General features: G+C 33.8%; 93 protein-coding genes and 4 pseudogenes (1 of these 97 only partly in view). 45 read left to right on the forward strand and 52 right to left on the reverse strand.

The genetic code is table 11. The features are described from left to right. Together ACRASX_RS15780 and ACRASX_RS15785 are read right to left on the reverse strand one after the other, a co-directional pair. Nucleotides 1–467, reverse strand: the 5' portion of a protein-coding gene (locus ACRASX_RS15780; protein ID WP_432221931.1) for a DUF72 domain-containing protein. It extends 259 nt beyond the left edge of the window; 467 of the gene's 726 nt are visible here — the first part of the coding sequence; it begins with the start codon at nucleotides 465–467; the stop codon falls past the left edge of the window. Nucleotides 468–487: 20 nt separating this feature from the next. Continuing rightward, nucleotides 488–727 (reverse strand): annotated as a pseudogene (locus ACRASX_RS15785) (IS30 family transposase); the annotation flags it as partial. A gap of 200 nt (nucleotides 728–927) precedes the next feature. On the opposite strand from ACRASX_RS15785, the gene ACRASX_RS15790 reads away from it, so the two are divergent. Further along, nucleotides 928–1,701: a Ku protein gene (locus ACRASX_RS15790; RefSeq protein WP_432221932.1), complete on the forward strand. Its 774-nt coding sequence runs from the start codon at nucleotides 928–930 to the stop codon at nucleotides 1,699–1,701. On the opposite strand, the gene ligD is transcribed toward ACRASX_RS15790, so the two are convergent. Continuing rightward, on the reverse strand, nucleotides 1,698–4,214 hold the full coding sequence (gene ligD / locus ACRASX_RS15795) for a DNA ligase D (RefSeq protein WP_432221933.1): 2,517 nt from the start codon (nucleotides 4,212–4,214) through the stop codon (nucleotides 1,698–1,700). The two genes, ACRASX_RS15790 and ligD, sit on opposite strands and share 4 nt — an antisense overlap. Before the next feature lie 341 nt (nucleotides 4,215–4,555). Here ligD and dinB point away from each other — a divergent pair, with 341 nt between their 5' ends. From dinB to ACRASX_RS15840, 9 genes are all read left to right on the forward strand, one after another. Beyond that, nucleotides 4,556–5,737, forward strand: coding sequence for a DNA polymerase IV (gene dinB, locus ACRASX_RS15800; protein WP_432221934.1), 1,182 nt, complete (start codon nucleotides 4,556–4,558; stop codon nucleotides 5,735–5,737). Nucleotides 5,738–5,740: 3 nt separating this feature from the next. Then, complete coding sequence (locus ACRASX_RS15805) at nucleotides 5,741–8,791, forward strand: DNA polymerase III subunit alpha (RefSeq protein WP_432221935.1); 3,051 nt, start codon at nucleotides 5,741–5,743, stop codon at nucleotides 8,789–8,791. Between the two features lie 962 nt (nucleotides 8,792–9,753). Next, nucleotides 9,754–11,895: a catalase gene (locus tag ACRASX_RS15810; protein ID WP_432221936.1), complete on the forward strand. Its 2,142-nt coding sequence runs from the start codon at nucleotides 9,754–9,756 to the stop codon at nucleotides 11,893–11,895. 14 nt (nucleotides 11,896–11,909) lie between these two features. Further along, nucleotides 11,910–12,482 carry a ferritin-like domain-containing protein gene (locus ACRASX_RS15815; RefSeq protein ID WP_432221937.1) on the forward strand — a complete coding sequence of 191 codons (573 nt, stop codon included), beginning with the start codon at nucleotides 11,910–11,912 and terminating at the stop codon, nucleotides 12,480–12,482. 435 nt (nucleotides 12,483–12,917) lie between these two features. Next, complete coding sequence (locus ACRASX_RS15820) at nucleotides 12,918–14,057, forward strand: glycosyltransferase (RefSeq protein WP_432221938.1); 1,140 nt, start codon at nucleotides 12,918–12,920, stop codon at nucleotides 14,055–14,057. After that, nucleotides 14,054–15,187, forward strand: coding sequence for a UDP-galactopyranose mutase (glf, locus tag ACRASX_RS15825; RefSeq protein WP_432221939.1), 1,134 nt, complete (start codon nucleotides 14,054–14,056; stop codon nucleotides 15,185–15,187). Before ACRASX_RS15820 ends, glf begins: the two co-directional genes overlap by 4 nt. Then, a complete protein-coding gene (locus ACRASX_RS15830; RefSeq protein ID WP_432221940.1) occupies nucleotides 15,188–16,333 on the forward strand; it encodes a hypothetical protein in 1,146 nt (381 codons plus the stop codon). Nucleotides 16,334–16,467: 134 nt separating this feature from the next. Continuing rightward, nucleotides 16,468–16,806: an SDR family NAD(P)-dependent oxidoreductase gene (locus tag ACRASX_RS15835; RefSeq protein WP_432221941.1), complete on the forward strand. Its 339-nt coding sequence runs from the start codon at nucleotides 16,468–16,470 to the stop codon at nucleotides 16,804–16,806. A gap of 160 nt (nucleotides 16,807–16,966) precedes the next feature. Further along, nucleotides 16,967–17,089, forward strand: a complete 123-nt coding sequence (locus tag ACRASX_RS15840; RefSeq protein ID WP_432221942.1) for a hypothetical protein — start codon at nucleotides 16,967–16,969, stop codon at nucleotides 17,087–17,089. Between the two features lie 704 nt (nucleotides 17,090–17,793). On the opposite strand, the pseudogene ACRASX_RS15845 reads toward ACRASX_RS15840, so the two are convergent. Continuing rightward, a pseudogene (locus ACRASX_RS15845) lies at nucleotides 17,794–18,968 on the reverse strand (IS3 family transposase). 44 nt (nucleotides 18,969–19,012) lie between these two features. Beyond that, on the reverse strand, nucleotides 19,013–19,606 hold the full coding sequence (locus tag ACRASX_RS15850) for an SOS response-associated peptidase (protein ID WP_432221943.1): 594 nt from the start codon (nucleotides 19,604–19,606) through the stop codon (nucleotides 19,013–19,015). Nucleotides 19,607–19,769: 163 nt separating this feature from the next. Between ACRASX_RS15850 and ACRASX_RS15855 the strand changes: the two genes are divergently transcribed. Further along, the gene (locus ACRASX_RS15855; protein WP_066307108.1) at nucleotides 19,770–20,315 is read left to right on the forward strand and encodes a hypothetical protein; all 546 of its coding nucleotides are present in this window, start codon (nucleotides 19,770–19,772) and stop codon (nucleotides 20,313–20,315) included. A 79-nt stretch (nucleotides 20,316–20,394) separates the two neighbouring features. Here the strand turns inward: ACRASX_RS15855 and ACRASX_RS15860 are convergent, their stop codons facing one another. After that, the gene (locus ACRASX_RS15860; protein WP_432221925.1) at nucleotides 20,395–23,976 is read right to left on the reverse strand and encodes a PAS domain-containing sensor histidine kinase; all 3,582 of its coding nucleotides are present in this window, start codon (nucleotides 23,974–23,976) and stop codon (nucleotides 20,395–20,397) included. 21 nt (nucleotides 23,977–23,997) lie between these two features. Continuing rightward, nucleotides 23,998–24,432, reverse strand: coding sequence for a response regulator (locus ACRASX_RS15865; RefSeq protein WP_432221926.1), 435 nt, complete (start codon nucleotides 24,430–24,432; stop codon nucleotides 23,998–24,000). A 363-nt stretch (nucleotides 24,433–24,795) separates the two neighbouring features. Here ACRASX_RS15865 and ACRASX_RS15870 point away from each other — a divergent pair, with 363 nt between their 5' ends. Continuing rightward, the gene (locus tag ACRASX_RS15870) at nucleotides 24,796–25,341 is read left to right on the forward strand and encodes a peptidoglycan-binding protein LysM (RefSeq protein WP_432221927.1); all 546 of its coding nucleotides are present in this window, start codon (nucleotides 24,796–24,798) and stop codon (nucleotides 25,339–25,341) included. Between the two features lie 80 nt (nucleotides 25,342–25,421). On the opposite strand, the gene ACRASX_RS15875 is transcribed toward ACRASX_RS15870, so the two are convergent. Further along, nucleotides 25,422–26,039 carry a ferritin-like domain-containing protein gene (locus ACRASX_RS15875; RefSeq protein ID WP_432221944.1) on the reverse strand — a complete coding sequence of 206 codons (618 nt, stop codon included), beginning with the start codon at nucleotides 26,037–26,039 and terminating at the stop codon, nucleotides 25,422–25,424. A 486-nt stretch (nucleotides 26,040–26,525) separates the two neighbouring features. On the opposite strand from ACRASX_RS15875, the pseudogene ACRASX_RS15880 reads away from it, so the two are divergent. Next, nucleotides 26,526–26,639: pseudogene (locus ACRASX_RS15880) on the forward strand (Ku protein); the annotation flags it as partial. Here ACRASX_RS15880 and ACRASX_RS15885 read toward each other — a convergent pair. After that, nucleotides 26,639–27,217 (reverse strand): tetratricopeptide repeat protein, encoded by a 579-nt coding sequence (locus ACRASX_RS15885; RefSeq protein ID WP_432221945.1) that lies wholly within the window; start codon nucleotides 27,215–27,217, stop codon nucleotides 26,639–26,641. The pseudogene ACRASX_RS15880 and the gene ACRASX_RS15885 sit on opposite strands and share 1 nt — an antisense overlap. A gap of 276 nt (nucleotides 27,218–27,493) precedes the next feature. Next, entirely contained in the window at nucleotides 27,494–27,631 is a 138-nt protein-coding gene (locus tag ACRASX_RS15890) for a hypothetical protein (protein WP_432221946.1), read from the reverse strand. A gap of 1,615 nt (nucleotides 27,632–29,246) precedes the next feature. Between ACRASX_RS15890 and ACRASX_RS15895 the strand changes: the two genes are divergently transcribed. From ACRASX_RS15895 to ACRASX_RS15915, 5 genes are all read left to right on the forward strand, one after another. Continuing rightward, nucleotides 29,247–32,441 carry a SusC/RagA family TonB-linked outer membrane protein gene (locus ACRASX_RS15895; RefSeq protein WP_432221947.1) on the forward strand — a complete coding sequence of 1,065 codons (3,195 nt, stop codon included), beginning with the start codon at nucleotides 29,247–29,249 and terminating at the stop codon, nucleotides 32,439–32,441. An 8-nt stretch (nucleotides 32,442–32,449) separates the two neighbouring features. After that, entirely contained in the window at nucleotides 32,450–34,276 is a 1,827-nt protein-coding gene (locus ACRASX_RS15900; RefSeq protein WP_432221948.1) for a RagB/SusD family nutrient uptake outer membrane protein, read from the forward strand. 20 nt (nucleotides 34,277–34,296) lie between these two features. Then, on the forward strand, nucleotides 34,297–35,310 hold the full coding sequence (locus ACRASX_RS15905; RefSeq protein ID WP_432221949.1) for a discoidin domain-containing protein: 1,014 nt from the start codon (nucleotides 34,297–34,299) through the stop codon (nucleotides 35,308–35,310). A gap of 355 nt (nucleotides 35,311–35,665) precedes the next feature. Continuing rightward, nucleotides 35,666–36,253, forward strand: coding sequence for a hypothetical protein (locus tag ACRASX_RS15910; protein WP_432221950.1), 588 nt, complete (start codon nucleotides 35,666–35,668; stop codon nucleotides 36,251–36,253). A gap of 1 nt (nucleotide 36,254) precedes the next feature. After that, complete coding sequence (locus tag ACRASX_RS15915) at nucleotides 36,255–36,767, forward strand: PRC-barrel domain-containing protein (RefSeq protein WP_066307126.1); 513 nt, start codon at nucleotides 36,255–36,257, stop codon at nucleotides 36,765–36,767. 148 nt (nucleotides 36,768–36,915) lie between these two features. Here ACRASX_RS15915 and ACRASX_RS15920 read toward each other — a convergent pair. Then, nucleotides 36,916–37,152, reverse strand: a pseudogene (locus tag ACRASX_RS15920) (DUF305 domain-containing protein); the annotation flags it as partial. Nucleotides 37,153–37,397: 245 nt separating this feature from the next. After that, entirely contained in the window at nucleotides 37,398–37,832 is a 435-nt protein-coding gene (locus ACRASX_RS15925) for a hypothetical protein (RefSeq protein WP_066307131.1), read from the reverse strand. Between the two features lie 510 nt (nucleotides 37,833–38,342). On the opposite strand from ACRASX_RS15925, the gene ACRASX_RS15930 reads away from it, so the two are divergent. Beyond that, on the forward strand, nucleotides 38,343–38,705 hold the full coding sequence (locus tag ACRASX_RS15930; protein WP_432221951.1) for an STAS/SEC14 domain-containing protein: 363 nt from the start codon (nucleotides 38,343–38,345) through the stop codon (nucleotides 38,703–38,705). Nucleotides 38,706–38,756: 51 nt separating this feature from the next. On the opposite strand, the gene ACRASX_RS15935 is transcribed toward ACRASX_RS15930, so the two are convergent. Next, entirely contained in the window at nucleotides 38,757–39,521 is a 765-nt protein-coding gene (locus ACRASX_RS15935; RefSeq protein WP_432223100.1) for a TIGR02757 family protein, read from the reverse strand. A gap of 97 nt (nucleotides 39,522–39,618) precedes the next feature. On the opposite strand from ACRASX_RS15935, the gene ACRASX_RS15940 reads away from it, so the two are divergent. From ACRASX_RS15940 to ACRASX_RS15950, 3 genes are all read left to right on the forward strand, one after another. Continuing rightward, nucleotides 39,619–41,931 (forward strand): DUF4838 domain-containing protein, encoded by a 2,313-nt coding sequence (locus ACRASX_RS15940; RefSeq protein ID WP_432221952.1) that lies wholly within the window; start codon nucleotides 39,619–39,621, stop codon nucleotides 41,929–41,931. Nucleotides 41,932–42,224: 293 nt separating this feature from the next. Beyond that, nucleotides 42,225–43,577, forward strand: a complete 1,353-nt coding sequence (locus ACRASX_RS15945) for a DEAD/DEAH box helicase (protein ID WP_432221953.1) — start codon at nucleotides 42,225–42,227, stop codon at nucleotides 43,575–43,577. 173 nt (nucleotides 43,578–43,750) lie between these two features. Then, complete coding sequence (locus ACRASX_RS15950; RefSeq protein WP_432221954.1) at nucleotides 43,751–44,251, forward strand: pyridoxamine 5'-phosphate oxidase family protein; 501 nt, start codon at nucleotides 43,751–43,753, stop codon at nucleotides 44,249–44,251. A 58-nt stretch (nucleotides 44,252–44,309) separates the two neighbouring features. Here ACRASX_RS15950 and ACRASX_RS15955 read toward each other — a convergent pair whose 3' ends face one another. The 4 genes from ACRASX_RS15955 to ACRASX_RS15970 form a co-directional block, all read right to left on the reverse strand. Then, complete coding sequence (locus ACRASX_RS15955) at nucleotides 44,310–45,017, reverse strand: DUF72 domain-containing protein (protein ID WP_432221955.1); 708 nt, start codon at nucleotides 45,015–45,017, stop codon at nucleotides 44,310–44,312. After that, nucleotides 45,014–45,745 carry a DNA-formamidopyrimidine glycosylase family protein gene (locus ACRASX_RS15960; protein ID WP_432221956.1) on the reverse strand — a complete coding sequence of 244 codons (732 nt, stop codon included), beginning with the start codon at nucleotides 45,743–45,745 and terminating at the stop codon, nucleotides 45,014–45,016. The genes ACRASX_RS15955 and ACRASX_RS15960 overlap by 4 nt, the downstream gene beginning before the upstream one ends. 72 nt (nucleotides 45,746–45,817) lie before the next feature. Further along, nucleotides 45,818–46,405 carry a ferritin-like domain-containing protein gene (locus ACRASX_RS15965; RefSeq protein WP_066307139.1) on the reverse strand — a complete coding sequence of 196 codons (588 nt, stop codon included), beginning with the start codon at nucleotides 46,403–46,405 and terminating at the stop codon, nucleotides 45,818–45,820. Between the two features lie 187 nt (nucleotides 46,406–46,592). Beyond that, nucleotides 46,593–47,699: a lactonase family protein gene (locus ACRASX_RS15970; RefSeq protein WP_432221957.1), complete on the reverse strand. Its 1,107-nt coding sequence runs from the start codon at nucleotides 47,697–47,699 to the stop codon at nucleotides 46,593–46,595. A 170-nt stretch (nucleotides 47,700–47,869) separates the two neighbouring features. Here ACRASX_RS15970 and ACRASX_RS15975 point away from each other — a divergent pair, with 170 nt between their 5' ends. From ACRASX_RS15975 to ACRASX_RS15990, 4 genes are all read left to right on the forward strand, one after another. Continuing rightward, a complete protein-coding gene (locus ACRASX_RS15975) occupies nucleotides 47,870–49,798 on the forward strand; it encodes a BatA domain-containing protein (RefSeq protein ID WP_432221958.1) in 1,929 nt (642 codons plus the stop codon). Between the two features lie 29 nt (nucleotides 49,799–49,827). After that, the gene (locus ACRASX_RS15980; protein WP_432221959.1) at nucleotides 49,828–51,081 is read left to right on the forward strand and encodes a dihydroorotase; all 1,254 of its coding nucleotides are present in this window, start codon (nucleotides 49,828–49,830) and stop codon (nucleotides 51,079–51,081) included. Nucleotides 51,082–51,087: 6 nt separating this feature from the next. After that, nucleotides 51,088–51,414, forward strand: coding sequence for a hypothetical protein (locus ACRASX_RS15985; protein WP_066307145.1), 327 nt, complete (start codon nucleotides 51,088–51,090; stop codon nucleotides 51,412–51,414). Nucleotides 51,415–51,517: 103 nt separating this feature from the next. Next, the gene (locus tag ACRASX_RS15990) at nucleotides 51,518–52,162 is read left to right on the forward strand and encodes an alpha/beta hydrolase (protein WP_066307147.1); all 645 of its coding nucleotides are present in this window, start codon (nucleotides 51,518–51,520) and stop codon (nucleotides 52,160–52,162) included. Between the two features lie 94 nt (nucleotides 52,163–52,256). On the opposite strand, the gene ACRASX_RS15995 is transcribed toward ACRASX_RS15990, so the two are convergent. Continuing rightward, nucleotides 52,257–52,757, reverse strand: a complete 501-nt coding sequence (locus ACRASX_RS15995) for a hypothetical protein (RefSeq protein ID WP_066307149.1) — start codon at nucleotides 52,755–52,757, stop codon at nucleotides 52,257–52,259. Between the two features lie 11 nt (nucleotides 52,758–52,768). Continuing rightward, the gene (locus ACRASX_RS16000) at nucleotides 52,769–53,533 is read right to left on the reverse strand and encodes an MBL fold metallo-hydrolase (protein ID WP_432221960.1); all 765 of its coding nucleotides are present in this window, start codon (nucleotides 53,531–53,533) and stop codon (nucleotides 52,769–52,771) included. Between the two features lie 92 nt (nucleotides 53,534–53,625). On the opposite strand from ACRASX_RS16000, the gene ACRASX_RS16005 reads away from it, so the two are divergent. Continuing rightward, a complete protein-coding gene (locus tag ACRASX_RS16005; RefSeq protein ID WP_066307153.1) occupies nucleotides 53,626–55,077 on the forward strand; it encodes a TonB-dependent receptor in 1,452 nt (483 codons plus the stop codon). A 72-nt stretch (nucleotides 55,078–55,149) separates the two neighbouring features. Here the strand turns inward: ACRASX_RS16005 and bcp are convergent, their stop codons facing one another. Next, nucleotides 55,150–55,602 (reverse strand): thioredoxin-dependent thiol peroxidase, encoded by a 453-nt coding sequence (bcp, locus tag ACRASX_RS16010; RefSeq protein WP_066307333.1) that lies wholly within the window; start codon nucleotides 55,600–55,602, stop codon nucleotides 55,150–55,152. A 104-nt stretch (nucleotides 55,603–55,706) separates the two neighbouring features. Between bcp and ACRASX_RS16015 the strand changes: the two genes are divergently transcribed. Further along, nucleotides 55,707–56,366, forward strand: coding sequence for an endonuclease III domain-containing protein (locus ACRASX_RS16015; RefSeq protein WP_066307155.1), 660 nt, complete (start codon nucleotides 55,707–55,709; stop codon nucleotides 56,364–56,366). A gap of 13 nt (nucleotides 56,367–56,379) precedes the next feature. On the opposite strand, the gene ACRASX_RS16020 is transcribed toward ACRASX_RS16015, so the two are convergent. The 3 genes from ACRASX_RS16020 to ACRASX_RS16030 form a co-directional block, all read right to left on the reverse strand. Then, on the reverse strand, nucleotides 56,380–57,444 hold the full coding sequence (locus tag ACRASX_RS16020) for a tetratricopeptide repeat protein (protein ID WP_432221961.1): 1,065 nt from the start codon (nucleotides 57,442–57,444) through the stop codon (nucleotides 56,380–56,382). A gap of 469 nt (nucleotides 57,445–57,913) precedes the next feature. Further along, nucleotides 57,914–58,057: a hypothetical protein gene (locus ACRASX_RS16025; protein WP_197413378.1), complete on the reverse strand. Its 144-nt coding sequence runs from the start codon at nucleotides 58,055–58,057 to the stop codon at nucleotides 57,914–57,916. Nucleotides 58,058–58,108: 51 nt separating this feature from the next. Continuing rightward, nucleotides 58,109–58,693, reverse strand: a complete 585-nt coding sequence (locus tag ACRASX_RS16030) for an RNA polymerase sigma factor (protein ID WP_066307161.1) — start codon at nucleotides 58,691–58,693, stop codon at nucleotides 58,109–58,111. Nucleotides 58,694–59,261: 568 nt separating this feature from the next. Here ACRASX_RS16030 and uvrA point away from each other — a divergent pair. Further along, nucleotides 59,262–62,054: an excinuclease ABC subunit UvrA gene (gene uvrA, locus ACRASX_RS16035; protein WP_432221962.1), complete on the forward strand. Its 2,793-nt coding sequence runs from the start codon at nucleotides 59,262–59,264 to the stop codon at nucleotides 62,052–62,054. A gap of 20 nt (nucleotides 62,055–62,074) precedes the next feature. On the opposite strand, the gene ACRASX_RS16040 is transcribed toward uvrA, so the two are convergent. From ACRASX_RS16040 to ACRASX_RS16065, 6 genes are all read right to left on the reverse strand, one after another. Continuing rightward, nucleotides 62,075–62,374 carry a hypothetical protein gene (locus ACRASX_RS16040; protein ID WP_066307168.1) on the reverse strand — a complete coding sequence of 100 codons (300 nt, stop codon included), beginning with the start codon at nucleotides 62,372–62,374 and terminating at the stop codon, nucleotides 62,075–62,077. A gap of 227 nt (nucleotides 62,375–62,601) precedes the next feature. Continuing rightward, nucleotides 62,602–64,251 carry a mechanosensitive ion channel family protein gene (locus ACRASX_RS16045; protein WP_432221963.1) on the reverse strand — a complete coding sequence of 550 codons (1,650 nt, stop codon included), beginning with the start codon at nucleotides 64,249–64,251 and terminating at the stop codon, nucleotides 62,602–62,604. A 200-nt stretch (nucleotides 64,252–64,451) separates the two neighbouring features. Then, nucleotides 64,452–65,924, reverse strand: coding sequence for a polysaccharide biosynthesis C-terminal domain-containing protein (locus ACRASX_RS16050; protein ID WP_066307171.1), 1,473 nt, complete (start codon nucleotides 65,922–65,924; stop codon nucleotides 64,452–64,454). Between the two features lie 35 nt (nucleotides 65,925–65,959). Further along, a complete protein-coding gene (locus tag ACRASX_RS16055; RefSeq protein ID WP_432221964.1) occupies nucleotides 65,960–67,243 on the reverse strand; it encodes a glycosyltransferase family 4 protein in 1,284 nt (427 codons plus the stop codon). A 2-nt stretch (nucleotides 67,244–67,245) separates the two neighbouring features. Next, nucleotides 67,246–69,681, reverse strand: coding sequence for a YfhO family protein (locus tag ACRASX_RS16060; RefSeq protein WP_432221965.1), 2,436 nt, complete (start codon nucleotides 69,679–69,681; stop codon nucleotides 67,246–67,248). Nucleotides 69,682–69,730: 49 nt separating this feature from the next. Continuing rightward, entirely contained in the window at nucleotides 69,731–70,030 is a 300-nt protein-coding gene (locus ACRASX_RS16065) for a DUF4834 family protein (RefSeq protein WP_066307175.1), read from the reverse strand. 121 nt (nucleotides 70,031–70,151) lie between these two features. Between ACRASX_RS16065 and ACRASX_RS16070 the strand changes: the two genes are divergently transcribed. Both ACRASX_RS16070 and ACRASX_RS16075 read left to right on the forward strand, forming a co-directional pair. Next, on the forward strand, nucleotides 70,152–71,117 hold the full coding sequence (locus ACRASX_RS16070; protein WP_432221966.1) for a transporter: 966 nt from the start codon (nucleotides 70,152–70,154) through the stop codon (nucleotides 71,115–71,117). 76 nt (nucleotides 71,118–71,193) lie between these two features. Continuing rightward, on the forward strand, nucleotides 71,194–72,312 hold the full coding sequence (locus tag ACRASX_RS16075) for a GTP cyclohydrolase (protein ID WP_432221967.1): 1,119 nt from the start codon (nucleotides 71,194–71,196) through the stop codon (nucleotides 72,310–72,312). Nucleotides 72,313–72,366: 54 nt separating this feature from the next. Here the strand turns inward: ACRASX_RS16075 and ACRASX_RS16080 are convergent, their stop codons facing one another. The 7 genes from ACRASX_RS16080 to nadA form a co-directional block, all read right to left on the reverse strand. Continuing rightward, entirely contained in the window at nucleotides 72,367–72,843 is a 477-nt protein-coding gene (locus ACRASX_RS16080; RefSeq protein ID WP_066307181.1) for a hypothetical protein, read from the reverse strand. 119 nt (nucleotides 72,844–72,962) lie between these two features. After that, nucleotides 72,963–74,225 carry an aminotransferase class I/II-fold pyridoxal phosphate-dependent enzyme gene (locus ACRASX_RS16085; protein WP_066307182.1) on the reverse strand — a complete coding sequence of 421 codons (1,263 nt, stop codon included), beginning with the start codon at nucleotides 74,223–74,225 and terminating at the stop codon, nucleotides 72,963–72,965. Nucleotides 74,226–74,487: 262 nt separating this feature from the next. Continuing rightward, a complete protein-coding gene (locus ACRASX_RS16090) occupies nucleotides 74,488–75,207 on the reverse strand; it encodes an anaerobic ribonucleoside-triphosphate reductase activating protein (protein ID WP_432221968.1) in 720 nt (239 codons plus the stop codon). Further along, nucleotides 75,161–75,334, reverse strand: coding sequence for an anaerobic ribonucleoside-triphosphate reductase (gene nrdD, locus ACRASX_RS16095; protein WP_157492604.1), 174 nt, complete (start codon nucleotides 75,332–75,334; stop codon nucleotides 75,161–75,163). Before nrdD ends, ACRASX_RS16090 begins: the two co-directional genes overlap by 47 nt. Then, on the reverse strand, nucleotides 75,309–77,423 hold the full coding sequence (locus tag ACRASX_RS16100) for a ribonucleoside triphosphate reductase (protein WP_432221969.1): 2,115 nt from the start codon (nucleotides 77,421–77,423) through the stop codon (nucleotides 75,309–75,311). Before ACRASX_RS16100 ends, nrdD begins: the two co-directional genes overlap by 26 nt. 143 nt (nucleotides 77,424–77,566) lie before the next feature. Continuing rightward, entirely contained in the window at nucleotides 77,567–79,051 is a 1,485-nt protein-coding gene (gene nadB / locus ACRASX_RS16105) for an L-aspartate oxidase (protein ID WP_432221970.1), read from the reverse strand. 6 nt (nucleotides 79,052–79,057) lie between these two features. After that, a complete protein-coding gene (gene nadA, locus ACRASX_RS16110) occupies nucleotides 79,058–79,975 on the reverse strand; it encodes a quinolinate synthase NadA (RefSeq protein WP_432221971.1) in 918 nt (305 codons plus the stop codon). Between the two features lie 345 nt (nucleotides 79,976–80,320). Here nadA and ACRASX_RS16115 point away from each other — a divergent pair, with 345 nt between their 5' ends. Together ACRASX_RS16115 and ACRASX_RS16120 are read left to right on the forward strand one after the other, a co-directional pair. Further along, on the forward strand, nucleotides 80,321–81,106 hold the full coding sequence (locus ACRASX_RS16115; RefSeq protein WP_066307191.1) for an NYN domain-containing protein: 786 nt from the start codon (nucleotides 80,321–80,323) through the stop codon (nucleotides 81,104–81,106). 38 nt (nucleotides 81,107–81,144) lie between these two features. Continuing rightward, nucleotides 81,145–82,653 (forward strand): FMN-binding glutamate synthase family protein, encoded by a 1,509-nt coding sequence (locus ACRASX_RS16120; protein WP_432221972.1) that lies wholly within the window; start codon nucleotides 81,145–81,147, stop codon nucleotides 82,651–82,653. 72 nt (nucleotides 82,654–82,725) lie between these two features. Here the strand turns inward: ACRASX_RS16120 and ACRASX_RS16125 are convergent, their stop codons facing one another. Continuing rightward, complete coding sequence (locus tag ACRASX_RS16125) at nucleotides 82,726–83,604, reverse strand: PPK2 family polyphosphate kinase (RefSeq protein WP_432221973.1); 879 nt, start codon at nucleotides 83,602–83,604, stop codon at nucleotides 82,726–82,728. 293 nt (nucleotides 83,605–83,897) lie between these two features. Here ACRASX_RS16125 and ACRASX_RS16130 point away from each other — a divergent pair, with 293 nt between their 5' ends. The 4 genes from ACRASX_RS16130 (at nucleotide 83,898) to ACRASX_RS16145 (ending at nucleotide 88,778) form a co-directional block, all read left to right on the forward strand. Next, a complete protein-coding gene (locus ACRASX_RS16130; protein WP_432221974.1) occupies nucleotides 83,898–84,737 on the forward strand; it encodes a DUF6929 family protein in 840 nt (279 codons plus the stop codon). A gap of 370 nt (nucleotides 84,738–85,107) precedes the next feature. Continuing rightward, on the forward strand, nucleotides 85,108–85,608 hold the full coding sequence (locus ACRASX_RS16135) for an RNA polymerase sigma factor (RefSeq protein WP_432221975.1): 501 nt from the start codon (nucleotides 85,108–85,110) through the stop codon (nucleotides 85,606–85,608). A gap of 2 nt (nucleotides 85,609–85,610) precedes the next feature. Next, nucleotides 85,611–86,582, forward strand: a complete 972-nt coding sequence (locus tag ACRASX_RS16140) for a hypothetical protein (protein ID WP_432221976.1) — start codon at nucleotides 85,611–85,613, stop codon at nucleotides 86,580–86,582. Between the two features lie 36 nt (nucleotides 86,583–86,618). After that, nucleotides 86,619–88,778: a YfbK domain-containing protein gene (locus tag ACRASX_RS16145; RefSeq protein WP_432221977.1), complete on the forward strand. Its 2,160-nt coding sequence runs from the start codon at nucleotides 86,619–86,621 to the stop codon at nucleotides 88,776–88,778. A 125-nt stretch (nucleotides 88,779–88,903) separates the two neighbouring features. Here ACRASX_RS16145 and ACRASX_RS16150 read toward each other — a convergent pair whose 3' ends face one another. After that, entirely contained in the window at nucleotides 88,904–89,788 is an 885-nt protein-coding gene (locus ACRASX_RS16150) for a L,D-transpeptidase (RefSeq protein WP_066307197.1), read from the reverse strand. Between the two features lie 179 nt (nucleotides 89,789–89,967). On the opposite strand from ACRASX_RS16150, the gene ACRASX_RS16155 reads away from it, so the two are divergent. After that, a complete protein-coding gene (locus ACRASX_RS16155) occupies nucleotides 89,968–90,684 on the forward strand; it encodes a 3-ketoacyl-ACP reductase (RefSeq protein WP_432221978.1) in 717 nt (238 codons plus the stop codon). 93 nt (nucleotides 90,685–90,777) lie between these two features. Here the strand turns inward: ACRASX_RS16155 and mtaB are convergent, their stop codons facing one another. Beyond that, complete coding sequence (gene mtaB / locus ACRASX_RS16160; RefSeq protein WP_432221979.1) at nucleotides 90,778–92,106, reverse strand: tRNA (N(6)-L-threonylcarbamoyladenosine(37)-C(2))-methylthiotransferase MtaB; 1,329 nt, start codon at nucleotides 92,104–92,106, stop codon at nucleotides 90,778–90,780. 629 nt (nucleotides 92,107–92,735) lie between these two features. On the opposite strand from mtaB, the gene ACRASX_RS16165 reads away from it, so the two are divergent. Further along, a complete protein-coding gene (locus ACRASX_RS16165) occupies nucleotides 92,736–93,260 on the forward strand; it encodes a hypothetical protein (protein WP_066307339.1) in 525 nt (174 codons plus the stop codon). A gap of 185 nt (nucleotides 93,261–93,445) precedes the next feature. Further along, entirely contained in the window at nucleotides 93,446–94,054 is a 609-nt protein-coding gene (locus ACRASX_RS16170) for an alpha-ketoglutarate-dependent dioxygenase AlkB family protein (protein WP_432221980.1), read from the forward strand. A gap of 12 nt (nucleotides 94,055–94,066) precedes the next feature. On the opposite strand, the gene ACRASX_RS16175 is transcribed toward ACRASX_RS16170, so the two are convergent. The 10 genes from ACRASX_RS16175 to hisS all read right to left on the reverse strand — a co-directional run bounded on the left by ACRASX_RS16175 (nucleotide 94,067) and on the right by hisS (nucleotide 104,006). Further along, the gene (locus ACRASX_RS16175) at nucleotides 94,067–94,870 is read right to left on the reverse strand and encodes a Cof-type HAD-IIB family hydrolase (protein ID WP_432221981.1); all 804 of its coding nucleotides are present in this window, start codon (nucleotides 94,868–94,870) and stop codon (nucleotides 94,067–94,069) included. A 17-nt stretch (nucleotides 94,871–94,887) separates the two neighbouring features. Then, nucleotides 94,888–95,106 carry a putative signal transducing protein gene (locus ACRASX_RS16180; protein ID WP_066307204.1) on the reverse strand — a complete coding sequence of 73 codons (219 nt, stop codon included), beginning with the start codon at nucleotides 95,104–95,106 and terminating at the stop codon, nucleotides 94,888–94,890. Between the two features lie 30 nt (nucleotides 95,107–95,136). Next, nucleotides 95,137–95,859: a DEAD/DEAH box helicase gene (locus tag ACRASX_RS16185; protein ID WP_432221982.1), complete on the reverse strand. Its 723-nt coding sequence runs from the start codon at nucleotides 95,857–95,859 to the stop codon at nucleotides 95,137–95,139. A 94-nt stretch (nucleotides 95,860–95,953) separates the two neighbouring features. Continuing rightward, nucleotides 95,954–97,117, reverse strand: a complete 1,164-nt coding sequence (locus ACRASX_RS16190) for a sigma-54-dependent transcriptional regulator (protein WP_066307207.1) — start codon at nucleotides 97,115–97,117, stop codon at nucleotides 95,954–95,956. A gap of 28 nt (nucleotides 97,118–97,145) precedes the next feature. Further along, nucleotides 97,146–98,006, reverse strand: coding sequence for a mechanosensitive ion channel family protein (locus ACRASX_RS16195; RefSeq protein WP_432221983.1), 861 nt, complete (start codon nucleotides 98,004–98,006; stop codon nucleotides 97,146–97,148). Nucleotides 98,007–98,009: 3 nt separating this feature from the next. Continuing rightward, nucleotides 98,010–99,326: an ABC transporter permease gene (locus tag ACRASX_RS16200; RefSeq protein WP_066307209.1), complete on the reverse strand. Its 1,317-nt coding sequence runs from the start codon at nucleotides 99,324–99,326 to the stop codon at nucleotides 98,010–98,012. A gap of 72 nt (nucleotides 99,327–99,398) precedes the next feature. Then, nucleotides 99,399–100,328: an ABC transporter ATP-binding protein gene (locus ACRASX_RS16205; RefSeq protein WP_066307211.1), complete on the reverse strand. Its 930-nt coding sequence runs from the start codon at nucleotides 100,326–100,328 to the stop codon at nucleotides 99,399–99,401. Nucleotides 100,329–100,517: 189 nt separating this feature from the next. Next, a complete protein-coding gene (gene dnaJ / locus ACRASX_RS16210; protein WP_066307212.1) occupies nucleotides 100,518–101,636 on the reverse strand; it encodes a molecular chaperone DnaJ in 1,119 nt (372 codons plus the stop codon). A gap of 93 nt (nucleotides 101,637–101,729) precedes the next feature. After that, nucleotides 101,730–102,308 (reverse strand): nucleotide exchange factor GrpE, encoded by a 579-nt coding sequence (locus ACRASX_RS16215; RefSeq protein ID WP_066307214.1) that lies wholly within the window; start codon nucleotides 102,306–102,308, stop codon nucleotides 101,730–101,732. A gap of 324 nt (nucleotides 102,309–102,632) precedes the next feature. Then, nucleotides 102,633–104,006: a histidine--tRNA ligase gene (gene hisS / locus ACRASX_RS16220; RefSeq protein WP_432221984.1), complete on the reverse strand. Its 1,374-nt coding sequence runs from the start codon at nucleotides 104,004–104,006 to the stop codon at nucleotides 102,633–102,635. A 334-nt stretch (nucleotides 104,007–104,340) separates the two neighbouring features. Between hisS and ACRASX_RS16225 the strand changes: the two genes are divergently transcribed. Both ACRASX_RS16225 and ACRASX_RS16230 read left to right on the forward strand, forming a co-directional pair. After that, entirely contained in the window at nucleotides 104,341–105,582 is a 1,242-nt protein-coding gene (locus tag ACRASX_RS16225) for an ABC transporter permease (protein WP_066307216.1), read from the forward strand. Nucleotides 105,583–105,618: 36 nt separating this feature from the next. Next, a complete protein-coding gene (locus tag ACRASX_RS16230; protein WP_197413380.1) occupies nucleotides 105,619–105,819 on the forward strand; it encodes a YqaE/Pmp3 family membrane protein in 201 nt (66 codons plus the stop codon). 95 nt (nucleotides 105,820–105,914) lie between these two features. Here the strand turns inward: ACRASX_RS16230 and prmC are convergent, their stop codons facing one another. Continuing rightward, nucleotides 105,915–106,781, reverse strand: a complete 867-nt coding sequence (gene prmC / locus ACRASX_RS16235; RefSeq protein ID WP_432221985.1) for a peptide chain release factor N(5)-glutamine methyltransferase — start codon at nucleotides 106,779–106,781, stop codon at nucleotides 105,915–105,917. 240 nt (nucleotides 106,782–107,021) lie between these two features. After that, nucleotides 107,022–107,507, reverse strand: a complete 486-nt coding sequence (locus ACRASX_RS16240; protein WP_066307221.1) for a GNAT family N-acetyltransferase — start codon at nucleotides 107,505–107,507, stop codon at nucleotides 107,022–107,024. Between the two features lie 103 nt (nucleotides 107,508–107,610). Between ACRASX_RS16240 and ribD the strand changes: the two genes are divergently transcribed. From ribD to ACRASX_RS16255, 3 genes are read left to right on the forward strand one after another with little or no spacing between them, the layout of a single operon-like run. Continuing rightward, entirely contained in the window at nucleotides 107,611–108,657 is a 1,047-nt protein-coding gene (gene ribD / locus ACRASX_RS16245) for a bifunctional diaminohydroxyphosphoribosylaminopyrimidine deaminase/5-amino-6-(5-phosphoribosylamino)uracil reductase RibD (protein WP_432221986.1), read from the forward strand. Then, nucleotides 108,650–109,252, forward strand: coding sequence for an HAD family hydrolase (locus ACRASX_RS16250; protein WP_432221987.1), 603 nt, complete (start codon nucleotides 108,650–108,652; stop codon nucleotides 109,250–109,252). The genes ribD and ACRASX_RS16250 overlap by 8 nt, the downstream gene beginning before the upstream one ends. 10 nt (nucleotides 109,253–109,262) lie before the next feature. Further along, the gene (locus tag ACRASX_RS16255; protein ID WP_432221988.1) at nucleotides 109,263–109,895 is read left to right on the forward strand and encodes an IMPACT family protein; all 633 of its coding nucleotides are present in this window, start codon (nucleotides 109,263–109,265) and stop codon (nucleotides 109,893–109,895) included. A gap of 31 nt (nucleotides 109,896–109,926) precedes the next feature. Here the strand turns inward: ACRASX_RS16255 and ACRASX_RS16260 are convergent, their stop codons facing one another. Next, nucleotides 109,927–110,331: an acyl-CoA thioesterase gene (locus tag ACRASX_RS16260; protein WP_432221989.1), complete on the reverse strand. Its 405-nt coding sequence runs from the start codon at nucleotides 110,329–110,331 to the stop codon at nucleotides 109,927–109,929. Between the last annotated feature and the right edge of the window lie 25 nt (nucleotides 110,332–110,356).

Raw genomic sequence — 110,356 nt, forward strand, 5'->3', positions numbered from 1 at the left:
GTCAATGCTTCACTGACTTCTGGAATCCACCAACTTATATGTCGAAATTCAACAACATTAGAATAGTTAGTATCAAATTGTGCGATAATTAAATTTAAATTTTCAGCACTGTAATGATAACTTGGAGGGAATTGAAACAATATTGGACCTAACTTTTCTTTCAGACCTACATCGCAAACCTTATAAAAGTCTTTTAGCAACTCTTCACAGTTAATTAGTTTTTTTTGATGGGTAATTTCTTTTGGAACTTTTACCGAATAAATAAAATCAACTGGAGCTTTTACATACCAATTATTCATTACTCTTACAGTTGGAAATTTATAAAAAGTGGAATTAATTTCGAATGTTTTAATATAGTTACAATAATATTCGAACCATTTTGCACTAGGGATATCTTCTGGATAAAATACTTTTTTCCAAGTCCAATTGTAAAAACTAGAACATCCAATGTGAATATTATATTCCATACAAAAAATTTATCTTTTATTTAAAAGTGGTGAATTCCATTAATAAATGCGAACTCCTGATTATTATTTAATTTTTGTAAATATACTTGATTTGGTGAATTAAATGGATGTCTTGTTCGAGGTCTATTGTGTAACCTATTCATTACTTTTTTAACTTGTTCATCTGTTATCAAACTGAAGTGTGAGCCTTTTGGAAAATACTGTCTAATGAGCCCATTAAAATTATCATTTGCATCTCTCTCCCTGCTACAGTAGGGGTGAAATTACATTTTTTAACCACTTTTTTTTTAATTGAATCATCAATTAAAGAAATCAGCTGTCCGAAAAAAGATATACAAGAAAAATAATTACTTTTACGAATCGTATTATGTATGTCTAAATACAGATTTACCATTCATTTAAAGAAGCTAACTTTTTAGTTTCTTTTTTTTCGGACAACAATGATTTTAAATATAATACTATGAGAGCAATTTGGACAGGAGCAATCAGTTTTGGACTTATAAACATTCCAATCAAAATATATTCAGCTATCGAGACCAGTACTTTGGATTTAGACATGCTGGATAAAAAAGACCATGCAAATATTAAATTTAAACGAGTTAACGAGATTACAGGTAAAGAAGTAGATTATGCCAATATTGTAAAAGGGTATAAAATTGAGGATAAATACATCATACTTGAAGATGAAGATTTTGAAGCAGCTGATGCCATCAAAAGCAAAACGATTGATATTTTAAGTTTTGCTGATGAAAAAGATATTGATAGTCTTTACTATGAACAACCTTACTATTTAGAACCAGATAAAAGTGCTTCAAAAGCCTATGCGCTTTTGAGAGATGCGATGGAAAAATCTGGAAAAGTGGGTGTCACGAGTTTCGTTATGCGAAGCAAAGAAGCACTCGCCATTTTAAAACCGTATAAGAATGTAATTGTACTTAACAAAATCAGATTTCAACAAGAAATTAGAGATACGAAAGATTTGAAATTGCCTGCAGTTACCAAAAAAACAACTGCTAAAGAGTTGGATATGGCAAACAAGTTAGTAGAACAATTAACTGAAAAATTTGATATTTCAGCCTACAAAGATGAGTACTCGGAAAAATTATTGGAAATCATAAAAGCTAAAGGCAAAGGAACAAAAGCTAAAACTCCTGAGTTAAAAGTAGTCCATAAGCAAAGTGATGATTTAATGGCCATGTTGAAAGCTAGTTTGGAAAATAAAAAATCTTCCTAAGAGCTATATTTTTCTATAATTTTAATCATATCTATTCCTGCTCCTAAAACTGGCTTCCATAAATCTCCCTTTTTTTCAAACCGACTCAAAACATTTTTGATGGTAAAGTCAGCAGGTCTTAATTTGGAATGTACTTCACTCCAATCCAATGGAGTTGAAACAGTAGCGCCAATATGGGGACGAACGGAATAGGGAGCTGCTATTGTTTGCCCTCTTCTGTTCTGCAAATAATCGATATAAATTTTATGGTTTCGCTTTTTTATACTGCGTTCCAAAGTGGTTGTATCAGGTAATTTTGTCTGTACTTCTCTAGCTATTATTTGAGCAAATAACTTAACAGATTCATAGTGGTACTTTCCTCCTAAAGGAACATATACATGCATTCCCGAAGCTCCCGAAGTCTTGCAATAACTTTCTACTTCCAAATTATCTAAAACTTTTCGGACTGTTAATGCTGTTTCTATAACTTCCTCAAAATTATCACTATCAGGATCGATATCAATTACCATCCAATCTGGATTATCTAAATTTTGTACAGTAGAATTCCAAGGGTTAAAATCAATACAGCCTAGATTAACCATATAAATTAAAGTTTCTTTATCATTACAAATTAAATAATCAATACCCTTTTCATTAGATTCGGATGTTAAATTTTTTGTTTTTAACCAACTTGGAACTTTATCAGTATCAAAATCTTTTTGATAAAAACTAGAACTTTTTATTCCGTTGGGATAACGGTTTAATGATTCTGGTCGGTCTTTTAAGTAGGGCAAAATAAAGTCAGCAACTTCACTATAATAATGTATAATTTCCCCTTTAGTAATCCCACTTTCAGGAAAGTATATTTTATTTAAGTTGGTTAACAGCAGTGTGCCTTTACCTATCTCCACCGTTAAATGGGCATCACTTTTTTTATTGATTTTATTAGTAGCTTCTTCTTTCGGTGAATCGTCTGTATTTGTATTCTCACTATTTTCTCTAACAATATTCTTTAATTTTTTGTCTAAGCGAATACCCTCAAAAACAGGATGACGAAGGCGCATGTCTGTAGTCCATTGAGAAAATTTTACACTGCAAATAAAATGAGGTTTTACCCATTGAATTTCATCTTTTATTTTAATTTTATCTTCTAATGGCGATTCAGAAATAAAATATTTTTCAAATTTATGATATAGATCTTTTAGACTTTCTTCCGTAAATCCACTTCCACATTTTCCAATATATTCTAATTTACCATTTTTATATTGTGCTAACAGTACAGCTCCAAAATAGCTTCGTGCATTTTTAGATTTGGTGATGCCAATAATAATAGCTTCTTCTTGCAAGTGGTTTTTTATTTTAAGCCAATCTGCAGAACGCTTTCCTATTTGGTAAATACTATCAGATTTCTTTGCCATAATACCTTCTTCCTCTAATTTTTTACTCTTTTCAAAAAGTGCTATTCCTTTTTCACTAATATGCTCAGAATAAAAGGTTCGAGATAATTTCGATTGTTTAAGCAACATTTGAAGCAATTCTTTTCGCTCTAATAATTTTAAATTGGTCACTTGATTTTGATCCAAGTTTATGATGTCAAAAACATAGAATTTAAGTTCTCCCTTTCCTGTCTTAATGTAATTTTGAAGCATTTGAAAATTAGATTTGCCTTTTTCATCTTCAACAACTACTTCACCATCTAAGATTACATCATGTCCAATTCCTTTTAAATCATCTGTAATGGTTTGAAAATCCTTTGTAAATAGCTGCTGGTTTCGGCTGTAAAGTGCTACTTCCTTATTTTTAATGACCGCTACTGTCCTGTAGCCGTCATATTTTGTTTCATAAATCCAATCTGCATTGTCAAACGGTTTCGCTGCTAAAGTGGCTAACATGGGACTCTGAAATGCGATTTCTTTTAGCTCTTCACTATTTGAAGATTCAATTACTTCTTTGGTAATGGTTTTATTTTTTAGATTTTCTAATGTTAAGCCTGATACTACAGAACTATCCTTTTCCAAAATATCATCGGTAGAAGCAAAAGAATCTTCTTTTTTGATAAATAGCCAGGCATTCTCTTGTTTGCCCTTTAGTTGAACCAAAGAGAAATTTCCTTTTAACTTTTCTCCATGTAAAGTGAAACTAAGATGTCCTTTTTTAAAACCATTAAAAAGTACTTTTTCATCTTCCTCAAATTTTTTATTTTCGGTGGATGTATAGGTGCCAATGTCCCATACAATCACATTGCCAGCTCCGTAGTTTCCTTTCGGTATTGATCCTTCAAAATCTTTATAATTATAGGGATGATCTTCTACTAAAACTGCTAAACGTTTTACATCTGGATCTAAAGTAGGACCTTTTGGAATAGCCCAACTTTTTAAAACACCTTCCATTTCTAAACGAAAGTCATAATGCAAATGCGATGCCGCATGTTTTTGTACGACAAAAATCAAATTCTTTTTAGAACTTTTTACTTTCCCCTTGGGTTCATCAGTTTGATCGAAATCTCGCTTTTCATTATATTTTTCTAAAGCCATAAACGAAGTAAAATTAATGATTGGTTAAAGTAATTGAAATGTTCGCATTTTGTAGTATTTCAAATTTACAACCTAAAACTAAAATTAACCTTATACAATTTCAATTTATTATTATGGCATTATTTATAGGCACTGAAATATTAGTAGCTACTATTACAGAAAGATATTCTGTACCAAATAAGATGTACGAATGTTATTCCACTTTTAAATTTTAACCAAAATAAAATTATTTTTTTAGTTCGTCAACCCTTGTTTTATTTGAATTGTTATAAAATGTAACAAAAATAATATTGTAAAATGTTTTAATCTGTATTAATTTTGTCTACCCAAGATTAATTCAGATGAAGCGTTCAATTGTACATATGGATCTAGATACCTTCTTTGTGTCTTGTGAACGATTGAATAACTCTCAACTCGAAGGGATTCCTTTAATCATTGGCGGTGGAGATCGTGGCGTGGTATCTTCTTGTTCTTATGAAGCTAGACGTTTTGGAGTTCGTTCCGCTATGCCAACGGCTATGGCTTTGAAATTATGTCCCCAAGCAAAAGTGATTAAGGGCGATATGGAACGCTATTCGCAATTATCCCATTTGGTAACCGAAGTGATTCAAGAAAAAGCACCCATTGTGGAGAAAGCAAGTATTGATGAATTTTACTTGGATATTACAGGAATGGATCGGTTCTATGGCTGTTACCAATGGACGAATGAACTCGCGCAACGTGTGGTAAAAGAAACTGGATTACCCATCAGTTTTGCTTTATCCATTAATAAAACAGTTTCTAAAATTGGTACGGGAGAAGGAAAACCCAAAGGACATTTGGACATTCCTGAAGACCAAGTACGTACTTTTTTAAACCCATTATCGATACAAAAAATACCCATGGTGGGCGATGTTACTTTTCAATTACTATCTCGTATTGGAATTAGAACCATTCAAACCTTATCGGAAATGCCTGCGGAAGTCTTGCAACGAATGATAGGAAAAAACGGAGTTGAAATTTGGAAAAAAGCGAATGGAATCGACAATAATCCTGTAGAACCGTACACGGAACGCAAAGCAATTTCAAGCGAACACACTTTTGTTCAAGACACCATTGATATTGTACAACTCAAATCGATTCTCTCTGGAATGGTTGAAAAATTAGCCTTCCAATTGCGCTCTGAAGAATGGTTAACGTCTACGGTTGTAGTTAAAATACGCTATGCTAATTTTGATACGGAAACCAAACAATGTAAAATTGCCTACACATCAGCGGATCATTTACTTACGAAAAAAGTGTTAGGCTTATTTGATTCACTTTACCAAAGAAGAATGCGTTTGCGATTGGTGGGAATTCGATTTAGCGGCTTGGTTCGGGGTACGTATCAAATTGATCTTTTTGAAGATACCCAAGAAATGCTTTCGCTTTATGCAGCTATGGATAAAATGAAAAGTCGTTACGGCTTTGATGCTGTTATGCGTTGTGCTGGTGCTTCAATGAAACCCAATACAAAGGATTCTATTTTAAAACGTAAATCCTAAACTATGTATCTCAACTGCCATTCTTTCCATTCGTTACGTTACGGAACTATTCCGTTGGATGACTTAATTGATAAAGCGGTGCGATGTAATTTGAGTGTTATGGCTCTAACTGACATTAATACTGTAACTGGAATTTATGATTTTATTACCGCTTGTAAAAATGTCAATATTAAACCAATAGTAGGAATTGAGTTTCGTAATCTAAATGAATTTAGATACATTGGTTTGGCAAAAAATGCGAGTGGATTAGCTGAAATGAACCGATTTTTAACGCATCATAATTTTAAGGAAATTGCTTTACCAGATGTAGCTCCTGAATTTGAAGCCGTTATAATTATTTATGATTTTACAAATGCACCAGCCGAATTAAAAGCAAATGAATATATCGGAATTCGTCCTGAAGAAATAGGCAAACTTTTTGGGTATAAAGGTGATTTTGAAAAATTAATGATTCTGCAACCCGTTACTTTTCGAACCAAAAAAGAATACCAACTGCATAAAATTTTAAGAGCCATTGATAACAATATTTTGTTATCAAAATTAGAAGCTTCGGATATTGCAACTGCTACGGAAGTCATGGTTTCAGAGGAACGTTTGTTGGCTGCTTACAAAGAATATCCTCAATTGATAGCAACTACCCAATTGATTATTGAATCTTGTGATTTTCAATTTGATTTTGATACTCCTAAAAATAAAAAATTCTACACCACTTCCCAAGAAAGCGATATTGCCTTGTTGACTACTTTAGCCCATCAGGGGATGCAATGGCGTTATGGCAAAAATCATGTAGCGGCTTTGGCTCGGGTACAAAAAGAGTTAAAGGTTATCGATGAACTGCGTTTTAGCGGTTACTTTTTAATTACTTGGGATATTATTCGGTACAGCAATAGCCGTGGTTTTTTGCATATTGGGAGAGGAAGCGGAGCGAATTCTATTATTGCCTATTGTTTAGGCATTACCGATATATGTCCCATAGAATTAGACTTGTATTTTGAACGTTTTCTGAATGAAAACCGGAAAAGTCCGCCTGATTTTGATATAGATTGGAGTTGGCAGGAACGTGATGTAATATTAGAATATATTTTTAATAGATATGGTTATGAAAATGTAGCTTTTTGCGGAACTAACGTAGAGTTTAAATACCGTTCCATTTTTAGAGAAGTGGGTAAAGTTTTTGGTTTACCAAAAGAAGAATTGGATCATTTAGCTAAAAACCCAATGCGCATGCAACAAAGCAATAGCGTGGTAAAAGAGGTGCAGGAATATGGTATGTTATTAGAAAAATATCCCAATCAAAGAAGTATGCATTCCTGTGGTATTTTGATTTCGGAAGAACCTATAACCAATTTTACGCCATTAGAAATGCCCCCAAAAGGTTTTCCGATTGTGCTTTTTGATATGCACGTGGCAGAATCAATTGGTTTTGAAAAATTTGATATTTTAAGCCAAAGAGGTATTGGTCATATAGACGATACCGTGAAATTGGTTGCCAAAAATAGAGGGATTCAGATTAACATTCGTGATACTAAAATTTCTAAAAATGAAGTGAAAGCTAATTCCTTTTTATCGCAAGGTAAAACGATAGGCTGCTTCTATATTGAAAGTCCAGCCATGCGTGGATTATTGCGACGATTAAAATGTGATAATTATAAAATACTGGTTGCCGCTTCTTCTATTATTCGCCCTGGAGTAGCCAAGTCGGGAATGATGAAAGAATACATTTTCAGACATAATAATCCCACTCAATTTGAATATTTTCATAAAGTCTTTGAAGATCAATTGGGGGAAACTTATGGTATTATGGTTTATCAGGAAGACGTAATAAAAATTGCTTTGCATTACGGTGGACTTCCTGCTGCTGATGGCGATATTTTAAGAAGAGCCATGAGTGGCAAAGGGCGTTCATTGGCTGCACTTCAAAAAGTGAAAGATCATTTTTTTGATAGCTGTGCCAAACAAGGACATCCCGAAGCATTAAGCCAAGAAATTTACAGGCAAATTGAATCGTTTGCTGGCTACTCTTTTTGCAAAGCGCATTCAGCTTCGTATGCGGTGGAAAGTTATCAAAGTTTGTATTTAAAAGTCTATTATCCAATTGAATTTATGGTGGCGGTCATCAATAATCAGGGTGGTTTTTACAGAACCGAAGTCTATGTACATGAGGCACGAATGGCAGGTGCAATCATTCATAATCCATGTGTAAATAAAAGTGAATTTACCACTACTTTGTACGGTGATGCAGTCTATTTAGGTTTTATGCATTTGCAAGGTTTAGCTGAAAAATTAGCCCAATCCATTATTAAAGAACGAGAATCAAAAGGTGATTATCTTTCATTGGAAGATTTTTGTAACCGAGTAAAAATTGGTTTAGAAAGTTTGAAGCTTCTAATTTTTATTGGTGCTTTTCGAGAAACTGGTAAAACTAAAAATCAGTTATTGATTTTAGCGAGTTTGTTATTCAATTCCTCCGCAACCGAAAATCAAATGTTGCTGTTGCAGGAATCGGTTAAGGAATATCAATTACCCACTTTGGAACGTTCTCGTTTTGAAGATGCTTTTGATGAAATTGATTTATTAGATTTTCCTACTTCCTATACTGTTTTTGATTTGTTGCAAACCCCTTTTCGTGGAGATGTAATGGCTAAAGATTTAAACCAACATTATAAAAAGCAAGTCCGAATGTTGGCTTATTTGATTTCCAGAAAGCAAGTACCCACTGTAAGAGGAACTATGTATTTTGGGACTTGGATTGATTATGAAGGCAATTATTTTGATACAACTCATTTTCCTGACAATTTACTGCAATTCCCCTTTCAAGGTGGTGGCTGTTATTTACTTTTAGGAACTGTAGAAGTGGATTATCATTTCCCTACTGTTACTATTTTAAAAATGGCAAAAATGCCTTTTGTTCCTGATCCGAGATATTCCGATGCGAAAGATCATCAGTTTATCACGCAACAAAATATTAAGGAAGATGTGAGCAAAACTAGTAGAGAACCTTATCCGAGAGCGCATGAGATAAATTTGCCGAGGAATAGGATGGTGCAGAGATAAACTTTACATGAAAAACAGAAATTACATACGCCCAGAATGTAATGAACCCTACCAAACAAATTTATTTGCATAATATTGTTTTTAACAATACGCATAAAAAAGCCCTACACTATCGTTTAGAGCTTTTTTATGTAAGAATTAATCATGTATTTGAAATAAAAAAACAATATAAACCTATGATGCGACCCTTTGTTAAGACAACTTTTCCAAAAACTTAAGATAGTTTTTTTAGTTTTATTTTCCATTTTCCTGGCTAAAATCGGAGATAACGTTTGGCTCCTTAAAAGACCAAAAAAGTTATTCTGATTTTATGCCACTTGTTTTTTTATAAATAATAACCCGTTGGGTGCAATTATTTTTAAAACATAGACGCATAGTTTAAAAAACCAATAAAGACGTTTCCCTTAAAATAACTCACAACAGACTATATGAGAAGATTATACTTTTCTTAAAACACCTTAAATTATTAATCATGGTTGTCCGATAAAACTTTTTCAAAAGCAGCAAAACTACTGTTTATACTGAGTTTTTTGGTTTTATTTAGCAATTAGCTTGTTTTAAATAACATCTATTAGAAGCCGGTATTTGAAAAACAAAAAAAAATATTTTTGATTATGGAATTCTCAATGAACTAAATCGTTTGTAAATGAATGATTTACATATTGGAGGAATTTTTAAATTTCAAAAAGTTTTATCGGACAACCATGATTATTAATATAAAAATCTATGTTTCTATGTGTTTGATAGCTTTTTTTTGAATTACAGCCATGGGGTTAAATAATACTATTTTCTTAGCAGAGCAATCATGTTAATACTGAAAATTCTATAAATAATTTTCGAAATTTTATAAACAATTTTAGCACCATCTTTCTAAATTTGATAGGCTTTTTAACCCTGCAGTATCAGTACTATTACGAGAACTGCGCAGTTAAAGATTTTTGTAACCAATTAAACTAAGATAAATGGAAAATTTGCAGGATGATAAACATCGCGATCTGTCAAAGAATAAATCTGACGGAACTAATAAATTTTTAACAACAGACCAAGGAGTTAAAATAAATGACGATAATAACTCTCTAAAAGCGGGAGAAAGAGGTCCTTCGTTATTAGAGGATTTTATTTTAAGAGAAAAAATAACACATTTTGATCATGAAAGAATTCCTGAAAGAATTGTGCATGCAAGAGGATCGGGAGCACATGGTTTTTTTGAAGTTACAAATCCTATTCCAGAATTAACCAAAGCGGGTTTTCTTCAAGAAAAAGGCCAAAAAACACCTGTTTTTACTCGTTTTTCAACAGTTGCTGGAGGACAAGGCTCAACCGATTTAGCTAGAGATGCGAGAGGTTTTGCAGTGAAGTTTTATACGCAAGAAGGAATATATGATTTAGTTGGAATCAACATTCCAGTATTTTTTATTCAAGATGCATCTAAATTTCCAGATCTTGTTCACGCACTCAAACCAGAACCCAATACAGAAATTCCACAAGCCTCTTCGGCTCACGATACATTTTGGGATTTTATTTCCTTAATGCCCGAATCCATGCACATGATCATGTGGATTATGTCTGATCGTGCAATTCCGAGAAGCTACCGAATGATGGAAGGTTTTGGTGTTCACACCTTCAGATTAATCAATGAGGCAAACGAATCGTCGTTTGTGAAATTTCATTGGAAACCAAAATTAGGAACACATGCGGTGGTTTGGGACGAAGCACAAAAAATCTCTGGAAAAAATTCAGATTTTCACCGCCAAGATTTGTGGGACGCAATAGACATGGGAAATTTTCCAGAATGGGAATTAGGCGTGCAAGTTATTCCTGCAGCAGACGAAAATAAATACGAATTTGACCTTTTGGATCCGACTAAACTCGTACCAGAAGAATTGGTGCCTGTAACTATTGTTGGAAGAATGGTTTTGAATAAAAATCCAGATAACTTTTTCGCAGAGACTGAACAAATTGCATTTCATCCAGGTCATGTAGTACCAGGTATAGATTTTAGTAATGATCCGCTTTTACAAGGTCGTTTGTTCTCTTATACTGATACGCAATTGTCAAGATTAGGAAGTCCTAATTTTCACGAAATTCCAATTAATAGAAGCATTTCTCCAGTACACAACAACCAGCGTGATGGACACATGCGCCAAGAAATAAATACGGGTCGTGTTAATTATCATCCTAATTCACTTGCTGGTGGCTGTCCATTTCAAGCAAAAGTTAGCGAAGGCGGTTTTTCTAGTTTTGAAGAGCGCATTGATTCGCACAAAACAAGAGGAAGAAGTGAAAGTTTTAATGATCATTTTGGGCAAGCAAAATTATTTTTCAACAGTCAAACTGACGCAGAAAAAAGCCATATTGTAAGAGCACTGCGCTTTGAACTTGGTAAAGTAGAAACCACCGCAATTCGCGTTCGAATGTTAGGCCTTTTATCCCAAGTAGACCAAAAATTAGCGGAACAAGTGGCCAAAGGATTAGGTGCGACCGTTCCTCCAGTTCTTGAAAGACCATTAAATCATGGTGTTTCTCCTGAGAATGAAATGGGAGATCAAGAATCTCAAACACGTGAGCAGTCCGTTGCTGCGTCTGATGCATTAACTATGGTAAAAAATCCAACCAATTCAGCAACTATCGCTTCTCGAAAAGTGGCCATAATTTGCAATGAAGGCGTTTCGGAAGCTTGTGTTAATAATATGAAAAATGCATTATTAAAGGCAGATGCGAAAGGATTTATTATCGCACCTCATTTAGGCAGTTTATTGACGCAAGAAAATGGCGCAATTCCAGTTGACTTTAGTTTCTTAACCGCTTCATCAGTATTGTTTGATGCAGTTTATGTTCCTGATGGAGAAGAGTTAAATGCTCTTGCTGAAAACGATGATGTAAGTGAATTTTTAAATGATGCTTACAAACATTGTAAAGTTATAGGCGCAGACGGTCAAGCGTCGAAAGTAATTAATGCAGCTCCTTTTGCATCAAAAATAAATAATGATGATGATGGCCTTATTTTAACAAATGAAAAAGGTTCAGCTGATTTTGCACAAGAATTTATAGCCGCGATGGGCAAACACCGTTTTTGGGAACGTGAGGTAAATTTATACAACTAAAAAAATAAAATTTTATGAAAAATCCAGAAGAAATAAAACAAGAAAAAAGTGCTAGTCCCAGTAAAAACAATGATTTAATGGTACAACCAGCTACCGATGCTGCGTTAGACTTAAGAGCATTTTTTGTTGATTGTCTAAAAGATATCTATTGGGCAGAAAATGCGTTGGTTGGTGCTTTACCAAAAATGGCCGCGAATGCAACAGCCCCAAGTCTTGGTTCTGCAATCGAAGCGCACTTGGCAATGACCAAAAATCAGGTTGTTCGCCTAGAAAGTGTATTTGAACTGCTTGGCGAAAAAGCAGAAGGAAAAAAATGTGAAGCTTTGGCCGGACTATTAAAAGAAGGTGATAGCATCCTTGAAGAAACGATGCCCGGAGCAGTTCGTGATGCTGGAATTATTGCCGCATCGCAAAAGATCGAACATTACGAAATTGCTACTTATGGAACCTTAGTCGCATTTGCAAAAACTTTGGGAGAAAATGATGCCGCAAAATTGTTAGCACAAACATTGGCTGAAGAAAAAGAATCTGATTGTATTTTGAATGAGGTTGCGCTCAATGCTGTTAATATTATTGCTGCAGAATAGCTCCAAGTTGACCTGCTTTATTGCAAATCTCCATTTAAATTTTAGTTAAAAAAAATCTGCATCAATTGCAGATTTTTTTTTGCCTGCACAGAGAAGATTGCTGTAAATTCTACTGTTATTTTTTTAATGTCTTTAATATTTTTTGGTGTGCATGAACCGCAGAAACACTATGTGACGAATAGATGAATTTTCGTGCTAATTGAACGATTTATTTTAAATTGATTATCAACCTGATAAATTTTAAATTTGAGATAATAAGCTGCAAAATGCTGCTAAATATAGCGTTAAACTTTAAATTTTAATTTTTTAATAATTATGTAAATTTAGCAGATAATTATGTAATCCTTAAATTGTTAAGTGATGCTAAATTTGTACTGGTCAAAATCATAAATCCGACCGCAAAGAATAGATTGAATCAGTTAAAATTTAGATGTCATGCTAAAAGATCCCATTAAAAACAGTGTTAAAAAAGTAGTATTTGGAGATGAAAATGATAATTCAACTCAGTACGATATGATTATTTTCTGTCATTTAAGGTGGCAATTCGTTTACCAACGGCCACAACATATTATAAGCAGACTTTCAAAAACAATGAAAGTTTTAATGATTGAGGAGCCTATAGGTTACAGTTTAGAAGAAGAAAACACTGCAAACTTGATGGTTATAAGTGAAACACTTCATGTTCTGCAACCGAAAGTAAAAAATATAGAAGCAATTGAAAATATAATACCTCAATATGTAAAAAATCACAATGTTGCTGTAGGATGGTTTTACTCCGCTTCGTTCAGTCCATTACTCTGTTCGTTTAACTTCGAGACTGTTATTTATGACTGTATGGATGAACTATCTTTGTTTAAAGGCGCTCCGCAGGAATTAATTAATCAAGAAAAGAACTTAATGTCGGTTGCTGATATTGTTTTTACTGGCGGGAAATCACTTTATGAATCTAAAAATGAATTTCACTCAAATGTATATTGTTTTCCGAGCTCCGTTGATGAACCTCATTTCGCTCAAGCTTTAAACGGAATTGAAATTCCCGCAGACGTAGCACACATCGAAACTCCGATGGTGGGTTATTTTGGGGTAATTGACGAACGAATTGACCTATCATTATTACATGAAGCCGCAAAATTGCTACCTAATATTTCATTTGTTATGATTGGGCCATTGGCTAAAATATCGGAAGAGGAGCTACCGAAAGAAAATAACATCCATTATCTGGGTATGCGCTCTTACAATGAACTACCTGCTTATTTAAAAGCATTTGATGTTGCGATGATGCCATTTGCTTTAAATGAAGCTACCAAATATATAAGTCCAACTAAAACCTTGGAATATATGGCCGCGGGCAAACCAATTATCTCAACAAAAATAACCGATGTAGTTAGAGATTATAGCAGTTGTGTTAGTCTTATAGATACACCAGAGGATTTTGCACAATCCATTACATTATTACTAGATAAACTAGACCAACAGTTGCCGCTGCAAAGGGAGTACCAGGAAATACTTAAAAATACATCATGGGACGCTACTGTTAGCAGAATGCAGTCTATTCTTGAAACTTACGCAATATGAAACAAATTGACATTTTAATTATCGGCGCCGGAATATCAGGAGCCGTTCTTGCAGAGCGATATGCCGCTATAGGTAAAAAGGTTTTAATACTAGAAAAACGAAATCATATTGCAGGCAATTGTTATGATTATATTGATGAAAATGGAATATTAGTTTCTAAATACGGTGCCCATTTATTTCATACAAATGAAGAATCAGTGTGGGATTATGTAAATAAATTTTCAGAGTGGTACCCATGGGAACATAAGGTAATTGCAAAAGTAGACGATAAAATGGTTCCAATACCCGTTAACATTACTACGGTAAATGAATTGTTTGGAACGCAAATAAGCTCTGAGCAAGAAATGCAGAAATGGCTCGAAGATAACCGTACACCTTTGGACAATCCCGCAAATGGCGAGGAGGCCGTGCTGAATCGCGTTGGGCCAGTTCTTTATGAAAAAATGTTTAAACATTACACAAAAAAACAGTGGGACAAGTATCCAGCGGAACTTGACGCCTCAGTACTAGATCGCATTCCAGTGCGTCATAACTATGATGATCGTTATTTTTCTGATGTGCATCAAGCATTACCAAAAGGTGGCTATACACAACTATTTGAAAATATTTTAAGCAATCCTAATATAGAAATAAAACTAGAGACTGACTATTTTGACGTCGAAGAACAGTACAGCGGTTACGAAAAATTATTTTACACTGGGCCAGTAGATCGTTTTTTTGATTTTAAACATAGTCTTACAGAAAAACTGGAGTATCGTTCGATCAATTTTGTGAGTGAGACCGTCGATGCGGAATTCTTTCAGGAGAATTCGGTGGTAAATTACCCCGGAACTGAAGTTGATTTCACGAGGATAATTGAATACAAGCATTTCGGCAATCAAAAGTCTAGCAAAACGACGGTCGTTAGAGAGTTTACGGTCGACGAAGGAGAACCTTATTATCCAGTTCCAAACCCTAGAAATCAGGAGATTTATGCCAAGTACAAATTAGAGACGGAGAAACTAGTTGATATTCACTTTGTGGGACGATTAGCCAATTATAAATATTTCAACATGGATCAAGCCTTTAAAAATGCGTTGGATCTTTTTTACACGTTGGAAGGGCAAGAAAAATCTCAAACGGTAGATTAAATGAATATATTCAATACTTTTTTGATGGGCGGCTATGAATGTGCGGACCACATTAACCGTTCGGGAGAGCGAATAAATCTTCTGAAGGTGACGCAACATGATATTCGCGTGGACGAGGATTATTATGCCCTCTCGTCCACAGGTATAAAAACTGTGCGTGAGGGTATTTGTTGGAGTGCTGTAGAAACCGCTCCCGGTCTTTTTGATTTCTCCGAAGTCTACAATCGTATGCAGGCGGCAGAGAAATATGGAATACAGCAAATTTGGGATCTTATTCACTTTGGTTATCCAGATGGCATATACCCCACTCATCCTCTATTTTGTGATAGATTTACGGCTTTGTGTGCAGCATTTGCAACATTTCATCAGCAAAAATCAACACAAAAATTGTACGTAGTACCTATCAATGAAATTAGCTTTTTGTCATGGCATTCTGGCGAGGTGAGAGGAACGGTGCCCTTTGCTGTAAACAGTGGTTGGGACATTAAATATCACTTATGTAAAGCAGCTATTTTGGGAATCCAAAAGTTAAAACAAGTTGCTCCTACTTGCGTAATCGTTTTAGTTGAACCTTTAGTTAAGATACACCCTAGTGGAACTGAGGATTTAGTTCATTTGTTTAATTTAAATGAACATCAATTTCAAGCTATGGACATCATAGCAGGCCGAATGTGCCCAGAACTTGGGGGATCTGAGGAATATCTGAATATATTAGGATTTAACTATTATTGGAATTGTCAGTGGATAGCAGACGGTGATTCATTAGATTGGCCCGATCCACAGCAGAAAAGAACACCTGTTGCAGACTTATTACAAACTGCTTATGAGCGGTATAAAAAGCCTATTTTTCTTTCGGAAACTGGGCACTTCGGATCTGGCCGCGTGGAGTGGATTGAAGAAATAATACAAGAATGTATTACGGCAAGAAAAAATGGAGTAGATATTAATGGCATTTGTATTTACCCTATAACCGACCGACCCGATTGGGATAATTTGAACAGTTACAGTAACTGCGGTATATGGGACTTGGATGAAAATTCTAACCGTATCCCACATTATGAATATATAAATGCCGTTCAGAATGTACATGTCAAGTTTAAGAAGGAACATAAAGTCTTAGATTTTGTTATGAACCTTTTTAAATAATGATTTTGAAAAACATACTTAAAAGTAACAAAAACAAAAACCCGCAACACTTTCAGCGCGTTTGACCTGATTCGTGCGGGTCATGTTAAATTGCTAAAAGAAGCTTAAATGCATGTCATGACTCAACTGTGGGATTGCAACGGTCAATAACTGCTGATTTCACAAATAAAGATGACATTGAAAATCTACTTCAAAAATTGACAGATATAGATATACTGATAAACAATGTTGGAATCTTTGAAATGGAAGAATTTCAAAATATCGAAGACAAAGATTGGTACAAATATTTCGAAATAAATGTAATGAGTTTTGTTCGACTGTCTCGAAAATTATTGCCCAGAATGCAAGATGAAATTTGGGGACGCATTATTTTTATTAGTAGCAAATCTGGTGTAAATGTACCTGAAAATATGATTCATTACGGAATGACAAAAGCAGCTATTTCTGCAAGGCAAATGGATTATCTAAACTGACTAAAGGGACAGAAATTACAGTCAATACAATCAATACAATTTTGTGCGGACCAACATATTCCGATGGAATTGCAACAGTAGTTGAACAAATTGCAGGTGCGCAAAATATTGACCTTCAAGAAATGAAAAATGCAATTATTCAGCAATCTAATCCACATTAATGCAACGACTATTTAATCCAAATGAAATTGCAAATTTAGTATCGTACTTATCAAGTCCTTTATCTATTGCTACAAACGGAGTTTCTTTAAGAGCAGATTCAGGGGCTTTAAAAATAATTTAATTACTAACGCTAACCGCAATTTTGTAACATTACGAAATTTTTGACAAATTCAAGTGTATCTTTGCCACTACATTTTTCTTGGCAGAAAATATTGATTTAGAAAGTTCGCTACGTCGCAAAGCCGAGCGACGGTGGGAAATAGCTTACCGCACAGTGAAGAATCTAATACAATTTCACGTCTAGCTTATCGCCAAAAATAACTTGAAATTGCTTTATAAATATAATTTTTTAATATTTTATTGACACAATTTTAAACTCCCTTTGCGCTGTATGTAGTCCAATATTGCACTATCACCAACCTTTTTATCTATAAGATCTTTCTGTACTTTTATTTTTCGCAATGACAATAATAGCATTCATTAATATTTTAATAATTAAAACAACAAATTTTGGCAGTTTAAAAAAACCAGAGTTTAAGCAGATTGAAGAAGAAAATAAATTATTAAAATTAAAGATTGAACAAATAAAGATGAAAAAAATATTGAACAAATAATTGCAATATTAATACCATAAAATAATGAAAATACTATGTTTTAATTCTATTCCAATAGATGTAGAGTTTATAAAATTAATTGTTGTTGTAAAAAAAGCCCTTGACTAAAATCTTGGGCTTTATTTAATTAAACCTATATAAATATCTAATCATCTATTTAGTATTATTATAAATTTCTGATTGGATATGCAAATAAAACCTGCAGTATAAGTTAAGCTACATTTTTGTAATTAATTTGATTGTTAAATTCTTCAATAGTTGCATAATTCAAAGCAGAGTGTCTCCTTTTTCTATTGTACCAAATTTCAATGTATTCAAAGATCTCCAGTTTCATTTGTTCTTTAGAAATCAGTTTGTTCCCATAAATCAATTCCGTTTTCAAAGATTTGAAGAAGCTTTCCGCCACAGCATTATCCCAGCAATTTCCTTTACGACTCATACTGCGGGTTATTTTTTTATAGGAATCAAGAACATTTACAAACTTTTTACTGGCATATTGGACACCTCTGTCAGAATGAAAAATCAAACCTTCATCGACATCTCGGTTTTTAACCGCCATTTTCCAAGCTCCAAGCGTAGTTTCTTCTGTATTCATTGCGTCACTTAAACTCCAACCAATAATTTTTCTGTCGTATAAATCCATAATAGTGGTCAGGTATACAAACCCCTCTTTAGTTTAGATATAAGTAATATCCGAAACCCAAACTTTTGAAGGCATTTTTACAATAAACTCTCTATTTAATAAATTTTCGACAACTAAATAATTATGATTTGAGTTGGTTGTAACTTTGAACTTTTTGCTTAATTTACTTCGCAAGCCAAGTTCTTTCATATATTTTGCAACTGTAATTCGTGAAACTTTATAACCTAAATGCTGTAATTCCAATGTTATTCTAGGACTTCCATATCTTTGTTTCGCTGCAAAATAAATCAATGTTATCTGTTCTTTTATAATAATTTTTAGCTGTCGTCTTGCGGTAATTGATTGTTTTTTCCATCGGTTATAACTTCCACTACTCACTTGTAGAACTTTGCACATTTTTTCAATCGGGAATACTTGTTCATTGTTTTTAATGAAACTATAAATCATCGACCGCTCATGGAAAAAATGCCGATTGCTTTTTTTAATATATCACGTTCTAACTCGGCATCTTTGAGTCTTTTCTCCAATTCGTGGATTTTTTCTTGCTCGGGAGTGAGTTTTAAATTTCCTTTACCAGGAAAACTTCCTTCTCCAAACTCCTCGTACTCTTTACGCCATTTATACAACTGTGGTGCTGTAACTCCTAACTCTCTGGCGAGTTCTGATACATTTGTTCTCTCATAACTCAATTGAACGGCTTTTTCTTTAAAAGCTTTGTCATAAATTTTGCGGACTTCTTTCATAGGCTAAAATTAAGATTATTTCTTAACTTTCTGTGTAGGCTAAGTTAGCATGTCCAATATGCGAAATCTTCGATTGGTGCTAAGTTAAGCCACTTACTTTCATCTTCTGGATTTAAAACTATTGGCATTCTTTTTTTAATATTGTGAATTTTAGCCATTAATGGACTTGCTTGAGTCGTCAACATTGTATATGTATTAACTAATTGGCCAGATTGAATATCATTCCATCGGGAGTATAATCCTGCAAAAGCAAATAACTCTTCATCGCCAATTCCTATTTCATATTTAACTTTGTTTTTCCCTTTAGAATCTAACCACTGCCATTCATAAAACCCATTAGCTATGATTAAGCACCTTTGATTGACAACATCTTTAAAAGATGGCTTTTCTTTAACGGTTTCAATTTTAGCATTTAAAGTCATAACCTTAATATCATCGTTTTTTGACCACGCAGGGATTAAGCCCCAATTAAAGTGCTCTATAATAGTAATATCCTCATTTGTAATTATTGGAGTTTTAGGAAACGTAAATCCATTGATATGATCATCAGGTGCAAAGGAACTTTTGTCCTTAATTTTGGCATTAAACCGCTTTTCAATTTGTAAAGCTAATTTCGTTTGTATGGTGTGGTAGCACATGTACTTAGGTTTTGAAATGAGTAAAAATAATGATTTTTACAGCACTCACAATCAGTACTTTGAATTACATAAAAATTCTAAAAAATAGTGTAAGACTTTTTATTTGTGCATTTGCCAACTTTGTAAAAGGAGAAAAGTAATTCACCAATTAAACAAATATATTATGGAAAATAATCACAACAACCACAACAATGACAGAGGACAAATGCTAACAGGAATGTTCTCTGACCGTGAAAGTACAGAAAGCGCATATAATGCATTACATGAGCGCGGATATGCAAAAGAGGACATTAATCTAGTGATGTCAGATGAGACACGAAAAAAATACTATTCTGATGAGAATGATAATTCTGAATTAGGAACTAAAGCGGCTGAAACTGCAGGTACTGGTTCTGCCATTGGTGGAACAGTAGGAGCTATTGTTGGAGTAATTGCTGCTATAGGTACAAGTTTAGTAATTCCAGGTTTAGGACTAATAGTTGCTGGACCATTAGCAGCTGGATTAGCTGGAGCAGGTGCAGGAGGAATTGCAGGTGGAATTATTGGCGCATTAGTTGGTTCAGGAATACCTGAAGATCGTGCAAAATTGTATGAGTCCGGTATTAACAACGGTCATGTTGTAATGGGAGTTCATCCAAGAAATGACGAAGATGCTGACTATTTAGAGCAAAATTGGAAAACAAATAGAGGTCAAGATATTTACAGATAATCTTATCTATTTTTAAAAAAAATACTCGGCATTATAATGTCGAGTATTTTTTTTGATTATAAATTAAAATTCTTAAATATTAATGGGAAGTAGGGATAAAGATTTTGAAAGTAGCACCTTCATTTAAAATTCCATGTGCAGTTATTATTCCGCGATGATTTTCAACTATCCTTTTCACAATCGCTAAACCAATACCGGTCCCCTGAAACTTTTCCTTTCCATGCAAGCGCTGAAATACTTGAAATATTTTCTCACTGTATTCCTCTTCAAATCCAATTCCATTATCGCTAAATTTTATATAGCAATATTCTACATCTTGCTTTAAATTTAAATTGTTTAACTCTGATCCAAAAGCTACTAAGCTGTCAATAGTAATTTTTGCATCGCAATCAGGTTTACTGAACTTCAGTGAATTGGTAATTAAATTAAATACTACTTGTCTAAATTGAACTGGAATAACATCAATTTGGCAGTCATTTATAATGTTTATAGTAGTGCTTCTTCCTTCAAAATCGTACTCTAAATCTTCTTTTACCTCTTCCACTATAGTAGAAATATTTGCCTTCTCATATATTCGTTCTTGAATGCTAGTTCTAGAATAAGCAAGTAAATCCTGTATAAGTGTTTGCATGCGATCAGCAGCACTTTGCATTCTTATAAACTTATTTTTACCTCCCTCAGATATATTGTCATACTCTCTTTCTCTAAGTTGAGTCGCGAATGTTTGAATTTTCCGCAAAGGCTCTTGCAAATCATGACTAGATATATAAGCAAAGGACTGTAATTCCTTATTCATCTTTTCTAAATCATCATTCTTCTGAAAAAGCTCCTTTGTGCGTTCCATAACCTCTCGTTCTAGCTCAGTCGTAAACATTTTTTGATCTTGAATGTCTGTACTAGTACCTACCCACATTGTTATTTTTCCTTCTTTATCGCGTTGCGGGATAGCTCTAGTTAATTGCCAACGATATGTTCCATCACTTTTTCGAAAGCGATGCTCAATTATAAAGTCTTTCTCAGTTGCTATTGCATCCATCCATCTCCTAGTGTTCTCTTCTCTCTCGTCGTCATGGACAATTGAAAGCCAACCTTTTTCAACAATTTCCTCCTTAGTATATCCTGAGAAATCAAAAACAGCTTGATTAAAATAATTCAATTTTCCTCTCTCATCAGCAGTCCACACAAATTGAGGCATTGAGTCCGCTAAGAGTCTGAATTTTTGCTCATTTTCCTCTAATAACTTCTTTGCTGTAACATTAGCCGTTACATCTGTAGCAACAACCATAACTCCTGTTACTGTATTGCCATCTAGTAAAGGATGGTATACAAAGTTAAAATAGCAGTTTTCCTTTTTACCAAATCGTGTTAAAGTCACTGGGAATTCGTAACCATGAAACGCTTCACCGGTTCTATAAATTTCATTAAAAATGGGATTAATTGTTTCCTCTGCATCAGGTAAAGCTTCGAATATTGGTCTTGATAATAAGTCGCTTGTGGATTTGTCTACTAATTCTAAATAAGGGGCATTAACCATGCTAACAATATTTTCTGGGCCTCGCACAATTATCATAGCAACTGGAGCTTGATGCACCGCATCACGAAAGCGCTTTTCACTTTCTTGTATTTTTTCTTTAACTTCATTTAATTCAGTGACTTCGGCCGCTGTATTCATTACACCATAAATCGCACCACTTGAATCTTTTAGTGGAGTAAAACTATAATTGAAATAATGATCCTTTAAAAATCCATTTTTTAAAATAGCTACGGGCTGGTTTTTAGCATTAAATGCTATTCCAGTTTTATAAACATTTTCTATTTGCTCAAAAACATTCTGCTTTTCTAATTCTGGTAAAAGATTTCTATATAATTTCCCAATAACATCACTTCCCTTTCCCCATGCATCAATCATGGATTGATTTGCAAGGGTAATACGCATCTCACTCCCAGTATAAACCGCAATGGGAAATGGTGCACTTTCCACTAAACTACGAATGCTTTGCTCACTTTTTTCAATTTCTTTTCGAGCAATCACTTGGGCAGTTACATCATAGCCTAGAACCATAATTTTATTACTGTTGCTTTGATCATCGTAAATAGGTTCATACGAGAAGTTCATATAAACAGTTTCTAATGTACCATATCGCATAATTTTTAATGGCAACTCTGTGGTGGATAAATGTTTTCCTGATGCTCTTACATTGTTTAAAATATCTTTAACTCCTTGTAAAGACAATTCTGATATGGACTCAAAAACAGATATATTATTAACTTCCTGTAGGGTTTTACCCCATAAGTTTAATGCACTTTCATTTGCTATTTCAACAACATACTCAGGGCCACGCAAAATTGCAATAGCCATAGGCGCTTGTAGTATAATTGATTTTAAATTGTTCTCACTTTGCTCTAATTGTTTACGAGCAGTATTTTGCGCCGTGATGTCCTCTACTGTTCCATTAAATCGGAATGGCATATGATTATCATCAAATAGCACTTTCCCTTTTGCATGCAATGTAATTTCATTTTTAGAAATAGGATTTACAATATTGTATGCGAGATCATAAAAACCTCCTGAAGAAAAATGCAAAGCTTTTGCAATAGCACTTAAAACATATTCTTGATGCTCTTCTACAATAACCTTTGTGGCATCACATAAGTCTACTTCCTGGTCAGCACTTAAACCAAACCATTCTTTTAAACGGGTATTAGCTGAAAATTTATTAGTTATTGGATTATAATCAAATGTTCCTAAAGCTGCAGCTTCAATTACAAATTCTAATTCTTTTTTACTGTCATCGAGCGCCTGCTCTGTAGCTTTTTGCGAAGTTATATTTGTGTTAGTACCAAACCAAGTTGTAATTTCTCCCTCTTCATTTTTTACAGGAAGAGCTCTAGTTAAAAATTCCTGATAATTTCCATCCGCACCTTTAATGGGATAACTCATCTCCAATGGTATCCCTTTTTCTAAAGATAAGTTCCATTCTTTAAATATATTTACTAATTCATCTTCACGATAAACGGACTTCCATCCCCAACCTTTCATTTCTTCAAAGGTGGTTCCCGTATAATCATACCATTGTTTGTTATACCAATATAGATCCCCTTTTGCGTCTGCCATCCATGCAAGATTTGGAATATTATCAGCAATAGCTTTAAATCGCTTCTCGCTTTTATTTAGTTCCTCATCTGCGAGGTTCTTAGCGGTAGTCTCAAAAATGGTAATTAAAATTCCTCCTATGGATCGATCCTGCAAAAATATGGGACTGTATGCTAAATCAAAATAACAGTTTTGAATGGAGCCCTCTCTTAATAATGGGAACATGAAGTTTGAAAACCCTACAGATTCTCCTCGTTCCACAGCTTTAAAAATAGGTTCAGTAATATGCCAAACCTCTGAAAAGGTTTCAGAGGTACTTTTCCCCAAAGCATCTATCTCCTTTTGATGTCCTAAAATGGGCACATAAGCATCATTAAAAATTTGTCGGTATTCCTTTCCCCATGCGATATACATTGGAAAAGGATTATTGAGTATGATAGAAACGGCAGATTGCAGATTTTGAGGCCAAGTCTCTGGACTTCCTAGCGGAGTTTGTGTCCAGTCTTTGTTGCGAATTTGAAGTCCCATGTCGCCTCCACCTTCTAGAAAATAATATGGATTGTCCAAATTGATAGGATTAAAAATGTATTAGCACTGAATGATAAATTTACTTCTTTCTGGTTGATTAATTTTATCTAGAGTTAATAATACTGTTACCTGATAAATTGCCTTTTTTAATATGCTAAAGTCACCTGGCTTTCTAATATAATAATGGGCTCCAATTTCATATAGTTTATTTACCATATCAATATCCAAAGAAGTAGAGAAAATTACAACTGGTAACAATTTTAAAGATTCAGTAGATTTGATCTCTAGTAGACATTCATAACCTGATTTACGTGGCATATTTAAATCAAGGAAAAGAACATCAGGTAATTGATCTCTATTATTTGTCAAGAACTCCATTAATTCAACTCCGTCACTAACGGTTGATAAAGTCGTAGTTGAAAATAAATCTTCGACAGCATCTTGAAAAAAAAGACGATCATCCATATCATCGTCTGCAAGTAATAATTTTTCCATAGTTAAGAATATCAAGTAAATTTATAAACAGAAATTTTAGGGTAATAAAAAAATTTATAAAAATCACTCCAAAAGTAAGAAAAAATTAAGCATCAAAACGCACATTTATCTGCGGTTAAATACGCCATCACTATGCAAATAAAGCTGTGCCATTTAAAGTCCATAAATATTTAAAAAACTTGCTTAAAAAGGTGAAGTCAAATCGAGAAATAAATTAATGTTTATTTATAAGAAAACATCATGTAGTAATTAAACTACATGCATTTCCATGTTTCACTACAAAGCGATTTTTAAAACTAACGTAGATTTGCAGTGTTCAAAAGGAACAAAAAACAAGACACAAAAAATCAAACATATAGTATCATGAAAAAACAAATCGTTATCGCTGCACTTGCTCTTGGAGCATTCATCTTTGGAACTTCAAACGCACAAGCTCAAGCAATTTCAAATACGGCAAGCACTACAGTTAATTTAATATTATCTGACGTTATTTCAATTGATGCAGGCTCTGTAGCTAGTAATGGAATTGTAGATTTTAATTATGTGACAGCAGCTGACTATAATGCAGCAAAGAATGTAACAGTAGCAAATAGCTTAATTGTAACTTCATCTAAAAATTTCGATGTTAAAGTAAAAGCTGGAGGTGCTGATTTTTCAAACGGTACAAATAAAATTCCTGTAAATGTATTGCAAATACAAGCTGTAACTGGAGGGAGTATGTTAGGAACTTTAAATACTATTGCTTTAAGTACTGCTGATCAAAAATTAGTAAGTAATGCGACTTTAGGAGCTAAAAGATCATTAAGTATAGACTATTCTATCTCAGCTGTTAAAGCACAGACTGTTCTTCTTGGTAAGCCAGCAGGTACATATTTTCAGACTGTAACATATACTGCGACTGCGCTATAAATCAAAGAAAAAATTCTTTATTAAGAAGGCCCTCAACCATTATGGTTGAGGGCCTTCTTAATTTTAATAGCAGTTATAATTTACTCTTCTTCACCTTCCTCAGCCGCGTCAAAATTAATTGTATTGTATGCTGCTTCTGTTAGCGTAACATCAGCTTCTTTTTCTTCAGCAAGTGTAACACTTAATAATTCAGCTGCTTCGTCTTCTCCTAATGTTTTAGCGAATGCTACTAAAGTACCATATGTTGCAATTTCATAGTGCTCAATTTTTTGAGATGCAGCTATTATACCTGCATCACGTACAGCACCTATTTCTGTTTCCTCCATTATGCTTGCTCCCTCTTTAATCAAACCGTCCATAGCATCACACTTTTTTGCAACTGCTTTTTCTCCAATTATTTTAAACACTTGTTCTAAACGGTCTACTTGAGTGTTTGTTACATCTAAGTGATCTTCAATTGCTGCAATTAGATTTTCATTAGTTGCATTTTTCTGCATTTTTGGTAAAGCTTTAGTCAACGCTTTTTCTGCCCAGTAAATATCCTTTAAAGAATCAACAAATAATTTGCGTAATCCATCTGCGGCAGATGATTTTGCTTTTACTTTTCCAGCTGTAGATTTTTTGTCTGCATCTGTTTTTTTCTCACTTGTACTTTTTGTGGCTGTTTTAGTTTTAGTATCTTTTTCAGTAGTTTTCATAATGTAATGTGTTTAATTTGTTTGCTTTACAAACTTAAAAATATTTTAATATTTGAATGTTATATAGTTTCTAGCTTATTTTTCAGAATTTTTTTAATTAACTTTACTTTATAATTCTATAAAATTTACAGCTGTAGATATAAATTTTATTTCGCCAAAATTTTTAACTTTGATTATCAACTATAATTATTTGAAGTATGGATTTGTTGAAGAAACGCATAGATTATGAAGTAGGCCAGAAGGTTAAACTACAGCTTAGAGATCAGGTTATGAAAATAATAGGATTTGAACCTGAATTTATTGAAAACGTAATAACGCAATGGGAAAATGAAGATGGCTCGATTGCTACTGGTAAGTTTATGGAATTAGAATTAGAGCCAGTTAAATAATAGTTATTTCATTTCAATGGACTTTAATTATTATCCCTATTATGAATCTGCGGATAAATCCATAATTAAATAAATTTATTACTTTAAATAGAATATCATGAGAGCAAATTGGACGGGAGCAATTAGTTTCGGACTTATAAATATCCCCATCAAAATTTATTCAGCTATTGAAACAAGTACTTTAGATCTGGACATGCTTGACAAAAAAGATCAATTTTTATAAATTAAATAAGATTTATTATAGTATTTCAAAGCATTTGGATAATCTCCTACCTGTGAATATATTCCTCCAATATTTTGTGAAGCAGCTGCTATCATTTTTGTATCGTTTAGTTCTTCTTGAACAACAATAGCCTGCTTGTAATAGTTTAAAGCATCTAGATAATTGCCTAAAGAATAATAAACTCCTCCGATATTATTTAAGATCGAAGAAATTCCTTTTTTGTATTTTATTCTTTTATATACTTCATTACTTTCCTTAAAAAACAATAAAGCATTTAAGTAATCTGCGTGATAATAATATGTTACAGATTTGTAACTATAATAATCACCTACTTTTTGACTTTTACCTAAAGAGTTGTACAACAACAAACTTTTATCGAAGGACAATAATGATTGCGAATAGTCACCTGCATCTTGACTTTTCATGCCTAACTTAAGAATGAAATCGGCCATCTTTCTATTTTTATTTATCTCCATAACTCTTTCATCCGTATTTGACTGTCCAAAAAAGGTTGCCCCGTTTAACGACAGAATGACAGAAAAAACAACATTTATGATTCTTCTCATGAATATGTGTGTTATAATAAATATTAAAACGTACTTAGTCAAATCTAGAATAGGTACGTTTTTAGTTTTTGAAATTATAAATAAGTTAATTTTTATTCAAAGATATCACCAGAGAAATTGGTAGGTCTAATAATTATAGGGGGCGTTATATCTCCACCAGCAACGATATCAAGTTGCTCTTCATTCAATTCTAAATCATCCATATTGGGCTCAGCAGGAATATTTATAAAAATTATTGAAGAGTCCGTTTGATCAACAAATGCAATTTTTTTACCTTTAGGTAGGAGAAATGAGTGTCCTAAAGTTTTCTATTGTTGCTAGAGGTGTAGCAATTAAATTGCTTTTAAAAGTAGGGTCTTCCCATGCCTTTTTAACAATTGCATCTAAAATTTTTTGGTCGTTAGTTAATTCCATTTTTCGTATGTTTTTAAATTAAATTTTACAATCGAAAAGTAGCTTCTTTTTTACACATGGAATTGCCAAATATGCTGACAAAATACTTTCTTTTTTGTAAAAAATTACTGTTTTTTAAAATTATTTTCTCCCTGAAGAAATCATTTCAAATCGCTATCAAAAAATGGAGAGAAATCGAATATAAAATCTTAAAATCGATTATGTGTTCGATTAAATTCAAATTTAATATCTCCATTCTTTTATTCTTTTTAAAATTCTTTTCTATAAAAAAACTAGCCTGACAAAAAACACTATAAAAATTAACACTTTAAATAAAATTTGAAAAGATCGAATAAAAAATACAAAACACTAATAATCAAATGCTTAATTATTTAAAACGCAGTCATTCATAAAATTTAAAATAGGAACAATTTGTTCGATTGTAGTCCCATCCACTCCACAAAAAAGGAAGGTATAAAAATACCTTCCTTTTTTTTTCAAAACTTCCATTAGCTCATGCTTCTCTCTTAGTACACCGTTTGTTCAGATCAAATTTTAAGCACTTTACTTTAAATTATTTTAATTCTAATTAGTGAATTTCGCGGCTCGTTATTTTAAAATGTAGTCATGAGTTCGCATATTCTTGTTTATCTTGCCAATAAGGTATCAAGAGTTTTTCCATCTGTAAATTAGTTGTACTTTGACCACGAACTCGATTGGAAATAATCAGATCTATCGTTTCTAGGTTGTTGTTGTGCAATTTTATAATGAACAATAATTGTCAACTCTAGCGACACTGTAGCAACGACTCTACTACTCAACTAGTAGCTTAATAACTGTGTGTGTTTTATAGTATACATTAAGCTGTTTCTAATGAGTTTTTTTTAATATAACACAGTACTAATTTTATCATATTTGTTGGTATTAAGCGCAAAGTAGATCGATTATTATCAAATTCCTTGAAATATAGCCCAAAATTAACAAGTGGTAGGTATTCTAATAGCTTTAAACAGAAATACTTTTTTTTAAAATAAATCTTTTTTTTAAGGTAAGATTAACAGTAATTTTCTAATTATTCGTTGGGATTAGCAAGCATTTTTTATGTGTTTTTAGTTACAAAAAAGATGATATGTAATGCGAATAAATTTTAAAACTGGTAGGGAGCAAACTTATTTTAAACTTGTTTGCTTTAAATTTGAATTTACAGTATTACAAAAAAAATGTTTAAAAATAAATACAATATTAATATTAAATTTAAATACGATTACTATTTCGTGTAAAACGTAAAAATTTTACCAAATAAGTAAAAGTGACTTACTTTAAGTTTGACGAAGAAGATGTTCGTTAAAAAAATTTTGTTCAAATAATTAATGTGTTCGTGCACAATACTTAAAATCACCTGTAGATTAAATCAGGAAATATATTTTTTAAAAAACTTACTAAATGAGAAAGCATAAATTCAAAGTATGCTTTTTTTTTTAAAATAAAATTGTGTTCGTACACGGGATTAAAAATTTACAGGACTAAAAATAATTAAGTGCGTTTACAACTGTATGTAGATTTAAATAATATCTGATAGAGCCTCAAAAAATAAACCATTGATAAAAAACTATTAACTCTTAAGTAAACCAATTTTATGAAACAAAAATTACACTCGTCAGAGTTTAAAATGTTTAAGGCTAAAAATCGATTAGTTCCTTGGGCACTCCATAAATCTACAATTTTATGTGTCGTATTATTCAACTACTCCGCATTTGCAAACACAGAAAATTTAGTTATTGATTCGGAAACCGCTTTGAAAACTAATATGAAAATTGAAAAATTAAATTTTCAGCAAAGTGAGATCAAAGGAACTGTTAACGACACTAATGGAGCACCAATACCGGGTGTAAATGTTATAGAAAAAGGTACTAGCAATGGTACACAAACTGACATTAATGGTAATTTTTCTCTTTCTGTAACCAAAAAGGATGCTATTCTGGTAATTACTTACATCGGTTTTAAAACAAAAGAATTTGCTTTAAACGGAAAATTCTCAGTAAACATTCAACTAGAAGAAAGTGCAGCATCATTGCAAGAAGTTGTTATTGTGGGTTATGGTAAACAGAAAAAAGAAAGTGTAGTTGGTTCTCAAGCTACTATCGAGGCAAAAAACTTAAGATCTCCAACGGGTAGCTTGACAGCAGCAATTGCGGGAAAGATAGCGGGAGTAGTAGCAACTCAAAGAGGGGGCGGTCCTGGCGCAGATGGCGCAGCATTATTTATTAGAGGAATTGGAACATTTGCTAGTAGTCCACAGTCGCCTTTACTGGTTGTTGATGGTGTTCCCGATCGTGGCATTAATAATATTGATCCAGAAGATATTGAGAATTTTACTGTACTAAAAGATGCAACTGCAACAGCAGTTTACGGAACAAGAGGAGCAAATGGTGTTATCATTATTAACACTAAAAGTGGTAAAATTGGTAAACCTACGATTAATGCAGAGTATAATCATGGAATAACACGATTTACCGACTTACCCGATTTTGTTGATGGTCCAACTTTTATGAGATTGTATAATGAAGGTTTGCAAATGAGAGGCAGAACTCCGACCTATACCGACGAGGTTATTGGTAAGCATGAAAGTGGCATTGACCCAGACTTGTATCCAAATGTTGATTGGTATGATGTTTTATTTAATGATTTCGGTAAAAATGATAGAGTGACAGTTAATGTTAATGGAGGTTCAGAAGCAGCAACCTATTACCTGTCTGCAGGCTATTATGGAGAGACTGGATTGTTTAAAACAGAAAACATTGATTCGTATGACTCCGCATTAAAGCTCAACAGATTTAATTTTACTAGTAATTTAAATTTAAAAATTACGTCTAAGACGAAATTAGATTTTGGCGTGAATGGTTATATAACCGATTACAACAGACCAGCCTATGGCGTAAATGGAATCTTTGATATTGCTACATCTACCGCTCCTCATACGATTCCAACTCAGTATAGTAATGGTCAATGGCCGCAGATAAAAGGTACTTTGCAAAGCCCATATATGGCATTAACACAATCTGGAGTTACAAATCAGGCCAGTAATACGATACGATCAAATTTGCGATTGACTCAAGATTTAGATGTAATTGTAGACGGATTAAGTGCAACAGCAATGTTTGCTTATGATGTTAATAACAGTACTAATTTAACGCGATCAAGAACTTTACAAACTTATTTTGCAACTGGACGCGATGCTGAAGGAAATTTAATGACCGAAATCTCATCTCCTGGAACAGACCAATTAGGTTTTGGACTGGCCCGCTTTGGAGACAAAAGATTATATGTGGAGGCTGCCACAAATTATGCTCAAAAATTTGGTGATCACGAAGTGTCGGGTTTGCTATTATTTAATCAATCTGATCATAGAGATGCAACAGAACGCGTTAGTAGCTATAAAGGTGCAATTCCGTATCGTCAACGTAATTTTGTAGGACGCGCAAATTATGGTTATAATGATAAATATTTTGCTGAAGCTAACTTTTCCTATTCTGGTTCAGATAACTTTGTTGATAGTGAAAGATATGGTTTTTTCCCTTCTTTTGGAGCGGGATGGATTGTTTCAAGAGAAAAATTTTTTGAACCGCTTACAAACGTAGTTTCTTATTTCAAATTAAGATATAGTTATGGTCACTCAGGAAATGCGGCTGTTAATGATCCCAATTTAAGATTTCTCTATTTAACTACAATTGGCGAAAATGGAGGTTATACTTTTGGCTCTCCAGAATCACAGCGCTCCTTTACAGGATATAATGAATCCCGTATCGGTGGTGATGTTCGATGGGAGACTTCCTACAGACAGAACTTAGGTATTGAAGTTAAATTTCTTGATGATGATTTAGGTCTTGTCGTAGAATTATTTCAGGAAAAAAGAGAAGGGATTTTACTTCCTAATTATGTGATTCCATATATTTCGGGTTTTACTCCGGGAAATATACCTTACAATAATGTGGGCCAAACTGAGAATAGAGGTATAGATGTAACTTTGGACTATAACAAGAATTGGAGTACTACAAGTTTCTTCTCGTTTAAAGGTACTTTTAATTATAATAAAAATAAAGCAGTCTTTGATGGACTTCCAGAATGGAAATATCCGTACTTAAATAGAATTGACCAACCGATCAGTCAACGTTTTGGTTACATATCTCAAGGCTTTTTTGAGAATGAAGAGCAAATTCAAAATGCTGCAAAACAATCTGGTGATGTACGCCCTGGAGATCTTAGATACAAAGATTTAAACGGCGATGGTGTCATTAATAGTAACGACCGAACAGCTATAGGATACGGAAGTGTACCTCGCATCATTTACGGATTAAACTTTGGAGCTGGTTACAAAGGTTTTGATATCAGTTTATTTTTCCAAGGTACTGGCCTTGTAGATTTTAACTATGCGGGAGGTTTTGGAACAACTCCATTCTCGCAAGGCGCAAATTACGGAAATATGTACCAAACAATTACAGACCGATGGACTCCTGACAATCCCAATCCTAATGCTTTTTATCCTAGATTATCCACCAATCAGGATCAAACTACTAATTATTACACTAGTACACATTGGATTAAAAGAGCAGATTACTTAAGATTAAAACAAGCTGAAATAGGATATACGTTTAAAGAAAATAGTTTCTTTGATCGATACGCCATTAAAAAGTTGAGAATATTTGTAAGCGGAAATAATTTATTTACACTTTCACCCTGGAAGTATTGGGATCCTGAACTTGGTGATGGTAGAGGCGCAGCATATCCTAATATCAGTGTATACAATATAGGTGCACGTTTTAATTTTCAATAAATAGTACTATGAAAAATATTAAAAAAATACAAGTTATAGCATTCTGCCTCTTTTTTGCAACACTTTTCACAGGCTGCGAAAAAGATTATTTTGACACTCAACCTGATAACCAATTATCTGTCGACGGAATTTTTGCCAATCGTGGGCAAACAGAAAAATGGTGGGCAGGATTATTTACAAATATCCCAGATATATGGGATCAGCCTTACAGTTACCAATACGGAATAACTTCAGATGAAATAGATGCCAGCAACTGGTTAAATCCAGGTATCAATAGTGGGGCGATCACGGCCGACGGTTCTCCTTCAGGTTTCATGGAATATTACGAACGGATTCGATTGGCGACTATTTTCTTGGAACGTATCGATGGAAATAAAGAGATACTAAACCAAGAAGGTGGAGAAGAAATTATCAAACACTATAAAGGCGAAGCACGGTTTTTACGAGCCTATTACTACTGGCGAATGATGAAGGAGTTAGGGCCAGTTGCTTTTGCTCCTACAGTATCTGCGCAGCCAGGTGATGATTTTCAAATACCGAGAAGTACCTGGGACGAAAGTGTTAACACTGTTTTATCTGAAATAGAAAAGGCCAAATTAGATCTTCCAGTAGATTACTATCTGGACGGAATAGCAATCGACGGAACTCAAATAGGTAGAATTAATAAAATTATAGCCACTGCTTTAGAGTCTCAGATATTACTTTACCATGCGAGTCCACTTTTTAATGGCAATACAGAATTGGCCGATTTTAAAAACCTAGATGGTACTGTGTTATTTAATCAGTCTTACGATGCAAGTCGTTGGCAAAAAGCGGCACAAAAAGCAAAAGAGGCAATTGATCTTGCTGAGGCTAATGGTAAAAGTTTATTTAGAGTAGAAAATGCAGATCCCTTTAGAGCTGGTTTTTTATCTTGTCGTAATTTATATTGGGATGGATGGCGCACCGAAGGAATTTGGATCAGACCTGCAAGTAACGTTTGGAGTTGGGAGATTCACTCCTCTCCTAGATCTACCGCAGGAACTGCCTATAATGGTATAGCTGTAGTACAAAGCTTAGTAGATGACTATCGTATGGCAGATGGAAAAGAGATCGAAGACAGTCCAGAGTACAATGAAGATTCGTACACTACTGCTGCTACACCTTATTATGCTGAAGGAACAAACACCATGTATACCAACAGAGAACCTCGTTTTTATGCACAAATAACTTTTAATGGCGCCGAAAACCCTGGATCTAAAAAATCAGGAGTTAATAATTCTCGTGTTGAATTTTTCTTGAACGGTACTTCTGGTAAAGCTGGATCTCCTAGAGACTGGCCGAAAACGGGCTATACGCCAAGAAAAAACATTCATCCTACTTTTAGTGTAAATCCTGCTGTAAATGTTAGCAGACCAGCAATGCTAATTAGATTAGCCGAATTATATTTAAATTATGCCGAAGCCTTGAACGAGTCAAATCCGGGAGATCCAAGTATTCTATTATACTTAAATAAAATAAAAACTCGAGCTGGTTTACCTGCACTTGCAGCTGGTCTAAACCAAAAAGAAATGCGTCAAGAGATCCGTCATGAAAGACGAATTGAATTGAGTTTTGAAGGACACCGTTACTTCGACGTACGTCGTTGGAAAATAGCCGATCAACCAGGATCAAATCAAGGAGGTGCTTTTTATGGTATGAATATGAATAAAGGAACTTCATTGTCTGATCCTGCTTTTCATCAAAGAACAATTAGTTTTACGAGAGCCACCTGGCAACGTAAATTTTATTTTATGCCGTATCGTCAAAATGAAATGGATAGAAATAAACAATTAGTACAATTTACTGGTTATTAGAACTTAATACTATTTTAGAAATGAAAAAAACACATATATTATACACTACGCTATTACTTTTATTTGGTCTTTACGCTTGTGAAAAAGATAAAATTCCGTACGAAGAGTTATCTGACTCCAAAGAAGGAGCTCTTGTCTTTACCGCAAGAGCAAGAGATGGCATTCAAAAATTGAAAACTTTTTCTATTGAGGAAGAAAAGTATTTAGAAAAAGATACTTTAACATTTAACGCAGGTTTTGGAGCTTTAGGTCTTCCCTCTACTACTATAGATGTTACTTTTTCGCTAGACAACAAAGTACTAGATAGTATAAATGCGATGCGAGAAATTAACGGCGAGAAAAAATATATACCGTTTCCAAAAGATGCGTACGAAGTAAGCAACTTAAACTTAAGTATTCCAAAAGGAAAAGAATATTCCGATTTTTCAACTATTATTTATGATCCTAAAAAGTTTGATACAAACAGTAATTATTTAATCGCCTTCACGATAACTGATGCTTCAGGCTATGCTATCAATCCAGAGGTTAAAACCATTATTTTTGTTGTTTCGGAAATAATCATTCCAGAACCTGAACCTAATTTTTACGATAAAAACAATTGGAAGGTTATCGCTTTTAGTTCGGAAGAAAGTGAAGGAGAAGGTTCTGACGGATTTGCTGCCAACATTATAGATGGAAAAATTAATACTTACTGGCATTCTTGCTGGTCTACTTGTTCTATCACTCAATCAAATTATCCCCATACTATAACTGTTGACATGAAAACTTTAAATAAAGTTAACGGTATAGAATTTACCCAGCGTCAAAGCGGGAGTCGCGGCGTGAAACTTATAGAAATCGAGGTGAGTGACAACAATGAGAGTTGGAGAACTTTAGGTGAATTTAATCTGCTAAACACTACTGCACCTCAACTAGCCGAATACAAAGACGTAGAAACGTACCGATATTTCAGAATGATTATAAAATCTGGGTATGACGATAGCGGCGCTGCATTTGTTGCCCTAGGTGAAGTAAGTCCATACTTTCTAAAATAAATAAATAAATAAATAAATGAATGAATAAATGAAAGCTCCTTCTCTGCAGAAAAGGAGCTTTCATTTATTCAAATCATGAACTCTTTTAAGTTGTTTATATTCTCGTCATGCTGCTCTATCGAAATAATTTATTTATGAAATACCATTTTTTTAGTGATCTAATTAGTGTGATTTATGTAACATTTTACAATTTTAGTTAACGTAACTTGCTGTTATAACTACATATATAATTAGTATACAGCTATTTATTGCTACGCATTCATACTATTCTCTAATTATTAATTGCTTTTGGAAAAAGCTGAAAAATTTGTATACGTAAGAGTTGAAACAATTATTAATAACTAAAAATTAAATTATGGCAGAAATTAAAATCAAAAAAAAACAGCCAATTTTGCCTTGGTTGTTGCTTTTAGCAGGAATTCTAGCAGGACTTTATTACTTTTTTGTATATAACGAAAATGATGCAATTGTAGATGAGAAGGAACTAGTAACGAAAGACACTACTGCAATGCCTACTATTGCAGATGAAAAAGTAGCAGAATATAATCAGTTTATTGCTGATAATAGTGAAATGGATCTGGATCACGAATTTTCAAATAATGCTTTACTTAAGCTAATTGCAGCAACCGAAGCAGTAGCTAATTCTGTAAACGTAGATATTAATGCCGACTTAGATACAGCACGAGCCGATGCCGATTATATTACTAAAGATCCAATGGAAGGAAATCATGCAAATAAAATTAAATCGGCTGGAGAAATTATTGTACAAGCTTTAACAAAAGTACAGACTCAAAAATTTGAAAATCTAAGTACCGAATTAAGTGATGTTAAAAGTTCTGTAAATAAGATAGAGAATGAAACTTTAACGCTAGAGCAAAAAGCGGCAGTTAAAGACTTTTTTAAACGCGCAGGAGAATTATTAACCAACATGAACCAACAATAAGATGAGCACACACAAAGAAAAAAACTTATACTACCTCGATGAACTGTCTAATTATGAGGTTGCAGATGAAGATAAAGACGTTATAGGATGGGAGGTCTTAGACAAAAATGAAATTAAAATCGGAAAAGTAGACAATTTACTAGTTAGCAAATCTCAAGAAAGAGTGGTTTATCTGGATGTTGAAGTAAACACTGATATAATTGCCACAAATCATACGCCGTACGGTAAATCTACAACTGGTGGAGTGCATGAATTTCTTAATAAGGATGGAGAAAATCATCTCATAATACCTATTGGATTGGCACATCTTGATCTTGGAAGAAAAATTGTGTACACCGAACAAGTAGATTTCAACCGTTTTGCCGAAACAAAAAGAATCGAACGCGGAACACAGTTTGACCGCGATTATGAAGTCGCAATCTTAAATTCATACAATCGTCCAGAAACTGAGGTTGATTACGAATTAGATGATAATTTTTACGATAACATAAATTTTAGAAAAAATAGATTGTAAAAAATAAAAATACTTTGTATTAAGTAAAATTACTTATAATGCCAATTGATAAATATAAAATCCTCCATCTTCTGGAGGATTTTTTTTGTTTCAAATAAACTGATTCTATTTGAAACTTTGCCGATAATAAATACGAGTCAATAACATACTACTGTTCAGCTTCTAAGCGTTTTATGTACGATTTCATTTCTGCTATTTCTTTTTCTTGAGCTTTAATAATTGCATCGGCAAGCTTACGAACTTCGGGATCTTTTAAGTCTGCTCTTTTGCTGACCAAAATGGCAATTGAGTGGTGTGGAATCATCCCTTTCATATAAAGAATATCACCAATAACAGGACTTTGCTATCTGACTAACGTTAAAGCGCCTCCGAAAAGCAGTACAGTAATTATTAAAAAAAATGAAAAATATTTAAAGCGAGGAAAGCCTCTTTTATTTTTATCAAACATATAATTCAAAAAAAAAAGGATCTATGCACCTTTGACGGAAACGCTGTCATCAATTTTACGCAATGAAGAGTGCCACAATTAAAAAAAGAATATTCGATATACTATTATCCAAAAGTAATGACAAAAAAACCCGTAAACTACTAATTTACAGGGCTTTTTTTATCAAATGTATTTTTTACGAGCTATTTCTTCTCCATCAATCGAACAATTGCTGCAGTTGCTAATGCTCCCATCAAATAGTAACCAACTGTAAGGGCTTTAGTTGTAAATGATTTTGCAACGGGTGCATCGTCCAAATTCATTTTGCTTGGTAAATTTACAGCTCCCAAACCAGCAAGCAATCCTGCCGAAGCCGCGTTGCTCCACAGTTCATTTCCTTCACCACCAATTAAGCTGTAATACGTACCGTTACTAATAATATCTCCTACAAGCGTTGTACCAAATAAGGCATCAGCATTTTCTATTTCCAGTCCAAAAAAAGCTGCCGTTTTTTGGACTGCTTCTTCTCCAACTAAATCAATACGAGGCATATCATCATTTACACCTTTTAACGATTCGTTCAACAAGGTTAATACTATTGCACCACCTAAACCTGCTAATAAGTTATTGCTATTCATATTTTTTTATTTTTTTTAAAATTGACCCACACCTTTACTGTTGTTGTTTAACTGATCCTCTAATAATCAAAGACGTAAGCACTAATGCATGCACGAACGGGCGGAAAGCGCATGCGCCATTACAGCTAAGTCAACAACCTGACAACCCGTGTTCTTCGTTATAAAAGGCATTGGGTCAATTTGTTATCGAGTCGAATTTACAATCCGACCAAAAAGAATTCAATTTTTTCTTTATTTTTATTTTTCCTAGAAAAATTAATTACTAAAGATTTGCTTGAAATCTGAAGTATAAAATTAGAACTTATTCTCCGCGTCGATTTACAGAATTCACATCTATAGTTCTATTATTTAAACAAGTAAATAAAACAAGCTTTTATCTAAAAAATTTATATGTCTCTTAACTACCTAACGAGAGATTGAAATTTTAAAACAAGGAAAAATAATCCTGTAAGTTTTTAAACGGTACTAATTATAGCTTTAACTGGATAATAAATTTAAAAAAGTTCAATTATGATTACATTAATAAACGAAGCTCCAAAAAACATTGCCGCTTTTAAGGCAACTGGAGCAGTCAGTAAAGAAAATTACCAAACCGTTGTAATTCCTGCCATAGAACGATTAATTGCAAGAACAGATCAAATTAATTTTTTACTGTATTTGGATACTGATATAGCAAATTTTACTGCTGGTGCTTGGTTTGAAGATGCAATGTTGGGACTAAAAAATTTGGGAAAATGGCATCGCGCAGCAATTGTAACCGATTCGACTACTATTATTAGCTTTACAAATGCCTTTAGTTACATTATGCCAGGAGAATTTAAAGGTTTTGCAAAAGAAAAGTATGATGACGCAATTTTATGGGTTAGTCAATAACACGAATGAGCCAAAAAAAATTATATAAATGACTTAAAAGACAGATTTAAATTAAAAATCTTCAAATATTCCTAAACCAAATAAAGCGAAGTCGTATTTCACGGGATCATTCGGGTCTAACAGCCGTAAACTTGTGTCTAATTGCGCTAACGCTTTACTATCGTTCTGTTTGCGTTCTAAAAGTCCTAGTTTTCGAGCCACATTGCCCGAATGAACGTCTAGCGGACAAGAAAGCTTTGAAGGTGAAATCTGTTTCCAAATTCCAAAATCTACACCCAAATTATCATTTCGTACAAACCAGCGTAAACACATATTAATGCGTTTTGCAACTGATCCTTTGCTTGGATCGGCTACGTGTTTTCTGGTTCTAGTTTGGTGCGAAATTCCAAAAAAAGCTTGGTTTAACTCATGAATTGCGGGCTGCAGCGAGTGCTCTGTTTGATGTTTTATAAAAATTGCTTCTAAGCCATTGTGATTGGTATATATATGTTGCAACGCTTTTATAAAATATTTAAAATCAGCTGCGTTAAACGTTCGATGTACAAATCCTTCTAGTTGTTCTAACTGATACTCGCTGTGATTCATCACGAAATCGTAGGGAGAATTACCGATTAAATCCATCATGCGATGTCCATTTTTAGTAATCATTTTTCGGTTTCCCCACGCAATTGTTGCCGCAAGAAATCCTGCAATTTCAATATCTTCTTTTAGAGAATACCGATGCGGCACACTGATAGGATCAGGTTCTATAAAATCTACAGTATTGTATTGAAGTACTTTTGAATCAAGAAAATCTTTTAATTCGTTTTCAGGAATAAGCATGTAGTATAGCTTTAATTAGTTATTTGACACAAAGGTAAGACTTAAGAATTATATCGATTTACAGTATTAACTGCATTTTACTTCTGAAAAAATGAAGCTTTCCCAATTTAAAACGCATCAAATCCAATTTTCATTGGTAACACAATCTCCAATACACCAAAGACATAATTCAACAGATTATGAACTAACTTTGTCGGTTCAATATAAATCTTTAAACATGCAGAAAAGCATTTTAGTATTGCTACTTTTTATGGCTGTAAATGTTCAACTAATGGCACAAAGCGACATAATTTTCAAAGAATCGATTGCTCAAATTGGCTATTCTGATGAAAAATGCTCTTCGGCAGCGAAACTGTTACAAGAAAATTTAAACAAAATAAGTACTGTAATTTTTGACATAAATCCAAAATCAAAAAATAATGGCATTCAGTTAAAAATCACTTCGAATAAAAAAGATAATTATTTTGAAATTATTTCAGATCAAAAGCAAATAAAAATTATAGCGAATTCACCATTATATTTGGAATACGCTGTAACGACTCTTTTAGAAATATGGAACATCAAAAAACTGACTCCCAATTTTACTTATTATCCTGAAAAAAAAGTTTTACACTATCCAAAAAATAAAATTATTCGAGAACAACCTTCTTTTAACTTTAGAGCCATTTTATTTCCAGGCGCTTACGACCAAGCCTTCAGGAAATGGCATAAGTTAGATTGGTCTGTGGGTGATTTCGGTCTTTGGGGCCATACCTTTAGCCAATTGATTCCTAAAAATCATTACTTTAAAGAAAATCCAAAAATGTTTGCTTTGTACAATCACGAACGCAATTCTGGGTCAATTTGCTATTCTAATGACACTGTTTTTAAAGTTTTAAAAGAAAATCTAAAGCGATCGATTGCAGAAAACCCAGAGGCAACTTATTTTTCCGTTAGCATAAACGATGATGTGATCAACTGCGAATGTACTGATTGTAAAAAACTAAATGCTAAATATGGAACTCCCCAAGGAGCACATTATTATTTTTTAAACCAAATTGCAAAAGAATTTTCCAGTATTAAAATTGTATCTCTCGCTTATCTATTTACCCATCAACCACCCAAAAATTTAAAATTAAAATCGAATTTATATCCCATGTTTTGTCCAATTGAAGCGAACCGTGCAGAAGCACTAGATCAAGGTCGAAATAAAAACATTGCTAGCACACTAACAAATTGGACGGCACTTTCAAAAAATGTTATTGTGTGGGATTATACGGTTGAGTTCTCCAATTATCTTTCGCCATTTCCTAACTTTCAAACTTTTGATGCTAATTATAATCTTTTCAAAAGTAATAATGTTCATGGTGTTTTTGCCCAAGGATACGCTGATATTCCTGGAAGTTTTAGCGAGCTACGCCAGTATATTTTAGCCAAATTATTATGGAACACTAGCGCTACTTTTACAGAAATTACCCATGATTTTTTGAACGGATACTACGGAAAAGCAGCTCCTTTTATTCAAGAGTATTTAAATTTATTAGAAGAAAATCAGATTCAGTCGAACAGCTATCTTGACATTTATGCTGATCCATTTGCCGCACGCCATACGTTTCTATCGCCAAAAAATAGGAATAATTACGAAGACTTATTGATCAAGGCAAACAATTCTACTAATGATGAAGTAGTACAAAAAAGAATTTTAAAATTAAAGCTCGACTTAGACTATGTGTTTTTTGAACAAGCAAAGTTTTATGGAAAAGAGCAGTATGGAATGTATGAGAAAATTGGAAACAAATTTATTGTTGTACCTAACTTGCAGCAGCGCGTTGTAGATTTTACAAAATATTGCAACGAATTCGGAATTTACGAATTAAGTGAAGGTGGATTGTCTCCTGATGCATATTTGCAAGATTGGCTTTTTATAGCCAACAATAATGTTGTCGATCATTTGGGAGAACATACTAAAATGTCGTTTTTAACGCAGCCATCTTACGAATATAGTGCGAAAAAAGAAAAGGGACTACAAGATGGTATAAAAGGATATAAAGATTTTACTATCAATTGGACAGGATGGTACGGCGAAAATGCTGAGGTTGAAATTGATCGTAGTGCAACAGACTTTAATTCGATAGAATTTCAGTGTTTAGAAGATCAAAGGCATTGGATTTTTTTACCTGCAAAAGTTCAAGTTTTAGGTTTTTCTGAAAATAAATGGACGTTGATTGATGAAGTTATTGTGCAACCAATAGCCGAAAACTACAAGGTCAATCTGCAAAAATATACCTTCAATAGTAACGAACTTAAAAAATATGAGAAGTTGAAGTTAATTGCAGTACAACAACCAAAAGTGCCCGCTTGGCGCGAAAGAAAAACCAAGAAGCCGATGATTATGATTGATGAAATTATTCTAAATAAAATCTAAAATCTTGAACATTTCAGTAATCAACTTTCTACATTTAAAGCTTCAGTTAAAATTCATGTTAAATCTGACTATTCGGTGAACTGCGGAAATAAGTATGCAACTAGCATCTCTTTATATTCTCCACATTATTCTCTTTTATTTTAAAACTATTCAAATTCAATGCCTTTATACTGCTTCGTAATTTATATTTCGCGTAAAAACATAGCGCTACAATTGCTATAACGACAATGTTGGTGGCACTTAATAGTGAATTTAGATGTTTTTAATGCTATATTTGCAGAAAATTTAATGCAATGAGCACTTTCGAAAAATTTAATCTCCCAAAATCATTACAAAAAGCAATTGATGAATTAGGATTTGTTACACCTACTCCTATTCAGGAAAAATCTTTTTCTGTAATTATGTCTGGACGAGATATGATGGGAATTGCCCAAACCGGTACTGGTAAAACGTTTGCTTATCTTTTGCCTTTGTTAAAACTATACAAATTTACACCAACTAATACTCCAAAAATTGTAATTCTAGTTCCCACACGTGAGCTAGTAGTTCAAGTTGTGGATGAACTGGAAAAATTGACCAAATACATGTCGGTTAACATTCTTGGTATTTTTGGTGGAGTAAATATTAATACACAGAAAAAATTAATTAACGAAGGAGTTGATGTTTTGGTAGGAACGCCCGGACGTATGATGGACTTAGCTCTGGATGCAGTTGTGCGTTTTGATGAGACTCAAAAACTTGTAATTGATGAGTTTGACGAAATGTTGAACTTAGGTTTCCGCACGCAATTAACCGCACTTTTGGCGATGATGAAAGCCAAACGTCAAAACATATTATTCTCGGCAACGATGACAGATGAAGTCGATGCTGTATTAAGTGACTTTTTTGATTTTCCAGAAGAAGTAACTTTGTCTCCATCTGGGACACCTCTCGAAAACATTACACAAGTTACTTATAACGCTGCCAACTTTAATACCAAAGTCAATCTACTGAAACACTTATTAGAGACCAACGAAAGCATGGAACGTGTTTTGATTTTCGTAAATAACAAAAAGATTTCGGATATGTTGCACAGCCGCATTGATGAAGATTTTGAAGGTCAATTTGGGGTTATTCACTCGAATAAATCACAAAATTACCGTTTAAGTACGATGGCCGAATTTCAGAAAGGAAATTTACGTGGCTTAATAACCACCGATATTATGGCGAGAGGTTTAGATATCTCAAATATTTCGCATGTAATTAATTTCGAAATGCCTGAAATGCCTGAGTTATACATGCACCGAATTGGTAGAACGGGTCGTGCCGATGCGACTGGAACAGCAATAAGTTTTGTAGCACCTCGTGAAGTAGAATTTAAAATTGAAATTGAAGTTTTGATGAATACTGAATTAAAAGTTGAAGAACTTCCTGAAGAAGTTGAAATTTCAACCAAACTAATTGAGCCAGAAAAAGACAGACAACCGATCAAATTTTTGATGAAGAAGCAAACTTTGGATGGTGAAGGTGCGTTTCATGATAGAGCAAAGAAAAACACTAAAGTTAATTTAGGTGGTCCATCAAAAACAAAGAAAAAAACACATGGTTCTGTCAATAGAAATATGCTAAAAATTCAAGCTCAGAAAAAAAAGAAAAAGAAGAAATAATCGCTTCCTAATAATATAATATAAGCCGCTACATTTTAAAATGAAGCGGTTTTTTTATTTAATTGAAATCTAATAAAGTTATAACCTAATTCTGTAAGATCAAATGCAGTTAATAACAGAACTTTATACCTCTTTAAATTAATAAATTAAGTAATCAAAAAAAATATAAAGTTATGGGAGATCATAAAGATTTAAGAAACGATTCGGCCGCAGAAAAAATTAAAGATCTTGCCGAAGATATTAAAACATGTATGTTTTGCACGTATAGCGGTGACAAACTAAATTCAAGACCAATGACTGCTCAAAAAGTAGATCAGGACGGTACTCTTTGGTTTTTATCTGACCGCCACAGCGACAAGAATCAGGAAATTTTAGCGAATTCTAAAGTAGAACTTTTCTTTGCAGAACCGCAAGATCAATTTTTAACAATTCATGGAAATGCAAGTATTTCGTATGATCGTGCAGTTATCAAAGAATTATATACACCAATCGTAAAAGTTTGGATGCCAGAGGGTGAAGATGATCCCAATTTGAGCGTTATTAAGGTCGTTCCTAGCGAAGGTTATTACTGGAACAACAAACACAATAGAGTCGTTGCAGTTGCTAAAATGACAGCAGCTTTTGTCACTGGAAAAACAATGGACGACGGAATTGAAGGAGAACTGAAGTTGTAAAAATAATTTCTAAATTTTTAAAGAGGCAATTGCAATTTAATTTGTGATTGCCTTTTTTTTATAAAGCTTTAAAGTCTACAGCATTTATAATCCCTGCAGCACTTGCAGTATTGTTAAAGTACACAAATGCTTCGTTTTCGGCAATTTTAAATTTGATTGCTCTAAGCTCTTCTGCTGTATAACTCGAATAAAATAGTTTCGGTTTTCCATGTAATCTCATGTAAATTAAAGGTCCATTTACAGAAATCGTTTCTGGCAAATTTGGATAACTGACACTACAAAAGGTAATGTTATTGCTTGAAAAAGCATCCCACACTTCAGGGTTCCACCAACTTTCGTGACGAAACTCGACCACATTTATAAAACTCAAGTTAAGAGTTTTAACAATTAGCTGAAGATTCTCAGTACTAAATTTAAAACTTGGCGGAAATTGAAATAAAACAGCTCCCAACTTATCTTTCAATCCTGTTTCGGCAACTTTATAAAAATTAGTAAGTAAATTTTCGCAATCAACGAATTTGCGAACATGTGTAATTTCTTTGGGTGCTTTTACAGCTATTAAAAACTTGTCTGGTGTTTTTTTATACCAGTTTTCGAAAATTCTTATAGTTGGAAATTTATAAAAACTTCCATTGAATTCATACGTATTAAAGTGTTCGCAATAAAACGTAAACCATTCTTTGCTTGGTAAATCTTCGGGATAAAAAATTCCTTTCCACAACCTATTGTAGTAGCTAGAACAGCCTATGTTGATTTGATTTTTCATTGGTAAAACTTTTGGCAATTGCTACAAAAATGACTTTTACGTTTCTTTTTGCCTGTATCTTTTTTTATGAATGAAAGATCACAGCGACGACAAACTTTTTGACTGTAGGCTAACCAATTTTCTTTTAATTCATTATTATTCTTCCACCTCAAAAAATCAAAGCTGTACTTTCTAGCTTCTTTAATAATGGAAGAAATCTGTTTTTTAGGAATTTTACCTATCAGCGACTCGGGATGAACTTTACACCGATATAAAACTTCATTTTTAATAATATTTCCAACTCCCGAAAATATATTTTGATCTAAAAGCGCGTCGCAGATCTGGGTATCAGGAATTGCGTTTAGACTTTCGTTCGCTCTTGTAGGATTCCAGCTTTCACTCATCACATCTTCTCTCCAATCGTAATGTGAATTGATGTCGCCCTCTAAAATTTTAATTGAACACGTGTAAAAATTTATTTCACCACTTTTAAAAATCAAACTCATGCGCGCCTCACTCTCTTTTCTATCATTAATTCGGTAGGTACCAAACATCAATAAATGAATTTTGACTGTAAAGCCATCTACACAAATTAAAAAATGCTTCCCCCAGGTTTGAAAAGAAAGAATCGTTCGCCCTTCTAACCTTTCGATGTCCGCCGGCGAATTGCCTTCGACAGAGATTATTTCTTTTCCTTCAAATTGGTGGACTAATTCTTTTAAAATAACTAGGGACGGACCTTCTGGCATATTTTTAATTATTAAGATAAAAAAAAAGTGTAGTTTTTTAAGAACTACACTTCGTGCTACTGTATGCTAAAATTAATCTTCTTTGGCTGCTTTTACATTAACTGCTTTTACAGCAACTATTGTTAATTGTTTATCAGCTGCCTTCTCTTCTTTCAGCGTTTCTTCTAACAGTTTTGCCGCTTCAGTATGACCTAAAGTTTCTGCAAATTGTCGTAACGTTCCGTAAGTAGCAATTTCATAGTGCTCTATTTTTTGACTCGCAGCAATGATGCCAGCGTCACGAACAACACCCAGTTCGGTTTCCTCCATAATTCCTTTACCCTCTTCGATCAAACCAGCCATAGCATCACATTTTTTTGCAGTTGGCTTTTGATCCATCAGTTCAAAAACTTTTTCTAAACGCGTTACTTGTTCTTCCGTTTCGGTTAAATGTTTTTCTAATGAAGAAATCAAATCCTTATTGGTCGCATTTTTTATCATTTTTGGAATGGCTTTCGTCAATGCTTTTTCTGCCCAATAAATATCTTTCAACCCATCTTCAAACAATTCTGTTAAACCAGAAGCTGCGTCTGATTTCGCCTTTATTGTACCAGTTTTAGTTGCTGCTTTTTTAGTGTCTTTCTCTGTCTTTTTTTCTGCGGTCTTTTCTGTATTTTTCATAATATGTGTGTTTTAAAATAATTAACATACTCAAAATTAAGAGGATACGACACTAAAAAATTATATTATTTTTAATTAATTTTCTATTATATTCACATTATGCAATTGGGTATTAAAAGCACACAACAAAAAAAAGGCTAAAATCGTACATGATTTTAGCCTTTTTTCAATAAGACGTTGCAGTACTTTATTGCTTAGTAAAAACCAAGCAAACTGGTGAGCATAGTTCTATATTATTGTTAGTATTTGTTAGTTTTCCAGTGGCGCTATCCCTTTTAAAAATAACTACATTGTTAGTGTATTGATGCCCAACTAATACAAATTTTCCTGTTGGATCTATTGCAAAATTACGAGGTCCTTTACCACCTGTGCTAATGCGTTCAACAAATGCTAACTTTCCTTTTTTCCCTATTTTAAAAACAGAAATGTCATTTGCTTCTCCCCTATTGGTTACATATAAAAATTTACCGTCAGGAGAAGTGTGAATGTCAGCAGAAGCGCCTTCTTGACTTGCATTCTTATCCAAAATTGTAGTGACGTCCAGTTGTTTAAGGGATCCTTTTTTATAACAAAAAGTCGTTAAACTTCCGTCCATCTCGCTCACTAAATACACATTTTTACCATTCTCGCTAAAGGTAAGGTGTCTTGGTCCTGTACCCGCTTTTACAGAAATAGCACTTTTTAAAGTTAAAATTTCTGATTCAGAATCGCGATTATATTTATAAACGAATATTTTATCTAAACCTAAATCATTCACTAAAACATATTTTTTATCGGGAGAAAAATGCACCATATGAACGTGAGGTGAATCTTGGCGTCCTACAATAGATCCTTTTCCAGTGTGCTGAACTATTTGTTTAGCCTCAGAAATTCCATTAGCCGTTGTTTTAAAGACTGAAATATTTCCGCCAGAATAGTTGGCAGCGATTACGTTTTTTCCGTCGTTAATAATGTAGCAAGGATCACCACCTTTAGCACTTTCTTTATTTAAAAAATTTAATTGGCCCGACTGTGCATCGTACCCAAAAGCACTAATGGTGCTCTCATCTCCTATTTCGTTTACAGAGTACACAAATTTATTATCGGGAGAAACGGTCAAATAACTCGCATTAGCAGTTTTCTCGCTTTCATTCTTTTTTGAGAATAAACCAGACTCCGTATCAAATTCATACGTATAAATCCCGTTGCTTTCGCAAGTTGTCGTATAAGTCCCAATTAACAAGTTTAATTTTTGCTGCGCTTGAAGAGAGAATGCAAGTCCGAAAACAAGCATTAAGGCGGGTAATTTTTTCATTTTTTTGTTTTTTAGAGCCGCTAAAATAAACAATATCCAAGAGTTAATTTTTAAATACGTGCCGATTTTAAAAAATATCACAACTTCCTTTAAAACTGTAAACAAATTTGTATTTTTGAGGTTATAAATTCATTAAAATTTTATGATGATGAATTAAATATAGGTAGTAAATGCACTTTAAGAATCCCCAAATTTTATACTTTCTATTGCTGTTGCTCGTGCCTATTTTGGTGCATTTATTTCAATTGCGACGTTTTAAAAAATCTTATTTTACAAACGTTCGATTTCTAAAACAACTTTCTATACAAACTCGTAAAAGCTCCAAAGTAAAAAAGTGGCTATTATTAGGAACACGGTTGTTGCTGCTCCTTTTTTTAATTTTAGCGTTTGCTCAACCTTTTTATGAAGCAAAAGACAGCAAAAATGCATCAAACGAAATGTATATTATTTTAGACAATTCATTTAGCATGCAATCCAAAGGAAAAAAGGGTGAATTACTAAAACGTGCCATACAAGAGTTATTAGAAAACACTCCTGAAAACATAACTTTCTCACTGATTACCAACTCTGAAAGTTTTTGGAACACCGATATTAAATCGGTTCGCAAAGAACTTCAAAGTTTAAAATACAGTGCAGAATCTTTTCAATTAGACAATACGATTACCAAAATACAAGCCCATCAAACTAGCACTAATAAAGATATAATTGTAATTACGGATGCAGTTGGATTGACACAAAAACAAGTAGAAAACAGCAACTTACAACAAGCGACTTATTTTATAATTCCAGAAGCCGAACAAAAAAACAATGTGGCTATCGATAGCGTTTTCATTATTCAAACTTTAGATAATTTTTACGAAATAGGTATTAATTTGTCAGCTTACGGTGAAAACATTTCACCCGTTTCGGTCGCACTATACAATAATGAAAAATTGAGCGCTAAAACAGTGACTAAATTCGATTCATCTAAAAAAAAGATTCACTTTACCATTCCGAAAGAAGCTTTTCATGGTTATGTGAGCATCGAAGACAATGGTTTAGCATATGATAATCGCCTGTATTTTAGTATTTCTAAAAGAAAGAAAATAGATGTAATTAGTATAGGAAGCCCAGAAAAAAGTAATTTTCTAAGCCGAATTTACACTCCGAATGAATTTAATTTTAGTAATTTCTCTATCGAAAGTCTGAATTACAATTCAATAGAAAATCAAGATCTTATCTTATTGAATGAACTCGACGAAATTCCGCAAGCACTGCAAACCACTCTAAAATCTTTCGTTGAAAAAGGTGGCAATTTAGTTCTTATTCCGTCTCAAAAATCAACTATTACAGGACTCAATTCTTTTCTAGCAACTTTTGGAAAAGTAGTATTTAAAAATGTTGAATCAAACGAGAAACTCGTCACAAAGATCAATTTCGATCATCCACTTTTCTCTGGCGTTTTCGAAAGTAAAATTTCTAACTTTCAATATCCAAAAACTAAAAATTCATTTGCAGCTTCAAGTGCTTATGCTTCGGTTTTAAGTTATGAAGATCAATCTGTTTTTTTAACTTCTATTAGAAAATCCACTTCGGCAGTATCTGTTTTTGCGGCAGCTTTAAATACGCAGAACTCCAATTTTCAACAATCGCCACTTATTGTTCCTGTCTTTTATCAATTGGCACAAAGCACCAATACATCAGGGTTAAATGCATTAAAAATTGGTGACAATCAGCCGTATTTTGTAGAAAAAAAGTTGACTAAAGATGCTCTTTTAGAAGTTAGAGGAAAGGAAGGTCAGTTTATTCCTATTCAGCAAATTTTAAATAATAAGGTAAAATTAACATTTGATGATTTTCCTGAAAAAGCTGGTAATTATAGTGTTTTTGATAAAAAGGAATGGATTGAAAACGTAAGTTTTAATTATCCAAGAACTGAAAGTGATTTGAGTCAACGAAATAAAAAATTGCTACGTAAATACAAAACTGCAGATAGCATTTCGACGGTATTTAATACCTTACAAACCGATCGAAACGACAATCAAATTTGGAAATGGTTTGTTATCTTTGCTCTGTTATTTTTGTTCGCAGAAATGGCAATCATCAAATTGTTAAAATAATCGTACCCCAACATTAAACAAGCGACGTTATGAATATAATCATCAGAGAAGCTACAATTATCGACTCTACAAGTGAATTTCACCACCAAAAAGTCGATGTATTGATTGAAGATGGTAGTATTGCTCAAATAGGAACTTCTCTTGCTAATGAGGCTAAATTTCAAGAAGTAAAGTTAGAGAATTTGCATCTTTCGCAAGGTTGGTTTGACAGCAGTGTTTCGCTTGGTGAACCTGGTTTTGAAGACCGCGAAACCATCACAAACGGTTTGCAAGTTGCTGCTAAAAGCGGTTTCACTTCCATTGCCTTGCAGCCCAACTCCTACCCCATTATCGACAATCAATCCCAAGTCAATTTTGTGCGCAATAAGGCATTGGGTTTTGCTACAGAATTGTTCCCGATTGGTGCTTTGACCAAGTCGAGTGAAGGAAAAGACATGGCCGAATTATACGATATGAAAAATGCTGGAGCAGTAGCTTTTGGTGATTACAATAAAAGTATCGAAAATGCCAATGTCTTGAAAATTGCATTGCAATATGTACAAGATTTTGATGCTTTGGTAATTACTTATCCGCAAGATTCGAACATCAAAGGAAATGGAGTAGTTAATGAGGGAATTGTTTCTACTCGTTTAGGTTTGAAAGGGATTCCAAATTTGGCAGAAGAATTACAAGTTGCCAGAAATTTATTTTTATTAGAATATACGGCTGGAAAATTACACATTCCCACTATTTCCACTGCTAAGTCAGTAGAGCTAATTCGGAAAGCAAAAGCCAAAGGCTTGAGAGTAAGCTGCAGCGCATCGGTACATCATTTGGTTCTAACTGATGAAAAACTTGAAGGTTTTGATACGCGTTACAAAGTATCTCCTCCATTAAGAACAGAAACGGACAGAAAAGCACTGATTGATGGCGTTCTGGACGGGACTATTGATTTGATAACGTCTGATCATAATCCGATTGACATTGAATATAAGAAAATGGAGTTTGATACCGCCAAAAATGGAACTATTGGCTTAGAAAGTGCTTTTGGTGCTTTACTAACGGTATTACCTTTGGAAATAGTAATTCAAAAATTAACCTTGGGAAAAGCTATTTTCTCTATTGAAAACAATTCGATCAAAAAAGGTTCAAAAGCTAATTTTACTCTTTTTAATCCAAAGGTAGAAAGTACGTTTTCTAAAGCAAATATTCTTTCTAAATCTAAAAATTCTGCTTTTTTAAATACCAGACAGCAGGGAACAGTTTACGGTATTTACAATCAAAAACAATTGATTTTAAAATAAATAATAATGACTAGAACTACCGACAGCGGAAAAACGGCTGCCATAACAGCATACATTTTAATAATAGGCGTATTGATCGCAATGTCTATGAATGCAGACGAAAAAAATAAATTTGCTTCGTTTCATATTCGTCAAGCCCTAGGTTTATCACTGACTTTTATTTCTTTTGGAGCGATTATTAGTAATTTTGACAGCTTCATGATCACGTTTCCAATGTGGATTTGTGTATCCGTTTTGTGGGGTTACGGGATCATCACCGCTATTAAGGGAGAGACTACTCCTGTGCCATTGCTGGGAAACATTTTTCAAAAATGGTTTAAGACAATTGGATAATCGGTTGCAAATTTAAGACTAAACTAGCGCAAATTCTCATAACTGTTTAACAGTAGCGTTATCAAAAATGAATACCAAATAATTGAACACTGAATTTTACAACATGAATTTATCCTTAGAATACAAAATACAAGCTCCCAAAGTAGTATTAGATAAAAATCCATTGATCGTTTTATTACACGGTTACGGCAGCAATGAAGAAGATTTATTCTCGTTTGCAACAGAACTACCAGACACCTATTATGTGGTTTCTGCTCGTGCGCCTTATGACATGCAATTTGGAAGTTATGCTTGGTACGCTATCAATTTTGATGCAGATCAAAATAAGTTTTCTGATAATGAACAAGCTAAAGTGTCTCGTGATACTATTGCTGATTTTATTGATGAACTAATTGCTAACTATCCAATTGATGCCCATAATGTGAGTTTAGTTGGCTTCAGTCAAGGTGCAATTTTAAGTTATGCTGTCGCACTTTCTCATCCAGAAAAAATTCAGAAAGTAGTTGCCATGAGTGGCTACTTTAATGCTGATATTATTGCGGAAGGTTTTGAAAAAAATGATTTTAAAAACCTAAAAATATTCGCTTCACACGGAACCTCTGACCAAGTAGTACCTTTGGAGTGGGCAAGAAAAACTCCTGCTGCTTTAGGGCAATTAAACATCCCGATCACCTATAAAGAATATCCTGTTGGCCATGGTGTGGCACCTCAAAATTTCTATGACTTTAAGGAGTGGTTATCAAAATAATACGTTTTAATTAATAGAAAAAAGTCCGTCTCAAAGCAATTTTGAGACGGACTTTTTCATTTTAATCTTGTTAGTTTCTATTATAAGAAAGATTTTATTTTTGATACAACATTGTCTGATTTACTTCAAAAGATATCGTTTCATCAGTATTTACAAAGTATTTCAACAGTACTTCTCCCCAAAACTCACCATTACTGTACTCTGCAATAATCCAACGGTGATTTAATATTTTTATCTTATTGATGATAAATTTATTTGGTCCCATTTTATCTTGTCCAGTGTACGGATTTCCATTTGCTTCTGCGTTATAATCCAGTAATTTTTCTGTTACATAGGGAATCAATTTTTCGTAAGCGATTATTTTATCTCCTTTTCCAGATTCGAAATAATTTTGTGCGTTTTCATTTTTTTCCAATGAAAAATAATTTGCTTCGATCAATTGCGTTTCAACTAAATTGATACTATCACGTAATTTTTTGGTCGTCTTTTCATACCGTTCTTGTTCAAATTTTACTTCTTTACTAAAGAACATATAAGTAAAAACATTCATTAAAAGTGCAACTATAAAAAGATATAGCATTAAAGATTTTTTCATTGTAAAAATAATTATAGAGTAATTTCTAGATTGTCGTAGGCCAAAAACACATTTTCGGGAAGCTGCTTTGCTATTTCTTCATGAAAACCCAATAGGTGACTAATATGCGTCAAATATGCTTTTTCTGGTTGCACCAAATTTATAAAATCTAGCGCTTCTTGCAAATTAAAATGCGTATTATGTGGCTCAATGCGCAATGCATTTATAACGAGCACTTTTAAATTATTTAGTTTCTTTATTTCTTCGACTGCAATGGTTTTTACATCTGTTAGATAGGCAAAATCGTCAATTCGGTAACCAAACACCTGCAGGTCGCCGTGCATTACATTTATCGGAATAGCTGTTTTATTTCCCACAACAAATGGCGCATGATTTACCACTTCAATCGTATCAACAGCAGGTGCTCCTGGATATCTGTTGACAGTTTCGAAAACGTAATCAAAGCGTTTCTTTAAGTTATCAATTACGCGCTGATGTGCATAAACAGGAATTGGTCCTTGACGGAAGTTAAACGGACGTATATCATCTAAGCCTGCCGTATGATCTGCATGTTCGTGTGTAAATAAAATCGCATCCAGGTGCTTGCATTCGCAGGCTAACATTTGCTGTCTAAAATCTGGTCCACAATCAATTACAAACGAATAGTCTTCCCACGTAATGCAAATAGAGACTCTGAGTCGTTTATCTTTGGAGTCAGCACTCTTACAAACAGGATGATCAACCCCGATAATTGGAATACCTTGTGAAGTTCCTGTGCCTAAAAAATATACCTTCAACTTACTTTGTTTTTTACAAAAATAGCATTATTTCTCTTTCATTAGAACCCTAATTTACTAACTTTGCATCAAATTAGCCATATTTAGAACAAATGGGTACAGAAATAAAACTCAAAGGTGACAGAGTCATCGAGAAGATACCATCAATAAAAGACAAAGCACTTCGCATAAATTTAAATGAACACATTTACGGAACTTTTGCCGAAATTGGAGCGGGACAGGAAACTGTTAGGCACTTTTTTAGATCGGGAGGTTCTTCTGGTACCATCGCAAAAGCAATGTCAGCTTACGATAAAGATTTTAGTGATGCTGTTTATGGCATCGAAAAAGACGGTCGTTATGTTACAGAGAGTCGATTAAAAAAAATGCTTTCGCATGAAGTGAATTTAATTGAACAACGGTTGAGCAGAGAAAAACATCCCAACAAAATGTTTTTTAGTTATGCTAATACAGTTGCAACTATCGATTTTGCAAAGCAATATAAAGGACACGGCTGGGTAGGAATTAGTTACCAAATTGAACCCGATGAAGCCTACAACGAGATTATTCTGCACATTCGTTTTAAAGAAACAGATGCCAAATTACAACAAGAGACTTTGGGTACGTTAGGTGTTAATTTAATTTACGGTGCTTTTTACAAATACAATGATCCGAAACGTTTGTTGCGTTATTTGTATGATCATTTAGATAAAGATCAATTAGAAATTGATACTATTAATTTTTCTGGACCTCGTTTTGCAGACGTAGACAATCGCTTGATGAGTTTGCAATTGGTTAAAAACGGAATGACAGATGCGGTAATGTTTAATCCGGATGGAAAAAACATCTTGCCAGCTGCTATCTTATACAAAAAAAATATATTGGCTTTACGAGGTAGTTTTAGACCTGTAACTAAAGTAAACATGGACATGTATGAGAAATCACTGCGCATGTTTGAAAAAGAAAATAAAGTTGACAAAGACAATACTCTAGTAATTTTTGAAATTACCTTGTCCAATCTTCGTTCTGATGGAGAGATTGATGAGCGTGACTTTATGGACAGAGCTGAACTTTTATGTTCGCTGGGACAGACGGTTATGATATCGAATTTCCAGGAATATTATAAAGTGGTTGAATATTTTGCTAACTATACTAAAGCACGTATGGGCTTAGCCATGGGAGTCAATAATTTAGTTGATATTTTTGACGAAAAATATTACCGTCATTTAAGTGGTGGAATTCTAGAAGCTTTCGGGAAATTATTTTATCGTGATATGAAGGTGTTTTTATACCCGATGTTAGACGAAAATGGCGTTTTGATGGATTCAAACAACTTAAAAGTGCACCCAAGAATGAAAGAGTTATATAAATTCTTTAAATTCAACGGTAAAGTAATTGATGTCGTAGATTATGATCCAGAAAACTTGTCAGTATTCTCTCGTGAGGTTTTAAAAATGATCAGTCAAGGTACTCCAGGATGGGAACCAATGCTTCCTTTAGGAATTGCAGAAATTATAAAAGAGCATCACTTGTTTGGTTACGAGCCCGCAAATGTATTGCAATAAGTTCTTTTTTAAATATAAAAAAAGCCAGATAAAATATACTATTTATCTGGCTTTTTCAATTTAATCAATCTTTTATTTTAATAGCTGCGCACTATGTTCTTTAGTTTTTACCTTGGTAATGATGTCTTCTATAATTCCGTTTTCATCGATTACAAAAGTCGTTCTATGAATACCATCATATTCTTTTCCCATAAACTTTTTTGGTCCCCAAACTCCAAAGGCTTCAATAACCGACTTGTTTTCATCAGCCAATAAATTATATGGCAGTTTTTGCTTGGTTTTAAAATTTGCTTGCGCTTTAGCCGAATCAGCGCTGACGCCCAACAGTTGATAATTTTGATCCGTAAATCTTTCAAAATTGTCTCTTAAGTCACAAGCTTCTGCTGTGCAACCTGGCGTACTTGCTTTTGGATAGAAAAAAACAATTAATTTTTTACCGCCATAATCGCTAAGCGTATGTGCGAGTCCATCTTGATCAATTCCCTCAAAATTGGGCGCTTTATCTCCTATTTTTAATGTTGTCATAATAATTGCTTTTTTTTTAATCGACAATACGACTGCTGCTTGTCGCTACAGAATTAGGCACATCCTAAATTTTATTCTATTTTTACACTCATAAATTTACGGAAATGAATAAGGAAGAACGGGTATCATTTGTTATAAATACGTTAAAAGAGTTATATCCTACAATACCCGTTCCTTTGGATCATAAAGATCCGTATACTTTATTGATTGCAGTTTTACTTTCTGCGCAGTGCACCGATGTTCGCGTGAACAAGATTACACCGCTGCTATTTGCTAAAGCAGATAATCCGTACGACATGATCAAAATGTCGGTCGAAGAAATTAAAGAAATTATTCGCCCTTGTGGTTTATCTCCAATGAAGTCCAAAGGAATTCATGGCCTTTCTCATATTTTAATTGACAAACATGGCGGACAAGTGCCGCAAAGTTTTGAAGCACTTGAAGCTTTACCGGCTGTCGGACATAAAACAGCTGGTGTAGTGATGTCTCAAGCTTTTGGTATCCCTGCTTTTCCAGTAGATACGCACATCCACCGATTAATGCACCGATGGAATCTTTCTAACGGAAAAAATGTAGTGCAAACCGAAAAAGATGCCAAACGTCTGTTTCCTAAAGAAATTTGGAATGACTTGCATTTACAAATTATTTGGTACGGACGTGAATATTCTCCCGCGCGAGCGTGGAATTTAGAAAAAGACATTATTACGGCAACAGTTGGTAAAAAATCGTTTCTAAAAGAAGCTACTAAAAATAAGAGTAAGTAGCTCAGTTTGCTTTTTACAAACTTGCTTTCAGCGTATTATAATCTGCTGTCATGTCTAGTGATCGGTATACTCCTAGCAAAAATTTCGTAACCTCTTCGTTTTTTGGCTCAATAACTAATGCTTTTTTAAGGTAAGGAATGGTGCTTTTAACCAATTCGTCTTTCTTTGCATTTAATACATCGTATTCTTGCATTTCTTTTGCAGAATTACCCAAATTAGCCATTTCATCCATCAAAACTTTTTTGAGTTGTAATTTTGAGTAGGCCATGTTAATATAGCAGTCAATGCATTTAGGATTCAATCGAATAGATTCATCATAATACATTTGTGCTTTAGGATAATCGTTTCGTTCCAGATAAGCGTAAGCAAGGCTATACGTAACTTCGGCTTGCTTGCTTGGTGGAGATTCATTTCGAGGTTTTTCATATAATCCCGCCAGAATATTGGACTCTCTCGCGGCTAGCGAAATAAATGCACTCTCTTCTTTTGTTTTCTTATTAGTTGCGTAAAAAAGAACACCTTTTCCGGTATAGTTGATTTTTCTTAACTCATCGTAATACTTAATTGCAGAAGTAAAATCTTTACCTGTTAATGCTGCACCTGCCGCGTTTAACAGATTCAATGTATCCTTTTTATCAAACAAATAAACTTTGTAACTCTTCTCTGCGCTTTCATTAAATTTACCCTGCTTGTAATCTAACATCGCACCATCGACTAAAGTAGATTTCATCTCCTTCAGTGCAATATTTGCCTTAAAAGCATATTTATATTTTCGAGAATCATTTTCGTACAGAAGTACGTCTTGGTAAGCTCCTGATGCCAAGGCGAAATTTTCAGCTGCATCTATATTTTTACTCGCCAAATCTTTATAAATATTACCCTTTAAAAAATAAAAATCAGACTTTTCTTCAAGCGAAGCGTTTACAATCATGTAATCAATCTTTTTTACGATTGCCAAAGATTCTTTAAGATTTCCTTTATCGTAAAAAGATTGCGCTTCTTTAATTTGATCTTTCTGTGCATGTAAACCAACACCAATAAATAATAAAAGTAATAGTAGAGTAAAGTTTTTTTCCATTTCTAAGAGAGTTTGGTTGTTATAATATTTGGTTTTCTTCTAAAAGGTGTTCATTAAACATTCGTGTTAAGAAGACAATTCGCGATTGCTATATTTTAGATTTATTTATGATTCTATCACTGTAAAGAAAAATAGCCTTTTGTATAAAAATGTAATTTAATAGTACACTATTATTAATTAAATTCCGATTAAATCATCTAAATAGTTAATAAAAAGAGTAATTGATATTAATTAACGCAAAATCCAAATTAAATTAAAATTAAATAATTTTCACTTAAATCTTACAATTGTTAAAGTATTCGTTATATTTTTAACTAAAATAGAAATAATTATCCAATAACAAAAACCTTAATACAAAAAAAAAACTTACCGTATGTATTAGTAATACAAATAGTAAGTTCCTTTTCAACCAAATCGACCTTTTGGTTTTCTTAAAATGTCTTTAAAATCGAGCTACTCTAGAGAATTTTTAGTTCACTACGATCTCGAAATTTCTGCTTTCGACTTTCACAATTGTCAATGCTTTTGAATAATTAAGCAAGAAAGAGATTACTTCCTCTTTTGCCTTCAAATCTTTGTTAACTACTGTTTTTTTAGAGTAAATTTTTGCCATGCTATACAAACGTTTAATTTATATTATAACGTAACAGTAAGCGTATTAGTATTAGTTGGTCAAAATAATTTGATGTTTTTCGATTATCTTTCTAAGATTCATTAATGCGTAACGCATTCGACCTAAAGCAGTATTGATACTAACTCCTGTTAACTCTGAAATTTCCTTAAAGCTCATATCTTGATACATACGCATTACCAAAACCTCTTTTTGATCTTTTGGTAACTCTTCAACGAGTTTCTTTAAATCCAATTCGACCTGATCTAAAATCATTTGATTTTCGATAGTCAACGAATCGTCGGACATAATGGAGAAAATTGAAAATTCTTCGGTTTCGCGATACAAAGGCATTTTTTTATTCTTGCGATAATGATCTACGATCAAATTGTATGAAATACGCATAACCCAAGGTAAAAACTTACCTTCTTCATTATAAGAATTTCCCTTTAATGTTCGGATTACTTTGATGAAAGTATCTTGAAAAATATCGTTGGCAACATCTCTATCATTTACTTTTGAGTAGATAAAACCGAAAATCTTAGATTCGTGTCTTTTAATTAATGCTGTTAAAGCATTTTCGTCTCCGTCGACGTAATTTTTGACCAATAGACCGTCTGGAATGTGCAACTGAGCCATAATACTTACCTTTTAGTTGATTAAATTTGGGGATATTTCTAAAAAAGTAATTTTATGATATAGGCTCGTGATTTTTTAATTATTAAGTGCTCAAATTTAACACAATTATATTTTAAAACGCAAATTAATACACTTATAAAAGTATTAAAATTAAAAAAAAAAGCAGTCAGATACAATATATCGGAGATTTACCCGATTAGAAAACTCTTAAACATTAAAATTTAACAAAAAAAATCGGAAAATATTTCTAGTAAACTTGCCAATTTTTATTTCCTTCCGCATATCATTCTATCTAATATTGTAGTATAGAGTTAATTTTTAAACAACTTAATCTTTTCATCTAATCGATAAAAAGCTGGTAAATTTAAATTTAAAAAGGTTTAATTTTGGTTTTTTAAAATAAACCTATTCTAGCTAACTCTAAACAAGTGAAAGAGAGAGCTTAAATTTTAAGTATAATTGTGTTGCTTTTTCACTAGCATTTTAAGTTTATTTTAATAATTGTACACTTCTAAAGACCGACAAATCAGCCTAAAATTGCTTACTTTTACATAAATTGAAGAATTTTATGAAAGTTGACTTTTCTAAACTAGATCCCAGACAAAATATAATAATAAAAGGAGCGGAAGTACATAATCTAAAAAATGTAGATGTCGCCATACCCAGAAATAAACTAGTGGTTATCACTGGTCTTTCGGGCTCCGGAAAATCGAGTTTGGCATTTGATACTTTGTATGCCGAAGGACAGCGCCGTTATGTGGAAAGTTTATCCTCGTATGCACGTCAGTTTTTGGGTCGTTTAGACAAGCCAAAAGTCGAATATATAAAAGGAATTGCTCCTGCAATTGCGATTGAACAAAAAGTAAATACGACCAATGCGCGTTCTACAGTTGGAACATCAACAGAAATTTACGATTACGTCAAATTACTTTTTGCTCGAATTGGACGCACTTTTTCGCCAGTTTCTGGTAAAGAGGTAAAGAAGAATACAGTAACTGATGTGGTTAATGACGTTTCAAAATTTGAACTTGATAGTAAATGGTTGCTGCTTGCTCCTATTCATGTCGAGAAAGGGCGAAAATTAGACGAAAAATTAAAAGTTTTGTTGCAGCAAGGTTTTGCCCGAATTTTAATTGACAATGAAACCATTCGCTTGGATGATTTTTTAGCCAATCCAAAAATTAAAAAAAATCAAGAGCTGTTATTAATAGTAGATCGAATCGTTGTTAAAAACGAGGAGGAATTTTTTAATAGATTGGCGGATGCGGTACAAACTGCTTTTTTTGAGGGAAAAGGAATTTGCTATTTGCAAGAATTGAATGGTGCGCACAGACTTTCCTATTCAAATAATTTTGAGCTTGACGGAATTACTTTCTTAGAACCAAATGTTCATTTGTTTAGTTTTAATAATCCGTACGGAGCTTGTCCAAGTTGCGAAGGTTATGGAAATATTATCGGAATTGATGCCGATTTGGTTGTACCTAATACTTCTTTATCGATTTTTGAAAACGCAATTTATACATGGCGCGGCGAAAGTATGGGCTATTATCGCGATCAGTTGGTGAACAACGCATATAAATTTGATTTTCCCATTCACAAACCGTTTTTTGAATTAACGGACAGTCAAAAAGAATTAATTTGGACTGGAAATCAATATTTTGAAGGTTTAAATGATTTCTTCAGAGAATTGGAAGCCAAAAATTACAAAATTCAGAATCGTGTGATGCTTTCTCGCTATCGTGGTAAAACAAAATGTCACGTATGCAAAGGAAAACGACTTCGCGTGGAAGCTTCATATGTGAAAATAAATGAAAAAACTGTTTCTGACTTAGTGGATTTGCCAATACGTCATTTGGCAGATTTCTTTAAAAACATCACTTTAGATGAATACGAAAAGCAAATTGCCAAACGCTTACTGCTCGAAATTAACAATCGTCTGTCCTTTTTGACTGAAGTCGGTTTAGATTATTTGACTTTAAATAGAAATTCTTCAACGCTTTCTGGTGGAGAATCGCAGCGTATAAACTTAGCCACTTCTCTGGGAAGTAGTTTGGTAGGATCGATGTACATCTTGGATGAGCCAAGTATTGGTTTGCATCCCAAAGATTCTGAACGATTGATAAAAGTTTTGCTGTCATTACGGGATTTAGGAAACACCGTTATTGTGGTTGAACATGACGAAGACATTATGAAAGCTGCCGATATGATTATTGATATTGGTCCAGAAGCAGGAACATTGGGTGGTCATTTGGTCGCACAAGGCACTTATAAGGAAATATTAAAATCAGATTCATTAACAGCCAAATATTTGAATGGTGCTTTAGAAATTGCAGTTCCTAAAAAACGCAGATCATTTAAAAACTTTATCGAAATTGTTGGCGCAAGAGAAAACAATCTTAAAAACATCGATGTCATTTTTCCGTTGGACGTATTAACTGTTGTTACAGGCGTTTCTGGTAGTGGAAAAAGTACGTTGATCAAACGAATTTTATTTCCAGCGGTACAAAAGAAACTAGAATTGGCTTCGGAAAAACCAGGCCAATTTTCTGAAATAAAAGGTTCTTTTTCGCACATCAAGCATATTGAATACGTGGATCAAAATCCGATTGGCCGCAGTTCTCGTTCCAATCCTGTAACGTATATTAAAGCTTACGATGATATTAGAGATTTATATTCTAAAGAAAAGCTTTCTAAGATTCGGGGTTATTTGCCTAAACATTTTTCTTTTAACGTAGACGGCGGTCGTTGCGAAACCTGCAAAGGTGAAGGAACGATTAATGTTGAAATGGTTTTTATGGCCGACGTACAATTGCCATGTGAAACTTGTAATGGAAAACGTTTCAAAAAAGAAATTTTAGAAGTTGCTTTTGAGGGTAAAAACATCAATGACATTTTAACGATGACTATTGATGATGCCATTGATTTCTTCAAAACAAACAATCAAGCTAAGATTACTCAAAAATTACAACCTTTACAAGATGTTGGTTTGGGCTATGTACAATTGGGCCAATCATCGTCTACACTTTCTGGCGGTGAGGCACAACGCATAAAATTGGCTTCTTTCTTGGTTAAAGGAGCGACAAAAGAAAAAGCATTATTTGTATTTGACGAACCAACGACAGGATTACATTTTCATGATATTAAAAAATTATTAAAATCATTTGATGCATTAATCGAAAAAGGCCATTCGGTAATTGTGATAGAACACAATTTGGACTTGATAAAATGTGCCGATTATATTTTGGATTTAGGTCCAGAAGGCGGTGAAAATGGAGGGTACTTATTAGCTTCTGGAACGCCAGAAGAGATAGTAAAAGTAAAAAAGTCAGTTACGGCAAAATATTTGAAAGAGAAGTTATAAAAAAAAAATGTTTTGTTGCTCTAAGCGACAAAACATTTATCTTCAAAAGGAATACCTTCTTCGTCAATCGCTACTAAAATCTTTTTTGGTTTTGAATATTCTAAGGTAAGATACAACCAAGCAACTGACCAAAGACCTAAAGTGAAGATAAAAATAATGAAATTAAAACTGTGATCAATTACTCTTCCTCCTTTAGAAAGAACTGCAAAAAGTAATTCGTCATTGCGTTCCTCTAAAATAAAACCTTTATTAATTTTGTTAGAAATTAAATTAGAAAACAACTGTAAGTCATGTTCTTGTGTAAATTGGTGGCTTTGCATATTCGACGTTTTTTAGTTGTCAAAATTTTAAAAAGCATTAAAAATTCAACACAGCAAAAATACGCCAAAGTCCTACATATATCAATACCCACTTTTGGTGATATTTTGACTCAATATTTTTAAAGCTAACTCAAAAAAAAAATCATTAGTTCATAAAGGCTAAAAAAACTTATTTTAATAAATATTCTACAGTAAGTTATGCAAACATACAGGAACTTTTCTGCCCTTTATTTGATCTTACCCATATAACTACCGGGAATTGTACTTGCACTTCCGTCACGACTCGCCAGATAATGCGGCGACATAATTTCAATTCCAGCTTCGTTGCAACAATCTTGAATATTTTGATGCAGCGATGAATATATTAAAGGTTGCTTGTTTGGTTCTTTCGTAAAGGCATTAATTTGATAGCCAACATAAAAGTCATCTAACGCAGTTTGCAAAACGTACGGAAGCGGTGTCTTTTGAATAAAATCGGTTCGTGAAGCGGCTTCAACAAGCGCTTTATGGACCTCTTTCCAAGGTACGTCATAACCAATTGTAACAGTAGTGTGCACGACCAATCCAGGTGCATTAGCATGTGTATTGGCCGAATAATTAGTTGATGTACTAGATAAAACCGTCGCATTGGGTATCGTTATATCTTCCATTTTACCGGTTCGTACTCGAGTCACCAGGGCCGTCTTTTCAATTACTTCTCCACTGACATCTCCGATTTTAATAAAGTCTCCAATTTTGAAAGGTCGCATGTAAGTGATCACTAAACCTGCTACCATATTTGCGATAGCATTTGAAGATCCTAAAGAAAATAAAATACCAACAAATACCGAAACTCCTTTAAAAATATTAGAATCTGATCCTGGTAATTTCGGAAATATAAGCACGACCATAAAGGCGTACAATAATAGTTTCACAATATTAAATGTAGGTGCAGCCCAATCACTATAAAAACCATCAATGTGTATGTTCTCGCGTTTTATTTCATCCACAAAAAACTTTAAAACCTTAATAGCATATTTAAATATTACAACAATAACAATAATGGAAAACAAGTTAGGAAGAAACCCAACAAATCCCATAAAGACAGATTTAGCTGGAGTAAAAATCCAATTTAATAACGTATCAGCATAACCTTCGGTAGTAGGAAAAAAGCTAAATAATAAAGGGAGTGATAAATAAACGATTAGTATAAAAACAAGTACTTTAATCACACTTACAATTCGAATAACTACAAATTGTTGTCTTTCAGGAGACAAAATTTCAATTGTTTTGAAACGAAGTCCTGAGAAATATTTGGCGTTTTTTACTAATAAAAAATTCTTGAGTTTACCGAATATTTTATTGGTAAGATACAGCAGTAATAAAATTAAAAACAAGACCAAAAAAGTAAGTCCGATGCGCTTTAAAATGACTAATGTTGAGTGATTTAGTTTTTCTTTAACTACGGCTTTCGAGATTATTTTAAGATTTCGCTGCGCAATTTTCGCTACGGTCGCATCTGCATTGATCGTATCTACACTTAAAACAGACATAAGAACAGTATTGCTTTTATAAACAATATCTTCTCCAAATTCTGAATTGGCTATTTTTATCGAATCGGCAACAAAATAATCGTCATCGTATAACAATCTAATTTTTTCAGAAATTAATTTAGCTCGATTCTCAGCAGAAAAAGAACCTACCCTGTGATTGATATAAAAAAGCGTATCCCTAAACGGAGCAACCGGAAAACCTCTTAAAACAGTATTCTCAATTGAATCTTGTTTAAGTTTTACAAGCGCATCAACTTTCGACTTAGTTGAGGCCTTTTGAGCAAAGCTATTTTGAGAAAGCAAAAATGGTACTACTAGTAAAAAAAAAATAATTTTACTTTTCATTATCAATAGTTATTTTCAGGTTGAACGCAAATATATTCAAAATCTGATTGTAAAAAATAAATTTGGAATTTTAAAAATTGCCAAGACTTAGAGTAACAACCAAACCATTAAATTACGCTATGATTCAATAGATATTAAATCATTATAATTTTCTAAAGAGGAAACCAGTAGCAAAAAGTATATTATTTGACTTGAAATAATTAACGTGCTTTAGGAAGTATCTTTTTTATTAAATTATCAATTACTTGATTAATTTCGATTGAAATTACAAACCGATAGTTCAGATAGACATAAGCGACAGTCACCAAAGCCGATTTTAAGCAAATGCCGATAATGGGATGTACGGGAAATTCCCAAAAATAAAAAGCCAAAAACAACGCTGCTGTAAGTACAAGCGATTCGACTGTTTGTTTAGTAAAAGGGTATAAATGCATGCGTTTGACCACAAAAATTAACTTAGCTAAGCTATACAAAGTAATCGAGATTAAGGTCGCAAATGCCGCGCCGAAGATTCCGTAGCGTGGTATAAAGATCATATTTAATACAAAGGTAGTCACGACCAGCGCTAAACCTAAAAATAAAACCATGCGATAATACTTGGAATTGAAAATAATGGCATTGTTGTTACCTAATATCAAATCAAAATACTTTGACAGTCCAATCATAAAAACCACTGAAATTCCGCCACTGTATTCTTTAGGAACCAACTCGTACAGCTGATCGATATTTACAAAAATACACAGCATCACAAAGCCTCCTACCATTTGCAGGTTTATAGATGTTTTTTTGTACAAATTATTCAATTCATCGTATTTATCATCATGCATTAATTTAGCCGTAATAGGATATACAATTTGATGCATAGCACGACTAGGCACCGAAATAACCAAGGCAATATAAGTGGCAACCGAATAATAAGCGATATTTTCGATCACCATATATTGATTCAGCATTAATTTATCTCCATCCAAAAGTAAGTTGGCAACACTACCCGAAAGAATAATAAAGAAAGTATACACTAAAACATCTTTTACATTTTTAGGAATCGAAAATTGAAAATGCGGTCTTTTTACATAAAAAGCATACACCATAGTCAAAATAAATGCTACGAAATAAATACCAGCCGTTACATATACAAATTGCACTAAAGTAATCCAGTTTAAATATAAACCAACTAAGGCAATGGAAGACAAAAAACGCAAGCCCACTTCTTTAATAAAATTACCAAAAACCGAATGCATGTGCACGCGCGCCCAGGCGTAAAAAATTTCGAAATAAGCCATGCACAATCCCGTAAACGGAATTAATAAGATAAACTCTTGAACGACAGGATTTTTCTTCGTTACAAAAACAGTAATGTCATCGTAAAAAAGAAAACCAATAATTAATAAGGGAATACAAAGCAGTAATGGAAACAAAACGGTAAATGACAAAAACTGGTTTCTTTCGTGTTCGGTCTTGTATTGAGTGTAAAATTTTACTAATGTATTTTGCATCCCAATCGCAAACAAAGGCATAATTACGTTTGCTGCCGAAAGTATATAATTGGTAACTGCGTAGTAAGTAGCTCCCAAAAAAACAGGATATAAATACAACGTATTAATGCCACCAATAGCAAACCCAATGTATGTAATTATTGTATTTTTAAAAGACTGATTGAGTACGATTCCCATGGAAAGAATTGTGATTTATAAATTTAAAACGGTATTTATAGTATTAAATCCGCTAATTTCTTGGTTAAATTTTTACGAGAATATTGTTGTAAACCGACTCCATACGACTGTAATTTCCCTTCTAAGAACTGGTTGTAGTGCGATAAAATCAAACCTTTTAATCGTTCTTTTTCGGAATAATTAAAAAATACGCCAGTGTTCGTTGTAGTAATAATTTCGGCAAAGTCAGAACCGATCGGTCCAATGGCTATTATCGGACGATTCGAAACCATATACTCAAATAATTTACCTGGAATGATGCTTTTGGTATCTTCAGAGTCAATTTCGATGAGTAGTAAAACTTGTGATCTTTTTTGATGTGCGATGGCTTCATTGTGCGAAACGTACCCAAGATTATTCAAATACACATCTAAATTATAGTGAGATATAGTCTCTAAAACTTCTTGGCTGACTGCACCAATTAATTTCAGTTCCAAATGATTTTTAAAGTCTTCAATTTCGTGAAGCAATTCAGATACACTTTCCCATAATAATTTCGGATTTCTTTCTGATAAAAAAGAACCAATATGCGCTAAAGAAAATTTGGTGTCTAAAATTTGTGTCGCCACGTTCTCATTGTCATAACCATTTGTAATTACTTTAATAGGCTTAGCTGTAAGTTTTTCAAACTCTGTTTTTGTCGTTTTACTAGTTACTATAATACTATCAGCACTATTTAAAACTTGATGTTCTAATTTTTTATGCTTTTTTGAAGCATAATTAGAGAGTCGAAGTGATTTATGATAGCCGATCGTAGTCCAAGGATCACGAAAATCTGCGAGCCACTTTACCCCTAATTTTTGCTTCAATTCTAAGCCAATTAAATGCAAACTGTGCGGTGGTCCCGAAGTCACAATCGTATCAATTTCGTTTTCTATAATGTAATTTTCTAGGTAATTAACCGATGGCTTAACCCATAAAACACGCGCATCTGGAATAAAAATATTGCCACGAATCCACAGAAATGTTTTATCTAAAAAAGATTGCTTTTTTTGATTCGGAATAATTCCAGAAGCTATCTTTTTTGTTTTATTTTTTGAGAATACTGAAGCCAATTGGTAAGGCTCCAGTATTTTATTTTTTAAGACAATTGCTTTATCTGAAATTTCGGCAAGTAAACCTTCATCTATAATTGGATAAGTAGGATTTTCAGGAACGTAAACAATTGGCTGAATACCAAAATCAGGTAAATATTTTACAAATTTCAGCCAGCGCTGAACACCTGGTCCACCTGAAGGCGGAAAATAATACGTAATTATTAAAAGTTTTTTAGGTTCCAAATTTAAGATTTTAAACCTTTTTTTCTATTCCAATATATTCCTCCTACTAATAACAGTAACATACCGATTGAACTAATTAATGCAATTGTTCCTCCCGTTTTTATGACTTGAGGTTCAAATTTAAATTCGATCGTATGCTTTCCTCCCGGAACTTCCATTGCTCTTAACACGTAATCCACAGGGAAATGTTCGGTTAATGTTCCATCAACATAGGCGTTCCATCCATTCTCATAATATATTTCAGAAAAAACAGCAATACCATCATTCAAATTATCTGATTGATATTTTAAGTAATTCGGTTTATAATCTTGTAACGTAATTGTTCCTCGTGTATCCCACTTTTTACGTAAACGGGCATCGGTAAACTTAGAACCATAATCTTGAACATTAAATACAGCAATAGTTTTTGTATCTATATTTCGCAATTGTTGCATTTCGTCATCTGGAGATGTAACTATTTTAATGCTCTCAACGAACCAAGCGTTACCATTTGCGTCCGGATTTACAGTTGGAAACTCTTTTCCTTCTTTATCCGTTTGAATAATATACTTTACATTCAACATATCCAACACTTCCATATTGTTTTGAGCAATTTGGTAGTCAAATAATTGTTGCATTTTTCTAGGTTTTGCGGCATGATATCCTCCAATAGATTTATGGAAAAATGAAGCGCGCGCACTCGAAAAATTACCATTTACTTCAAATACTCTGTAATGCGAAGGATCTTGCAAAATTTGAACATCAGACTGTGTTTCTTGAAAAGGATTTTCAATTTCGCGTGCAGAAACGAAGTCTTTAGCAGAAACATATTTTTTATCTACAAAAAACAAATCGAAAATCATAAAAATACTTACAATTATAAGCGTTGTTTTTTGACTTAATTTACCTTTAATAAAAAACCAAAATGCGGCAAAAACTACAAGAATAAAAAATCCTGAACGAAGCAAATCGGCAGAATACATTGTCTTTCGATCTTCTTTTAAAGCATCGACAAACCCAGGGCCGTAACTTTGTAAATAATAACCGTCGCTCGCTCCTGCAAAATTAAACATACTTTTAGAAACTAGTAAAATCAATAAGATTCCGAACGATACCGCAGCGGTTTCTAGCAAACCTTTTTGCGCTTTTTTGGAATTGATTTCTTTAAAATTGAAAAAAGATTGCAATCCCATAATAGCTAAAACAGGCACGCACAATTCAAGTAAAACCTGAATTGAAGAAACGGCTCTAAACTTATCATACATTGGAACAAAATCAATAAAGAAGTCGGTTAAAAACGCAAAGTTTTTACCCCAAGAAAGTAATAGTGAAATTACTGCTCCCGACAAGAATACATATTTAATTTTTCGATCGTCAAGAAAAAGAGCTAAAACAGCGAGAAAGAAAACTACAATTCCGATATAAGCTGGAGCAGCGACAATCGGCTGATCTCCCCAGTACGAAGGCACGCCAGAAACGAAATCCTGTGCTTGATTTGATGGTACACCTTGCTGCACCATAAACTCGTACATTTTACTATCGGTTCCCACATTTTCATGATTCGATCCACCAAAAATACGCGGCGCGATAAGGTTTAAACTTTCCGTAATTCCGTAACTGTATTCAGTTATATAGTCGCGACTTAAGGCGCTATTTTCAGTAATTCTTGAGCCGTCAGGATTAATTTTTAACTCCCCTTTTCCACGAGTACTAAATGCTGCATATTCTGAAGTTGCCATTAAATTGGTAGCATTAGAGCCTATAGCAAAAACAGCAGCTATTGCAAAAGTTCCAAAAGCAAAACCTAATGATTTTAAGTCTTTTTCTTTAATTCTTCCGTAAATAAAATAAATAGAAAGAACGATTAAAAAGATCAGTAAATAATAGGTCATCTGAAAGTGGTTGGCGTTTATTTCTAAGGCTGCGGCAAACATCGTTAGCAAACCACCGACAATAAATCTGCGTTGATAAACCATAATACAACCGGCAACCACAAGTGGCATGTAGGCAATAGCGTGCGCTTTGGCATTATGCCCAACACCCAGTATAATAATTAAATAAGTAGAAAACCCAAAAGCCAAGGCACCAATAAATCCCTTTAATGGATCTACTTTTAGCACTAATAGCAAACCATAAAAACCTAAGAAATAAAGAAATAAATAGTCAGCAGGTCGTGGTAAAAAACGCAAAGCGTCGTCTAAATGACCAATGTAATCGTGTGGATATTTCGCGCCCAATTGGTAAGTTGGCATTCCGCCAAAAGCTGAGTTTGTCCAATAAGGTTCCGTATGCTCTTGAGCCCTAAAATCGTTTTGCTCCTTAGCCATTCCGATATATTGAGCAATATCCGACTGAAAAATTTGTTTTCCTTGTAAAACAGGATAAAAATATATTAAAGAAACAAGCACAAAACCTACTATTACTAGGGCGTGCGGATAAAATTTATTTACTATTTTCAAAGTAGTTGGGTTTGGTTTTAAGATGATTTTTCGCTTATAAAAAGCAAATCTAATCTATTTCTTCGTAATCAACATATTCACCGACTTTTTTGGTTTCGTGCGGGTATTTAGAATTGGCTGTTTTAGAAATAACTTCGTCTTTACTACTTTGTTTTTTTTGCCATGAATTGTCCTGACGGTATTGCTGAGAATACTGTTGTTGCTGTTGTTGAAAATTCTCCGTGGCTTTGTTAACGACTTTTTTCATAACAATGGGAAAAAGCAATTTAAAAACAAATTTAAAGATGTAATAAAAGGCCACAATGTAAAAAATTGATCGTATAAGTCCTGAAAAAGATGCTTCTTGCATAACTATAAAATTTTTTCAAAATTAGTGAATCCGTTGGTTAAAATTAACAAATCCATCTTAAATAAATAATAAAATAAGTACATTTGAAATACGTTATAGCTTTATCCAAATAAAAAAAAATATGAATTTAATTAAACAGGTTCTCTCTACCGGAATTTTACTTTTACCTCAACTTTTTTTCGCTCAATATACTGATGTAATCAACTCAAATCGCCCGGGCGAAACTATGTCTGCATTTGCAGTTGGAAAAACAGTAATCCAGGCAGAAACAGGAATTTATGGTATTCAAGAAAAACACGATTTACTGCATACGGATGCATCGGGTTTTGGTATGGATTTAACTTTACGTTATGGCGCATTTTTAGAAAAACTAGAGTTTATTGTAGATTTGCAGTATCAAATGCAAAACGTAACTGCTCCTTACACTACTTACGAAAAAAATGACTTCAAACAAACTAACTTAGGCGCTAAGTATTTGCTTTACGATCCATTTAAAAATTACGACAAAAAGATCAATATTTATAGTTGGGATGCGAATCAAGGATTTAATTGGCATCAATTAATTCCCGCGGTTTCTGTGTTTGCAGGTGCTAATTTTGTTTTTAAAGGAAATCCATATGCTTTTACTCCAAAAACAAGCATTTCGCCTAAAGCCATGCTAATTACTCAACATCATTTTGGTGGTAAATGGGTATTTGTTACAAACGTTATTGCCGACTATATAACTACCGATTATCCAAGTTATGGATACGTACTTACTTTAACGCGCGGATTTAATGACAAATGGTCGGGTTTTGTTGAAAATCAAGGTTACAAAAGTGATTTTTACAGCGACGCTCTTCTTCGTGGTGGTGCAGCTTATTTGATTGGAAAGAATATGCAAATCGATGCTTCTTTAACTACTAACTTTAAAAACACTCCTTCTGTTTTGTACGGCGGAATTGGTTTTTCATGGCGTTACGATGGAAGATATGAAGAAGTACACACCATGACTTTTGAAAAAGAAAGTATAAAGAAAAGTAAAAAAGGAAAAAAAGAAGTCGATTCCCAAGAAGTTGAACGCGTACGTAAAGGAAAATACGAATAATAATTAATTGATTTTTACTATTATTTACTGAACTTGCACGATAATAATCTTCAAAAAATACCAAATAAAAAGTTGTATGATTACAATAAAAGAGGCTAAAACCAAGAAAGAACTTACCGAATCAATCAAATTTAGTTTTGAGTTGTACAAGAACAATCCTTATTGGATTCCACCTCTTATTGCAGATGAATTGGAAGGTTTTGATAAAACAAAAAATCCAGCATTTGAAAATGCAGAAGCTTATTTTTATGTCGCTTATAAGAATGGAAAGATGGCAGGAAGAATAACGGCCATTATTAACTGGTCTGAAGTCAAAAACCAAGGTAAGAATAAAGTCCGTTTTGGATGGTTTGATGTCATCGACGATATTGAAGTGACTAAAGCATTGCTTGAAAAAGTATATGAGTTGGGACAAAAAAACAATATGGACCATGTTGAAGGTCCGATGGGATTTTCAAATTTGGACAAAGTTGGTTTGCTGACCAAAGGTTTTGATGAAATGGGAACCATGATTACGTGGTATAATTTTCCTTATTATGTTACTCATTTAGAACAATTGGGTTTTGCTGTTGAAAAAGAGTTTATCGAAAGTACATTTCCTTTTTCGAATGTAAAACCAGAATTTTTTATGAAAGCGACTCGCATTATTAAAGAACGCTTTGGTTTGCGATCGATCAGTTTTACTTCGACTAAAGAAGTTATGGAACGTGTTGACGAAATGTTTGATCTTTTTAATACATCTTACGAGAAATTAGCTTCGTTCGTTGCTGTCTCTGATACGCAAAAGGCTTATTTCAAGAAAAAATACATCAATTTAATTAATCCCGAATACATTAAATTTGTTGTAGATAAAAATGAGAAATTAGTCGCTTTTAGTATTGTAATGCCAAGTCTATCTCAAGCCTTAAAGAAAGCCAATGGTAAATTATTCCCTTTTGGTTTTATACATTTGTTACGTGCTAAAAAACACAGTAAAGATGTTCTTTTTTATCTTATCGGAGTTGCACCAGAATACCAAAATAAAGGTGTTACTGCTTTAATATTTGAAGAGTATTACAAAACTTTTACAGAAAAAGGAATTGAGACTTGTATTAGAACGCCCGAATTACTTGAGAATAATGCCATTCATTTGTTATGGAAAAATTTTGATCCGCGATTGCATTGCGAAAGAAAAACCTATCGAAAAGAATTATAATTATAAAAAAAAATCCAATCAGTTACGATTGGATTTTTTTTATGGTTTCTTAATTTATTCTTTACAATCAATTTTATTGTAAATAACATTTCCGTCAAATTTAATTTTGCTTTTATCTTTAAAAACTACTTTATCGTTCGCTTCTACAACATCACCATATCCTTCAATATACGTGGTAGCATCTTTTTTAAGAAAAGCTAATTCTCTAACCGAAGTTTTCCCTTCTGATTGATAATTGTACTCTGCAAAAATCGTATCTCCCTTTACATTTCCTAAGATGGTACCAAAGCTTTTATCTTTTTGATAATAGGAGTAATTTAATTCTCCTTTAAATTCATTTATACTATTTACATCTACAGTTAGTGTAATGGTATCCTTGTCAACTATAGCTTGATAACATTCTTTAACAGGCGTCTCCATTGGCGCTTCTACTTCCAAAGGTGGAACAACTACTTGGTCTTTATTGTTTTTTACACACGAAGAAAGTACGGCAATTAAAAGGATATTACTTAAGATATAGATTGATTTCATAATTCTGGTTTTACTGGTTTATATCGTGTAAAGTTATTTTAAAACAAAAAAAATCCATTCATATAACGAATGGATTTTCTTATATAATTCCCATAATGAGAATTTAGTGCTTTATTGAACTATGCGTCCAAATCTACTTTAGTTTTACTTGCAATTTCTTTGTACGTTCCGTTTTCTAATTTTTCACGAATCGCTTCAAAAGCAGTTAATGTCTGATCAATATCAGCCAACGTATGCGGTGCAGTTGGAATAACACGTAATAAAATCATTCCTTTTGGAATAACTGGATAAATTACAATCGATAAGAAGATACCGTAGTTCTCTCTTAAATCGTTTACCATAACCATTGCTTCTGGCACACTTCCTTCAAGATATACTGGCGTAACACAGGTGTTTGTATCTCCAATATTAAAGCCTTTACTTCTCAATCCAGATTGCAGTGCGTTTACATTTTCCCATAATTTATCTTTCAATCCTGGGTTGTCACGTAAGAGTTGTAAACGTTTTAACGACCCAATAGTTTGAATCATTGGTAATGCTTTTGCAAACATTTGAGAACGTAAATTGTACTTTAAATAATCAATTATATCTTGATCTGCAGCTACAAATGCGCCGATATTTGCCATCGATTTTGCAAATGTAGAAAAGTAAACATCTATTCCATCTTGGCAACCTTGCTCCTCACCTGCTCCAGCTCCTGTTTTACCTAGTGTACCAAAGCCGTGCGCATCGTCTACCAACAAACGGAAATTGTATTTCTCTTTCATGGCAACAATCTCTTTCAACTTTCCTTGTTGACCACGCATTCCAAAAACACCTTCAGTAATGAATAAAATTCCTCCTCCAGTTTCTGTAGCTATTTTAGTGGCACGTTGCAAGTTTTTCTCCATGCTCTCGATATCGTTATGACGATAGGTAAAACGTTTCCCCATGTGCAAACGAACCCCATCAATAATACAAGCATGACCATCAACATCATATACAATTACGTCATTTTTAGTCACCAAAGCATCAATAATAGATACCATTCCTTGGTAACCGAAGTTCAATAAGTAAGCCGCTTCTTTTTGTACAAACTGAGCCAGCTCATTTTCTAATTGTTCATGGTATTTAGTATGTCCACTCATCATGCGCGCTCCCATTGGGGCAGCTGCTCCGTATTCTAATGCTGCTTCTGCATCTATTTTACGCACTTCTGGATGGTTTGCAAGACCCAAATAGTCATTCAAACTCCAGTTTAAAACTTCTTTTCCTTGAAATTTCATTCTCGGACCTAATTCCCCTTCTAATTTTGGAAAAACAAAATAACCTTCTGCTTGAGAAGCCCATTTTCCTAAAGGACCTTTATTGTTTTGGATTCTTTCGAATAAATCTTTTACCATAATTTGTGGTGTATTGTTATGTTTTAACAGCGTGCAAAATTAAGGATTATTATCTAAAAATACAGATTGGCTCTTACTTTTATTTAGAAAAATCCTAAAAAACCGCCATTAGCTGAGGATACTTTAGCTTTATAGTTCAATTTGTTAGCTGTTTAAATGCTTTTAGAATTATAAAACTGAGATTTAACGTACACGACAGATAAATAACATCATCTTTTAAATGATTTGAACACCCAAGTAGCTTCCAAATAAATTTCAGGAACTACGTTTCTCTAAATTCCACTTTTATTTTTTCTCGGTTCCAATCTTTATTTACATTGGTGCGAACAGAAAGCGGCAGATTGCCCAAAGTAGCTACATTATTAACAAAATGTTGAATGTAAAATGTACCTTCATATTGATTTTTTTCTACATAATCGAGCATTAGCGCTAATTCTACGTCATCAATTAAATCTGAGTGTAAAGTGGTTCGGACTTCAAATTGAATGGTGCTACACAACAATAAACGAAAAGATTCTTCGAAAACAGCAAAAAGATCTGATTTTGTCACCTTCTGAAATTTTTCTGCTAAAGCTTTAAAATCCAAAGCAACGTAATCAATTAAATTTTCATTGATTAATTGCCGAAGTACTTTTGGATTAGAGCCGTTGGTGTCTATTTTTACAGCAAATCCCAAGTCTTTTATTTGTTTGATAAAAGGAATCAAGTTTTTATGCAAACTGCATTCACCTCCGCTTAAAACGACTGCATCGAGTAATCCTTTTCTTTTTTCTAAAAATGACAAGACGGTATCAAAAGAAATTTTGCCTTTTCCCAATACAATTTCAGGATTGTAGCAATACAAGCATCGCATATTACAGCCTGCAAACCAAAGAATGCAAGCTGATTTATGCGGATAGTCTAATAAAGTAAAAGGCGTAATGCTAAAGATTGCTTTAGCTGCATTTTCTTTCTGTGAAATGTGTGCGTTGTTTGTGTTCACCTTTTTTTCCAATATTAAAACTTTCAACCGGTCTGTGATAGCCCATTACTCTTGTGTAAACCAAACATTTAGTTCTCAAACTTTGGTTTTTTTCTAAAATCTCAATTGTGTAATTCATATGTTTCATTTTTAAGGTTTTGTATTACGATATCATCGCACTTTGGACAATATTCATGTTCGCCATTTAAATAACCATGCACTGGACAAACACTAAAAACGGGCGTTACGGTGATGTAAGGCAACTTGAAATTGGTCAATACTTTTTTAACAAATTGCTTGCACGCTTCTGAGGAACTTATTTTTTCATTCATATATAAATGCAAAACAGTTCCGCCAGTATAAAGACATTGTAATTTATCCTGCATTAATAAAGCTTCAAAAGGATCTTCGGTAAAATTGACTGGAATTTGAGAACTGTTGGTGTAATAAATATTCTCTCCCTGGCCAGCTTGTAATATCTCTGGATATCTTTTTTTGTCTTCTTTAGCAAAGCGGTACGTAGTTCCTTCGGCTGGTGTGGCTTCTAGATTGTATAAATTACCTGTTTCTTCTTGGTATTCCTTCATTCTAGTTCGAATGTATTCGAGAATTTCCATCGAAAAATCGGTTCCAAAATCGGAAGTAATATCTTGAGAATCATTCCTGAAATTGCGAATCATTTCGTTCATGCCGTTAACACCAATAGTAGAAAAATGGTTTTTGAAATGAGGCAAATATCTTTTGGTATAAGGATACAAACCACGGTCGTACATTTCTTGAATAAATACGCGTTTTTTCTCTAAAGTCGACTGCGCCAAGTCCATTAACTTGTCTAGTTGCTGGTATAGCGCTTCTTTATCTCCTTTAAAAAGATACCCCAATCTGGCCATATTGATGGTTACTACACCAATGCTACCCGTCATTTCGGCACTTCCAAAAAGACCATTTCCTCTCTTTAATAATTCTCGCAAATCCAGTTGCAGTCGACAACACATACTGCGCACTGCATTGGGTTTGTACGCATTGGGGTTCTCCACTTTATTTCCGCTCTCGTCTGTCAAATACTGACTTCCTATAAAGTTTTGAAAATAAGACGATCCAATTTTAGCGGTATTTTCAAAAAGCAAGTCGGTATTTTCGCCATCCCAGTCAAAATCTTCAGTGATATTTACAGTCGGGATCGGAAAAGTAAACGGTTGGCCGTTCGCATCTCCTTCGGTCATTACCGTGTAATAGGCTTTATTAATCAAATTCATTTCTTCTTGAAAATGCTCGTATCGCATTTCGATCAACGAGGAAACGCCGCGTTCTTTAGCTTTAGATAAAGTGATTTCGTCATTGCTATGTAAAAACAAATGTTGGTCTTTTTTTGTTGGAATCTGTTCTTTTAAATCCTCGGGAACCACCCAATCTAAAGTGATATTGGTAAATGGGGATTGTCCCCAGCGTGCGGGAACATTCAAATTATAAACAAAACCTCGCACTGCTTTTAAAACGGCATCAAAAGAGAGGTTGTCTTTAAAAACATAGGGAGCCAAATAGGTATCAAACGAACTGAATGCCTGCGCTCCCGCCCATTCGCTTTGCAAAATTCCTAGAAAATTTGCCATTTGTCCGAGCGCTTCTCTAAAATGAGAAGGCGCTCTGCTTTCTACTCGACCACGAACGCCATTAAAACCATCATTTAAAAGTACGCGAAGACTCCAACCTGCGCAATATCCTGTCAGACAATCTAAATCGTGGACGTGCAGATCACCGTTGCGATGTGCGTAGCCTTCTTCTTTACTATATACTTTATCCAACCAGTAATTGGCTATAATTTTTCCGGCTACATTATTCACCAAGCCAGCATTTGAATAGGAGGTATTGGCATTGGCATTGATCCGCCAATCGGTCTGATTGATGTACTCTTCTATGGTTTGTGTACTATCTACATACGTCGTGTCATCATTTAATCCGCCCACATGTTCGCGTTGCATCTTTCGGGTATGTCGGTACAGCATAAAGGATCGCATTACGTCAAAATAACCCTTATCCAATAAGGTTTGATAAATACAGTCCTGAATATCTTCGACCGCACAAATTTCTTTGGAGTCAAATGAGACGATTACGTTCTCAAAAACACTGATATCAAATGGTATTCCGACACTATCAAAACTTTTTTTAATCGCTACTTTTATCTTATAATCCTCAAAAAGAACATATTTCCCATTTCTTTTAATAATCAACTTTTCCATAGTATCGGTATTTAATGATTTCCTTTTTCTGACCAAAAGGCAGAATTTATTCATTTTATAGTCTTAAAACTTTAATGCCCTTTAAATAAAAGATAAAATTATCCTTTATTGTAAGGCGCTTTTACTTCGCTTTCTTCTTTTATTTAAACAGCTTGCTTAAGCATTAGCTGCGCTACCAATAACATGTTTTTATATTCTATTACTGGAGTGCTAACTGCATGCATCGTAAAGTCCCTCACAAATTGATCGTGTAATTTTTTTAGTTCGTCGATCGTGTTTTGCTTGTAAAGATCCTGGTTCCAATAAAAAGTATTCATGATGTTTTGCAATTGGGTTTTTAAGCTATTTATTACTGCTGTATCTACTTCATCATAATGATAATAGGAGTTAGCAAGTGTTGCTAGGTAGTCAATTGAAGCTATTTTAGCAGCAACATCATTCGCCGCTTGCTTCGCATAAACGAGTGCCTCGAGCAACGAGTTAGACGCCAATCTGTTTTTACCGTGCAAGCCAGTTCGCGCACATTCGCCGTTGGCATATAAATTTTCAATACTCGTTTTACCGTCTTTATCGACGGTGATTCCGCCACATTGATAATGAGCAGCTGGCACAATTGGTAATAAATCTTTTGTAGGATCCAAACCAATTGTTTTACAATAATTTGTAATAGAAGGGAAATGTTTTAAAAACTGATTTTCATCCAAGTGGCGACAATCTAAAAACACATTTGCTCTTCCCGATTTAATCAATTCTGAACCTATGGCATTAGAAACAATATCTCTTGTTGCCAGTTCCCCTCTAGAATCATATTCGAATAAAAAACGTTCTTCTTGATGGTTAACAATGTAGGCGCCATAACCACGAACAGCCTCCGAAATTAAAAAAGAAGGGTTTCTTTTGGGCTCGTATAAAGCCGTTGGATGAAACTGATAATAATTTAACTCCTTTATTGTAGCACCGACTCTATTTGCAATAGCGACACCATCTCCTGTCGCAATTTCTGGATTGGTTGTGTTTTTAAAAATCTGACCCGATCCACCTGAACAAATCATTGTTACTTTTGATTGTATGGCATCAATATGTTTGCTTTTTAAATTCAGATAATAGGCACCAACACAAACTGTACTAGTTTCTCGCTTTTCAACAATTAGATCGATTATAGTATAGTGAGTAGCAATTGTAATATTTGTATATTGACTCACCGATTTCAGCAAAACGGATTCTAATTCTTTTCCAGTACAGTCTTTATGATGCAAGATTCGGTTTCTAGAATGACCTCCTTCCAAACCCAAATCATATTTACCCGATGAATTCGTATCAAAGTTGGCTCCCATTTCAATAATTTCTCGAATGCGATCTGGCGCTTGTCTCACCACCATTTCGACTACAGCTGGATCGCAAAGTCCACCGCCCGCATTGATTGTGTCAGTAATATGTTGTTCAAAATTATCTGATTCCAAATTCATCACTGCCGCAATTCCGCCTTGAGCGTAACGTGTATTTGTTTCTTCGGCACTAGATTTTGTTACAATTGTAATCTTTAAATTTGCATTATTTTTAGCGAGGTTTACCGCAAAGGATAAACCTGCAACACCTGATCCAATCACTAAAACATCTGTTTGCTTCATAACACATTAAGATAAATTTAACATTCTATTTATTGGAATTATGGCTTGATCAGCGATAGCTTGATCCACTTCTATACTTGGCGTTTCGTTTAGTAAACACAGGTATAATTTTTCCAACGTATTCATTTTCATAAAAGCGCATTCGCTGCAAGCGCAGCTATTATCTTCTTTAGATGGTGCTGGAATTAACGTTTTATGAGGCGCCTCTTTTTGCAATTGATGTAAAATTCCGGCCTCGGTTGCCACAATAAAAGTATCGGCTTTGTCATTCTTTATATAGTTAATGATTCCGGACGTCGATCCTACATAATTAGCGACTTTTAAAATTTGGGTTTCTGATTCGGGATGCGCAGCAATTTTTGCATCGGGGTATTTTTGATACACATCAATCAATTTTTCTAAAGAAAAAGCTTCATGTACCACGCACGAACCATCCCATAGAACCATATCTCGACCGGTTTCTTTGATTAGATAATTACCTAAATTTCGATCGGGAGCAAAAATTAAAGGCTGATCCTTGGGTATCGATTCTATTATTTTTTTTGCATTGGAAGACGTGCACACCCAATCACTCATTGTTTTTATTTCGGCCGAACAATTAATGTACGTGACCACTTTATGATCGGGATATTGCGCTTTAAATTTTATAAAATCTTCAGGCAGACATCCATCTGCTAGAGAACAACCCGCATTTAAATCGGGCAACACCACTTTTTTAGTCGGATTTAGAATTTTTGCCGTTTCAGCCATAAAATAGACTCCTGCAAAAACAATAATATCCGCATCTGTTTGTGCCGCTTTTTTTGCCAACTCCAAACTATCTCCCACAAAATCAGCGACTTCTTGAATGTCTTCTTCTTGATAGTAATGCGCGAGAATAATGGCGTTTTTGGCTTTCTTTAATGCCGAAATTTTTTCTTTCATACTGCTATTTTAATTTACAATGCATAATTTACTATACTGCTCCATCAACACCATTAAAACAAAATCTAAACTCATTTAAACTATATTTTCTTCACAAAAAGAGCAAGAGTGAATTGCAAATATATTTAAAATTAGCAATAAAAGACAATTATATCTTTTATTGTTGCCGTTTAAATATTAACAAATTATTGTTCATAAAATCATATAACTAATTGCTTTTTTAAATCTTTAGAAACAAAAGCCATAAATTCAACTAATCGTTTTTCAATTGCTGATATTTTTAGTACTTTTAAAGGTCGAAATTGTTACTCAAAAAATTAAAATACACTTTAAACAGTCATATAGATGTCAGAAAACGCTAAAGAACTCAAACTAGCCGTACTCATAGATGCCGATAATGTCCCCTACAGTAATGTAAAAGGAATGATGGAAGAAATTGCCAAATTTGGTACCCCTACAACCAAGCGTATTTATGCAGACTGGACCAAACCAAACTCCAACGGATGGAAAGGTGTTTTGCTAGAACACGCCATCACGCCCATACAACAATACAGTTATACCGTTGGAAAAAACTCCTCCGATTCTGCCTTGATTATCGATGCAATGGATTTATTATATTCGGATAAACTAGATGGTTTTTGTATTGTTTCTAGCGATAGTGACTTTACACGTTTAGCTATTCGTTTGCGTGAATCTGGAATGAAAGTAATTGGAATTGGAGAAAAGAAAACGCCAAATTCTTTTATAGTTGCTTGTGATCGTTTTATTTACATCGAGGTTTTAGATGGTGCCAAACAAAAAAAGAAACCAAAACCTTCGCCATCCGATTTAAAAGATTCCAAGAAAGTAGTCGAAAAAGCAATTGCAAAACCGCTTAACAAAATTGATTTAGACACTATCGAATTAATAGAAGCCACTATCGAAGATATTGAAGATGACGATGGTTGGGCATTTTTGGGTGATGTTGGAAACCTTATTGTTAAGAAAAAACCAGAGTTTGATCCTCGAAATTATGGTTTCTCTAAATTAACACCAATGCTTAAATCTCTTACAGATATCTTAGAAATAGACGAAAGAGAGTCCGACAAAAAAGGTATTAAACACGTGTACGTTCGTTTGCGTTTCAACTAAAATTAATACCAAAAAATTAAAAATTAGATTATTTTAACATGAGAAAAAAATTTTTCATATACTGTTTTTTACTTTTTGTACTAGTGGTAATTGCTTACTATTACTTCAAAGTTGGTTTTTTATTGCTTATAGTACTGCCTATTTTATTGGTAGTAGGAGTATATAATTCTTTACAAAAAAAACACGCTATTCTAAGAAATTTCCCTGTGTTGGGATATTTCAGATATTTGTTTGAAATGATTGCTCCCGAAATTCAACAATATTTTATTGAACGATCCACTGACGGAAAACCGTTCTCTCGCAATCAGCGTTCTTTGGTGTATCAAAGAGCAAAAAATATCGATTCGAATACCCCTTTTGGCACACAACAAAATTTAAATCAAGCCAGTTACGAAGGTATTAAACATTCTATTTTCCCTGCCAAAGTAAACGAAGAACTCCCACGCATTGTAGTAGGTGGTAAAGATTGTAAACAGCCGTACTTGGCATCGATTTTTAATATTTCAGCAATGAGTTTTGGTTCGCTAAGTGAAAATGCCATTCGTGCTCTAAATATCGGCGCACAAAAAGGTGGCTTTTACCACAATACAGGTGAAGGTGGTTTGACCGATTTCCATTTACAAGGCGGAGATATTACGTGGCAAATCGGAACTGGATATTTTGGTTGCCGTAATGCTGAAGGAAATTTTGATGCCGAAAAATTTTCAGAGAAAGCCAATCTTCCATCGGTAAAAATGATCGAAATTAAATTATCTCAAGGTGCAAAACCAGGTCATGGTGGCGTACTTCCTGCTGCAAAAAATACCGAACAAATTGCCCGTATTCGTGGAGTTGTTCCGCATACAATAATTTTGTCACCACCAAATCATAGTGCTTTTTCCAATTCCAAAGGTCTAATTCATTTTATCAAAAAATTGCGCGAATTGTCCAACGGAAAACCAATTGGTTTTAAACTTTGCATTGGTAATACTGCCGAGTTTGAAGATATTTGTCATGAAATGATAGCCGAAGATTGCTATCCTGATTTTATCACAATAGATGGTGCTGAAGGTGGAACCGGTGCAGCTCCGCTCGAATTCTCAGACGGTGTCGGAATGCCATTTGAACCTTCCTTGATATTTGTAAACAAAACGCTAGTTGACCTAAATATTCGTGATAAAATACGAGTTATTGGCAGCGGAAAAATTGTTTCTGGTTATTCTATTTTGCACGCTATCGCTCTTGGAGCAGATATGTGTAGCAGTGCTAGAGGCTTTATGTTCTCTTTAGGTTGTATTCAAGCGTTGCGATGCCACAACAACACCTGTCCAACGGGAGTTGCAACTCAAGATAAAATGTTAATGAAAGGTTTGGTAGTAACTGATAAATCAGATCGCGTCTATCATTTTCATAAAAATACCTTGCACGCTGCCAACGAATTGTTAGCCGCAGCGGGAAAAACGAGTTTCGCTGATGTAGATATTAATATTTTTATGAGAGGCGATGAATTTGCGCAACTTTCCAATTCTTATTTCCCAGACAATTTAACCAATGTTACCAGGCGATAGAATCATATTATTATAAAAAAAAGAGGCTGTTTCTCGTTCGAAATCAGCCTCTTTTCTTTTAAATTACTATAACTAGTCTTGCTCTAATTGCTTTCTATAATCTGCAAAATTGGCTTTAATAGCATCATCTAATTCCGGAATCTTAATATCCGAATACTTTTGCAATTCATTCCAAATAATTTCAGCCACAATATAGCGCGCCATATCTTTATCATCGGCAGGAACCACAAACCAAGGCGCATTCTTTTTCGACGTTTTGCTTATCGCTTTCTCATAATACTTCATGTACTCATCCCAATGCTCCCGCTCTTTTAGATCTCCAGGCGAGAATTTCCAATTGTGTTTGGGTTCTTCCAAACGACGCAACAAACGCTCTCCTTGTTCTTTTTTACTCAAGTTCAAATAAAACTTTAAAACTATTGTTCCGTTTTGCGATAAATGTTTTTCAAAATTTACAATTTGCTTGATTCTTTTTTTCCAAAAACCATTCGGAATATCATCTACTTCTTCAATTCCTGGCAAATTTTCGTTTAATATATATTCAGGATGCACGCGTGTCACCAAAACATTCTCATAATGCGTGCGATTAAAAATGGCAAACTTTCCTTTTTCTGGCAAAGCCAAATAATGGCGCCACAAAAAATCATGCTCCAACTCGGCCGAATTCGGGGTCTTAAAACTCTGAACCACTACTCCACGCGAATTAAATTCTTTAAAAACTTCGCGAATTAAACTGTCTTTACCCGACGTGTCCATTCCTTGCAAACAAATTAAAACACCGTATCGGTTGTGCGCATACATCACATCTTGCAACTCACTCAATTTCTCGCGTACGCCATCCAGCTTATCTTCTTTTTCATCTTCATCCGCCTTTACATCGAGTAAAGTGGGTAAATCTTTTAGTTTTATTTTTGTTGTAACTCTAAAATCATCTGGATCTATCTTTTTCATACTTTATTCGTTTTAATAGTTCTAATATACAAATTTTTGGCAGCAAATTCCCGCTTTCTACTGCAATAGTTGTTCTTGCCTTCGTTTTTTATTAGGTCGTTTCAGGAGCTTCCTTTGGTCGCTCTGCTACTTCCATAAAAACACAAATTCACTTCAACTATTTTCATGACAATCGGGGCTGCACACTGCTTTAATCAATAGTATAATTTCAGTCTACTTCTAAATTACATCAAATTTTAATATTTTAAATTTTATTATAAAGCTTATCTTCGTTAAAAAGTAAACCAATAAACATGGAAAAATTTACCCTCGAAATTTTATTTCACATCATTGGCATTGGTTCTGCATCGGGACTTATATATCAAAATAATTCATTGTATGTAATCGGAGACAACAGCGGTTATTTGTACGAATATAACATGGATTCTAAATTATTGAATAAACACCCATTAGTGGAAAATGCAACCGAAAATACACCTAAAAAAGACAAGTCTGATTTTGAATCAATAGCTCATTTCGGAGATACATTATACGTTTTTGGTTCAGGTTCAACAGCTAATCGCAACAAAATGATTGAATTTAACATACAGTCTAAAACTAAGACAAAAGCAAACGACTTAGTCGATTTATATGCAGTGATTCAAAATTTTGCCGACATTAGACCTGAAGATTTTAATGTAGAAGGTGCTATTTTTGAAGGCGAGAACTGGTACTTATTCAATCGTGGCAATGGCAGTTCAAACAAAAACACCATCTTTACCATTCACGCCAAAAATTTAGGGCAAGAATTTGCTTTAGTCGCTACCAATTATAAACTCCCAAAAATCAAAGGTGTTCACTCCAGCTTTACCGATGCGGTTTTGGTCGATGATAAAATATACTTTTTGGCCACCGTCGAAGACACCAAATCGACCTACGAAGATGGCGAAGTTCTGGGAAGTTTTGTGGGTAAAATGGATGTAAAAACCATGAAAATTGACTTTACTCAAAAAATCACCGATACCAATAAATTTGAAGGAATTACATTGTACGAGAAAACTAAAAGCCAAATTACTTTTTTACTCTGCGAAGACAATGATACCGAATCACAAGAAACCAGCATTTTTAAACTGTCTTTACCATTATCTAAATAATTTATCATTTGCGTGCAACCACTAAAATATTTTTTCCGCGTTTTACTTTATAATACCTAAAATAGTAAATAAATTTATTTTTAGAAGTACTAAAAGCACCTTTTTTCAGTATTACAATTAGCATCTTTTAACTTTTAGAATTTTTATTCTGCAATAAAGATCAACTTAATGATTGAAAAGCAAAAGGCTTCAAAAGTTTTATCGAAAATTTAACTTTAAATAAAACTCACTAAATCAGCGTCTTATATAATTATCTTCTGTATTTTAATTTATTTTTCATTGCTATCCCAACCTTTTTACCTTTTCAGCTCTCTTTAGTATAAAGAACCCAATTGTGATAAACGAAACTCAAATAGCCAATTGCAAAAAAATGAACCGCGAGGCACAACGTCAGGTTTATGAAGCTATGGCGTCTAAATTATATCGTGTTTGCAAACGATACTTAAAAAAGGAGGAAGAAGTAGAAGAAGCGTTGGCAGATGCATTTTATACCATTTTTACAAAAATAGACCAACTTAAAGAATATAAAGCTTTTGAAGGTTGGGCGCGAAAGATAATGGTAAATCACTGTTTAGCAAGAATCAAAAAAAACACAAACTTTAATATGTATTTGGATGATGTCAAATTGCTTTCACAACCTTTTACAGACGCTGTTGATCATTTAGAAGAAGAAGATTTACTCAATTTACTAAACCATATTCCAGAAGGTTGTAAAACTGTTTTTAACCTTTTTGTTATCGAAGGGTACGCACACAGAGAAATAGCCACTATGCTCAATATTTCGGAAGGAACATCAAAATCACAATTGAATGCCGCCAAAACAAAGTTGAAGGAACTAGTAAATAAATTGTATTATCAAAAAGCAAAATAGTCATGGACAACCAAGATAAAATATTCGATAAAATTAAAGCTGCTTCCAAAATTGCAGAAGAAAAAGACTTTTTGGCAATGGAAAAAGTGTGGTCTCGCCTTGAAGAAAGGTTAGATAAGAAGGAAGATAAAAAAACCATTTCGCTATGGAAAAAGATTGCAGTTGCTGCCTCTTTGTTATTAGTACTTTCTTTAGGTTTTCAATTTTTAAAAACAGACCAAATAACAACTATTCCAAACACAGATAAAATAGTAACAACCCAAAGCAAGAAAAGTCCGGTAGAGAATTCTACTTTAGAAGGAAATGAGATCAAAGTCTCTGAAAATTATCAAGTAGTGCCTAAAGCTGAGGTTGAAAAAATACTAAACGATCAAATCAACCAAAAAGAACCACTTGCTTTACACGAATTAAAAACTATTGCTGATCAAAATAGCTATGAAAATTCGGCGGTTGTTGTTCCCGAGGAAACTCAGTCTGCTCCTGCATCAATGGCTATCGACTATTCCGACAATCACGATTCGGAACCTATTTTGCAAAACAAAGCCTTTAGTTCTCCTTACAAGACAAAATCAATTCAAGGCGAATCGTATACAAGTACACAGGCTGAAAAAGAAACGATACTGGCTAAAAAAAGTACTCCTTTACTTATCATGAATGGAAAAGCAATCGCACATACCAAACATGATAAACGAGATAAAATGATGCAGCGAGAATTACCCAATTTGAGTCCAGAGAATGTAGAATCGCTAGTAGTTTTAGACGAACCTTTGTACATTATTGACGGCATCTATTATTCGGAAAATGATTTATTCGGAAGCAATCCAACAAGTCCATATGCACCTTTAAATAAGCAAGAAATTAAAGTAATAACCATTCTGCAAGATCTCGAAGCCACCTCAAAATATGGCGATAAAGGCAAAAAAGGCGTGGTGTTAATTACTACCAAAACCGGGAAACCAGCACTACAAAAATAGCTGTGACCTAAAATACTAATCTTAAAATTTACTATCATGAAAAGTTTAAAACTTATTTCATCAGCCATTACTATGCTTTTATGTTTCGTAACCTTGGCGCAAGAAAGAACAATTACAGGAACCGTTTCAGATGCAAACGGGCCGCTTCCTGGTGTAAACATCAGCGTCAAAAAATCAACAAAAATAACTACTACTAACTTTGATGGAAAATACAGCATACAAGCAACAAAGGGAGATGAACTAGTTTTTAGTTTTATTGGCTGCATGACGCAAACTGCCGTTGTAAAAGACAAAAATGTCATTAATATTAAGATGGTCGACAACTCACAAACTTTGCAAGAAGTGGTAGTTGTAGGCTATGGGTGTACTTCAAACTATGTGAAAAATGACTATGTTCGCTCCGATAGAAAAAAAGCAAAGCTGACCAGCGCTCAAGCACTTCAGGGAAGAGTACAAGGTATTCAAGTTCATTATAGTGCTGGCTATTCGCCCTCTGAAAATCGTATCATTAACGGGCAACAAGCGTTAACTTCTCAAAAGGAACCTTTGTATATTGTAGATGGAGTTCTGTTTAAATCGCAACAATTTGCAAAAATTAATCCAAATAATATTAAAGATGTAAAAGTTATAAAAGATGGAAACGCAACGGCACTTTATGGAAATAAAGCAGTAAACGGAGTTATTCTTTTGTCTACGAAAAATGAAATTTATAAAAATCGTACTGAAAAAGAGATTACTGCATTACTGAATAAATCAGCTCTTATTTCTTCTGAAGATTTAAATAACGAAGAGTATGATTCTTTTGTAGAAAATGCATTTGAAAGTCCGAATTTTACACCGTTATCAACTTTTTCTATAGATGTCGATAATGCTTCCTACACGAACATTAGACGTTTTATAAACAACGGACAGAAAGTACCTAAAGATGCCGTTCGTGTAGAGGAAATGGTCAATTTTTTTAAATACAATTATACACAACCAAAAAACAAAGATCCCTTTTCGATCACTACCGAATTAAGTGATTCTCCTTGGAATGCAAAAAATCAAATTTTAAAAATTGGTTTGCAGGGAAAAGACATTCCAACCACCGATTTACCAGCCTCTAACCTTGTCTTTTTAATTGATGTTTCTGGCTCGATGAGTACTGCAAATAAATTGCCACTTTTGAAACAAAGCATGAAAATATTGGTAAATGAACTTCGTTCTAAAGACAAAGTCGCTATAGTAGTTTATGCGGGTGCTGCTGGTTTAGTTTTACCGCCAACAGCGGGAGATGAGAAAAAAACTATAATTGATGCTTTCGAAAATTTAAGCGCTGGCGGAAGCACGGCTGGCGGAGCTGGAATTGAATTGGCTTATAAAATAGCGACCGAAAATTTTATAAAAAACGGAAACAACAGAGTGATTCTAGCAACAGATGGAGATTTTAATGTGGGACTTTCCTCCGATGCTGACATGGAAACTCTAATTGAACAAAAGCGAAAAACAGGCGTGTTTTTAACCTGTTTGGGTTACGGAATGGGCAATTATAAAGACAGCAAAATGGAAACTTTGGCAGATAAAGGAAATGGCAATTACGCTTACATCGACAACATTCAAGAAGCAAACCGCTTTTTAGGTAAAGAGTTTAAAGGTTCAATGTTTGCAATCGCTAAAGACGTCAAAATTCAGATCGAATTTAATCCTAAACAAGTGCAAGCTTACCGACTAATTGGCTACGAAAACAGAAAGCTTCGCCCAGAAGATTTTAAAAATGATGCCATTGATGCGGGTGAATTAGGCAGTAATCACACTGTGACTGCTTTATATGAAATTATTCCTGTTGGAACTAAAAGTAACTATATTGGTAATGAGCCCGATGTGTTAAAATACACTAAGGTAAAGGACAACAGTGTCAATTTTTCAGATGAATTGGCAACGATAAAATTTCGATACAAAAAACCTGACGGAGATAAGAGTATCGAAATTTTACACGTTATTCCAAGCAAAGCTATTTCTCTGGAAAGTGCCACAGAAAACTTTAAATTTAGTGCAGCTGTAGCTTGGTTTGGTTTAAAGTTGAGAGGCTCAAATTTAATAGTAAAAAAATCCTCAGATGAGATTGCTGCGCTTGCGAAACAAGGATTATCAAACGATCCTGATGGTTACAAAGCAGAGTTTATACGATTAGTTACTGCAGAGAAATTGCTCAACTAAAATATAAGAGCAGGTAAAACTACTGAATACCGCTTTATAATTGGGAAAAAACAAAAGTTCCACTAAACCGCAACCGAATTGTTCATGTTTAGTGGAACCGCCCCAAAAAATAGTATTGCAAAAACCTACAATTGCAATCTAGTATTTTCACTGATTTTCTGTTCTTTCAGTATCTCCTTTAAATGTGGTTGTATCAAATCTGCCATTTGATCTTCAGAAATTTCTAAAGCTTCTGGTTTGTCAACCAATTGTGTCCAAGGCTTTTTTCCTTTAAAATCATAACTTCCATATACTAAAACTGGAGTTCCTTTAGCTTTCACGTTTTCTTTATCTTGTAAAACCCATTGCTCTGCCCAATCGTATAAATAGCGTGCGTCCTTTTCTTGCAAACGCAAACAAGAATGTGAAGCTGGATAACCTGGCAAAATATATTCGTGAAAACCAACTCCTAATTTGTTCTCAATATTAAAATTCCATTTTAAGTCCCATTCATCATTAAAGGTACTAGTAGTTTCTTCTGCCTTCCAATTGGTGTAAAAAAGACCGGTTGGTGTTAAATCTTTCTCTCTACCCATATTTGTTGGCCCAGTATACACTAAAGTTCCGTTTTTGTAAGCGGCAAAAGTTTGTGTTGGATACGAAAAAACAATGATCTTAGAAATTTGTTTCATCTCTTCTACTTGCAACGGAAACGGTAAAAAATCTTCTTTTTTTCCATCAAAAGCAGTTGGTACTACAATTGAATCTATTTTTGAAATGCTTGCTTTATCTGTTCTATTAATAGCCAAAACAATATCCATTTTAGCCGCATCGTTTTCGTTGGCTTTTAACCAAGACTTTGATGATTCTAAAGTATATTTTAAATCTTTTACTTTATCACGGTGCACAATTTTTATAGTATCTGCCGCTTCTTCAGTAGTTATATTGGTATCTTTTGTATCAGTTGAGTTTTTGCAAGAAATGAATGCTGTAAAAACAAATAATGTTAAAAGTAAAGTTCCTCTTTTCATGGTATTATTGTAAAAATTTATAGTGCAAAGATGCGCCAAAGACTAACGTTGGCTGTTATACAATTTTCAAGAATCGTTATCAAATTTCAATTTTAATGAGATTTATCAATTTTTTCACATCTAGAAATCGTGTACGGTTCTGTAAAGCTTTAACTTTGTTGGACTAAAAAATAAAGAAAATGATAGATTTAAAAAATAAAAATGCCCTAATCACTGGCGCAGGTAAAGGAATCGGAAAAGCAACTGCTCTTGCACTAGCAAAAGAAGGTGTTAACATAATATTGATCGCCCGAACTCAAGCTGACCTTAATGAAGTTGCCGAAGAAATTAAATCCTTTGGAGTGAAAACTTTTGCGGTTACGGCTGATGTTTCAGACATGGAGTCTGTGAATAATGCGGTAGCTAAAGCATTAGATGCATTTGACACCATTGATATCTTAATCAATAATGCTGGAATCGCAGGTTTTGGAAAATTTTTGGAAATGGAACCAAAAGCTTGGGAAAAAATCATCCAAGTAAACTTAATGGGAACCTATTATGTAACTCGTGCTGTTTTACCTAATATGATTGAAAGACAAACCGGAGATATTATTAACATATCGTCAACTGCTGGACAAAAAGGAAACGCATTAACTAGTGCTTACAGTGCATCTAAATTTGCAGTTTTAGGTTTGACGGAAGCACTAATGCAAGAAGTGCGTAAACACAACATTCGGGTAACAGCTTTAACGCCAAGCACTGCAGCAACGGACATGGCAATTGACTTAAAGTTGACCGATGGAAATCCTGAAAAAGTAATGCAAGCTGAAGATATAGCCGAATTGATCGTACTGCAATTGAAGCTAAACCGCAGAGTTTTTATTAAAGAATCTGGTATTTGGTCTACCAATCCATAATTTAAATTCATAAAGTATTAAATTACATATTTGATTAAATGACAAAAACCCCTCGTAAAAGGGGTTTTCTATTTTAGTGCAAAAAAGCGATTGCTAAACCAGTTCCTTTACAAAATCTAGGCGAACACTTCCGTCTTCATCAATTTTTGTCAAGGTAATTTCGTGCAGTGTATTTACCAATTCTGGATTCCACGGTGTTTTGACTTTTACGTAATTTTCTGTAAAACCGTGAATGTATCCTTCTTTATTTTCACTTTCAAAAAGTGCAGTTCTTGTACTTCCTAATTGGCTTTCATAAAAAGCACGTCGTTTTTTTACTGATAAACCGCGCAACATTTTACTTCTTTTAGAACGAACGTTTGCTGGAATGACTCCATCCATTTCCACAGCTTCTGTATTGTCTCTTTCTGAATATGTAAAAACATGTAAGTAAGAAATATCCATTTCATTCAAAAAATGATAGGTTTCTAAAAAATGTTCGTCAGTTTCTCCAGGAAATCCAACAATAACATCTACACCTATACAGGCATTTGGCATTACTTGACGAATTTTATTTACGCGATCCGTATATACTTCGCGCAAATAACGACGCTTCATTAATTTTAATATGTCATTACTTCCTGATTGCAATGGAATATGGAAATGTGGTACAAAAGTGCGGCTATTAGCAACAAATTCAATGGTTTCATTTTTAAGTAAATTCGGCTCAATCGAAGAAATTCGCAAACGCTCGATGCCTTCCACTTCATCCAAAGCCTTAACCAAATCTAGAAAAGTGTGTTCGTGCTTTTTATTACCAAATTCTCCTTTACCGTAATCTCCAATATTTACACCCGTTAAAACAATTTCCTTAATATTTTGACTAGAAATTTCTTTGGCGTTGTGTAGTACGTTTTCTAATTCATCACTACGAGAAATTCCACGCGCTAACGGAATGGTACAATAGGTACATTTGTAATCACAACCGTCTTGTACTTTTAAAAAAGCGCGAGTACGGTCACCAATCGAGTAACTTCCGACGTAAAAATCAGCTTCTGAGATTTCGCACGAATGCACTTCCCCCATATCATTTTTACTCAAATCATTAAGATAGTCGGTGATTTTGAATTTTTCAGTTGCTCCCAATACTAGATCTACTCCATCTACGGAAGCTAATTCTTCAGGTTTTAATTGTGCATAGCAACCAACAGCCGCGACGAAAGCTTTATCGTTTAATTTCATTGCCTTCTTGACTATCTGCTTGAACTGCTTATCAGCATTATCGGTAACTGAACAGGTGTTGATTACATAAATATCTGCAATTTGCTCAAAATCAACACGATCAAAGCCTTCGTCCTGAAAGTTTCGAGCAATCGTCGATGTTTCTGAGAAATTAAGTTTGCATCCAAGCGTATAAAAGGCAACTTTCTTTTTATTTTCCATAGGAAGGAACTACGTTTTAAGTAGTATTTAATTATAAATTCTTCTTTTTTAGAGATTTTGCAAATTTACGTACAATATTCCTCAAAATAAAATCATTAATTCACTACTATTCAATATTTTGCATTGCACTACCATTTACAGCCACTATAAAAAGACTGTTTACGATTTTTCGAACTAATGCTAAACACATAAATTAAAAAATAAAGTTCTTTTGTTGATTAAATCCCCCAGATTTGTTATAAACGTTGCGATTTTAACCAAAAAATTTTATCATATCCGTGAGATCTTAAAAAATTAAATTTTTATAACAATTGCCTTTTATGTCCTAAAAATTAGCACTAAATTCACCTCTAGAAAAATCCAGAAATTAAAGAGTGTTAATTGAATCTTTCGGCACCAATCACTACTGATTATCAGTTGATAGCAATTTAGACCTAGTTACTTTTTTTTCTATAAATAAGACAGTATTATCTTTTTGGGTCATTTTTTAGCTTTTTTGAAGCAATTAAAAACGAAAAAAAACAACATTTTATCTCTACTGTCGTTAAACAGAGTAAGAAAATTAAAAACACAATTGGGAAAGCCGAAAACCATATAGAGTAGGCATGACTAAAACGAAACAATTATTTATGAAACTGTTTTACCCTACTATTTTATTATTTTTTGTCGCTATTTTTGGCATTAATGCACAGAATAAAGCAGACACTACAACCAATCCGTTTCCTACGGTAGCTACTTTAACAGAATGGGCGAGCTACAACTCTCAAACTAAATTTGATCTTGCAGTTCGTGGTTTATTAGGATTTAAATTTGAAGAAAAAGAAGGTGATGATGCCTCGACTGCTTACACTTATATTCGTAAAGTAGTTGTAAACAACATTTCCTATACGGATCGGATTGTGTATCGAATTACCAATACCAACTCTGCAAGCGTTATTTCTTTAGTAACTGCCTCAACGGACTTGGTTAGTTTTTATTCTCCGCAACTGGCTTCTTACAAACGTCAAAATTGCTCAACGCCAATGGCAAAAGATAAAAGTACAACTTGCAGCTGTTACGAAAGTGCAGAATATGCGATTGACTTATGCGACGAACGCGTTAAGTTAACAATGGGTGATGGAAATAAATATTTTATTTCGGTAGCCAAAAAGTAAGATTCCCCAATTTTACCCAGACACATTAAGTTTTCTATAAAGTCTCCCAAATCTTGCTCTCCAAATACCAACAACAGCTTACCTACTAGATGCTAATGGTTTTACAAAGGAATTAAGAAATGATTGGGAGGCTTTTTTTTTGAAAAATATTAGCTATTTTTAAGGTCCAAAAACTTGCAAAATCAATGGACTTATTTGCCACCGAACCGACAGAATCTTACAATCTATTACCAAAAGATGGCATGGTCAATTACTATGGAACGGTATTTTCTCAATCACAAGCCAATCACTATTACCAAATTTTATTTGATTCTATCGAATGGAGAAATGATGAAGCGGTTATGTTTGGAAAACGGATCATTACCAAACGCAAAGTGGCTTGGTACGGCGACATTCCTTTTGAATACTCCTATTCTAACACAACTAAAAAAGCTTTACCATGGACCTCAGAATTGTTAGAACTCAAAAAAAGAACCGAAGAGATAACAGGGCAAACTTATAATTCGTGTTTACTTAATTTGTATCATGATGGTAGCGAAGGCATGTCTTGGCACAGTGATGCCGAAAAAGATTTGAAAAAAAATGGTGCTATAGGCTCGTTAAGTTTTGGAGCCGAACGTAAGTTTGCTTTTAAGCATAAAGTTACTAAAGAAACGATTTCGATTGTTTTAGCACATGGTAGTTTATTGGTAATGAAAGGAACGACGCAAACGAACTGGTTGCATCGCTTACCACCAACAAAAATGGTCCTAAAACCAAGAATAAACTTAACTTTTAGAACCATTGTTATTTAAAAAACAGTTTCCTTAATTGAGAATAAAACGCTGAATTACCTCGGCAACACCGTCATCATTATTCGATGCAACAATAACATCTGCTTTGTCTCTTAGGTCAGGAGTAACATTGTCTACCCAAACACCAAGTCCTGCATATTCAATCATAGACAAATCGTTTCCGGCATTTCCAACAGCTATGATTTCACTTTGTTTGATGTTCAATTTTTTAGCTAACAATTTCAAACTAGCGCCTTTATCAATTCCGTTTTGAGCCACTTCCAAGAAAAATGGTTTAGACATAGAAACGCTTAAATGTGGCATCGCCAATTTTAGATCAATCTCGAGCTGCTTTAAATACTCAGGCTCTTCCAATAAAATACATTTTACAGCCGGAGAAGAAACGTGATCTTTAAAACTAGCCACTTTATGGTGTGGTAAACCCGTAATTACTTTTTCTATCTCTATGAACTCAGAATCAGTTTCGCTAATAATTGCTCCATTTAAGTAAGTAATAATATGCGTTTTGTTCTTTAAACTATAATCGTACAATTCATGAATTTGTTCCTGCGTGAGCATTTGTTCAAAGAAAACCGAATTATCCTTTAGATTGGTAATCACAGCTCCGTTAAACGAAATCATATACGAATCTAAGGTATCCAATTCTAACTCCTTGGCATACGACAACATTGCCGCAGTTGGTCTTCCTGAAGCCAAAATAACATGTACTCCTTTTTCTCTTGCCTTAAAAAGCATTGCTTTATTCAGGTCTGATATTTTATGGTCGTCTGTCAATAAGGTATCATCCATATCTAAGACCAACATTTTGTATTGCATTTTGTTTTGTTTGTAAGCTAGATGCTTAATCTAAAATCTTCAATTATTTGATTCGCTTTGGCAAATTCTGTCTCTTCAATAAATACTTCTACAGCTAAATCAGAATTTCCAAATCCACCTAAGCGTGCCGATTGTAAATTATTTTTAAGAACAGTTTCTACACCCACTTCATTTAATCTCAACTGTAAGGCTTGTGCTAAAATTTCACTTCCCGAAAACACTTTCATTAATCCCATAATATATATTTTTAAATTATCTGTAAAAAACTAATTCTCTTCTTTTTCTTCTTTTCTTTCATGCTCTTCCTCATCTTCATTTTCTGCTCCTAAGTCTTTCTCCTCAGCATCGCTTTCCTCTTCTTCAGTTTCTTCCTCTTCTTCTTCAATGTCAAAATAATAAGGCTCCAGCATTAACTTATCGATTAATATCTCCACGCGTTCAGTCAATTTTTCTGTAAAAAGGATACGTTGTGTTTTGGCAATACTATTTGAAATTCTCATCATTTTTGTTTCATGACGCAATTTCAACAAACTATTTGCATCGTCAATAATGAACATTTTTAAACGATTTACATTGTAACCCGCTGTACTCAACATGTCATTCAATTTGTTCGGAGTGCCAATTAAAACATCGACTCCTGTCGAAATGTAATTTTTATCATAATCGGTATCGCCTTTATCATGAATTCCGTAAATTTCAAGATTGGTTCCTTTGGCATATTTATCAAATAAAGCCTCCATTTCCAACACCTTTTCTTTGCTTTCTACAAATATCAAAGCACGCGGTGACTCTTCAGTTTCACGCGCCAACTGCTGAATTACATTCAGTACAATAGTAGTGGATCTGCCCGTTCCTTCAGCAGCAACAATTACACAATCTGCTCCACTTTTTATAGTAGAAAAAGTTTCTCTTTGCAGCGTGTTCGCTTTTGTTAAACCATCAGCAACTAAATTTTGCTGCAGGATTTCGTTTATTTTCTTTAGTTTCATTTATTATGATTGAAAGATTGAAAAATTGCAAAATTGAAAAATTTAGCGGGTACCGAATTTTTAAATGTTCCAATTTTTAAACCATTAAATTAATTTACTTTGAAGCAAACAGCTTCACATCATTTTCAGAGATTTCAGCACCTCCCAAAATAATTAGACGTTCGACTACGTTTCTAAGTTCTCTTATATTCCCTGTCCAGTCGTATTCTTGCAATAATTGTAAGGCTTTAGCCGAAAAAAACTTTATTGCAGTTCCTTGCTCTGAAGCAATTTTTTCACTGAAATGCTGCACCAATACAGGGATATCGTCTCGTCTTTCGTTCAACGGAGGAACTTTAATCAAAATAACCGCCAAACGATGGTATAAATCTTCGCGAAAACGTCCTTCTGCAATTTCTACTTTCAGATCTTTATTGGTTGCTGCCACAACACGAACATCGACTTTTATGTCTTTATCAGCTCCCACACGCGTGATCATGCTTTCTTGTAGAGCACGCAGCACTTTCGCTTGAGCCGAAAGACTCATGTCGCCAATTTCATCTAAAAAAATAGTGCCTTTATCAGCCGCTTCGAACTTACCTGCTCGGTCTTTTATAGCCGAGGTAAATGCTCCTTTTACGTGTCCGAACAATTCACTTTCAATCAATTCACTCGGAATTGCAGCACAATTCACTTCGATTAACGGAAATGCGGCGCGTTCGCTCTTTTCATGTAATTGATGTGCGACCAACTCCTTTCCGGTTCCGTTTGGCCCCGTAATTAGTACACGTGCTTCTGTTGGAGCAACCTTATCAATCATCAGTTTGATGTGATTAATTGGTTCGCTGTCTCCAATCATTTCGTAATTTTTACTGACCTTTTTCTTTAAAATTTTATTTTCAACTACAAGTTGTTTTTTATCCAAAGCATTGCGAACAGTATTCAACAACCGATTCAAATCAGGTGGCTTAGAAATGTAGTCAAAAGCGCCCATTCTCATCGTTTGAATCGCAGTTTCCATATCACCGTGACCCGAAATCATCACCATCGGAATCTCTGGTTTAATTTTTTTAACCGCTTCTAAAACTTCTACTCCGTCCATTTTTGGCATTTTAATATCGCACAAAACTAAGTCGTAGTCGTTATTTTTTATTTTGTCGAGTCCAATAAGTCCGTTCTCGGCTTCTTCCACCTCGTACGAATCATTTTCTTCGGATAAGATTTTAGACAGCACTCTGCGAATTGCTGCTTCATCTTCTATCACTAATATTTTACTCATCGTTGTTTTTATATTTAAAACTACCCATTTATTCTTTCTCTACATTTTTTTCTAAAGTCGAAGGTACACTAACCAAGTGAACATCTAATTGCGGAAGACATATGGATACATTATTCTGACCAAACAAATCGTATATTTTAAATCGAATCTGACTCTGAATTCCTGGTGTTTTCATTCCGTGGTACACATAAAAATGGACCGAAAAAAGTATGGAAGAATCGTCAAATTCATCAAAAGTAACATTGATTCTGGCATCGGTAACAATTCCTTCAATTGACTCTACCGATTCTAAAAGTAATTTTTCTACCAAACGAGCATCTGTACCATAAGCCACGCCGACAGAAACTTTTTCGCGATTGCTCGAATTATTTTGCGTCCAATTTAGCAAATTATCCTCCATGAATTTGTGATTCGGAATCACCATAACACGGTCGTTACGAGTAAACATTATCGTAGTTCTCAACTTAATCTCTTGCACTTCTCCTACTCTACCATCTACTTCAATAATATCACCAACGTGTAGCGACTGATCGAGTATAATTAAAATTCCAGAAATAATATCCTGAAAAAATGTTTGAAGTGCAAAACCCAAACCTACAAATAAAGCTGCCGAAGCAGTCAAGAACACATTGACGTTAACTCCAGTAGCATTTAACATAATTACAAATACAAATAAGAATACAATGTACTTGAACACTTGAAAAACGCTACTGAATCGTTTTTTGTCGTTTTTAGGTAATCTTCTGCTAAATAGTTTTTGAATTAATTTTAGAGTTATTGATGTACCCATTAAGACAATTACAAACAACAAAACATCTAAAGTAGAAATCTTAATGTTCTCACTATTTATAATATCGTACGAAATAAAATCAATAATTTGTTGCCACATAGTTTAGTATTTAAGCCATTTATATAGTTCTTTCCACGATGGCTTCTTACCATACATTAATATTCCGACACGATAAATTTTGGCCGCAAACCAAACTACACCCAAAAAGGTCGCGAATAGTAAAGTTACTGAAATTGCTATTTGATACCAAGGAACTCCAAAAGGAATTCGCATCAACATAACAATAGGTGAGGTTAAAGGTATAATTGAAAAAACAGTAGCTACGGTTCCGTGCGGATCATTAATCACCGTAAAAAAACCAATATAAACACTTAAAATTAATGGCATTATGATTGGCAATAGAAATTGTTGCGAATCGGTTTGATTGTCTACAGCCGCTCCAATTGCAGCATAAAAAGAACTGTATAAAAAATAACCTCCTATAAAATAAACTACAAAGCCAAACAAAATACTTGCAATTGGCAAATTCCACAATTCACCTAAGTACATTTGTGCGGTTCCAGCAAATTCCTGCTGTGCCGACGCTAAAACTTCTGGAGGAACATTTGAAGTTGGACTCACATTTACTCCAAAAAAAGCAGATGCGGCAAACATTAAACTAAGTCCAATTATAGCCCATATTAAAAACTGCAATAATCCAGCTAAGGAAGTACCAATAATTTTTCCCATCATTAATTGAAAGGGTTTCACTGAGGAGATAATTATTTCGATAATTCGACTTGTTTTTTCTTCAATTACACTTCGCATTACCATATTTCCATAGATAACGATAAACATCATAATTAAATATCCAAAAGCGCCACCAATTGCAATTTTAATTTCATTTAATCCTTTCACACTGCTTTCTCCCGAAGCTTTACTAAGGTTAATTGTTACGCTACTTTGTGCGCTTTTTATTGCTACCGTATCCAATTTTGCGGTTTCAAAATTTAACTTTGTTATTTCTTTAGCGATGGTTCGCTGCGTATTTTCAATAAAAACAATACTGGGACTGTTGTTCGAAATATAATCGATTTTATTTTCTAATTCTTTTACAGTATTCGATTTAGGAATTACCAGAACACCTTGAAAGCTTTCTTTCGCTATACTGTCTTTTAAAGATTCGAGTGGAATTGTAGTTAAATCAATATATTTGAATTCGTTATTTTCTGAATTTTGTTTGGTAAAAGAAGTCGCAAACAAACCCATTTCGTCATGAATAGCAATGCGCTTGGTATCGGCTTTCATGGAACTCAAATAGCCAATAAAACCCGCAATACCGACAAAAAGTAACGGACTTAAAAAAGTCATTACTATAAATGATTTATTGCGCACTTTCGAGATAAATTCTCTTTTTATAATCAAGGATACTATACTCATTCTCAAGAAATTTCGATCTCAATTTCAAAACTCAAAAATGAAGTATTGAAATTAAAATTTATTTTTTAGTAATTATTTTTTCTTTGCCGTTACCGTTTGAATAAAAATATCATTCACACTTGGTATTTTTTCTACAAAATGAGTCACTTGTCCGCGTTGTGTTAAAACATTTAGAAGTTCATTTGAAGTTGAATTCCCGATCTGAATTTCGAGCTTTAATTCTTCATTCAATGATTTAAAATGTGCCGGGGCAACAGTGAATTTTTGCGTAATATCATACATTAAGCCTTCGACATTTGAAGTTAAAATACCTACTTCAAAAGTATTGGATCTAAATTGACGTTTAACATCGTTTAATTTCCCTTCGATTAATTTATTAGATTCGTGAATTAAAGCAATATCATCACATAATTCTTCGACACTTTCCATTCGATGCGTCGAAAAAATAATAGTCGACCCTTTTTCTTTTAAAGCTAAAATTTCGTCTTTAATAATATTGGCATTTACCGGATCAAATCCAGAAAAAGGCTCATCGAAAATCAACAATTTAGGTTGGTGCAACACGCAGACCACAAACTGAATTTTCTGCGCCATTCCTTTAGAAAGTTCTTGTACTTTTTTATTCCACCAACCCTGTATCTCTAATCGGTCAAACCAATAGTCCAATTGTGTTTTAGCTTCTGCTTTAGTCAAACCTTTCATTTGTGCCAAATACAAACATTGCTCGCCTACTTTCATTGAATTGTACAAGCCACGTTCTTCTGGTAAATACCCAATATTACGAATGTGTTTGGCCTGCAACGGCTCGCCGTCTAAAATAATAGTACCGCTGTCTGGTAAAGTAATTTGATTGATAATGCGGATAAGAGATGTTTTTCCTGCTCCATTTGGACCTAATAATCCGTAAATACTGCCTTTAGGAACGTTTAACGAAACTTCGTTAAGCGCCACATAATTGCCGTATTGCTTTACAACTTTATGTACTTCGAGTAAGTTGGTCATATTGTTTTTTGATTTTTTCGGAAGTCCGCAGACTTTTTAAACGTTGGACTGTAAAAGTAAAGAATTCACAGCATAAGTATGGAGATTCGTATTTAAAATAAAACCCTTGTTGGGTATAATAAAGAAAAAACCCATCTGAACTATTTTTTCAAGATGGGTTTTTATACTAATTTCCGAAAAAGTAGCTCTTTAAGAGAACATGTCTTTTACTTTATCAAAAAATGATTTGTCTGATTTTTCAGGATTTGGATCAAAATGCTCATCATTTAAAGCATTTTCAAAGAACTGTTTTTGATCTTTACTTAATGTTTTAGGAGTCCATACATTAACATGAACCAATAAATCACCATTTCCGTATCCATTTATACTTGGAATTCCTTTTCCTTTCAATCTAAGGATTTTACCCGACTGAATTCCTTCTTCTAATTTAATTCTAACTTTTCCGTTTACTGCCTCAATGTCTTTCGAAACACCTAAAACTGCTTCAGGAAAACTAACATATAAATCATAATGTAAATTCTCACCTTCACGTTTCAAAAATTCGTGCTCTAATTCTTCTATAGCAACAATTAAATCACCCGGAATACTGTTTCCTGGTGCGTCATTTCCTTTATTAGAAACCTTCAATTGCATACCATCCACAACACCAGCAGGAATTTTAATTGATACTGTTTCATCCTCCAAAACCATTCCTTGGTTGTCTGCTTCCGCTGGTTTTTTATCTAAAATCTGACCCGAACCACCACAAGCTGGACACGTAGAAGCCGATTGCATGCGACCCAAAATAGTATTAGTAACACGCATTACTTGGCCTTGACCGTTACAAGTTGTACATGTTTTATACGAAACTCCTTTGGCTTGAACTTTACGTTTTACTTTTACTTTTTTCTCCACTCCATTGGCAATTTCCTCTAAAGTCAATTTCACTTTAATTCGAAGATTACTTCCTTTAGCGCGACGAGGACCTCCGCCTCCGCCTCCGCCGAAACCACCAAAACCACCACCACCAAAAATGTCGCCAAACTGACTGAATATGTCATCCATATTCATTCCACCATGACCACCACCGCCAAAACCACCTGAACCATCAAATGCCTGATGTCCGTATTGATCGTATTTAGCTTTTTTCTGCGGATCGCTTAAAATTTCATAAGCTTCAGCAGCTTTCTTAAAGTTCTCTTCTGCCTCTTTGTCGCCCGGATTTTTATCAGGGTGATATTTAATCGCACATTTTCGGTATGCTTTTTTTATCTCGGTAGCGTCAGCACTTTTTGAAATGCCTAATATTTCGTAAAAATCTTTCTTCATAATAGTATAAATTGCTCCGCCAATTCACTAGCGCTCAAGTGCAAATTCTAAAATCCTAACGAATTACTCGTTCAAAATTTCTAATTTGTTATGTTAGTTTCCAATAACTACTTTAGGAAAACGAATAATTTTGTCTCCTAATTTGTATCCTTTTTCAATTACATCAACAATTTTTCCTTTTAAATCATCAGATGGTGCAGGAATTTGAGTAATCGCTTCGGCATAATCAGCATTAAATGCATCACCTGCTCGTACTTCAACTTGCTCTAAACCTTTAGATACCAATGTGCTTTTTAATTTTTCATAAATCAAAACCACACCTTCAATTAGACTTTTATCTTCTGATTTTGTAATTTCGATTAAACCTCTATCGAAATCATCTAAAACAGGTAACATTGCATATAAAACATCTTGATTAGCTGTCTTAAATAATTCGATACGCTCTTTTGAAGTTCGTTTTTTGTAATTTTCAAACTCAGCAAATAAGCGTAAAAATTTATCTTTTTCTTTAGCTAAATCTTGCGTTAACTGTTCTTCAACACTTAACTCTTCAGCAACTAGTTGCTCACCATTAGCGTTGTTCTCAATAGTTACATCATCTAATTCTTGATCGATTTCTGTATTCTCCGTAGTCATATCAGCTTTATTTTTAAATATATTTTTAAACTTCATTTTATTTACTTTCGGTTGGATTGCAAAAGTTCTGCCAAACCTTTTAAAATGTCAAATTGTCATTCGGTCGATATTGCCCTAACAATATCGTTTTTTGGTAGCTAACAATTGCTTATTAAAAAATAAAATTTAGGATAATTTTAAGAGTTTTAAAGGTTGTATTGAATAAATTTGAAGCGCAGTGATTTAAAACTGCATCACAATCCATTCTAATTTAAGGTTAGCTTCGGCTTTTTAATAATTATTAATTCACTTTACCTTATATTAAAAAAAGCTTCGTCACTATTACCGACGAAGCTTTTTTTGTTTTTAATCCCTTTTAATTTATTCTTTCAAAGCGTTTTTTAATCCTTCAAAATCAACCGAAATTTGCTCGCCTGAAACTAAGTTCTTAAGTGAATATTTATGCGACACCATTTCTTCTTCACCAACAATAACTGCAAACGGAATAGCGCGTTTGTCTGCGTGTTGAAATTGTTTGGCAACCTTGGTATCATCAGGATACAGTTCTACTTTTATATTTTCGTGTCTTAATTTCTGAATGGCTTGCAAGGCATAGAAAGCCTCTTTGTCTCCATAATTAATAAACAATGCTCTAGAAGAAGCAGCTACCGTTTCTGGAAACAATTGCAACTCTTCGATAACCAAATAAATTCGATCTAAACCGAAAGAAATTCCAACACCGCTCATGTTTTTTAAACCAAAAATACCCGTCAAATCGTCGTATCTTCCGCCACCACCAATAGAACCCATTGCGACCGTTTTTGAAGCAGCTACTTCAAAAATAGCACCGGTGTAATAATTTAAACCACGAGCCAATGTTACATCCAAATCTAAAATGGCACTAGTCAATCCTAATTTGGAGACATTATCGCAAATAAAACGCAACTCTTCTACTCCTTTCATTCCTTCTTCAGAAGAAGCTAACAATTCTGAAAGTTGGTTTACTTTATCTGAAATACTTCCCGAAAAAGAAAAAAGAGGTTGCACTTTTACCAAGGCTTCAGAAGATATTCCTTTTTCAATCATTTCTTTTTTAACGCCTTCTTCACCAATTTTATCCAATTTATCTAAGGCAACGGTAAAATCAATCAATTTATCAGATGCTCCGATAACTTCGGCAATTCCCGATAAAATTTTTCGATTGTTAATTTTAATCGTGACGCCTTCCAACCCTAATGCACTAAAAACGGTATCATATAATTGTACCAATTCGACTTCTTGCCACAATGATTTTGAACCAACTACATCGGCGTCGCACTGAAAAAATTCTCTAAAACGTCCTTTTTGTGGACGATCAGCTCTCCAAACCGGTTGAATTTGATATCTTTTAAACGGAAATTCAATTTCATTTTGATGTTGCACAACGTATCTCGCAAAAGGAACAGTTAAATCATAACGCAATGCTTTTTCTGAAATGCTAGCGGTTAATTTGGTACTGTCTTTAGACTCTAAATGAGTGGAATTTGCTTTGGATAAATAATCGCCTGAGTTTATAATTTTAAAAATCAAACGATCTCCTTCTTCTCCATATTTCCCCATTAAAGTATCCGAATTTTCAAAAGAAGGCGTTTCGATTGGCTGAAAACCAAACTTTTCGAAATTACTTTTGATAATTTGAATGATATACTGACGTTTTGCCACTTCAGTTGGTGAAAAATCTCTCGTGCCTTTGGGAATACTTGGTTTTGATGCCATTTCAATTTTTAATTTTAAATTCTTGAGTGTCGATTTCGTAATTCTTAAACTCTCAATACAATATATCTTAAAGAAAACTAAAGACTTAAAGACTTCTTAAACGCATAGTAACATGGAATTTTCTTTATTTAAAAAAGACTTTCTATTTTGGCTAGAAAACATAGCTTTTAATAAAATTTCAAAAATAATACAACTATGAATGTATGTGTTTAATTTTTTTCTACTGTGTAATATTGATTTAAGCGACTGCAAATATCTTACTTTTTAAAATATTTTACAGCGCTTCTAAAACAAACTTGTAACAAAAATTGTATTTTCGTGACAAATTGGTACGATGCTAAAACTATTTAAAGAAAATATCCGAATTGCTTTTGGTTCCATCCGAACGCAAATTTTACGAACCATTTTGACCGTATTAATTATTGCAATTGGAATTACTGCTTTGGTGGGAATTTTAACGGTAGTTTCGGCTTTAGAAAATACCATTTCTACAGATTTCGCTTCTATGGGCGCCAATACATTCAACATCAATCAGTACGAGAATGAAGTAAAACAGCGTGGAGGAAACGAGCGAGAAATAATCAACCCAATTATTTCGTATCCTGAAGCGGTTGAATTTAAGAACAAATATAACTTTCCGTTTGCCGAAACCTCACTTTCGTTTACTGCCACATCTTCTGCCGAAGTAAAATATTTGGGAGAAAAAACAGATCCAGAAATTAGCGTGGTTGGTATCGACGAATACTTTTTGACGAACTCTGGTTTAGAAACTACTTTGGGTCGTAATTTCAATCGCTTTGACGTTGAAAACAACACGTACAATTGCATCGTTGGTTCTGATTTTGAAAAAGGTCTTTTTAAAGACATCAATCCAATTGACAAAATAATTTCAATTCGTGGCGCTCGTTTTAGAGTTATCGGAGTTTTAAAAGAGAAAGGCTCCACGTTCGGGAACAGTCAAGATTTACGTGTTCTGATTCCTATTCAAGTGGCACGTTCATTATTTACAGCACCAAGTATCAATTACACGGTGAGTATAATGGTTAGCAAAAAAGAATTATTAGATGAAGCCATTGATAACGCAACAAGCACGATGCGCAGAGTTCGAAAACTAAGTCCAGTTCGTGATAATAATTTTGGAATTGTACGCAGTGATGACTTGATTAATCGTATTTTGGGAATTACCCAATATCTCGGTATGGCGTCATGGCTTATTAGTATTATTACTATTTTAGGTTCTTCGATTGCCTTAATGAATATTATGATTGTTTCAGTTACCGAAAGAACCCGCGAAATTGGCGTACGAAAAGCTTTAGGCGCTAAAAAAGTGACTATTGCGACTCAATTTTTTATAGAAACTATGATTATTGGCCAATTGGGCGGATTGGTTGGAATTATTTTAGGAATTTTAATTGGTTACGGAATTTCTACTGCCATGAGTTTTGTTTTTGTAGTGCCTTGGACTGCTATTTTTGCTGCTTTTGCGACTAGCTTTATGGTTGCCGTGATTTCTGGTCTATATCCTGCAATTAAAGCTTCTACCTTAGATCCTATCGAGGCATTAAGATACGAGTAGTCATTTTTTAAAATACACTTTAAACCACTATATTCCATGATGACATTAATTGCAATTTTCTTTCCGTGTATTTCTTTTTTCTTGAGAGGAAAAATACTTACATCCATATTATGTTTATTTTTACAAATAACTTTAATTGGTTGGATTCCTGCAGCTATTTGGGCAGTTCTTTCTTTGCAAAATGCAAGAGCTGACAAGCGCAACAGAAAGTTGGTTAACGCCTTAAGAGTGAAGTAATTTACATTCTTTATCATTCTTGCAAATCGTAAATAACTAATTTCTTTCTATTAACGATTCTAAGACCTTCTAATACTATCTTAAAAGTGAATGCGTTACGCTTTTGAAACTTCACAACCAATCATTCGGTCATTTTCGTAAATATCTTTGCGAAGTTCAATATTTTTAAATGATTTAGTTTCTAATAAGGCTTTTGTTTCTTGTCCTAAATATTGATTGATTTCGAAGAATAATTTACCGTCAACAGCGAGGTTTTGCTGCGCTAAATCGGCAATTTTTTTATAAAAAATTAATGCATCGTCATCTTCTACAAACAAAGCCAAATGCGGCTCATTGTGCAGTACATTATTTTTTATTTCTTGCTTTTCTAAATTACGCACGTACGGCGGGTTAGACACAATAATATCATATTGCTCCTGTAACTCATTGGTCTCCAAAATATTTTTATGCAGGAAATGAACTTTGACTCCGTTATTTTTTGCATTTTTTCGCGCCGTTTCCAATGCTTCTCTCGAAACATCAATCGCGCAGACTTTAGCATTTGGCAGATTTTTAGCCAATGAAATAGCGATGCATCCACTACCAGTACCTATGTCTAAAATATTGACTTTTTTATTTTCTGGAAATTTAAACTTGACCACATCAACAATCCATTGCACTAATTCTTCCGTTTCGGGACGCGGAATCAATACATTCGAATTCACTTCAAAATCCAATCCATAAAAACTTGTTTTTCCTAATAAATACTGAATCGGGATTTCTTTTTTTAATTGTGCTAAAAATGAATTCCAAACTTCAATTTCATCTACATTAAATTCTAATTCAGGATTCAAAGCCAAATGAATTTGTTTCAATTGATGCTTTTCTTCCAATATCAAATAAAAAAAACTCTCTGATTCTAACGCATCGTACAAAGCTAAAAGTTCTTGAATAAAATGAGTTCGGTAAGATTTAATTCGCATAACGTAGGTATTAAATTTGAAAGAATTTTGAAATAATTAAAATTTTGGGGAGTTTATTTCTTTTCTTTATTTGAACAAAGAAAAATGCAAGTAACTAAAAAGTGCATCAACTGTAATTGCAACAAAGTAGCTGCTTTTAATTTCATAACTATTTCTTGCATAAAGTCTTACATTTTTTATTTTACCGTCAAAAAGTACAATTAAAAAAACAAAACAAATGAGTTTTGTCTCAAAATCTACTTACAATTCTTTCAGCATCCAAACAGGACAGGAACTGTGACCTGTATTTCCCATTGGTTGGTCTAAATAATTAAAACCTGCTTTTCGATATAATTTTTGCGCTGATTCCATAAAAGACATGGTTTCGAGATAGCATTTTTTAAAGCCAAAATTTCGAGCATCCATCAAACATATATCCATCATCGCAGAACCAATGCCGCTGCCTCTTGTCTCGGGTAAAAAATACATTTTTTGCAATTCACAAATATCCTCAGACTCATTTACTAAGGGGCCAATTCCGCAACATCCTACCACTTTCGTATTAAATTCTACAACATAGTACGCCGATTTTGGCTTATTGTATTCCTCGAACATTTCATCCAAATGCGGATCAGCATAGGCGGTTCCTACTTTTGGAATTTCCAACTCCTCAAAAACCGAGCGAATTAGTTCCGCAACTGCTGCATTGTCTTCGTGCGTCATTTTTCGAATTACCCAATTTTCCATTGTCTTACAAAAGTTTTAATTTTCAACAAAAGTAAAAATACTTTTCCGTTATTCGTGTCTTTCAAAACGAAATGAACCAATCTAAATTGACTATTTTTGTGAGGTGAAAAAGCATCAAAAATACATCAGCCGCTGCATCGAACTTGCCAAAAACGGATTAGGAACTACCTATCCCAACCCTATGGTTGGAAGCGTAATTGTTTACAACGACCGAATTATTGGAGAAGGTTGGCATAAAAAAGCAGGAGAACCGCATGCCGAAGTACACGCAATAAATAGTGTCAAAGATAAATCGCTACTAAAAAAAGCGACTATTTACGTTAGTTTAGAACCCTGCAGTCATTTTGGTAAAACACCACCTTGCTGCGATTTAATTATAGCCACGGGAATTCCGAATGTAGTTATTGGAACGGTTGACCCCAACGAAAAAGTAGCCGGTCGTGGAATTAAAAAATTAATTGAAGCGGGGAAAAATGTGACAATTGGTATTTTAGAAAGAGAATGCAACCTACTTAACAAACGTTTTTTCACTTTTCACAACAAACAACGTCCGTATATTATTTTAAAATGGGCCGAAACTGCCGATGGTTTTTTAGCACCAACAGCTGCCCATTCGGAGCGCGCTCCCGTTTGGATTACCAATGTCTATTCGCGCCAATTGGTTCATAAATGGAGAACAGAGGAGCAAGCAATTTTGGTTGGAACACAAACTGTTGTTGCAGATAATCCGAAATTAAATGCACGCGATTGGTCAGGAAACAATCCAGTTCGAATTGTGATTGATAAAAACCAACGCATTACTAAAGAAAGCTATGTCTTTGATAATCAAATAAAAACAATTGTATTTAGCGCAAAAATTCTAAAGCATTCTCTTGAAAACATTATCTTTGAATGTATTGATTTTAATAAAAATATTGTTCCGCAAATCATTACAAAATTATACGAACATCAAATTCAATCGGTAATAATCGAAGGTGGTTTGCACACTTTACAGTCTTTTATCGAAAGTAACCTTTGGGATGAAGCTCGAATTTTTATCGGTGCTAATTCTTTTATAGAGGGCATAAGGGCACCAACAATTACCGGAAAAAGAACACTAATTCAGCAACTGAAGGACGACCAATTAATTCAAATTAATAACCATGATTGATACAATAATTTTTGACTTTGGTGATATTTTTATCAATCTCGACAAGCAAGCTCCTGTTATTAAATTTAAAAAACTAGGCCTTAAGGAATGGAATTCGGAATTGGATGAACTAAATATTCAATTTGAAACCGGTAAAATTTCGCGTGAAGAATTCTTAGCTGGTTTTCAAAAACAAATTCCAGATGCTTCAGAAAAAGCAATTTTAAACGCTTGGAATTCTGTGCTACTTGATTTTCCCTTATATCGTTTGGAGTTTTTACAATTACTCTCTAAAAAATACCGTCTGTTTCTATTAAGCAATACCGATTCGATTCATATTGCAACTTTTGAGAAAAAAGTAGGCGCTTCATTTTACAGTGATTTTTATCAATGTTTTGAAAAAGTATATTTTTCCTTCGAAATGGGCATGCGAAAACCAAATCCTGAAATTTACAGTCAACTAATTAAAATTCATGAGCTTTCTCCAAAAAGAACTTTGTTTGTAGACGATCGCGCAGACAATACCGACGCTGCAAAAGCGCTAGGAATTCATGTTTGGAACTTAAAAGTCGGAACAGAAGATGTTATCGACTTATTTGATAAAAATTTTATTTAAACCTATTTTCTTGGATTACTTAGACACGTACCATACAATTGCTTCGGCATCAGACGAGATTTTATACAAAGAAAAAGGCAGCAAGTTTTTCGGCTATTCGTTCCCTCTTGCTACCGAAGAAGAAGTTAAACCCATTATTGAGACCTTAAAAAAGCTACATCCAAACGCAGTTCATTATTGCTATGCCTATCAACTTGGAACGGCACCAACAATGAGTTATCGCGCGAATGACGATGGCGAACCAAGCAACACTGCTGGACTGCCGATTTACGGCCAAATTCAGTCGTTTAATGTAACAAACTTGCTAATCGTAGTTGTTCGCATTTTTGGAGGCGTAAAATTAGGAGTAGGTGGTTTAATTTCGGCCTATCGAACTACTGCGCAAATGAGTCTCCAAGTTTGTGAAATTATTGAAAAAACAATTGATGTACATTTTATAATCTCATTTGATTATATAAACATGAACAAAGTGATGCGTGTAATTAAGGAAAAAAATCTTGCTATTGTTTCACAAGAAATGGAAATGGATGAAGCTACCGGAAATCCGATTGGCAAAATTGAGATAAAAATTAGAAAAAAAAGCGCCGAAATGATTTTCGACACCTTTAATTCAATATTCGAAATTAACATAGAACAGCTTTAATTTTTACTAAAAAAGCAATCTCGTTTTGCAATTATTGGAGCTTTTTCACAATATCCAAAATATAATCTGGCGGAGCAATCGGACGACCCGTTTTTAACGACACAAATACCAGTAAAAAGGAGGCAGTTGTTAATAACTCATTCGCTTCGTTATAAATCGCGCAATCAAATTCAATCTTAACAGAAGTTTGACTTTTAAAGTTTGTATGAACCGTAAGTAGTTCATCATAACGTGCCGATTTTTTATAATTAATGGTCATAGAAACGATGGGAAGCGCAATACCACTTTGCTCCATCTCTTTATACGAAACTCCTTGATTTTTAAGCCATTCCACTCTTCCTATCTCAAAATAAGGCACATAATTGCCATGATAAACGACTCCCATTTGGTCTGTTTCTGAATACCGAACACGTACTTCTACTTGGTGATTTTTCATTATTTTATTTTTATTATTTTTTTAT

The sequence above is a fragment of the Flavobacterium sp. TMP13 genome (assembly GCF_050847115.1).
Lineage (GTDB): Bacteria > Bacteroidota > Bacteroidia > Flavobacteriales > Flavobacteriaceae > Flavobacterium.

What these genes read in the sequence shown, in the direction of transcription:
- ACRASX_RS15790 (WP_432221932.1), top strand. Translation starts at nt 928, where the DNA reads ATGAGAGCAATTTGGACAGGAGCAATCAGTTTTGGACTTATAAACATT.
- ligD (WP_432221933.1), bottom strand. Translation starts at nt 4,214, where the DNA reads ATGGCTTTAGAAAAATATAATGAAAAGCGAGATTTCGATCAAACTGAT.
- dinB (WP_432221934.1), top strand. Translation starts at nt 4,556, where the DNA reads ATGAAGCGTTCAATTGTACATATGGATCTAGATACCTTCTTTGTGTCT.
- ACRASX_RS15805 (WP_432221935.1), top strand. Translation starts at nt 5,741, where the DNA reads ATGTATCTCAACTGCCATTCTTTCCATTCGTTACGTTACGGAACTATT.
- ACRASX_RS15810 (WP_432221936.1), top strand. Translation starts at nt 9,754, where the DNA reads ATGGAAAATTTGCAGGATGATAAACATCGCGATCTGTCAAAGAATAAA.
- ACRASX_RS15815 (WP_432221937.1), top strand. Translation starts at nt 11,910, where the DNA reads ATGAAAAATCCAGAAGAAATAAAACAAGAAAAAAGTGCTAGTCCCAGT.
- ACRASX_RS15820 (WP_432221938.1), top strand. Translation starts at nt 12,918, where the DNA reads ATGCTAAAAGATCCCATTAAAAACAGTGTTAAAAAAGTAGTATTTGGA.
- glf (WP_432221939.1), top strand. Translation starts at nt 14,054, where the DNA reads ATGAAACAAATTGACATTTTAATTATCGGCGCCGGAATATCAGGAGCC.
- ACRASX_RS15830 (WP_432221940.1), top strand. Translation starts at nt 15,188, where the DNA reads ATGAATATATTCAATACTTTTTTGATGGGCGGCTATGAATGTGCGGAC.
- ACRASX_RS15840 (WP_432221942.1), top strand. Translation starts at nt 16,967, where the DNA reads ATGCAACGACTATTTAATCCAAATGAAATTGCAAATTTAGTATCGTAC.
- ACRASX_RS15850 (WP_432221943.1), bottom strand. Translation starts at nt 19,606, where the DNA reads ATGTGCTACCACACCATACAAACGAAATTAGCTTTACAAATTGAAAAG.
- ACRASX_RS15855 (WP_066307108.1), top strand. Translation starts at nt 19,770, where the DNA reads ATGGAAAATAATCACAACAACCACAACAATGACAGAGGACAAATGCTA.
- ACRASX_RS15865 (WP_432221926.1), bottom strand. Translation starts at nt 24,432, where the DNA reads ATGGAAAAATTATTACTTGCAGACGATGATATGGATGATCGTCTTTTT.
- ACRASX_RS15870 (WP_432221927.1), top strand. Translation starts at nt 24,796, where the DNA reads ATGAAAAAACAAATCGTTATCGCTGCACTTGCTCTTGGAGCATTCATC.
- ACRASX_RS15875 (WP_432221944.1), bottom strand. Translation starts at nt 26,039, where the DNA reads ATGAAAACTACTGAAAAAGATACTAAAACTAAAACAGCCACAAAAAGT.
- ACRASX_RS15885 (WP_432221945.1), bottom strand. Translation starts at nt 27,217, where the DNA reads ATGAGAAGAATCATAAATGTTGTTTTTTCTGTCATTCTGTCGTTAAAC.
- ACRASX_RS15890 (WP_432221946.1), bottom strand. Translation starts at nt 27,631, where the DNA reads ATGGAATTAACTAACGACCAAAAAATTTTAGATGCAATTGTTAAAAAG.
- ACRASX_RS15895 (WP_432221947.1), top strand. Translation starts at nt 29,247, where the DNA reads ATGAAACAAAAATTACACTCGTCAGAGTTTAAAATGTTTAAGGCTAAA.
- ACRASX_RS15900 (WP_432221948.1), top strand. Translation starts at nt 32,450, where the DNA reads ATGAAAAATATTAAAAAAATACAAGTTATAGCATTCTGCCTCTTTTTT.
- ACRASX_RS15905 (WP_432221949.1), top strand. Translation starts at nt 34,297, where the DNA reads ATGAAAAAAACACATATATTATACACTACGCTATTACTTTTATTTGGT.
- ACRASX_RS15910 (WP_432221950.1), top strand. Translation starts at nt 35,666, where the DNA reads ATGGCAGAAATTAAAATCAAAAAAAAACAGCCAATTTTGCCTTGGTTG.
- ACRASX_RS15915 (WP_066307126.1), top strand. Translation starts at nt 36,255, where the DNA reads ATGAGCACACACAAAGAAAAAAACTTATACTACCTCGATGAACTGTCT.
- ACRASX_RS15925 (WP_066307131.1), bottom strand. Translation starts at nt 37,832, where the DNA reads ATGAATAGCAATAACTTATTAGCAGGTTTAGGTGGTGCAATAGTATTA.
- ACRASX_RS15930 (WP_432221951.1), top strand. Translation starts at nt 38,343, where the DNA reads ATGATTACATTAATAAACGAAGCTCCAAAAAACATTGCCGCTTTTAAG.
- ACRASX_RS15940 (WP_432221952.1), top strand. Translation starts at nt 39,619, where the DNA reads ATGAAGCTTTCCCAATTTAAAACGCATCAAATCCAATTTTCATTGGTA.
- ACRASX_RS15945 (WP_432221953.1), top strand. Translation starts at nt 42,225, where the DNA reads ATGAGCACTTTCGAAAAATTTAATCTCCCAAAATCATTACAAAAAGCA.
- ACRASX_RS15950 (WP_432221954.1), top strand. Translation starts at nt 43,751, where the DNA reads ATGGGAGATCATAAAGATTTAAGAAACGATTCGGCCGCAGAAAAAATT.
- ACRASX_RS15955 (WP_432221955.1), bottom strand. Translation starts at nt 45,017, where the DNA reads ATGAAAAATCAAATCAACATAGGCTGTTCTAGCTACTACAATAGGTTG.
- ACRASX_RS15960 (WP_432221956.1), bottom strand. Translation starts at nt 45,745, where the DNA reads ATGCCAGAAGGTCCGTCCCTAGTTATTTTAAAAGAATTAGTCCACCAA.
- ACRASX_RS15965 (WP_066307139.1), bottom strand. Translation starts at nt 46,405, where the DNA reads ATGAAAAATACAGAAAAGACCGCAGAAAAAAAGACAGAGAAAGACACT.
- ACRASX_RS15970 (WP_432221957.1), bottom strand. Translation starts at nt 47,699, where the DNA reads ATGAAAAAATTACCCGCCTTAATGCTTGTTTTCGGACTTGCATTCTCT.
- ACRASX_RS15975 (WP_432221958.1), top strand. Translation starts at nt 47,870, where the DNA reads ATGCACTTTAAGAATCCCCAAATTTTATACTTTCTATTGCTGTTGCTC.
- ACRASX_RS15980 (WP_432221959.1), top strand. Translation starts at nt 49,828, where the DNA reads ATGAATATAATCATCAGAGAAGCTACAATTATCGACTCTACAAGTGAA.
- ACRASX_RS15985 (WP_066307145.1), top strand. Translation starts at nt 51,088, where the DNA reads ATGACTAGAACTACCGACAGCGGAAAAACGGCTGCCATAACAGCATAC.
- ACRASX_RS15990 (WP_066307147.1), top strand. Translation starts at nt 51,518, where the DNA reads ATGAATTTATCCTTAGAATACAAAATACAAGCTCCCAAAGTAGTATTA.
- ACRASX_RS15995 (WP_066307149.1), bottom strand. Translation starts at nt 52,757, where the DNA reads ATGAAAAAATCTTTAATGCTATATCTTTTTATAGTTGCACTTTTAATG.
- ACRASX_RS16005 (WP_066307153.1), top strand. Translation starts at nt 53,626, where the DNA reads ATGGGTACAGAAATAAAACTCAAAGGTGACAGAGTCATCGAGAAGATA.
- bcp (WP_066307333.1), bottom strand. Translation starts at nt 55,602, where the DNA reads ATGACAACATTAAAAATAGGAGATAAAGCGCCCAATTTTGAGGGAATT.
- ACRASX_RS16015 (WP_066307155.1), top strand. Translation starts at nt 55,707, where the DNA reads ATGAATAAGGAAGAACGGGTATCATTTGTTATAAATACGTTAAAAGAG.
- ACRASX_RS16020 (WP_432221961.1), bottom strand. Translation starts at nt 57,444, where the DNA reads ATGGAAAAAAACTTTACTCTACTATTACTTTTATTATTTATTGGTGTT.
- ACRASX_RS16025 (WP_197413378.1), bottom strand. Translation starts at nt 58,057, where the DNA reads ATGGCAAAAATTTACTCTAAAAAAACAGTAGTTAACAAAGATTTGAAG.
- ACRASX_RS16030 (WP_066307161.1), bottom strand. Translation starts at nt 58,693, where the DNA reads ATGGCTCAGTTGCACATTCCAGACGGTCTATTGGTCAAAAATTACGTC.
- uvrA (WP_432221962.1), top strand. Translation starts at nt 59,262, where the DNA reads ATGAAAGTTGACTTTTCTAAACTAGATCCCAGACAAAATATAATAATA.
- ACRASX_RS16040 (WP_066307168.1), bottom strand. Translation starts at nt 62,374, where the DNA reads ATGCAAAGCCACCAATTTACACAAGAACATGACTTACAGTTGTTTTCT.
- ACRASX_RS16045 (WP_432221963.1), bottom strand. Translation starts at nt 64,251, where the DNA reads ATGAAAAGTAAAATTATTTTTTTTTTACTAGTAGTACCATTTTTGCTT.
- ACRASX_RS16050 (WP_066307171.1), bottom strand. Translation starts at nt 65,924, where the DNA reads ATGGGAATCGTACTCAATCAGTCTTTTAAAAATACAATAATTACATAC.
- ACRASX_RS16065 (WP_066307175.1), bottom strand. Translation starts at nt 70,030, where the DNA reads ATGCAAGAAGCATCTTTTTCAGGACTTATACGATCAATTTTTTACATT.
- ACRASX_RS16070 (WP_432221966.1), top strand. Translation starts at nt 70,152, where the DNA reads ATGAATTTAATTAAACAGGTTCTCTCTACCGGAATTTTACTTTTACCT.
- ACRASX_RS16075 (WP_432221967.1), top strand. Translation starts at nt 71,194, where the DNA reads ATGATTACAATAAAAGAGGCTAAAACCAAGAAAGAACTTACCGAATCA.
- ACRASX_RS16080 (WP_066307181.1), bottom strand. Translation starts at nt 72,843, where the DNA reads ATGAAATCAATCTATATCTTAAGTAATATCCTTTTAATTGCCGTACTT.
- ACRASX_RS16085 (WP_066307182.1), bottom strand. Translation starts at nt 74,225, where the DNA reads ATGGTAAAAGATTTATTCGAAAGAATCCAAAACAATAAAGGTCCTTTA.
- nrdD (WP_157492604.1), bottom strand. Translation starts at nt 75,334, where the DNA reads ATGAAACATATGAATTACACAATTGAGATTTTAGAAAAAAACCAAAGT.
- ACRASX_RS16100 (WP_432221969.1), bottom strand. Translation starts at nt 77,423, where the DNA reads ATGGAAAAGTTGATTATTAAAAGAAATGGGAAATATGTTCTTTTTGAG.
- nadB (WP_432221970.1), bottom strand. Translation starts at nt 79,051, where the DNA reads ATGAAGCAAACAGATGTTTTAGTGATTGGATCAGGTGTTGCAGGTTTA.
- nadA (WP_432221971.1), bottom strand. Translation starts at nt 79,975, where the DNA reads ATGAAAGAAAAAATTTCGGCATTAAAGAAAGCCAAAAACGCCATTATT.
- ACRASX_RS16115 (WP_066307191.1), top strand. Translation starts at nt 80,321, where the DNA reads ATGTCAGAAAACGCTAAAGAACTCAAACTAGCCGTACTCATAGATGCC.
- ACRASX_RS16120 (WP_432221972.1), top strand. Translation starts at nt 81,145, where the DNA reads ATGAGAAAAAAATTTTTCATATACTGTTTTTTACTTTTTGTACTAGTG.
- ACRASX_RS16125 (WP_432221973.1), bottom strand. Translation starts at nt 83,604, where the DNA reads ATGAAAAAGATAGATCCAGATGATTTTAGAGTTACAACAAAAATAAAA.
- ACRASX_RS16130 (WP_432221974.1), top strand. Translation starts at nt 83,898, where the DNA reads ATGGAAAAATTTACCCTCGAAATTTTATTTCACATCATTGGCATTGGT.
- ACRASX_RS16135 (WP_432221975.1), top strand. Translation starts at nt 85,108, where the DNA reads ATGAACCGCGAGGCACAACGTCAGGTTTATGAAGCTATGGCGTCTAAA.
- ACRASX_RS16140 (WP_432221976.1), top strand. Translation starts at nt 85,611, where the DNA reads ATGGACAACCAAGATAAAATATTCGATAAAATTAAAGCTGCTTCCAAA.
- ACRASX_RS16145 (WP_432221977.1), top strand. Translation starts at nt 86,619, where the DNA reads ATGAAAAGTTTAAAACTTATTTCATCAGCCATTACTATGCTTTTATGT.
- ACRASX_RS16150 (WP_066307197.1), bottom strand. Translation starts at nt 89,788, where the DNA reads ATGAAAAGAGGAACTTTACTTTTAACATTATTTGTTTTTACAGCATTC.
- ACRASX_RS16155 (WP_432221978.1), top strand. Translation starts at nt 89,968, where the DNA reads ATGATAGATTTAAAAAATAAAAATGCCCTAATCACTGGCGCAGGTAAA.
- mtaB (WP_432221979.1), bottom strand. Translation starts at nt 92,106, where the DNA reads ATGGAAAATAAAAAGAAAGTTGCCTTTTATACGCTTGGATGCAAACTT.
- ACRASX_RS16165 (WP_066307339.1), top strand. Translation starts at nt 92,736, where the DNA reads ATGAAACTGTTTTACCCTACTATTTTATTATTTTTTGTCGCTATTTTT.
- ACRASX_RS16170 (WP_432221980.1), top strand. Translation starts at nt 93,446, where the DNA reads ATGGACTTATTTGCCACCGAACCGACAGAATCTTACAATCTATTACCA.
- ACRASX_RS16175 (WP_432221981.1), bottom strand. Translation starts at nt 94,870, where the DNA reads ATGCAATACAAAATGTTGGTCTTAGATATGGATGATACCTTATTGACA.
- ACRASX_RS16180 (WP_066307204.1), bottom strand. Translation starts at nt 95,106, where the DNA reads ATGGGATTAATGAAAGTGTTTTCGGGAAGTGAAATTTTAGCACAAGCC.
- ACRASX_RS16185 (WP_432221982.1), bottom strand. Translation starts at nt 95,859, where the DNA reads ATGAAACTAAAGAAAATAAACGAAATCCTGCAGCAAAATTTAGTTGCT.
- ACRASX_RS16190 (WP_066307207.1), bottom strand. Translation starts at nt 97,117, where the DNA reads ATGAGTAAAATATTAGTGATAGAAGATGAAGCAGCAATTCGCAGAGTG.
- ACRASX_RS16195 (WP_432221983.1), bottom strand. Translation starts at nt 98,006, where the DNA reads ATGTGGCAACAAATTATTGATTTTATTTCGTACGATATTATAAATAGT.
- ACRASX_RS16200 (WP_066307209.1), bottom strand. Translation starts at nt 99,326, where the DNA reads ATGAGTATAGTATCCTTGATTATAAAAAGAGAATTTATCTCGAAAGTG.
- ACRASX_RS16205 (WP_066307211.1), bottom strand. Translation starts at nt 100,328, where the DNA reads ATGACCAACTTACTCGAAGTACATAAAGTTGTAAAGCAATACGGCAAT.
- dnaJ (WP_066307212.1), bottom strand. Translation starts at nt 101,636, where the DNA reads ATGAAGAAAGATTTTTACGAAATATTAGGCATTTCAAAAAGTGCTGAC.
- ACRASX_RS16215 (WP_066307214.1), bottom strand. Translation starts at nt 102,308, where the DNA reads ATGAAGTTTAAAAATATATTTAAAAATAAAGCTGATATGACTACGGAG.
- hisS (WP_432221984.1), bottom strand. Translation starts at nt 104,006, where the DNA reads ATGGCATCAAAACCAAGTATTCCCAAAGGCACGAGAGATTTTTCACCA.
- ACRASX_RS16225 (WP_066307216.1), top strand. Translation starts at nt 104,341, where the DNA reads ATGCTAAAACTATTTAAAGAAAATATCCGAATTGCTTTTGGTTCCATC.
- ACRASX_RS16230 (WP_197413380.1), top strand. Translation starts at nt 105,619, where the DNA reads ATGATGACATTAATTGCAATTTTCTTTCCGTGTATTTCTTTTTTCTTG.
- prmC (WP_432221985.1), bottom strand. Translation starts at nt 106,781, where the DNA reads ATGCGAATTAAATCTTACCGAACTCATTTTATTCAAGAACTTTTAGCT.
- ACRASX_RS16240 (WP_066307221.1), bottom strand. Translation starts at nt 107,507, where the DNA reads ATGGAAAATTGGGTAATTCGAAAAATGACGCACGAAGACAATGCAGCA.
- ACRASX_RS16250 (WP_432221987.1), top strand. Translation starts at nt 108,650, where the DNA reads ATGATTGATACAATAATTTTTGACTTTGGTGATATTTTTATCAATCTC.
- ACRASX_RS16260 (WP_432221989.1), bottom strand. Translation starts at nt 110,331, where the DNA reads ATGAAAAATCACCAAGTAGAAGTACGTGTTCGGTATTCAGAAACAGAC.